This window comes from Paraburkholderia sp. RL17-373-BIF-A (assembly GCF_046030175.1).
Lineage (GTDB): Bacteria > Pseudomonadota > Gammaproteobacteria > Burkholderiales > Burkholderiaceae > Paraburkholderia.
In genome coordinates, this window is record NZ_JARESO010000004.1 from 1 (window position 1) to 114293 (window position 114293).

At 64.1% G+C, this 114293-nt stretch carries 105 protein-coding genes and 1 pseudogene (1 of these 106 running past the window's edge); 61 read left to right on the plus strand and 45 right to left on the minus strand.

Annotated features, from left to right (window positions below; genetic code table 11):
• Positions 1–153, minus strand: a pseudogene (locus P0D80_RS05840) (NAD-dependent succinate-semialdehyde dehydrogenase); the annotation flags it as partial.
• Between the two features lie 319 nt (positions 154–472).
• Between P0D80_RS05840 and P0D80_RS05845 the strand changes: the two are divergent.
• The 4 genes from P0D80_RS05845 to P0D80_RS05860 all read left to right on the plus strand — a co-directional run bounded on the left by P0D80_RS05845 (position 473) and on the right by P0D80_RS05860 (position 4681).
• Positions 473–676, plus strand: coding sequence for a cold-shock protein (locus P0D80_RS05845; protein ID WP_007181784.1), 204 nt, complete (start codon positions 473–475; stop codon positions 674–676).
• A 334-nt stretch (positions 677–1010) separates the two neighbouring features.
• On the plus strand, positions 1011–2432 hold the full coding sequence (gene hpnJ, locus P0D80_RS05850; RefSeq protein ID WP_408176507.1) for a hopanoid biosynthesis associated radical SAM protein HpnJ: 1422 nt from the start codon (positions 1011–1013) through the stop codon (positions 2430–2432).
• Positions 2429–3589, plus strand: a complete 1161-nt coding sequence (hpnI, locus tag P0D80_RS05855; RefSeq protein WP_408281972.1) for a bacteriohopanetetrol glucosamine biosynthesis glycosyltransferase HpnI — start codon at positions 2429–2431, stop codon at positions 3587–3589. The genes hpnJ and hpnI (P0D80_RS05855) overlap by 4 nt, the downstream gene beginning before the upstream one ends.
• A 93-nt stretch (positions 3590–3682) precedes the next feature.
• Entirely contained in the window at positions 3683–4681 is a 999-nt protein-coding gene (locus P0D80_RS05860) for a flippase-like domain-containing protein (RefSeq protein WP_408281974.1), read from the plus strand.
• On the opposite strand, the gene P0D80_RS05865 is transcribed toward P0D80_RS05860, so the two are convergent.
• Together P0D80_RS05865 and P0D80_RS05870 are read right to left on the minus strand one after the other, a co-directional pair.
• On the minus strand, positions 4678–6081 hold the full coding sequence (locus tag P0D80_RS05865; RefSeq protein WP_408281976.1) for an ATP-binding protein: 1404 nt from the start codon (positions 6079–6081) through the stop codon (positions 4678–4680). The genes P0D80_RS05860 and P0D80_RS05865 overlap by 4 nt on opposite strands.
• A complete protein-coding gene (locus P0D80_RS05870; RefSeq protein ID WP_132374292.1) occupies positions 6078–6737 on the minus strand; it encodes a response regulator in 660 nt (219 codons plus the stop codon). The genes P0D80_RS05865 and P0D80_RS05870 overlap by 4 nt, the downstream gene beginning before the upstream one ends.
• Positions 6738–7066: 329 nt before the next feature.
• Between P0D80_RS05870 and P0D80_RS05875 the strand changes: the two genes are divergently transcribed.
• From P0D80_RS05875 to hpnK, 3 genes are read left to right on the plus strand one after another with little or no spacing between them, the layout of a single operon-like run.
• Positions 7067–7417 (plus strand): hypothetical protein, encoded by a 351-nt coding sequence (locus P0D80_RS05875; RefSeq protein ID WP_132374293.1) that lies wholly within the window; start codon positions 7067–7069, stop codon positions 7415–7417.
• A gap of 12 nt (positions 7418–7429) precedes the next feature.
• Complete coding sequence (gene hpnI / locus P0D80_RS05880) at positions 7430–8704, plus strand: bacteriohopanetetrol glucosamine biosynthesis glycosyltransferase HpnI (RefSeq protein WP_408281980.1); 1275 nt, start codon at positions 7430–7432, stop codon at positions 8702–8704.
• Positions 8694–9518: a hopanoid biosynthesis-associated protein HpnK gene (hpnK, locus tag P0D80_RS05885; protein ID WP_408281982.1), complete on the plus strand. Its 825-nt coding sequence runs from the start codon at positions 8694–8696 to the stop codon at positions 9516–9518. Before hpnI (P0D80_RS05880) ends, hpnK begins: the two co-directional genes overlap by 11 nt.
• Positions 9519–9607: 89 nt before the next feature.
• Here hpnK and P0D80_RS05890 read toward each other — a convergent pair whose 3' ends face one another.
• Genes P0D80_RS05890 through P0D80_RS05900 form a run of 3 tightly spaced genes read right to left on the minus strand, consistent with a single transcriptional unit; the run spans position 9608 to position 15265 of the window.
• Positions 9608–12658 carry an efflux RND transporter permease subunit gene (locus P0D80_RS05890; RefSeq protein ID WP_408281985.1) on the minus strand — a complete coding sequence of 1017 codons (3051 nt, stop codon included), beginning with the start codon at positions 12656–12658 and terminating at the stop codon, positions 9608–9610.
• The gene (locus P0D80_RS05895; protein ID WP_408281989.1) at positions 12655–13797 is read right to left on the minus strand and encodes an efflux RND transporter periplasmic adaptor subunit; all 1143 of its coding nucleotides are present in this window, start codon (positions 13795–13797) and stop codon (positions 12655–12657) included. The genes P0D80_RS05890 and P0D80_RS05895 overlap by 4 nt, the downstream gene beginning before the upstream one ends.
• Positions 13787–15265, minus strand: a complete 1479-nt coding sequence (locus P0D80_RS05900; protein ID WP_408281994.1) for a TolC family protein — start codon at positions 15263–15265, stop codon at positions 13787–13789. The genes P0D80_RS05895 and P0D80_RS05900 overlap by 11 nt, the downstream gene beginning before the upstream one ends.
• Before the next feature lie 206 nt (positions 15266–15471).
• Between P0D80_RS05900 and P0D80_RS05905 the strand changes: the two genes are divergently transcribed.
• Both P0D80_RS05905 and P0D80_RS05910 read left to right on the plus strand, forming a co-directional pair.
• The gene (locus P0D80_RS05905; protein WP_408176520.1) at positions 15472–16131 is read left to right on the plus strand and encodes a response regulator; all 660 of its coding nucleotides are present in this window, start codon (positions 15472–15474) and stop codon (positions 16129–16131) included.
• Positions 16131–17495, plus strand: coding sequence for a sensor histidine kinase (locus tag P0D80_RS05910; RefSeq protein WP_132374299.1), 1365 nt, complete (start codon positions 16131–16133; stop codon positions 17493–17495). The genes P0D80_RS05905 and P0D80_RS05910 overlap by 1 nt, the downstream gene beginning before the upstream one ends.
• A gap of 25 nt (positions 17496–17520) precedes the next feature.
• Here the strand turns inward: P0D80_RS05910 and P0D80_RS05915 are convergent, their stop codons facing one another.
• Complete coding sequence (locus P0D80_RS05915) at positions 17521–18507, minus strand: LysR family transcriptional regulator (protein ID WP_408176521.1); 987 nt, start codon at positions 18505–18507, stop codon at positions 17521–17523.
• Between the two features lie 305 nt (positions 18508–18812).
• Here P0D80_RS05915 and P0D80_RS05920 point away from each other — a divergent pair, with 305 nt between their 5' ends.
• The 9 genes from P0D80_RS05920 (at position 18813) to P0D80_RS05960 (ending at position 29453) form a co-directional block, all read left to right on the plus strand.
• Positions 18813–20297 (plus strand): UbiD family decarboxylase, encoded by a 1485-nt coding sequence (locus tag P0D80_RS05920; protein ID WP_408281998.1) that lies wholly within the window; start codon positions 18813–18815, stop codon positions 20295–20297.
• Complete coding sequence (locus P0D80_RS05925; protein ID WP_408176524.1) at positions 20290–20913, plus strand: UbiX family flavin prenyltransferase; 624 nt, start codon at positions 20290–20292, stop codon at positions 20911–20913. The genes P0D80_RS05920 and P0D80_RS05925 overlap by 8 nt, the downstream gene beginning before the upstream one ends.
• Positions 20910–23948 carry a xanthine dehydrogenase family protein molybdopterin-binding subunit gene (locus P0D80_RS05930; RefSeq protein ID WP_408282001.1) on the plus strand — a complete coding sequence of 1013 codons (3039 nt, stop codon included), beginning with the start codon at positions 20910–20912 and terminating at the stop codon, positions 23946–23948. The genes P0D80_RS05925 and P0D80_RS05930 overlap by 4 nt, the downstream gene beginning before the upstream one ends.
• The gene (locus tag P0D80_RS05935; protein WP_408282004.1) at positions 23945–24766 is read left to right on the plus strand and encodes an FAD binding domain-containing protein; all 822 of its coding nucleotides are present in this window, start codon (positions 23945–23947) and stop codon (positions 24764–24766) included. The genes P0D80_RS05930 and P0D80_RS05935 overlap by 4 nt, the downstream gene beginning before the upstream one ends.
• Positions 24767–24798: 32 nt before the next feature.
• Positions 24799–25320, plus strand: a complete 522-nt coding sequence (locus P0D80_RS05940) for a (2Fe-2S)-binding protein (protein ID WP_408282482.1) — start codon at positions 24799–24801, stop codon at positions 25318–25320.
• Positions 25313–26890: an AMP-binding protein gene (locus P0D80_RS05945; protein WP_408282007.1), complete on the plus strand. Its 1578-nt coding sequence runs from the start codon at positions 25313–25315 to the stop codon at positions 26888–26890. The genes P0D80_RS05940 and P0D80_RS05945 overlap by 8 nt, the downstream gene beginning before the upstream one ends.
• 4 nt (positions 26891–26894) lie before the next feature.
• Positions 26895–27701, plus strand: coding sequence for an enoyl-CoA hydratase/isomerase family protein (locus P0D80_RS05950; protein ID WP_310815005.1), 807 nt, complete (start codon positions 26895–26897; stop codon positions 27699–27701).
• A gap of 102 nt (positions 27702–27803) precedes the next feature.
• Positions 27804–27983 carry a hypothetical protein gene (locus tag P0D80_RS05955; protein WP_408176530.1) on the plus strand — a complete coding sequence of 60 codons (180 nt, stop codon included), beginning with the start codon at positions 27804–27806 and terminating at the stop codon, positions 27981–27983.
• A 93-nt stretch (positions 27984–28076) separates the two neighbouring features.
• Entirely contained in the window at positions 28077–29453 is a 1377-nt protein-coding gene (locus P0D80_RS05960) for an MFS transporter (protein WP_408282010.1), read from the plus strand.
• 32 nt (positions 29454–29485) lie between these two features.
• Here P0D80_RS05960 and P0D80_RS05965 read toward each other — a convergent pair whose 3' ends face one another.
• On the minus strand, positions 29486–30397 hold the full coding sequence (locus P0D80_RS05965) for a LysR family transcriptional regulator (RefSeq protein WP_132374310.1): 912 nt from the start codon (positions 30395–30397) through the stop codon (positions 29486–29488).
• Positions 30398–30621: 224 nt separating this feature from the next.
• Here P0D80_RS05965 and P0D80_RS05970 point away from each other — a divergent pair, with 224 nt between their 5' ends.
• Entirely contained in the window at positions 30622–31416 is a 795-nt protein-coding gene (locus P0D80_RS05970; RefSeq protein WP_408282013.1) for a ProQ/FinO family protein, read from the plus strand.
• Between the two features lie 160 nt (positions 31417–31576).
• Here the strand turns inward: P0D80_RS05970 and P0D80_RS05975 are convergent, their stop codons facing one another.
• Complete coding sequence (locus P0D80_RS05975) at positions 31577–32929, minus strand: TAXI family TRAP transporter solute-binding subunit (protein ID WP_132374312.1); 1353 nt, start codon at positions 32927–32929, stop codon at positions 31577–31579.
• A gap of 264 nt (positions 32930–33193) precedes the next feature.
• On the opposite strand from P0D80_RS05975, the gene P0D80_RS05980 reads away from it, so the two are divergent.
• The 19 genes from P0D80_RS05980 (at position 33194) to hypB (ending at position 50581) form a co-directional block, all read left to right on the plus strand.
• Entirely contained in the window at positions 33194–33646 is a 453-nt protein-coding gene (locus P0D80_RS05980; protein ID WP_408282016.1) for a DUF2946 domain-containing protein, read from the plus strand.
• 106 nt (positions 33647–33752) lie between these two features.
• Positions 33753–34649: a hypothetical protein gene (locus P0D80_RS05985; RefSeq protein WP_408282019.1), complete on the plus strand. Its 897-nt coding sequence runs from the start codon at positions 33753–33755 to the stop codon at positions 34647–34649.
• Positions 34650–34664: 15 nt separating this feature from the next.
• On the plus strand, positions 34665–35057 hold the full coding sequence (locus tag P0D80_RS05990) for a copper resistance CopC family protein (RefSeq protein WP_408282021.1): 393 nt from the start codon (positions 34665–34667) through the stop codon (positions 35055–35057).
• A gap of 135 nt (positions 35058–35192) precedes the next feature.
• Positions 35193–36248: a HoxN/HupN/NixA family nickel/cobalt transporter gene (locus P0D80_RS05995; protein ID WP_408282024.1), complete on the plus strand. Its 1056-nt coding sequence runs from the start codon at positions 35193–35195 to the stop codon at positions 36246–36248.
• Between the two features lie 337 nt (positions 36249–36585).
• On the plus strand, positions 36586–37644 hold the full coding sequence (locus tag P0D80_RS06000; protein ID WP_132374316.1) for an NADH-quinone oxidoreductase subunit B family protein: 1059 nt from the start codon (positions 36586–36588) through the stop codon (positions 37642–37644).
• A gap of 53 nt (positions 37645–37697) precedes the next feature.
• On the plus strand, positions 37698–39512 hold the full coding sequence (locus tag P0D80_RS06005; protein ID WP_408176541.1) for a nickel-dependent hydrogenase large subunit: 1815 nt from the start codon (positions 37698–37700) through the stop codon (positions 39510–39512).
• Positions 39509–40123 (plus strand): NifU-related iron-sulfur-binding protein, encoded by a 615-nt coding sequence (locus P0D80_RS06010; RefSeq protein WP_408282026.1) that lies wholly within the window; start codon positions 39509–39511, stop codon positions 40121–40123. The genes P0D80_RS06005 and P0D80_RS06010 overlap by 4 nt, the downstream gene beginning before the upstream one ends.
• Positions 40120–40758, plus strand: coding sequence for a DUF5947 family protein (locus P0D80_RS06015; RefSeq protein WP_408282029.1), 639 nt, complete (start codon positions 40120–40122; stop codon positions 40756–40758). Before P0D80_RS06010 ends, P0D80_RS06015 begins: the two co-directional genes overlap by 4 nt.
• On the plus strand, positions 40751–41410 hold the full coding sequence (locus tag P0D80_RS06020) for a DUF6084 family protein (protein ID WP_408282030.1): 660 nt from the start codon (positions 40751–40753) through the stop codon (positions 41408–41410). Before P0D80_RS06015 ends, P0D80_RS06020 begins: the two co-directional genes overlap by 8 nt.
• Complete coding sequence (locus P0D80_RS06025; protein ID WP_408282033.1) at positions 41407–42819, plus strand: hypothetical protein; 1413 nt, start codon at positions 41407–41409, stop codon at positions 42817–42819. The genes P0D80_RS06020 and P0D80_RS06025 overlap by 4 nt, the downstream gene beginning before the upstream one ends.
• The gene (locus tag P0D80_RS06030; protein WP_132374321.1) at positions 42816–43367 is read left to right on the plus strand and encodes a hydrogenase maturation protease; all 552 of its coding nucleotides are present in this window, start codon (positions 42816–42818) and stop codon (positions 43365–43367) included. The genes P0D80_RS06025 and P0D80_RS06030 overlap by 4 nt, the downstream gene beginning before the upstream one ends.
• Positions 43368–43427: 60 nt before the next feature.
• The gene (locus tag P0D80_RS06035; RefSeq protein WP_408176547.1) at positions 43428–43529 is read left to right on the plus strand and encodes a DUF6893 family small protein; all 102 of its coding nucleotides are present in this window, start codon (positions 43428–43430) and stop codon (positions 43527–43529) included.
• A gap of 24 nt (positions 43530–43553) precedes the next feature.
• Entirely contained in the window at positions 43554–45965 is a 2412-nt protein-coding gene (gene hypF / locus P0D80_RS06040) for a carbamoyltransferase HypF (protein WP_408282037.1), read from the plus strand.
• 31 nt (positions 45966–45996) lie between these two features.
• On the plus strand, positions 45997–46272 hold the full coding sequence (locus P0D80_RS06045) for a HypC/HybG/HupF family hydrogenase formation chaperone (RefSeq protein WP_132374323.1): 276 nt from the start codon (positions 45997–45999) through the stop codon (positions 46270–46272).
• Between the two features lie 31 nt (positions 46273–46303).
• Positions 46304–47011 carry a D-sedoheptulose-7-phosphate isomerase gene (locus P0D80_RS06050; protein WP_408282039.1) on the plus strand — a complete coding sequence of 236 codons (708 nt, stop codon included), beginning with the start codon at positions 46304–46306 and terminating at the stop codon, positions 47009–47011.
• Positions 47008–48237, plus strand: a complete 1230-nt coding sequence (hypD, locus tag P0D80_RS06055) for a hydrogenase formation protein HypD (RefSeq protein WP_408282041.1) — start codon at positions 47008–47010, stop codon at positions 48235–48237. Before P0D80_RS06050 ends, hypD begins: the two co-directional genes overlap by 4 nt.
• Complete coding sequence (hypE, locus tag P0D80_RS06060) at positions 48234–49316, plus strand: hydrogenase expression/formation protein HypE (RefSeq protein ID WP_408176554.1); 1083 nt, start codon at positions 48234–48236, stop codon at positions 49314–49316. The genes hypD and hypE overlap by 4 nt, the downstream gene beginning before the upstream one ends.
• A gap of 21 nt (positions 49317–49337) precedes the next feature.
• Positions 49338–49667 carry a hydrogenase maturation nickel metallochaperone HypA gene (gene hypA / locus P0D80_RS06065; RefSeq protein WP_408176555.1) on the plus strand — a complete coding sequence of 110 codons (330 nt, stop codon included), beginning with the start codon at positions 49338–49340 and terminating at the stop codon, positions 49665–49667.
• A 203-nt stretch (positions 49668–49870) separates the two neighbouring features.
• Positions 49871–50581 (plus strand): hydrogenase nickel incorporation protein HypB, encoded by a 711-nt coding sequence (gene hypB / locus P0D80_RS06070; RefSeq protein WP_408282044.1) that lies wholly within the window; start codon positions 49871–49873, stop codon positions 50579–50581.
• On the opposite strand, the gene icmH is transcribed toward hypB, so the two are convergent.
• The 11 genes from icmH to tssH form a co-directional block, all read right to left on the minus strand.
• Entirely contained in the window at positions 50565–51821 is a 1257-nt protein-coding gene (gene icmH, locus P0D80_RS06075) for a type IVB secretion system protein IcmH/DotU (RefSeq protein WP_408282045.1), read from the minus strand. The genes hypB and icmH overlap by 17 nt on opposite strands.
• Positions 51822–51843: 22 nt before the next feature.
• The gene (tssM, locus tag P0D80_RS06080; RefSeq protein ID WP_408282047.1) at positions 51844–55902 is read right to left on the minus strand and encodes a type VI secretion system membrane subunit TssM; all 4059 of its coding nucleotides are present in this window, start codon (positions 55900–55902) and stop codon (positions 51844–51846) included.
• Between the two features lie 32 nt (positions 55903–55934).
• A complete protein-coding gene (tssL, locus tag P0D80_RS06085) occupies positions 55935–57269 on the minus strand; it encodes a type VI secretion system protein TssL, long form (RefSeq protein ID WP_408282049.1) in 1335 nt (444 codons plus the stop codon).
• An 87-nt stretch (positions 57270–57356) separates the two neighbouring features.
• Positions 57357–58703 carry a type VI secretion system baseplate subunit TssK gene (tssK, locus tag P0D80_RS06090; RefSeq protein WP_408282051.1) on the minus strand — a complete coding sequence of 449 codons (1347 nt, stop codon included), beginning with the start codon at positions 58701–58703 and terminating at the stop codon, positions 57357–57359.
• A gap of 12 nt (positions 58704–58715) precedes the next feature.
• Positions 58716–59216: a type VI secretion system lipoprotein TssJ gene (gene tssJ / locus P0D80_RS06095; RefSeq protein WP_408282054.1), complete on the minus strand. Its 501-nt coding sequence runs from the start codon at positions 59214–59216 to the stop codon at positions 58716–58718.
• Between the two features lie 100 nt (positions 59217–59316).
• The gene (locus tag P0D80_RS06100; RefSeq protein WP_132374334.1) at positions 59317–59799 is read right to left on the minus strand and encodes an Hcp family type VI secretion system effector; all 483 of its coding nucleotides are present in this window, start codon (positions 59797–59799) and stop codon (positions 59317–59319) included.
• Positions 59800–59845: 46 nt separating this feature from the next.
• Positions 59846–60331 carry a DUF3828 domain-containing protein gene (locus P0D80_RS06105; protein WP_408282057.1) on the minus strand — a complete coding sequence of 162 codons (486 nt, stop codon included), beginning with the start codon at positions 60329–60331 and terminating at the stop codon, positions 59846–59848.
• The gene (locus P0D80_RS06110; RefSeq protein ID WP_408176564.1) at positions 60331–60732 is read right to left on the minus strand and encodes a hypothetical protein; all 402 of its coding nucleotides are present in this window, start codon (positions 60730–60732) and stop codon (positions 60331–60333) included. Before P0D80_RS06110 ends, P0D80_RS06105 begins: the two co-directional genes overlap by 1 nt.
• A gap of 132 nt (positions 60733–60864) precedes the next feature.
• Positions 60865–62358 (minus strand): type VI secretion system contractile sheath large subunit, encoded by a 1494-nt coding sequence (gene tssC, locus P0D80_RS06115; RefSeq protein ID WP_408282060.1) that lies wholly within the window; start codon positions 62356–62358, stop codon positions 60865–60867.
• A 33-nt stretch (positions 62359–62391) separates the two neighbouring features.
• Positions 62392–62940 (minus strand): type VI secretion system contractile sheath small subunit, encoded by a 549-nt coding sequence (gene tssB, locus P0D80_RS06120; RefSeq protein ID WP_408282063.1) that lies wholly within the window; start codon positions 62938–62940, stop codon positions 62392–62394.
• Between the two features lie 38 nt (positions 62941–62978).
• A complete protein-coding gene (tssH, locus tag P0D80_RS06125) occupies positions 62979–65726 on the minus strand; it encodes a type VI secretion system ATPase TssH (protein ID WP_408282066.1) in 2748 nt (915 codons plus the stop codon).
• Positions 65727–66290: 564 nt separating this feature from the next.
• Here tssH and P0D80_RS06130 point away from each other — a divergent pair.
• From P0D80_RS06130 to P0D80_RS06160, 7 genes are all read left to right on the plus strand, one after another.
• On the plus strand, positions 66291–66950 hold the full coding sequence (locus tag P0D80_RS06130; RefSeq protein ID WP_408282069.1) for a TagK domain-containing protein: 660 nt from the start codon (positions 66291–66293) through the stop codon (positions 66948–66950).
• Positions 66947–67819: a type VI secretion system accessory protein TagJ gene (locus P0D80_RS06135; RefSeq protein WP_408282072.1), complete on the plus strand. Its 873-nt coding sequence runs from the start codon at positions 66947–66949 to the stop codon at positions 67817–67819. The genes P0D80_RS06130 and P0D80_RS06135 overlap by 4 nt, the downstream gene beginning before the upstream one ends.
• A gap of 16 nt (positions 67820–67835) precedes the next feature.
• Positions 67836–68381: a type VI secretion system baseplate subunit TssE gene (tssE, locus tag P0D80_RS06140; RefSeq protein WP_408176905.1), complete on the plus strand. Its 546-nt coding sequence runs from the start codon at positions 67836–67838 to the stop codon at positions 68379–68381.
• A gap of 52 nt (positions 68382–68433) precedes the next feature.
• Positions 68434–70323: a type VI secretion system baseplate subunit TssF gene (gene tssF, locus P0D80_RS06145; RefSeq protein ID WP_408176571.1), complete on the plus strand. Its 1890-nt coding sequence runs from the start codon at positions 68434–68436 to the stop codon at positions 70321–70323.
• A complete protein-coding gene (gene tssG, locus P0D80_RS06150; RefSeq protein WP_408176573.1) occupies positions 70323–71399 on the plus strand; it encodes a type VI secretion system baseplate subunit TssG in 1077 nt (358 codons plus the stop codon). Before tssF ends, tssG begins: the two co-directional genes overlap by 1 nt.
• 12 nt (positions 71400–71411) lie before the next feature.
• Positions 71412–72506 carry a type VI secretion system protein TssA gene (locus P0D80_RS06155; protein WP_408282077.1) on the plus strand — a complete coding sequence of 365 codons (1095 nt, stop codon included), beginning with the start codon at positions 71412–71414 and terminating at the stop codon, positions 72504–72506.
• A 368-nt stretch (positions 72507–72874) separates the two neighbouring features.
• Positions 72875–73147 carry a helix-turn-helix domain-containing protein gene (locus P0D80_RS06160; protein WP_408176575.1) on the plus strand — a complete coding sequence of 91 codons (273 nt, stop codon included), beginning with the start codon at positions 72875–72877 and terminating at the stop codon, positions 73145–73147.
• Between the two features lie 25 nt (positions 73148–73172).
• On the opposite strand, the gene hpaC is transcribed toward P0D80_RS06160, so the two are convergent.
• Positions 73173–73712 carry a 4-hydroxyphenylacetate 3-monooxygenase, reductase component gene (gene hpaC, locus P0D80_RS06165; protein WP_408176576.1) on the minus strand — a complete coding sequence of 180 codons (540 nt, stop codon included), beginning with the start codon at positions 73710–73712 and terminating at the stop codon, positions 73173–73175.
• A 258-nt stretch (positions 73713–73970) separates the two neighbouring features.
• On the opposite strand from hpaC, the gene P0D80_RS06170 reads away from it, so the two are divergent.
• The gene (locus tag P0D80_RS06170; RefSeq protein ID WP_408176578.1) at positions 73971–74633 is read left to right on the plus strand and encodes a response regulator transcription factor; all 663 of its coding nucleotides are present in this window, start codon (positions 73971–73973) and stop codon (positions 74631–74633) included.
• A 32-nt stretch (positions 74634–74665) separates the two neighbouring features.
• Here P0D80_RS06170 and P0D80_RS06175 read toward each other — a convergent pair whose 3' ends face one another.
• The 5 genes from P0D80_RS06175 to P0D80_RS06195 all read right to left on the minus strand — a co-directional run bounded on the left by P0D80_RS06175 (position 74666) and on the right by P0D80_RS06195 (position 78741).
• Complete coding sequence (locus tag P0D80_RS06175) at positions 74666–75409, minus strand: SDR family NAD(P)-dependent oxidoreductase (RefSeq protein ID WP_408176579.1); 744 nt, start codon at positions 75407–75409, stop codon at positions 74666–74668.
• A 74-nt stretch (positions 75410–75483) separates the two neighbouring features.
• Entirely contained in the window at positions 75484–76608 is a 1125-nt protein-coding gene (locus tag P0D80_RS06180; RefSeq protein WP_408282082.1) for an amidase, read from the minus strand.
• Positions 76605–77120, minus strand: a complete 516-nt coding sequence (locus P0D80_RS06185) for a nuclear transport factor 2 family protein (protein WP_408282085.1) — start codon at positions 77118–77120, stop codon at positions 76605–76607. Before P0D80_RS06185 ends, P0D80_RS06180 begins: the two co-directional genes overlap by 4 nt.
• Positions 77121–77130: 10 nt before the next feature.
• A complete protein-coding gene (locus tag P0D80_RS06190) occupies positions 77131–77508 on the minus strand; it encodes a hypothetical protein (RefSeq protein WP_408282088.1) in 378 nt (125 codons plus the stop codon).
• 60 nt (positions 77509–77568) lie between these two features.
• On the minus strand, positions 77569–78741 hold the full coding sequence (locus tag P0D80_RS06195; protein WP_408282090.1) for an acyl-CoA dehydrogenase family protein: 1173 nt from the start codon (positions 78739–78741) through the stop codon (positions 77569–77571).
• A 239-nt stretch (positions 78742–78980) separates the two neighbouring features.
• Here P0D80_RS06195 and P0D80_RS06200 point away from each other — a divergent pair, with 239 nt between their 5' ends.
• Positions 78981–80477, plus strand: a complete 1497-nt coding sequence (locus tag P0D80_RS06200; protein WP_408282093.1) for a PAS domain-containing sensor histidine kinase — start codon at positions 78981–78983, stop codon at positions 80475–80477.
• A 7-nt stretch (positions 80478–80484) separates the two neighbouring features.
• Here P0D80_RS06200 and P0D80_RS06205 read toward each other — a convergent pair whose 3' ends face one another.
• From P0D80_RS06205 to P0D80_RS06220, 4 genes are read right to left on the minus strand one after another with little or no spacing between them, the layout of a single operon-like run.
• On the minus strand, positions 80485–81801 hold the full coding sequence (locus tag P0D80_RS06205) for an MFS transporter (protein WP_408176586.1): 1317 nt from the start codon (positions 81799–81801) through the stop codon (positions 80485–80487).
• A 39-nt stretch (positions 81802–81840) separates the two neighbouring features.
• Positions 81841–82224, minus strand: coding sequence for a tautomerase family protein (locus tag P0D80_RS06210; RefSeq protein ID WP_408176587.1), 384 nt, complete (start codon positions 82222–82224; stop codon positions 81841–81843).
• 31 nt (positions 82225–82255) lie between these two features.
• Positions 82256–82756: an aromatic-ring-hydroxylating dioxygenase subunit beta gene (locus P0D80_RS06215; protein WP_408282096.1), complete on the minus strand. Its 501-nt coding sequence runs from the start codon at positions 82754–82756 to the stop codon at positions 82256–82258.
• A complete protein-coding gene (locus tag P0D80_RS06220; RefSeq protein ID WP_408282100.1) occupies positions 82753–84036 on the minus strand; it encodes an aromatic ring-hydroxylating oxygenase subunit alpha in 1284 nt (427 codons plus the stop codon). The genes P0D80_RS06215 and P0D80_RS06220 overlap by 4 nt, the downstream gene beginning before the upstream one ends.
• A 104-nt stretch (positions 84037–84140) precedes the next feature.
• On the opposite strand from P0D80_RS06220, the gene P0D80_RS06225 reads away from it, so the two are divergent.
• Positions 84141–85061, plus strand: a complete 921-nt coding sequence (locus tag P0D80_RS06225; RefSeq protein WP_132374356.1) for a LysR family transcriptional regulator — start codon at positions 84141–84143, stop codon at positions 85059–85061.
• 13 nt (positions 85062–85074) lie between these two features.
• On the opposite strand, the gene P0D80_RS06230 is transcribed toward P0D80_RS06225, so the two are convergent.
• Positions 85075–85962: a LysR family transcriptional regulator gene (locus P0D80_RS06230; protein ID WP_132374357.1), complete on the minus strand. Its 888-nt coding sequence runs from the start codon at positions 85960–85962 to the stop codon at positions 85075–85077.
• A gap of 103 nt (positions 85963–86065) precedes the next feature.
• Here P0D80_RS06230 and P0D80_RS06235 point away from each other — a divergent pair, with 103 nt between their 5' ends.
• The 3 genes from P0D80_RS06235 to catC all read left to right on the plus strand — a co-directional run bounded on the left by P0D80_RS06235 (position 86066) and on the right by catC (position 88618).
• Positions 86066–87223, plus strand: a complete 1158-nt coding sequence (locus P0D80_RS06235; RefSeq protein ID WP_408282103.1) for a muconate/chloromuconate family cycloisomerase — start codon at positions 86066–86068, stop codon at positions 87221–87223.
• A 55-nt stretch (positions 87224–87278) separates the two neighbouring features.
• Positions 87279–88187, plus strand: coding sequence for a catechol 1,2-dioxygenase (gene catA, locus P0D80_RS06240; protein WP_408282107.1), 909 nt, complete (start codon positions 87279–87281; stop codon positions 88185–88187).
• Positions 88188–88327: 140 nt separating this feature from the next.
• Positions 88328–88618 (plus strand): muconolactone Delta-isomerase, encoded by a 291-nt coding sequence (gene catC, locus P0D80_RS06245; RefSeq protein ID WP_012433151.1) that lies wholly within the window; start codon positions 88328–88330, stop codon positions 88616–88618.
• A gap of 49 nt (positions 88619–88667) precedes the next feature.
• On the opposite strand, the gene P0D80_RS06250 is transcribed toward catC, so the two are convergent.
• Positions 88668–89645, minus strand: a complete 978-nt coding sequence (locus P0D80_RS06250) for a PDR/VanB family oxidoreductase (RefSeq protein WP_408282111.1) — start codon at positions 89643–89645, stop codon at positions 88668–88670.
• 162 nt (positions 89646–89807) lie between these two features.
• Positions 89808–90692: a LysR family transcriptional regulator gene (locus tag P0D80_RS06255; protein WP_408282114.1), complete on the minus strand. Its 885-nt coding sequence runs from the start codon at positions 90690–90692 to the stop codon at positions 89808–89810.
• A 150-nt stretch (positions 90693–90842) separates the two neighbouring features.
• Here P0D80_RS06255 and P0D80_RS06260 point away from each other — a divergent pair, with 150 nt between their 5' ends.
• Positions 90843–91592, plus strand: coding sequence for a sulfite exporter TauE/SafE family protein (locus tag P0D80_RS06260; RefSeq protein WP_408282116.1), 750 nt, complete (start codon positions 90843–90845; stop codon positions 91590–91592).
• Positions 91593–91788: 196 nt separating this feature from the next.
• On the opposite strand, the gene cynS is transcribed toward P0D80_RS06260, so the two are convergent.
• Both cynS and P0D80_RS06270 read right to left on the minus strand, forming a co-directional pair.
• Entirely contained in the window at positions 91789–92259 is a 471-nt protein-coding gene (gene cynS / locus P0D80_RS06265; protein WP_132374363.1) for a cyanase, read from the minus strand.
• Between the two features lie 27 nt (positions 92260–92286).
• A complete protein-coding gene (locus tag P0D80_RS06270; RefSeq protein ID WP_408176598.1) occupies positions 92287–92946 on the minus strand; it encodes a carbonic anhydrase in 660 nt (219 codons plus the stop codon).
• A gap of 123 nt (positions 92947–93069) precedes the next feature.
• Here P0D80_RS06270 and cynR point away from each other — a divergent pair, with 123 nt between their 5' ends.
• Together cynR and P0D80_RS06280 are read left to right on the plus strand one after the other, a co-directional pair.
• Positions 93070–93984 carry a transcriptional regulator CynR gene (cynR, locus tag P0D80_RS06275; RefSeq protein WP_408176599.1) on the plus strand — a complete coding sequence of 305 codons (915 nt, stop codon included), beginning with the start codon at positions 93070–93072 and terminating at the stop codon, positions 93982–93984.
• A 308-nt stretch (positions 93985–94292) separates the two neighbouring features.
• Positions 94293–95039 (plus strand): glucose 1-dehydrogenase, encoded by a 747-nt coding sequence (locus P0D80_RS06280; RefSeq protein WP_132374366.1) that lies wholly within the window; start codon positions 94293–94295, stop codon positions 95037–95039.
• Between the two features lie 61 nt (positions 95040–95100).
• Here P0D80_RS06280 and P0D80_RS06285 read toward each other — a convergent pair whose 3' ends face one another.
• Entirely contained in the window at positions 95101–95985 is an 885-nt protein-coding gene (locus tag P0D80_RS06285; RefSeq protein WP_408176600.1) for a LysR substrate-binding domain-containing protein, read from the minus strand.
• 119 nt (positions 95986–96104) lie between these two features.
• Here P0D80_RS06285 and P0D80_RS06290 point away from each other — a divergent pair, with 119 nt between their 5' ends.
• On the plus strand, positions 96105–97337 hold the full coding sequence (locus P0D80_RS06290; protein ID WP_408282118.1) for a 2-aminoethylphosphonate--pyruvate transaminase: 1233 nt from the start codon (positions 96105–96107) through the stop codon (positions 97335–97337).
• A gap of 12 nt (positions 97338–97349) precedes the next feature.
• Positions 97350–98153 carry a phosphonoacetaldehyde hydrolase gene (gene phnX / locus P0D80_RS06295; protein ID WP_408176603.1) on the plus strand — a complete coding sequence of 268 codons (804 nt, stop codon included), beginning with the start codon at positions 97350–97352 and terminating at the stop codon, positions 98151–98153.
• A gap of 36 nt (positions 98154–98189) precedes the next feature.
• Here phnX and P0D80_RS06300 read toward each other — a convergent pair whose 3' ends face one another.
• Both P0D80_RS06300 and P0D80_RS06305 read right to left on the minus strand, forming a co-directional pair.
• Complete coding sequence (locus P0D80_RS06300; protein WP_408282121.1) at positions 98190–99086, minus strand: LysR family transcriptional regulator; 897 nt, start codon at positions 99084–99086, stop codon at positions 98190–98192.
• A gap of 64 nt (positions 99087–99150) precedes the next feature.
• Positions 99151–100374 carry an amidohydrolase family protein gene (locus P0D80_RS06305; RefSeq protein ID WP_408282124.1) on the minus strand — a complete coding sequence of 408 codons (1224 nt, stop codon included), beginning with the start codon at positions 100372–100374 and terminating at the stop codon, positions 99151–99153.
• Positions 100375–100629: 255 nt separating this feature from the next.
• On the opposite strand from P0D80_RS06305, the gene P0D80_RS06310 reads away from it, so the two are divergent.
• Positions 100630–101661, plus strand: a complete 1032-nt coding sequence (locus tag P0D80_RS06310; protein ID WP_408282125.1) for a sensor domain-containing diguanylate cyclase — start codon at positions 100630–100632, stop codon at positions 101659–101661.
• 13 nt (positions 101662–101674) lie between these two features.
• Here the strand turns inward: P0D80_RS06310 and P0D80_RS06315 are convergent, their stop codons facing one another.
• Positions 101675–102583: a LysR family transcriptional regulator gene (locus P0D80_RS06315; RefSeq protein WP_408176608.1), complete on the minus strand. Its 909-nt coding sequence runs from the start codon at positions 102581–102583 to the stop codon at positions 101675–101677.
• A 128-nt stretch (positions 102584–102711) separates the two neighbouring features.
• Between P0D80_RS06315 and P0D80_RS06320 the strand changes: the two genes are divergently transcribed.
• Entirely contained in the window at positions 102712–103494 is a 783-nt protein-coding gene (locus P0D80_RS06320; protein ID WP_408282129.1) for a glucose 1-dehydrogenase, read from the plus strand.
• Positions 103495–103708: 214 nt separating this feature from the next.
• Positions 103709–104089 (plus strand): hypothetical protein, encoded by a 381-nt coding sequence (locus P0D80_RS06325; protein WP_243658147.1) that lies wholly within the window; start codon positions 103709–103711, stop codon positions 104087–104089.
• Here the strand turns inward: P0D80_RS06325 and P0D80_RS06330 are convergent.
• The 4 genes from P0D80_RS06330 to P0D80_RS06345 all read right to left on the minus strand — a co-directional run bounded on the left by P0D80_RS06330 (position 104086) and on the right by P0D80_RS06345 (position 110558).
• Positions 104086–106929, minus strand: coding sequence for an Hsp70 family protein (locus P0D80_RS06330; protein ID WP_408282132.1), 2844 nt, complete (start codon positions 106927–106929; stop codon positions 104086–104088). The two genes, P0D80_RS06325 and P0D80_RS06330, sit on opposite strands and share 4 nt — an antisense overlap.
• Positions 106926–108785 carry an Hsp70 family protein gene (locus P0D80_RS06335; RefSeq protein ID WP_408282133.1) on the minus strand — a complete coding sequence of 620 codons (1860 nt, stop codon included), beginning with the start codon at positions 108783–108785 and terminating at the stop codon, positions 106926–106928. Before P0D80_RS06335 ends, P0D80_RS06330 begins: the two co-directional genes overlap by 4 nt.
• Positions 108782–109354 carry a DUF2760 domain-containing protein gene (locus tag P0D80_RS06340; RefSeq protein ID WP_408282136.1) on the minus strand — a complete coding sequence of 191 codons (573 nt, stop codon included), beginning with the start codon at positions 109352–109354 and terminating at the stop codon, positions 108782–108784. Before P0D80_RS06340 ends, P0D80_RS06335 begins: the two co-directional genes overlap by 4 nt.
• A 307-nt stretch (positions 109355–109661) precedes the next feature.
• Positions 109662–110558 (minus strand): LysR family transcriptional regulator, encoded by an 897-nt coding sequence (locus tag P0D80_RS06345; protein WP_408282139.1) that lies wholly within the window; start codon positions 110556–110558, stop codon positions 109662–109664.
• Between the two features lie 133 nt (positions 110559–110691).
• On the opposite strand from P0D80_RS06345, the gene P0D80_RS06350 reads away from it, so the two are divergent.
• Together P0D80_RS06350 and P0D80_RS06355 are read left to right on the plus strand one after the other, a co-directional pair.
• Positions 110692–111351, plus strand: coding sequence for an NADPH-dependent F420 reductase (locus P0D80_RS06350; RefSeq protein WP_408282141.1), 660 nt, complete (start codon positions 110692–110694; stop codon positions 111349–111351).
• Positions 111352–111781: 430 nt separating this feature from the next.
• Positions 111782–113236: a sensor histidine kinase gene (locus P0D80_RS06355; protein ID WP_408282144.1), complete on the plus strand. Its 1455-nt coding sequence runs from the start codon at positions 111782–111784 to the stop codon at positions 113234–113236.
• A gap of 152 nt (positions 113237–113388) precedes the next feature.
• Here P0D80_RS06355 and P0D80_RS06360 read toward each other — a convergent pair whose 3' ends face one another.
• Positions 113389–113769 carry a response regulator transcription factor gene (locus P0D80_RS06360; protein WP_408282147.1) on the minus strand — a complete coding sequence of 127 codons (381 nt, stop codon included), beginning with the start codon at positions 113767–113769 and terminating at the stop codon, positions 113389–113391.
• A 395-nt stretch (positions 113770–114164) separates the two neighbouring features.
• Positions 114165–114293 carry the 3' portion of an SLC26A/SulP transporter family protein gene (locus P0D80_RS06365; protein WP_408282150.1) on the minus strand. 2100 nt of this gene lie beyond the right edge of the window, so 129 of the gene's 2229 nt are visible here — the last part of the coding sequence; its start codon lies off the right edge, out of view; its stop codon occupies positions 114165–114167.

Genomic DNA, 114293 nt, shown 5'->3' on the forward strand with positions numbered 1-114293 from the left:
TGCCCGGTCCAGATCGGCAATGCCGGCGTGCGCCACTTTGCCGATGGCCTTGCCGGTGGCAGGGTTGATGACGTCGAGGGTCTTGCCGCTGGCGGCGTCGCACCACTCGCCGTTGATCAGAAGTCGGGTATCCGTATAGTTCGAGGTGGCCATGCTGGGGTTCCTGTATAGGGGAAAACGACAGGTCGCGCGGTCGTGAAACATTGGGCTGGACCTGCGCGGCCATGGGTGGACTGCCGATAACCAAACATCTTATCTGATTGTGTGAAATCGCACCGGCGGCCTGCCCGGACTTGGTGCGCGGCACGCGTCTTGCGGCTCGGCTGTTGCGGCGGCGGAAAACCGGGCGAAGCAGCGCCGCGCAAAGAAGCGTAGAGTCGAGCAGCGGTGACAGGATCCGGCGCACACCCGCGGCGGCGGGCGAAGCTCGGCGAATGCAGCCCAATCAACCCAGATGCACAGAGGAATCGACATGCCAACCGGTACAGTGAAATGGTTTAACGACGCAAAAGGCTTTGGTTTCATCACCCCCGACGACGGCGGCGAAGATCTGTTCGCCCACTTCTCGGAGATTCGTTCCGAAGGTTTCAAGTCCTTGCAGGAAAACCAGAAGGTCAGCTTTGAAATCAAGCAGGGGCCGAAGGGCAAACAGGCGGCGGATATCAAGCCGGTCTGACGTCATGGCCGGTTCGCGCGCGCAACGCGTGCGGCCGGCCATCAATCTGCATGATCTCCACATCGAAAAAAGCGGCTCGTTCACACGCTTGACATGAAGCGCCGTGAGCCGGATTTTCCCCTCTCGATCCTCTCTACTGCACATAGTCCGACGCCAGTTTCCAAGCACATGGAACAGCGCCGCCGGTATCGTCGGCGTCCGTATTTTCCTTAAGGTTTCCTTCAGCTTTGCTCCGTAGTATTTGCGCGATTCCCCCGCCGGGTGGCGGGCAATAGTTCCGATAGTTTGGCGACAGAGAACTGAAAGCGCCGATACAAGGCTTGCTGGAGCATCCATGAAAACCCTGTTCTTGCAGGCGCCGTCGTATGACGGCTTCGATGGTGGCGCGGGTTCGCGCTATCAGGCCAAGCGTGAAGTCCGCTCATTCTGGTATCCGACGTGGCTCGCGCAGCCCGCCGCACTCGTGCCCGACAGCCGTGTGCTCGACGCGCCCGCCGACGGCCTGTCCGTCGAGGCATCGCTCGACATTGCGCAGCAATACGATCTGGTGCTGATCCACACCAGCACGCCGTCCTTTCCCACCGACGCGCTATTCGCCGAAGACCTGAAAAAGCGCAAGCCGTCGCTGCTGATCGGTATGGTCGGCGCGAAGGTGGCGGTCGATCCGCACAATTCGCTGACCGCGAGCGAGGCGATCGACTTTGTCTGCCGCGAGGAATTCGACTTCACCTGCCAGGAAATCGCCGAGGGCAAACCGTTCGCGCAGATCAAAGGGCTCAGCTATCGCAACCGCGACGGTTCGATCGAGCACAACGAAGCGCGCCCGATTCTCGAGAATATGGACGAGCTGCCGTTCGTGGCGCCCGTGTACAAGCGCGATCTGAAGATCGACAACTACTTCATCGGCTATCTGAAGCATCCGTACGTGTCGATCTACACGGGCCGCGGCTGCCGTTCGAAGTGCACCTTCTGTCTGTGGCCGCAGACCGTGGGCGGGCATCGCTACCGCACGCGTTCGGTCGAGAACGTGCTGGCGGAAGTGAAGTGGATTCGCGACAACATGCCTGAAGTCAAGGAGATCATGTTCGACGACGATACCTTCACCGACTTCAAACCGCGCGTCGAGGAAATCGCTCGCGGCCTCGGCAAACTGGGTGTGACGTGGTCGTGCAATGCGAAGGCGAACGTGCCGTACACCACGCTCAAGATCATGAAGGAAAACGGCCTGCGCCTTCTGCTGGTCGGCTACGAATCCGGCGACGACCAGATCCTGCTGAACATCAAGAAAGGTCTGCGCACCGACATCGCGCGCCGTTTCAGCGACGATTGCCGCAAGCTCGGCATCAAGATTCACGGCACTTTCATTCTCGGTCTGCCGGGCGAAACGCAGGACACGATCCAGAAGACGATCGAGTACGCCAAGGAGATCAATCCGCACACGATCCAGGTGTCGCTCGCCGCGCCGTATCCGGGCACGACGCTCTACAACCAGGCGGTCGAAAACGGCTGGCTCGAAGAGAACAAGGTGATCAATCTCGTGAGCAAGGAAGGCGTGCAGTTGGCCGCGATCGGCTATCCGCATCTGTCGCGCGACGAGATCTACCATCAGCTCGAAAACTTCTATAAGCGGTTCTATTTCCGCCCGTCGAAGATCTGGGAAATCCTGCATGAGATGTTGACGAGCTGGGACATGATGAAACGGCGCTTGCGTGAAGGCGTCGAATTCTTCCGGTTCCTGCGCGCCCACGAGGCGTGAACGCCGCGCACCTGCTCGATGTCACGCTGGCCTATGCGTGCGCGGCGGGCGCCGTTGTCGGCGTCGGCTACACTGTGCTCGCCGGCGCGTTGATCGGACGATTCTTCGCGCGAGCGGTGTCCGAGCCGAGCACCTTTCCGCCGGTCACCATCGTCAAACCGCTGCACGGTAACGAGTGGGCGTTGCTCGCCAATCTGTCGAGCTTCTGCCGGCAGGATTATCCAGGGCCCGTGCAATTCCTGTTCGGCGTGCACGACTCGGCCGACCCCGCGCTGCAAACCGTCGACGATCTGCGGCGCCACTTTCCCGAAGCCGACATCACCGTGGTGGCCGACACGCGCCTGTACGGCCCGAACCGCAAGATCAGCAACATCCTCAACATGCTGCCGCAAGCGCGGCACGACGTGCTCGTTTTCGCCGACAGCGACGTGAGCGTCGGCCCGAACTATCTGCGCAATGTGATCGGCGAGCTGCAGAAGCCCGGCGTCGGACTCGTCACCTGCGCGTATCGCGGACAGCCCGATCCGGGCTTCTGGCCGCGCCTGTCGGCCAAAGCGACCAACTATCAGTTCCTGCCGGGTGTCGTGACCGGTCTCGCGCTCGGGCTCGCGCGCCCGTGCTTCGGGCAGACCATCGTGATGCGGCGCGATACGCTCGAAAAAATCGGCGGCTTTACGCCGTTCGTGCGGCATCTGGCCGAGGACCATGCGATCGGCGAGGCGGTGCGCCTGATCGGCGAGAAGGTGGTGATTCCGCCGTTCACGATCTCGCATGCCTGCGTCGAATCGAGCGCGGCGCAACTGATCGCGCATGAACTGCGCTGGAGCCGCACCATTCGCCGCATCGATCCGCTCGGCCATCTCGGCTCCGCGCTGGTTCATCCGTTCGCGTTCGCGCTGCTCGCGGTCATCTTCTCGGCTGGCGGCTGGTGGGCGTGGTCGCTCGCGCTGGCCGCCATGTGCGCGCGGCTCGCCTTGAAACTGCTGTCCGATCGCGCGTTGAAGCAGGCGCATCGCGATCTGTGGCTGCTGCCGTTCTGGGATATCGTATCGTTTGCGATCTTCGTCGCGAGCTTCTGGTCCTCGCGCGTGATCTGGCGAGGCGTCAGCTTCAAGGTGGATGGCGACGGCCTGTTGTCGGCGGCACAGGACGAATGAACGGCACCACGGATCGGTCATGATGCGCAGGTTTTTTAAAGCAGCGGTTAAAAGCACGGCAAGGCGCCTGAAGCGCGCGCAGGGGGTGCTCGCGTGACGAAGCATCTCGGCCGCGTAGCCGCGCTAGCCGGCTTGCTGGTGTCGCTCTGGCTCGTCTGGCAGGACAATCCGGGCGCCGTGCTCGGCGCGCTGCGCGCGGCCGGCGTGGGGCTGCTGCTGGCGGCGCTCGCGCACGTGCTGCCGATGCTCGCCAACGCTTGCGACTGGCGTTCGCTGATTCGCGGCGCGAACCGTCCTGGTCTCATCAATATGCTGCACCTCGTGTGGGTGCGCGAATCGGTGAACAGCATGCTGCCGGTGGCGCGCATCGGCGGCGAAGTGGTGTCGTTTCGCATGCTCAAGCGCTGGGGCGTGCGGCCGTCCATGGCGGTGGGCAGCATCATCGTCGATATGCAGCTCACGGTGATCAGCCAATTGCTCTTCACGATGGTCGGCATCGGCTTTCTGTTCGCACACGCGCATTCCGACACGCTGCGGCTCGCCGGGCAACTGGCGTGGGGCGTGGTGGTGCTCACGCCGTTGCTGGTGCTGTTCGCGCTGGTGCAGCATGCGAGTCCGTTCGAGCGCATCACGCGCGCGCTCAATCATATGACGAGCGGCAAGCTCGCCGCGCTGGTCGGGCAGTCGGCGCAGATCGATCAGGCCATCAAGCTGATCTGGCGCCGGCGTGGCGTGGTGTTGCGCTATCTGTTCTTCTGGCAGCCGCTGCAGTGCTTCCTCACGTCGCTGGAAATCTGGCTGGCGCTGCACTTTCTCGGCGTGCAGGTCACGCTCGTGGAAGCGGTGGTGATCGAATCGCTGATCCAGGCGATCAGTAGCGCGGCCTTCTTCGTGCCGGGCGGTCTCGGCGTGCAGGAGGGCGGCTTCATTCTGATCGGCGGCGCGCTGGGCCTCGATCCATCCATCTGTCTCGCGCTGGCCGGCGCGCGCCGGATTCGCGACCTCGTGATGTTCGTGCCCGGCCTCATTGCATGGCAGTTCGCGGAGTCGTCGAACCGGGCACCCGAGCGGGCGTTCGAGCGCGCACCTTAGCCCGCCTGCGCATAAGCGGGAAACGACACTTCGACCGCGAGCCCGCTCTCGCCGATACCCTTGCCCAGATGCAGGCTCGCGCCGAAATGCTCCGCGATCCGCGCGACGATCGAAAGACCTAGTCCGCTGCCGGTGGCCTGATTGCCGGTCGCGCGGAAAAAACGATTCGTCAGACGGTCGAGGTCGCCTGCCGCGACACCGGGGCCGTCGTCGCGCACGGTCACCTGCACCCTGTCTTCGGCGTGCTGCACCGCCACTTCGATGATGCCGCCGGCGTGCCCGTACTTGATCGCGTTATCGAGCAGATTGTCGAGCAGGATGCCGATCAGCACGGGCTCCGCGTCGATCTCCGCGCGCATGTCGCCGAGCAGCATCACGTGAATGTTTTTCTGCTGCGCGTTGCGCTCGTTGGCGAGCAGCGCGTCTTTCGCCACCGTCGCCGGTTTGAGCGGCGCCGTCGAGATTTTTTCATGCACGTCCAGGCGCGCGAGCAGCAGCAATTGCTCCGCGAGCCGCGCGCTGCGGTCGACGCCTTGCACCACGCGCTCCATGGCCAGCCGCTGGCGCACGGTGTCCTGTTCCGCCAGCGCGACTTGCGCCTGCACCTTGATCGCGGCCAGCGGCGTTTTCAGTTCGTGCGCGGCGTCGGCGGTGAACGCGCGTTCGCGCTCCAATGAATGCAGCAAACGCGACAGCAGCTGATTGATCGCATCGACCAGCGGGCGCACCTCGGTCGGCGCGCGGCCGATGTCGATCGGTTCCAGCCGGTTCACGTCGCGTGAGCGGATAGCGCGCGAGAGCAGCCTGAGCGGCGCCAGACTCCAGCCGATGCTGAGCCACACCAGCACCGCCAGCACCGGCAGCGCGACCAGCGTAGGCCGGGCGATCCGGCTCGCGACGCCGCTCACCAGGTCGCTGCGCGTATTGGCCGGTTCGAAGACGCGCACGGTGTGGCCGAGCGTGGTGTCGCGCAAAGTGAATGAGTGGTACATCTGGCCGCCGAGCGTGATGTCCTGCGTGCCGCTCACGGCCGGCACCGGCAGGTCCCACGCCTTGAGCTCGCGCAATTGCGGGCTGCCCGCCAGCACGGCGCCGTTCGGGCCGCGCACCTGGAACAGCGCGTCGCGTGGCAGCGCGTCGTCGTCGTCGCTGTCGTTGGCGCCCGGCTCGCCGCCTTTTTCTTCCTCGCGCACGTCGATGCGCGCGTTGGCGAGCGTGGTCAGATTGCGCTGATCGAGCAGGGCGAGAATCTGCGCGAGTTCCGCGAGACGCGCCTCTTCCCATTCGGCGACTTCGCGCGTGGCCTGACGATAACTCGACACCAGCGCAATGCCCCAGACCAGCGCGATGCTGGTGAGGACCAGCAGCACGAGACGCCGGCGAATCGACGCGCCCATCATTCTTTCTCCACCACGTAGCCGATATTGCGCACGGTCTTGATCAGCTTCGCGCCGAGTTTCTTGCGCAGATTGGACACGTGCACCTCGATCGCGTTGCTCTCGATTTCTTCCTGCCAGCCATACAGGCTTTCTTCGAGACGCGAGCGCGACTGGGGAATCCCCTGGTTGGTCAGCAACTGCAACAGGATCGCCCACTCGCGCGAGGTGAGCGACACGCGCGTCGCGCCCACTTCGACGGTTTGCGCGGCCGGGTTGACCGTCAGGTCCTGATAGCGGATCCGCTCGACGCTGCGGCCCTGCGCGCGGCGCAACAACGCCCGGCAACGGGCGATCAGTTCGGTCAGATCGAAGGGCTTGCCGAGATAGTCGTCGGCGCCCGCTTCGAGGCCGCCGACACGGTCGACCACCGTGCCCCGCGCGGTCAGCACGAGCACCGGCACGTCCTTGCCCGAATCGCGCAGGCGTTTCAGCAGTTCCATACCTGACACGCGGGGCAGGCCGAGATCGAGCAGCACCAGCGCGTAGGCGGTGGTGTCGAGCGCGAGACCGGCCTTGTGGCCGTCGCGAGCCCAGTCGACCGTGAAGCCGGCTTGACGCAGTCCCGCTTCGATACCGCAGCCGATCAGGTCGTCGTCTTCTACGAGGAGTACGCGCATGAGTTGATTATTTCCGTTCGATGTTCCATTGCACGGCAGCCGCGATATTCAAGCAGGCGCTGGGCCGTAATCCGAAGTTTAACCATGCTGTTCATCCCCCGCTTTATACGCCTTCTTCCTTAAGGTTTCCTTCAGCTTGAATCGCTACTATCGCCCCTCAACAGGTCGCTGTCGCGGCGTCATCGCGGACACGCGGCGGCGGGGCTGTTGCGATGTCGTTGCAGTTCAATCGTAAGCACATCGATGGGATGACAGTCGGTGCTTTTCCACGCCGACGAGTTGCGTCGAATCAGGGCGCCGGGCATTCCATCAGGTCACGAGACCCAGCCATGAAGCCAGCCACCGTCGACATGCTGCGCGCCCACCTGATGGTGGCCTCGCTCACCGCCATGGGCGCCGAGTTGCTCGCGTGCCTCGCACTGCTCGTGCTGCCGGTTTCGCAAAGCGTCTTCAGTTCCATGCCGTTCCGTCTGCTCGCCATCGCCGTGATTGCGAGCGGCGTGATCGTGACGCGCCAGTTCGCGCACGCCGCCTTCGAACTCGCGCTGCAGGGCCACTATGCGACCGGGACCAACCGCCTCGCGCGGCCGGTCGCGATCGCCTCGGATTGTCCGCGGCGCTGGCTCGTGATTCTTCATCTGCGCCTGACCGGCAGAGCGTTCGTGCTGGCCGAGCACTGACGGAACCGGACGATGGCGGTGCACGCGGTGACGGCATCCCAATGGATCCTGCTAGCCGGCTGCGCATGCGCGTCGCTGTACGCGCTGCTGGCGGCGGTCGCGATGCCGTTTTTCGGCTCGCGCCGCGGCGCGGCGGGTCGTGCCTCTTATTCCACCTCGCAAGCTTCGCAGCCGTTGCATCGCTTCGCGCGTGTCGGCGTCAGCGTGCTCAAGCCGCTGTGCGGCGCGGAGCCGCGTCTCTACGACAATCTGCGGACCTTTTGCGATCAGCGTCATGAGCATTTTCAACTCGTGCTCGGCGTGTCCTCGCCGGACGATCCGGCGATTGCCGTAGTGCGCCGTTTGCAAGCCGCCTATCCATCGCACGACATCGAACTCGCGATCGACACGCGCGTGCACGGCAGCAATCTCAAGGTCAGCAATCTGATCAACATGGCGGCGGGGGCACGCCATGACGTGATCGTGATTGCCGACAGCGACATTGCCGTCGAAGCCGATTATCTCGACACTGTGGCCGCGCCGCTCGCGGATGCGCGGGTGGGCGTGGTCACGTGCCTCTACGTGGCGCGCGGCATCGGCGGCTTCTGGCCGCGCGTGGGCGCGCTCTTCATCAACGAATGGTTCGCGCCGTCGGTGCGGGTCGCGCACGCGGCCGGCTCGCGCCGTTTCGGCTTCGGTGCGACGCTCGCGTTGCGGCGCGCCACGCTCGAGCGCATCGGCGGTTTCGAGGCGCTGAAAAACTGTCTCGCGGACGATTACTGGCTGGCCGAACACGTGCGCGCTCTCGGACTGCAAACCGTGCTCTCACGCGTGACGGTGGCCACCGACGTGATCGAGCCGGCGTTATCCGCCTTGTGGCAGCGCGAAACACGCTGGCTGCGTACGATTCGCTCGGTGAATGCGCCGGGTTTCGCGTTCCTCTTCATTACGTTTCCTACACCCTGGCTCGTGGTCGGCGCGTGGCTCACCACCGCCCTCGCGGCCAGTTCGTCCGACGCGGTGCATGCGTGGGCCGCGTTCACGAGCGCAACCGGCACGGCCGCCGGCCTCGCCGCGCGTCTGTTGTTGCATCTGCGCTCGGCGCGTCGTGAGCGGACGTTCTGGCGAGATCTGCCGCTGGTGCCGTTGCGTGATACGTTGCTGGCGTTGCAGTGGTGCGCCGCCGTGTTCGGCTCACATGTGATATGGCGCGGTGCGCGCGTGCCCATCGACGCTTCCACCTCGAAGGCCGCGCGCAACGGCGCGTTGAACGTGATGGATGTGATGGAGACGTCGGATGGCGGCTAAGCCACGCGCATTGATCGTGACCGCCGACGATTTCGGCCTGCACGCGCGGGTGAATCTGGCGGTCGAGCAGGCGCATTGCGACGGCGTGCTGAGCGCCGCGAGCCTGATGATCGGCGCACCGGCTGCCGGCGACGCGGTGACGCGCGCCCGCGCCTTGCCGCGGCTGCGCGTCGGCCTGCATCTGGTGCTGGCCGACGGCGACGCGGTCACGCCGCGCGCGGGGATTGCCGCCTTGCTCGACGAGCATGGCCGCTTCGGCGACAACATGGCGCGCGACGGCGTGCGGTTCTTCTTTTTGCCGCATGTGCGCAAGCAGCTTGCGCGGGAAATTCGCGCGCAGTTCGATGCCTTTGCGCAGACCGGTCTGACGCTCGACCACGTCAACACGCACAAGCATTTTCATTTGCACCCGACGGTGCTCGGATTGATTCTGGACATCGGCCGCGAGTATGGGATGAAGGCCATGCGCTTGCCGTTCGAAGCGAATGCGCCGCTGTGGTTGCGGCCGTGGATCGCGCGGGTCAAGGCGCGTCTGGATCGCGCCGGCATCGCGCATAACGATTACGTAGTGGGAATCGCCGATAGCGGCCGGATGGATGAGGCGGCGTGGCTGGCGGCGCTCGCCGATCTGCCGCATGGGGTGGGGGAGATTTACTGCCATCCCGCGGTGGCGGGGGAGCGGCCGTTGAGTGACGGGATGAGGATGTATCGTCACGAGGACGAATTGCGCGCGTTGTTGTCGCCGAAAGTTGCTATGGCGATTCGTGCGGCGGGGGTGCGGGTTGGCGGGTTTGGTGATGTGCTGAAGGTGTAGGTCTTTCAGTGCGTCGACTGAGTCGGAGATGCGCCCGCGGCGAGCCACAGGCGCACACACCGGAAGCCGCGCGGGCCGCATAGCGCGGCTTAAATCGCCTCCTTCTTCATCAACAACTTCAACAACACCGGCAGCAACAGCAACACCAGCGGCAACTGAACAATCAGCCCCGAGATAATCGCGATCGCCAGCGGCTGCTGCATCGCCGATCCTTGCCCCAATGCAAAAGCCAGCGGCAGCAGCGCCAGAATCGCGGCGATCGTCGTCATCGCGATAGGACGCAGACGATTGCGCCCGGCGCTCAGTAACGCTTCCTCGAATGGCATTTCGTCATCCCGCACGAGCCCCTGCAGCTCCGACACATAAAAAATCGCCACCTCGGTCACGATGCCGATGATCATCGTCATCCCCATCATCGCGGAGATGTTCAACTCGATGCCGGTGATCCACAAGCCGATGAACACCGCGCCCGCCGCCAGCAACGGCATCGCCATGACCGCCAGCGCGACGCGAAAGCGCTCGTACAGAAACAGCAGCAAACCGAACACCAGCGCGATCGCCGCACCGAACACACTCAGCAGCCCTTTGAACGCAATCTGCTGCTGCTGATACAGGCCGCCCAATTCGTAATACACGCCGCTCGGCAATAGAGCCTTATCGCTGAGTGTCTTCTGCACGTCGGCGATCGTCGAGCCGAGATCGCGGCCGTCGATGCGTGCGGTCACCGCCACCATCCGTTTCAGATTGTCGCGGCTGATTTCCGGTTGGCCGGTCACCGTCACCTGATCGGCGACGCGATCGAGCGCGAACAGGTGGCCGTCTGGCGCGCGAATCTGCAACTGTCCCAGTTGCGTATCCGTGAGCTTCATCGCGCCGGCCACGCGCACGCGCACGCCGACCGTTTTCGGCCCGCTCTGGAATTGCGTGGCCACATTGCCTTCCACCATATCGGAGACGGCCTGAGCGATCGACTGCGGGTCCATGCCTTCGGCGGCCGCCGCTTCCGGGCGGATGTGCAATTCGAGGGCGTCGCCGGCCGGATTGATGCCGTCGTTCACGTCCACCACGCCCTGGATCTTGCCGATTTGCGCCGCGACCTTGCGCGCGGTCGTGTCGAGCGTGGTCGGATCGTCGGAATAGATCTTGATCTGGACCGGTTGCGGCACTGCCGTCAGGTCGCCGATCAGATCCTCCATCAACTGCGCGAGTTCGATACTCACGCCCGGCACCTGAGTCTCGATCTTCGAGCGGATTTCTTCCATCACGGTGTCGATCGGTTCGCGATTGCCAGACTTCAGCCGCACGAAGAAGTCGCCCTTGTTGGGCTCGTTCAGGTCGCCGCCAAGACCGGCGCCGGTGCGGCGCGAATAGGTCGCGACATTCGGATTCGCGCGGATGATGCTCTCGATCTGCTTCATCAAGCGGTCGGTCTCGGTCACCGACGTGCCCGGTTCAGTGTGGTAATCGAGCACGAAACCGCCTTCGTCCATGCTCGGCATGAATCCGCTGCCCACGCGAGTGAACGCGAACGCGGCCACCACGATCAACGGCAGCAGGCCCAATAACACGAGCACCGGCCGCGCGGTGACGCGCTCGACCAGAAACGCGTAGCGCCGGTTCATCCACGAGGCGAAGCGGGTTTCCTGGTGTTCCTCGGCGTCTTTCGGTTTCAGCCAGCGGTCGCACAGAATCGGCACCGCGAGCCACGTGACGAGAAACGAGATGAACAGGGCGCTCGCCATGGTCACGGAGAGCGCCTTGAAGAACGCACCCGTCACGCCGGATAGAAACGCCAGCGGCACGAAAATGATCAGCGTTGCCGCCGACGACCCGGCCAGCGGTCGCGTGAATTCGAGCGCCGCCGCCATCACGCGGCCATGAAACGCGCGCGCGCCGCCTTCGCGCATGCGCCGCACGATGTGTTCGATCATTACGATCGCATCGTCGATCACGAGACCGACGGCGGCTGCCATGCCGCCGAGCGTCATGATGTTGAAGCCCATGCCGAACACGTCGAGCAGGAGGATCGTCGCGGCCATCACCACCGGCACGAGCGCGACGGCGATCGCGGTGATCTTCCAGTTGCGCAGGAAAGCGAACAGCGTCAACGCCGCCAGCACCACGCCGATCATGATCGCGTCGCGCACGCTGGTGGCCGAGGCGATCACCAGTTCGCTCTGGTCGTACCAATTTGACAGATGCACGCCGGCCGGCATCTGGTGCTGGAAATCGGCGAGCTTCGCACGGATCGCCTTGGCCATCGCCACGCTGTTCGCGCCCGGCTGCTGATACACGTTGATGAGCACGGCGTCCTGGCCGTCGGCGGTGACGCGCATCCATTGCGGCACCACGCCAGCGCGTACGGTCGCGATGTCGCCGAGGCGGATCTGCGTCGCGCCGTTGGCCGATACCACGACATTGCGCAGTTCGTCGAGCCGCGTAATGGTGGTGTTGGCGATCACGAGGTAGAGCTTGTAGTGATCCTCGATGCGGCCGTTCGCCATCAGCACATTGCTCGCGCCGATCGCCTTCGACACATCGAACAGGGAGAGCTTGTACGCGGCGAGGCGGGCGGGATCGATCGCGACTTCGAACTCGTCCTGATCGCCGCCCGTCACGTCGACGCGCGCCACGCCTTCCACCGAAGACAGCAACGGCCGCATCTGGAATTGCGCGAGATCGTGCAGCGCGGAGAGCGACTGCCGCTGCGAAGTCAGGCTATACGCCAGCACCGGAAACACGGTGGGGTCCATGCGCCGCACCTGCATCGAGGTGCCTTGCGGCAGCGTCGCGAGTATTTCGCTGATGGCCGACTGCGCCTGCAAGGTGGCTTGCGCCATGTCGGTGCCCCAGTCGAAATTGATCGAGATTTCGGCTGCGCCGCGGCTCGTTTTCGATTCGACGTCGCGCACGTTCGGCACGCGCCGCAGCGCTTCTTCCACAGGCATCGTGACGAGCGTGGCCATCTGTTCGGCGGGGCGGTCGCCCGCGTCGAGCGAGACGACCGCACGCGGAAACGCGACGTTCGGGAACAGCGAGATCGGCAGGCGGAACGCGGTCAGTGCGCCCGCCATCGCCAGCAACGCGATCACGAACAGCAGCGAGCGCCGGTGCTTCTGCATCCATTGACCGAAATTCATCGCGGCGCGCCTCCGCTGGTTTGCACCGCCATGCCGTCCTTCAACTCATAGTTGCCGCTGACCACGAGGCCCTCACCGGCGTCGAGCGGGCCATCCACACCGTAGCGGTCGCCGTTCTCCACCTGCGTGGTCACCGCCACGCGGCGCGCCTTGTTCTGCGGCGTGATCTGAAACACGTACGCACCGTTGTCGTCTTTCAGCACGGCGGCGCGCGGCACGATCCAGTGCGTGCCGCTGCGGGTCGCGATATCGGCGCTCACGCGCGTGCCGGGAATGAAGGCAGTCTGACCGAGCGGCACGTTCGCGCCGACGTCGACGAGTTGACTCTGCTGATCCACGGACGCGCCGACCAGCACGACGTGGCCGTTCACCGAAGTCTTCGCGAACGACGCGGACAGGCCGTGCAACGTAACGGTGTCGCCGGCGTGGATCGCGGCGGCATCGGCGGGTTCGACGCCGAGCATCACGTTGGCGCGCGCGTCCTTGCCGCTGCCGCCGGCGAGTTGCAGGATCGCCGCGCCGGGCTGCACCTGGTCGCCCTGAGCGGCCGTGACCTGCAGCACCACGCCGTCGTTTGGCGCGGTGATGATCTTGTTGCCGCTTGCCACGCCTGTCTGGATCTGCGCGGCGAGCGCCTGCTGTGCGTCGTCAGCAGCCTTGCGGGCACTGGCGAGTTGCGACTGGGTGGCGAGCGCTTTGTCGTACAGCGATTGCGTGCGCGCCAGCTCGCCTTGTGCGAGTGTCACGGCGCTTTTCGCCTGGGTGGCCGCGAGCACGGCGGCAGGGTCGGCCTGCACGACGAAGAGCGGCGTGCCACGTGCCACGGTTTGCCCCGGCTGCACGCGCATCTGCACGATACGCGCGGTATACGGCAGATTGACGGTGGTGAGGTTCGACGCGGACGCCGCGACGATGCCATACGCCCGCACCGGCTGCGCGATCTCGGCGCGCTGCACGTGCACGGTCTGGACGGCGACCACCGGTTGATCGGCGGCGTCGGCGGCGTCGGCGGCGAGCGCTGCCGCGGCGCTTGCGGCACGGGCCGCATGAACGCCGGCGCACAGCAACGTGGCGCAGGCGATAAAAATCGCACCGGCGGCAATGCGCGGCCGCAGCGCTGAAGTCAGGCTATTTCGCATGAGTGTCGGAGTCAGTCAGAGCGGTGGAGTAGGCATCGGGAATCGCGCTGCCGAGCAGCGCCTGCAAGCCGACGCGTTGTTCGGCGAGCGACTCGCGCAACGTCGCGACGTCGATCTGTTTGGTGAGCGCGGCACTTTGCGCGTCGGTGTAAGCGCCGAGCGCGAGGTTGTGTTCCGCGTAGGCCGCGGCCGCGTCGTTGGCGGCTACGTCGACATCAGGCAAGGCGGCCTCGGTCTGCTGCAACTGCCGTGTGAGGATCGTGTTGTCCGCGCGCAGATGCGCGACATCCGCGTAAGCGTTGTTCAGCCGCGCCTGATATTCGTCGCGCAGGTGCTGGCGGGTCGCTTGCTCGATTCCGACGTTGCCCTGGTTACGGTTGAAGATCGGCAGGCTCAAGTTGATCTGGAAGCCGCTCGTGTAGATGTTCGAGGTATCGCGCGCCCGCACGAAGCCCACGGACAGACTCGGAAACTGGCTGAGAATTGCGGCGCGATATTTCTGTTCCTGCGCCTCGTAGCCGGCTTGCAGCGCGATCAGATCGGGGCGGCGTCGAGGCAATCCGGCGAGCGCGGCGTCGAGCGTCGTGTCGGAGAGCGGCTCGATGTCTTCGCCGCCGGTGAGTCGCAACTGCACGTCGGGCGAGACGCCGAGCAGCGCGTTCAGATCGTGGTGCGTTTGCTCGGCTGCGCGTTCGGCGTCGGTGTATTGCTTGCGTGCGTCGCTATAGGCGAGGAGCGCCGCATTCAGCGTGTCGTCGGTGAGGTTGCCGTCGCGGCGCGCTTCGGCCATGCGTTCGTAGCGCGTGCGCGCGAGGTCGCGCTGACGCTGCAAAAGCGGCAACGTGTCCTGCTGGAAGCGCGTCTTGATGAACAACTGTCGCGCCTGCGCGACGATCTGCCATTCCTGCCACAGCAGACCGAGATCGGTTTTGGCCACGGTGGCATCGGCTGATTGTTGGTTGGCGCTGCGCACGACGATCGCCATCACGTCCATGCTCAACCCGTAGCTGAACGCGCGCGTGGTGCCGATCTGGCCGGGATAATCGCTCGATACGCTCAGTTGCGGGTCGGGCAGCAGACCCGCCGAGTAGGCCTGCGCGCGGGCGATGCCGAGGTCGTCGCGGGCCAGCTTGAGGTCGGGATTGTTGGCCACCGCGAGCATCGCGACTTCGTCGATATCGAGCCCGTCGGACGGGTCGAAGCGATGCGCGGCCAATTCCGGCAGCGGCATGCTCGACGGATCGATACGGATGCGTTCGAGCGAATGCGCGGAGGTGGACGTGTCCTGCGGCGCGAGCGGCTCGCGGTGATACCACGTGCAGCCGCCCATCAGCAGCGCGCAGAGCGGCACGAGCGCGCGCAGCCGGTCGTATGGTCGCGAAGTGTGTTTGACCGCGGGCTCGGCCGGCGCGGCGAACCCAGACACGGCCGCCGATATAGCCGCCGTTGCGGCATTGAAAACGGGCAAAGTCCGGCTCCTGAACGAAGAAATAGGGCATCCGCGCAGGGATGCCGCGAACAGGAGCCGATTCTGCTGATGGACTGCTTAAGACACGCTTAACGCCAATTTAAGCGTCCCTTCAGCGTCGCTTCAGCAAAACATAAGCAAACCATAAGGAAGCGTTAAGCTACCGGGCGAGACAATGCCGGGGCCAACACGGGAGAGGAGAGACCATGCGTCTGCTACTGGTCGAAGACGACGACATGATTGCGGAAACGGTACTGGGCGCGATGCGCCGCGCCGGCTACGCGATCGACTGGGCCGAAGACGGCCGCGCGGCGGAGCTGTCGCTCGACAATGGTGTGTACGACCTCGTGCTGCTCGATCTCGGCTTGCCGAAGAAGGACGGCATCGACGTCCTCAACGCCTATCGCAAGGGCGGCGGCGCCGCGCCGGTCATCATCCTGACGGCTCGCGACGCCGTCGACGAACGGATTCGCGGCCTCGACGCCGGCGCCGACGACTATCTGATCAAGCCATTCGACCTCGACGAACTGGCCGCGCGCGTGCGTGCGCTGCTCAGACGCCGCACCGGCCAGAAGCAGCCCGTCTACGCCCACGGCGAGCTCACGCTCGACCCCGCCGCGCACGAAGTCACCAAGTCCGGCGAGTCGCTGCCGCTCGTGCCGCGCGAATTCGCGCTGCTGCAGGCGCTGATCGAAGAGCCGACGCGCGTGTTCACCAAGGCCGAGCTGGAAGAGAAACTGTACGGCTGGGGCGAGGAAGTGGGCAGCAATACCATCGAAGTGCATGTACATAGCCTGCGGCGCAAGATCGGCGCGGAGCAGGTGGTGACCGTGCGCGGCGTGGGCTACCGTCTGAAGAGGTGCTGATGAAGTCGATTCGCCGCTGGCTGCTGGGTTGGCTGATCTTCGGCCTGGCGGTTGCCTCGGGCGTGGCCGGCTACGGCATCTTTCACACGGCGCGCGAGGAAGCGAGCGAACTGTTCGACTACGAGTTGCGCACGATCGCGCTGTCGCTACCGTCGAACCTCGCCGGTGCGGGCGACGGCGAACATCGTAATCCCGACCTCGGTGGTCTGGCCGACGACCGGGTCGTCATCGAAATCTGGGACGCTGCCGGCAAGCTCATCTATCACTCGCTGCAGGCGCCGGTGTTTCCGCGTCAGCCCGCGGGCTTCAACACGGTGGAGCGCGGCGAGTATCACTGGCGCACATTCGCCGTGCAGCAGGCGCAGCGTTATATCCAAGTGGCGCAGCCCATCTCCGTGCGCGAGGACCTTGCGCTGCAACTCGCGCTGCACACGCTCTGGCCGCTCGGCGTGCTGGTGCCGGTGACGATCGTGCTGGTCCTGCTGGTGGTGGCGCGCGGGCTGGCGCCGATCGGCGGGCTATCGCGCGCGCTGTCCACCCGCACCATCGACTCGCTCGAACCGCTGCGTCTGGACGGCAGCGTGCCGGTCGAAATCAAGCCGCTGGTCGAAGCTCTCAACGATATGCTGCAGCGACTGCACACGGCGTCGCAGGCACAGCGCACCTTCATTGCCGATGCCGCGCACGAGTTGCGCTCACCGCTCGCCGCGCTGAAGCTGCAATTGCAGGCGGCGTCACGCGACGGTTCGTTAAAGGGCGAAGGGCAAACGCTCGAGCGCGTCGAAGGGCGCGTCAACCGCATCATTCACCTGGTGCAGCAACTGCTGACGCTGGCGCGTGAAGACGCGCATCCGGTCACGTCGATGGTGCCGGTCAGCTTGCGCCGGATCGGTGAGCAGGCCGTGGGTGATTTTTCGTTGCTGGCGGAAACGAAGGAGATCGACATCGGCCTGGAATGCGAGGGCGCGCGCACGGAGGGCGATGCTTATACCGTGCTGGCGGAGCCGCACGGCATGAGCGTGCTGCTGGGCAATCTGATCAACAATGCGATCCGGCATACGCCACGCGGCGGCCGTGTCGACGTGATCCTGAAGCGTGCCGGTACGCGCGTTGGCTTCGAGGTCGTCGATACCGGCGCGGGCATTCCGGAGGCCGAACTCGAACGGGTCTTCGACCGCTTCTATCGCGGCGAAGAAGCGCAAGGCGAGGGCAGCGGCCTCGGGCTCGCGATCGTGTCGCGCATCGCCGAGCGGCATCAGATGGACCTTTCGCTGCGCAACAACGAGGGCCGGCACGGCTTGCGTGTGACCGTGTCCGGTCTGAAGGCACATGACGTCGACGCGCCGGTGGCCGTCAAAAGCTGACGGCCATTGCTTCATGGCGCGGCATTCATACGGAGCGCTCCCTGGACAAGGGCGATGAACGCTGATCGTTCGATGCATCACTGGGCGGCCCGTTTAGCGTCGCGTCCAGTTCCGGTGCGCTCGACACCTGGCGCAATTCGTCGGCGATGATCGACACCAGCGCATCCGCCGCGGCGCTCAACGGGCGGCGCGGATGGCTCACACACACGATATGCCGCACGATGCGCGGCGCGAGGATCGGATAAGCGCGCAGGCTGCCCAGGCGCACCGCGCGCTGCACGGCGATACGCGGCAGGATGGTCGCGAAGTGCGTGCTTTCCACCAGCTTCACGATCGTGCTCAACACGTCGATCTCGAAGCGCGGCGCGAGCAGCACGTCTTCATGTTGCGCGGCTGTATCGAGCACGCCGCGCAAGCCGTGGCGCTTGGTCGGCAACACCAGCTCCAGTTCGGGCAGTTGCGCGAGTTCGATCGCATGCGGCAACTCGGGGCCGTGCTCGGCGCTCGTCACCAGCACCATTTCCTCGTCGAGCAAGGGCTGCGCGTCGAGCGAGAGACGTGCGCGCGGTTTGTTGATCAGCGCCGCGTCGAGCTGACCGCCCGCCACCCAGTCGATGAAGGTCGCGCTGTAGCCGTCCGCCACGGTCACCTCGACATGCGGGTAGCGCGCGTGGAAACGCGACAGCGCGTCGGCCAGCACGCTTTCCGTAACCGACGCGATCAGCCCGATCGACACATGGCCGGTCACCACCTCGTCGCGCTGCACGAGTTGCTGACGTGCATGCGCGAGATCGCGCATGATCGGTAGAAAGAGCCGATACATGAGCCGGCCGGCGGCAGTCGGCGCCATGCCGTGCGCGTTGCGCTCGAAGAGCTGCTGGTGCAGTTCGTCCTCGAGTTTGGCGATCTGCATGCTGAGCGCGGGCTGCACGATGTTCAGGCGTTTCGCCGCCCGCGTGACCGAACCGTCCTCGAAGAGCGCGATGAAATACTGGATTTGCCTAAGGTCCATGTTGGTATGAATAAAACATCAGCAAACATAATGAGAATGACGCGCCATATCAGATAAAGGCCAGCACCGTGTGCCGCGGACGCTCCCAAACCCTAAGCCGACGGTGGCGCATGCGCCCTCGCCCGCGCGGTGTCTATTGATATCCTGCCTACAATTACCTGTCATTGGTGCTAACACGCATATCATCGGGAATGATTCGACGCATCAATAATCAATATTAGAAGTTATACGCTGATCTCGTTACGCTTCCATCATCAACTGGCCGCCCGGTTCGGACATGAAGCCAGGCATTGATGGAGACGTAGATGAATACTCGCGATGCCGCATCGCACGGTACTTTTCACCTGACGTGGGCCCGCCCGTCCGCCGCGCTCACGCTGCGCGACTGGCTGGCGCATCTGGCGCGCACAGGCCGGGTCGCGACGATCGACAAGCCGGTCGCGCTCGAACACGAACTCGCCGCGATTGCAAAGCGGCTGGACGGCACGCAAGCCGCGTTCTTCACGAAGCCGGGCGGTCACGACGTACCGGTGGTCAGCGGTTTCATGTCGCGGCGCGCGTGGATCGCGGAAGCGATGGGCGTGGCCGAGGCCGATCTGCTGGCGCGCTTTCGCGACGCGGCCGATCAGCCGGTTCCTTCGAAGGAAATCCCGCGTGCCGAAGCGGCCTGCCAGCAGGTCGTGCATACCAGCGGCATCGATCTTCACAAGCAGCTGCCGATTCCTACGCATAGCGAGCACGACAACGGGCCGTACATCACCGCGGGTCTCGTGATTGCACGCAATCCGCGTACCGGCGTGCAGAACGTGTCCATCAACCGCATTCAGGTGCATGGACCCGATCGCATGGCGATCCTGCTGTTGCCGCGCCATCTGTATGCATTCCAGAAAGCCGCGGAAGAGGCGGGCGACGCGCTCGACGTCGCGATCGCCATCGGCGTCGATCCGTTGACGATGCTCGCCTCGCAAGCCATTTCCCCGATCGATTCCGACGAACTGGAAATCGCCGGTGCGCTGCACGGCGCGCCGCTGCCGGTGGTCAAGTGCGTGAGCAACGGCGTGAACGTGCCGGCCTTCGCGGAGATCGTGATCGAAGGGCGCATTCTGCCCAACGTGCGCGAACCGGAAGGTCCGTTCGGCGAATTTCCGAAGTACTACAGCGCTCAGGAAGCGCGTGAAGTGATCGAAGTCACCGCGGTGACGCATCGCGAGAAGCCGATCTTTCATACGATCGTGCCGGCGGAAATGGAGCATCTGCTGCTCGGCGCGATTCCGCGCGAGGCGACTTTGCTGGCGCATCTGCAACGTAGTCATCCCAATGTGAAGGACGTGCATCTCTCCGTGGGCGGCGTGTGCCGTTATCACCTGTGGGTGCAGTTCGAAAAGAAGCGCGAGGGCGAAGCGAAGAACGTGATTCTGTGCGCGTTCGGTGCGCACTACGACATCAAACAGGTGGTGGTGGTCGATACCGATGTCGACGTGCACGACCCGGCCGAAATCGAATGGGCGATTGCCACGCGTTTTCAGGCCGATCGCGGTCTGGTCGTGATCGAAGGCGCGCAAGGCTCGCCGCTCGATCCGTCGACCACCGTGGGTCAGCCGGAAGACGCGCCGCCGCATCTGCAAGGCGTGAGCGCGAAAATGGGACTCGACGCTACACGGCCGGTGGTGTACCCGTCGCACGTATTCACGCGGGTGCGCATTCCCGGTCAGGACACGGTGAATCTGGACGCGCTGATCGCCGCCGACAACGCCGCGTTCGACAGCTATCTGGGTGGCGCACATGGTTGAACACAAACGTGAGCGTATCGTCGTGGGCATATCCGGCGCGAGCGGCGCGCTGATCGGCGTGCGTCTGCTCGCCGCGTTGCGGCGCCTCGGCACGCACGAGACGCATCTGATCGTGTCGGCCTCCGGCGCGGTCACGGCGGCGCAGGAACTCGGCATGACGCGCGGCGATCTGGAGCGTCTCGCCGACGTGGTCTACAACGTGCGCGACATCGGCGCGGCCGTGGCGAGCGGTTCGTTCATCACGGCGGGCATGGTGATCACGCCGTGCTCGATGAAGACGCTCGCGGGCGTGGCCAACGGTTTCGCCGACAACCTGCTCACGCGCGCCGCCGATGTGATGCTCAAGGAGCGCCGCCGGCTCGTGCTGGTCGCGCGCGAAACGCCGCTCAATCTCGCGCATTTGCGCAACATGACTTCCGTCACCGAGATGGGCGGGATCGTCATGCCGCCGGTGCCCGCGTTCTATGCGCATCCCACGACCATCGAGGACGTGGTCGACCACACGGTGGGGCGGATTCTCGATCTGTTCGGTATCGAGCATCGCGAGATCGCGCAGCGCTGGAGCGGACTCGCCGACGAATTCGCGCAGCGCCGCGAATCGGGAGCGGACCAATGAATCGGCGCGACACGCTTCACGCAGGCGACACGGCGACGCAGGACCGCGAGCCGGAACTGGACAAGCGCCCGCAGCGTCATCTCGGCCGCCCGATGGAGCGTCTGGAAGATCCCGCGATTCTCACCGGTCGCGGCCGTTACGGCGACGACATCGGCATCCGGCCCGGCACGCTGCACGCCGCCATCCTGCGCTCGCCGCACGCGCATGCCGAACTGGTGTCGATCGACACGGATGCCGCCGCGAAACTGCCCGGCGTGCGCGCGATCCTGACACGCGACGACCTGCGCGCGTGGTCGCGGCCCTTCGTGGTCGGCGTGAAATCGCCGATGGAACAGTGGGCGCTGGCGATGGACCGCGTGCGCTATGTCGGCGAACCGGTGGCGGTGGTGCTGGCGCAATCGCGCGCCATCGCCGAAGACGCGCTCGATCTGCTCAAGGTCGAGTACGCGACGCTCGATCCGGTCACATCGATCGAACAGGCGGCAAGCGACCAGTCGCCGGTATTGCACGAGAAGGTCGGCAGCAACGTGATCAGCGACCGGCACTTCCGCTACGGCGAGCCGGAAGCGGCGTTCGAGAAAGCGCCGCATCGCGTGAAACTGGTCGCGCATTATCCGCGCAATAGCTGCGCGCCGATCGAATGCGGCGTGGTGATCGCGGAGTATCTGGCGGGCGATGAAGGCTACGACGTCACGTCGAATTTCATGGGCCCGTTCTCGCTGCACGCGGTGATGGCGATGGCGCTGAACGTGCCCGCCAACCGTTTGCGTCACAAGGCGCCGCGTGATTCGGGCGGCAGCTTCGGCGTGAAGCAGGCAGTGTTTCCGTACGTTGTGCTGATGTGTCTCGCCTCGCGCAAGGCGGGTGCGCCGGTGAAATGGGTCGAAGACCGGCTCGAACATTTGAGCGCGGCCACTTCCGCGACCGCGCGCGTATCGACACTCGAAGCGGCGGTGGAAAACGACGGCCGCATCACGGCGCTCTCCTACGATCAACTCGAAGACTGCGGCGGCTATCTGCGCGCGCCGGAACCGGCCACGTTCTATCGCATGCATGGCTGCCTGACCGGCGCGTATGCGATCGACAATCTGCTGGTGCGCAACCGCGTCGTGCTGACCAACAAGACGCCGACGGGGTTAGTGCGCGGCTTCGGCGGACCGCAGGTGTACTTCGCGCTCGAACGGCTGATGCAGCGCATCGCGCTCGAACTGAAGCTCGATGTGCTCGATGTGTACCGCCGCAATTTCGTCGCCGCCGATGCGTTCCCGTATCGCGCCGCGGCCGGCGCGCTGCTCGACTCGGGCAACTATCAGGAAGCGCTGCGCCGCGCGCTGGCCGACGGCGGCTATGACGAACTGCATGCGCGTCGCGAGGCGGCACGCAAGGAAGGACGTCTGTACGGCATTGGCTTTGCGGCGATCGTCGAACCGTCGGTGTCGAACATGGGCTACATCACGACAGTAATGCCCGCCGACGCGCGCAAAAAAGCCGGACCGAAGAGCGGCGCGATCGCGAGCGCGACGGTGAGCGTCGATCTGCTCGGCGGCGTAGTGGTGACGATTGCGTCGACGCCCGCGGGCCAGGGGCATATGACGGTGTGCGCGCAAGTCGTCGCGGACGTGCTCGGTGTCTCGCCGCACGATGTCGTCGTCAATGTCGAATTCGATACACACAAGGATGCGTGGTCGGTGGCGGCGGGCAATTATTCGAGCCGCTTTGCCGGTGCGGTGGCGGGCACGGTGCATCTGGCGGCGGTGCGCGTACGAGACAAGATCGCGCGCATCGTGTCGAAACAATTGGGCTGCGCGCCGGACGATGTCCGTTTTGAAGAAGGCCGCATCTTTGCAAAGGGCGCCGAGGATCGCGCGCAGCCGTTCGGCCGCGTCGCCGCCAATGCGCCGCATTGGGCGCCCGCGCTGTTGCCCGAGGGCGAAGAACCCGGTCTGCGCGAGACGGTGTTCTGGAATCCGCCGAACATGGCGGCGCCGGACGAGAACGATCGCGTCAACACATCGGCGGCCTACGGCTTTGCGTTCGACATGTGCGGGGTCGAAGTGGATCGCGCCACCGGCCGTGTGCGGATCGACCGCTACGTCACCGCGCACGACGCCGGCACGCTGCTGAACCCCGCGCTCGCCGACGGCCAGATTCGCGGCGCCTTCGCGCAAGGACTCGGCGCGGCGTTGATGGAGGAATTCCGCTACGGCGCGGACGGCAGCTTCCAGTCCGGCACGCTCGCCGACTATCTGATGCCCACCACTTGCGAAGTGCCCGATCCGGTGATCGTGCATCTGGAGACGCCGTCGCCGTTCACGCCGCTCGGTGCGAAAGGACTCGGCGAGGGCAACAACATGAGCACGCCGCCGTGCATCGCGAATGCGGTGGCGGACGCGCTCGGCGTCGACGATATCCGTTTGCCGCTGACGCCTTCGAAAGTGATGGCGCTGATCGGCATCGACGATCCCGCGCCGTCGCGTCCCGAGTTGCGTGAAGCCGCAGCGGCCAAACCGGCGCTGCCGGGCGGCGGCAAGGCGCTTACCGCGCAGGGCAGCGTCGATCTGCCGGCGTCGCCGGAAGCGATTTTTGCCGTGCTGCTCGATCCGAACGCGCTCGCCAAGGTCATTCCCGGCTGCCATGCGCTCGAAGCCGAAGGCACGAATCAGTATCGCGCCGACGTGACGGTCGGCGTCGGCATGATCAAGGCACGTTTCGAAGCGAAGATCGGCCTGTCGGAAATCGACGCGCCGCATCGGCTGCGTTTGGCTGGCGCGGGCATGTCGTCGCTCGGCAGCGCGCGCGGCAGCGGCCTCGTCGAATTGACGCCGATTGAAAACGGCACGCGTCTTTCGTACGACTACGAAGCCCAGGTGTCGGGCAAGGTCGCGGCGGTCGGCGGGCGCATGCTCGAAGGCGCGGCCAAGGTCGTGTTGCGGCAACTGTTCGAATCGCTCGGCCGTCAGGCGGCGGGCAAGCCGGGTCAAACCGGTGGCTCGTGGCTCTCGCGCCTCTTCGCCCGTTTCAGGAGACAGGCATGAAACCCGCGCCGTTCGATTATTTGCGCGCCATGACCACTCAGCATGCGCTCGACGCCCTCGCGCAAAGCGGCGAGGACGCACGCGTGCTGGCCGGCGGCCAGTCGTTGATGGCGGTGCTGAACATGCGGCTCGCGCAGCCGCGCATGCTGATCGACATCTCGCGCACCGACGAACTGAACTCGGTGCGTGTCGATCACAAGGCGGGCTTGCTGGTGGTGGGCGCGGCGGCGACGCAGGGCAGCGTCGAGTGGCGTGCATCTCTGCGCGACGAAGTGCCGTTGCTGGCGATGGCGTTCCCGCACATCTCGCACTTCCAGATCCGCAATCGCGGCACGGTGTGCGGTTCGATAGCGCACGCCGACCCGAGCGCGGAACTGCCGCTGGTGCTGGCCGCGCTCGGCGGCGACGTGATGCTGCGCTCGAAAAAGAAACATCGCGTGCTGCCCGCCGCCGAGTTTTTTCAAGGCATGTTGATGACCGCGCGCGAGCCGGATGAACTCGTCGAAGCCGTGCGCTTTCCGCTGAAGCGGCCGGGCGAACGCTACGGCTTCACGGAATTCTCCGCGCGCCACGGCGACTTCGCGATGGTTGCTTGCGCGGCCGTCGTGACGAGCGATTCGATCCGCCTCGCGGTGGGCGGCGTCGCGGACCGGCCGGTGGTCGAGCAATGGCCGCGTCTGCGTGACGAGGATCTGCGCAGCGCATTGAACGATTTGAGCTGGAAGCTGGGCGCGCAGGACGACGCGCATATCAGCGCGGCGTATCGCCGGCATCTGGTCCGGCAACTCGGATGGCGCATAATCGAGGAGGCGAAGTGAGCAACACATCGAACGGCAACGTCGTGCACGTGATGCGGCAGGGCGAACGGCAATGCGTCACGCTGACGCTCAATGGCCGTGAACGCAGCGGCTATTGCGAGTCGCGCGAACTGCTATCGGATTTCATCCGTCACGAACTGGGCGCGACCGGCACGCACGTCGGCTGCGAGCACGGCGTGTGCGGCGCGTGCACGGTGCACGTCGACGGCGTGGCGGGACGCTCGTGCCTGATGCTGGCGGTGCAGGCGCAGGGACGCTGCATCGACACCGTGGAGGGACTCGCGTCCGACATGAAACTCGGAGACTTGCAGCAGGCGTTCCAGCGTCACCACGCGTTGCAGTGCGGCTTCTGCACGGCCGGAATTCTGATGTCGTGCGCGGACTATCTGCAGCGCGTGCCCGATCCGAGCGAAGCGCAGGTGCGCGACATGCTCTCGGGCCATCTGTGCCGCTGTACGGGCTATACGCCGATCGTCGCCGCGGTGCTCGACGTGGCTTCGCGGCGCCGGCAAGGCAAGACGGCTGGCGAGACCGTGGAGGCCGCTCATGCTTGACCTCGGCCGAACCTTTCTGCAGAGCGTGGAACGCAGCCCCGATGCACTCGCGCTCGTCGACGGTGAGTTGACGCTGACATATGCGCAGTGGCATCGACTGATCATGAAGGTGGCCGAAGGTCTGCGCGGCCTGGGCCTCGCGCATGGCGACCGCTTGCTGGTGGTGCTGCAAAACCGCTGGGAAATGGCGACCTTGCATTGGGCCTGCCAGTTCACGGGCGTGGTGATCGTGCCGCTGAACTGGCGTGCGAAACCCGATGAACTCGAATACTGCGTGACCGATGCCGGTGTGAAGGCCATCGTGTACGAACCGGTTTGCGCCGATGCCGTCGCGCAGAGTCCCGCAGCGCAACGTCTGCCGCGTATCGGTCTCGATGACGCGCAGGGCCGCACCGCGAGCTTCGAAACACTGATGGCGCACAGCACGCCGGACGCGCTGAACGCCGGGCACACCTGCGCGAATGCCGACGACTACTCGCTGATTCTCTACACCTCGGGCACCACCGGCAAGGCGAAGGGCGTGCCGCGCCGTCATCGTCATGAACGCGCCGCCGCGCTCGCGCATGTCGCGCAGAATCTGTATGGCCACGGCGAGCGCACGCTCGGCGTGATGCCGCTTTATCACACGATGGGCGTGCGCTCGCTGCTCTCGATGGCACTCGTGGACGGCCTGTTCGTCTGCGTGCGCCGCTGGAATGCGCGCTTCGCACTCGATGCGATTGCGCAGCACAAGCTCACGTGTCTCTATCTGGTGCCGACGCTGTATCACGATCTGCTGGCCGATCCGGCTTTCGCGTCGATCAATACGTCGACGGTGAAGAAGCTCGGTTTTGCCGGCGCGCCGATGAACGACGGTTTGCTCAAGCGCCTCTCGGCGGCGTTCGAACCGGAACTGTTCGTCAATCACTACGGCTCGTCCGAGGTCTACACCTTCAGCATCGATCAGGACGCCACGCGCAAGCCGGGCAGTGCGGGGCGCGCGGGCATCAACACGCGTTTGCGCGTCGTCAGGCTCGACGCCCACACGCCCGAAGACCTCGCGCAAGTGGGCGAGGAAGGCCAGATCATCGCCGACCTGCTCGGCGACGAAGCCTTCGAAGGTTACTGGAACCGTCCCGATGCGAACGCCAAATCATTGCGCGACGGCTGGTATTTCACGGGCGACACCGGTTTCTTCGACGCGCAAGGCGACCTGTACGTGTCGGGCCGCGTCGACGACATGATCATCAGCGGCGGCGAGAACATCTCGCCGGTCGATATTGAGTCGGTGCTGTCGCTGCATCCCGCGGTCGACGAAGTCGCGGTGGCCGGCGTTAAGGACGAGCGCTGGGGCCAGCGCGTGGTCGCCTTCGTCAAGCGCCGCGATTACGTCGACGCCGACACGCTCGATGCGCACTGCCGCACCTCCGACCTCGTCAACTTCAAGCGTCCGCGCGAATACGTGTTCGTCGACGACATACCGAAGTCGCCGGTCGGCAAGATCCTGCGCCGCAAGCTGTCCGCGGGCGAGTACCAACGCGACACACGCGGCGAATCCATTGCACCTCACACGGAAACCACCAAGGAGTAACCTCATGACCGACCTGACCCACCGCGGCCAGAGCCTGCTGCAAGATCTCGACGGCTTTTCCATCGAGATCGACGCGCAACGCGAGCGGGCCGACATCATCCTGCACCGGCCGCCGCTGAACGTGATTTCGATGCATGCGCGCGACCAGTTGCGCGCGGCTTTCGAGGCGCTCGACGAAGATCCGCGCGTGCGCGTGATCGTGGTGCGCGCCAAGGGCGAGCACTTTTCGAGCGGCGGCGACATCAAGGGCTTTCTCGAAGCATCGCCGGAAACCGTGTCGAAGCTTGCCTGGAATATCGCCGCGCCCGCGCGCTGCTCGAAGCCGGTGATCGCCGCCAACCGCGGCTTCTGTTTCGGCGTGGGCTTCGAACTGTCGCTCGCGTGCGACTTCCGCATTGCCACCGACACCACTTTTTACGCGCTGCCGGAACAGAAGCTCGGCCAGATTCCGGGGTCGGGCGGCTCGGCCCGTTTGCAGCAGATGGTCGGCATCGGCCGCACCAAGGACATCGTGATGCGCTCGCGCCGCATTCCGGGCAAGCAGGCCTACGAGTGGGGCATCGCGGTCGAGTGCGTGGCCGACTCGGAACTCGAAGCCACGACCGACGCGCTGGTGGACGAGCTGCGCGCGTTCTCGCCGCTCGCGCAACGCACCGCGAAGAAGCTGCTCAACGACACCGAGGACGCGCCGCTGTCGATCGCGATCGAACTCGAAGGGCACTGCTATAGCCGTCTGCGCACTTCCGACGATTTCCGCGAAGGCGTCGAGGCATTTCACGGCAAACGCAAGCCGGTGTTTCGCGGAAGTTAATGCGACCGCCGCACGACGGCGAATGGGAAGACAGCGGCCAGGTTGCATGGGATCGGAGTAAGCGCTAAAGCGCTAACTCCGGTCGACAAAGGAGACAGGGGGATGGAGCGTTTCTTCACGCGGGGTCAACGCATGTCCGCGCTGCTGGCCGAGTCGGGCGCGCTCGAAGACTTCATTGTCCCGGCTATCACGATGGCCGAAAAAATCGCCGACGCGATGCTCGCGCGGCGCGAGGCAAACGCAGCATCGAATACGGCGCCGCTCACCGCGGCCTCGCCATAAGGTTTCTTAACACCACCAAGAGCGCGCGCAAGAGAGCGTGCCTACAAACGCGGACGATCGAGAGACGGCCCGCTGACAGTCAAGGAGATGACGATGTCCGTAGCAGCGCAAAATGGCGCCGCCTTGCCCGCGGTAGACCAGCGGCAAGTGATGGGTGCGGTAATGGCCTCGTGCCTCGGCTGGGCACTGGATCTGTTCGATCTGTTCGTGTTGCTGTTCGTCGCGCCGGTGGTGGGGCGGCTGTTCTTCCCGTCCGAACACGCGATGCTCTCGCTCGCCGCGGTTTATGCGTCGTTTGCCGTGACGCTGCTGATGCGCCCGCTCGGCTCGGCATGGTTCGGCTCCTATGCGGATCGCCACGGACGCAAGGGCGCGATGATCATCGCGGTGGTCGGCGTCGGTCTTTCCACGGCCGCGTTCGGCGTGCTGCCGACCGTCATGCAGGTGGGCCTCGCCGCGCCGATCCTGTTCCTCGTGTTGCGCCTCGTGCAGGGCGTGTTCGTGGGCGGCGTGGTGGCGTCGACGCATACCATCGGCACGGAATCGGTCGCGCCGAAATATCGCGGCGCGGTGTCGGGGCTGATCGGCGGCGGCGGAGCAGGCCTCGGCGCGTTGCTCGCCTCGCTCACGTATCTGGCGATGTCGGCGCTGTTCCCCGGCCCATCGTTCGATGTGTGGGGCTGGCGCTGCATGTTCTTCACCGGCATCATCAGTTCGGTGCTCGGGCTGTTCGTTTTCAGCAGCCTCGAAGAGTCGCCGCTGTGGAAGAAGCTCGCCGCCGAGAAGGCCGCCAAGGCCGCGGCGCAGAAGCTCGATGCGCCCGTCGAAATCGTGCGCTCGCCGGTGCGCACGCTGTTTTCCCGCGACTATCGCTCGATTCTGTTCGTCAACCTGCTGCTGACCATCGGCGGCGGCAGCGGCTATTACCTGACCTCGGGCTATCTGCCGACCTTTCTCAAGGTGGTGAGCCACGCTCCGAACGGTGCCGCGGCGGCGATCCTGCTGATCTGCAGTGTGGCGGTGGTGATCGCGTCGGTTGCGGCGGGGCATCTGAGCACGTTCATCGGGCGCAAGAGCGCTTTCATCTGGCTCGGCCTGATTCGCCTGTTCGCGTTGCCCGCGCTGTTCCTGCTGCTGCCCACGGCGCAAAGCATCACGATGATCGGCGTGTACGCGGTGATTCTCAGCGCGCTTGGCAGTGCCGGCTACGCGCCGGTCCTGATCTTCCTGAACGAACGGTTTCCGACGGCGATTCGCGCGACCGGCACGGGGCTTTCCTGGAACATCGGCTTCGCGATCGGCGGGATAATGCCGACCGCCGTCTCCCTGGTGGCGAAAGACGCGAGCGAGTTGCCGATGACGCTGGCGATCTTCGTCGGGGCGATCAGCGTGATTTTCCTGATCGGCGCGTTCGTCGTGCCGGAAACGCGTGGGAGGCTTGAGGAGGGGCCCGTGCGCGAGGCGGTTTAGGTCGCGGGTTGGGCGGGTGGCCTGGCGACGTTTCAGCCGGCGGGGACACCGGTAGTCACACGCCGGATCTCCTCGCCGATGATATCGATCAGCGCATGCGCCGCCGGCCCGATCGGCCGCTTCGGATGGCTCACGCGGATGATGTGCCGCACGATCGGCGGCGACGCGATGGCGCGCGCGCACAGCACGCCTTCGTCGACCTTGCGCTGAACCACCACGCGCGGCAGGATCGTCGCGACGCCGCTCTGTTCGACGAACTGCACGATGGTGTTGAGCAGGTCGATCTCGAACTTCGGCTTGATGACCACGTCGGCGGCCAGCAGCGCCGCGTCCAGCACGCCGCGCAAGCCATTGCGGCGGGTCGGCAGCACCAGTTCGATGCCGGCCAGTTTCGCGAGATCGACGGTCGGCGGCAGGTCGGGGCCGAGCGCGGCGCTCGTCACCAGCACCATTTCCTCGTCGAGCAACGGCACCACGTCGAGCGTGAGACGCCCGCGCGGCTTGTTGATGATGGCCGCATCCAGCCGGCCGGCTTCGACCGCGTCGATCAACTGCGCGCTGAAGCCGTCGGCAACCGACACTTCGACCTGCGGGAACATCGCGTTGAATCTGGCGAGCGACTCCGGCAGCACGCTTTCCGCCTCCGACGACACCATGCCGAGCGACACCCGCCCCGTGACGATCGCATCCTGCCGGCTCAACTGGTCGCGCGCCCGTTCGATGTCGCGCATGATCGGCGTGTACAGGCGATACATCTGGCGCGCCGCGTCGGTCGGCGTCATGCCGTGCGGCCCGCGTTCGAAGAGTTTCTGGCGCAATTCGGTTTCGAGCTTCGAAATCTGCATGCTGAGCGCGGGTTGGACGATATTGAGCCGTTTCGCCGCGCGCGTGACGGAGCCGTCTTCGAAAAGCGCGATGAAATACTGGATTTGCTTGAGGTCCATGAAGCGCGGGAGCGGGGCCGGGAAGGGACAAAAAGGGGGCGGAGACGGGGCCGGAAGGGGGCGGGAAGGGCCGCAAACATCGAGTTTAACCGTGCCGCGCCGAGCCTACAGGGTAACACTCGCGCAACCCCGCACGGAGCCCCGCGCGGCGCGGCTCGCGGCGTCGTCACGAGCGTGTTTCCTTACGCTGCTACAATCTCGTCTTTCTCGATTGATTGTGCGCTATGGGTTTCGAACAACTCGCTGAACTGAAGAAGCAATTGGCCGCGGCTCGCCGCGAGGCTGCGCCTGCCGCGAAGTCCGGCGCCAAGCCTGCTTCGAAGGACGCTTCCAAGCCCGCTAAGGACGCTTCCAAGCCTGCTGCAAAGGACGCGTCCAAGCCGGGCGCGAGGCCTGCCCGCAAGCCCGCGCCGCCGCGCCGTGCCGCGCCCGCAGCCGCGTCCGACGCCAAACCGGCGGTGGACGCGAAGCCCGTGGATCCGGTGGTGAAATCGATCGGGCGGCTGCAGAAGCGCTTCCCCATTGCCTTCCCGAAGAATCCGGCGCCCAAGCTGCCGCTCAAGGTCGGTATTTTCGAAGACCTGGTGGTGCACGCCAAGGACCTGTCGTTGAGCGAAGCGGAATTGCGCGACGCGATCAAGACGTGGTGCCGTGGCAGCCGCTACTGGAAATGTCTCGTGGAAGGCGCGGCTCGCGTCGATCTGACGGGCGCCGAGGCGGGCAAGGTCACGGCGCAGGAAGCCGCGGGCGCGCAGCGTCTGCAGGCGCATCGCGCAGCTAGGGGTGCGCAGAAGGCGGCAGCCGGTGCGGCGAGCGCGAATGCGAATGCGGCCGGCGAGACGGCCACGCAAGCGACGGCTGAAGTAGCCTCGCAAGCGTCCACCGAGACAGCCGCGGAGCCGAACGCTGAAGCGGCCACGCAAGCGCCCGCTGAAGCAACCACGCAGGCCACTGCCGAAGCAGCGAATGCGCCGGCCGAGGCCGCCACGGCTTCGCAGGACGGCGAAGCGAAGGCGTAAGGCGTAGGCCGGCTCGACGAGCCGGCCGGCTGATCGGTGACACCGCACACGAAAATGTGCAGGACACCGGGCACGAAACCGCGCCAGAAGGCTCCCACGCAGCTTCCGGCCGAACCGCCCAACTCACGTCACCCGAAAAGGGCAAAACCCGCCACCCCGCCTAGGGGTGGCTGCCTAGCCGCGACGCAGCCCCCAGCCGGCTGCGCACGAAGCCGACGTGTTCGCGCAGCACATAGAACGCGTCGGCGTAAGCGAGCGGCATGCGCAGCCGATTCAACGAATCCTCGATCTGATCCAGTTCCGCGAAGAGCCGCGCGCGCTCCTCGTCGGTCGAATCGGCGAGCGCACCGCGTTCGATCGCAATCAGCGAACCATAATAGCGATAGATACGCGAGCGCACCCGCCAGCGATAGAGCGCCGGAATCAGGCGCATGGCCGGGAACAGCAGCACGGCCATCGGCAGCAGCAGAACGAGCGTGCGGTCGCCGATGCTCGCCAGCCAGAACGGCAGCGTGCGATACAGAAAGCTTTTGCCCGTCTTGTAGTAGCGTTGCGCGTCTTCGCTGATCTGATATTCGCGCGCGACGGGACTCGGAAATTCCCCCGCGCGCTGCAACAGGCCCGGCATGCCATGCACTTCCTGCGCCGCTTCGATCAACAGATCGGAAATGGCCGGATGCAGCGTGGTACGGGCCACCAGCTCGACGGTCGGACTGATCAGATGCACCGTTTCGGGCGGAATCCTGCGCTTCAGATCCAGCACGCCGGCCGGCAGGTCGATCTGGTCCAGATAGGGAAAGAGACGCGTATACGCGTTCGCTTCGGCGAAGTTCATCACCGACACGCCGGGCACCTTGAGTAGGCGCAGCATCAGCCCGCGCGTGGCCGAGTCGCCGTTCAGGATCGCGGCGTCCACGTCACCCGCCACCAGTTGGGTGGCGGCCTGCATGCCGTCGCTCGGCACCAGCGTGGTGTCGCCACCCGGCTCGATGCCGTTCGCATCCAGCAGTTTGAGCGCCAGCAGCCGCGTGCCGCTGCCTTCGCGGCCCACCGCGACGCGTTTGCCTTCCAGTTGCGAAAGCTGGCTCAGGCCCGTGCCGCGATAGAACACCACCACAGGAATATAGAAAACGCTGCCGAGCGACATCAGCGACGACGTGTCGAGGCCGTCGGCGACGCCGCCTTGCACGAGCGCGACGTCGACGCGCTCTTTCGGGTCCAGCAGACGGTGCAGGTTCTGCACGGAGCCGTCGGACTCCAGCACGTTCAGCTTGATGCCGTTGCGGGCGAGAATTTTCTTGTACTGCTCGGCGGCGACGAGAAACGAGCTGTCGTGCGGACCGGCGCTCAGGGTGATCGTCTTGGGCGGCGCCGGATCGACCAGCCAGACGGCCAGCGTGACCATCAGGATGATGACCCCGGCCACGACGACATAGAGCAGGGTGTGGTCGCGCCACTCGGCATGCGGCTCTTCGCCAGGAAAGTGCGGGGGACGCGGGCGCTGCGCTTTCATGGACACTCCGTGCCGAGCCGGGATGATCGCATTGTCCACCGTCCGCGGTGGGTTTGGCGTCGGCAGTTTGCTCTATTGACCGGGCGGTCGCGAAGCTCTTGCCGGTTGGCGACGCGGGCCCTCCGCGCGGCTCCTTCGAAGACGTGCGCTGCATGCGTGGTGCATGAGTGAAATGCCCAACATAACTGCCGCATCAGGACCGGAATGCGGTATCGACCGTGGCATAATCCGCGACAGCTTCCTCATCGTGTCGCCGGGCGCATCGTGAGTCGTTTCTATCGGAAGATCGGCAGTTGGCTGGGATTGTTCGCGATCCTGATGGCCACGCTCGCTCCGACGATCTCGCACACGCTCGCCGCACGCAGCGATGAAAGCGGCATGTCAGCCGAGCATTGCGACATGCCGTCGATGGCGTCCATGGGTTCGATGGACTCGATGGACTCGATGCAGGACGACACGCTGGACGCGACATCGGTCACGTCGAGCGCGCCGGATCCAGCAGGCGACAAACACGCCGACCACACGGCCATGTCCGACGGCGACCTCTGCGGCTATTGCAGCCTGCTCGCCCACATGCCGGCCATGCCGAGCGTCGAGGCACTGTTCGTCGTCACCGTCCGCGCCGTGCAGCACACTGTCGCGACCCGCTTCGAGAGCGTGCGCCGCGTCGAACCGGTCACCTTCGCTCAACCCCGGGCACCTCCGTCCGCATCCTGATTCGAGTCACCACGGCGCGATGCATCGAATGCATCGCGGTTGCCGCCGCGCGTCCCTATCGGCTGCGCGCGCCGGCATTGTCACGACCCATGAAACAGGATGAATCATGCTTACCCACACAACGCCCCGCAGGCAACCGCTGCGCGCGGCGGCGCTTTTCGCGGCCACTGCCGGCGCATTGTTGTGCGCCCCTTCGCTTGCCGGCGCTCACGCGATTGCGGGCAACCGCGTCTTCCCGTCGACGATGGCCGTCGACGACCCCGGCGTCGGCGACGAAGCCAACCTTCAGTTCGGCCATCAACGCGTGCCGGGCGACAACGGCGACCAGAGCATCAACACCTTCGACTTCGAATACGACAAGCTGATCACACCTCGGCTCGCGGTGTCCGTCGACGGCACATATGCAATGCAGAACAATCCGCGGGCGCACGGCTTCGACAACTTCGGCGTTGGCTTGAAGTACCTGCTGTACGTCAACGACGCGCACGAATTCATGACCTCGGTCGGTGTGGATGCCGAACTCGGCGGCACGGGCAGCCGCGCGATCGCCGACAACTTTTCGACCATCTCGCCGACCATCTTTGCCGGCAAGGGCATGGGCGATCTGCCCGATTCGCTGGCGTATCTGCGGCCGATCGCCATCACGGGCGAAGCGGGACCGGCGCTGACCACCGGCGCGGGACAGCCAAACGCCTTCAATTACGGCTTCACCGTGCAGTACAGCTTGCCGTATCTGCAACAGCATGTGCGCGATGTCGGCCTGCCGCAGCCGTTCGCCAACCTGATTCCGCTGGTGGAAATTCCGCTATCGCGCAGCCAGGGGCAGACGACCGGCACGGTCAATCCGGGCTTTATCTGGATCAACCGTTATGGGCAGTTCGGCGTCGAGGCGCAAATCCCGATCAATCGTGCGAGCGGCTCGCATGTGGGCATTCTGGTGCAGGCGCATATTTTCTTCGACGATGTCGCGCCGACCACGATCGGCAAGCCGCTGTTCCAGTAACGCAGGAGAGTGATGATGAATGGCACGATGAAACGCCGCCGTTTGCGCGGCACTAACGCCGTGGCGAAACTGGCGGCGCTGTGCGGCGGCCTCGCGCTCGCGAGCGCGGCCTTCGCTCACGTGTTCCCTCAAAAGCAGGAGCCGGGAGCGGGCGCGACGGTGGCCTCGCCCGCGCAGGTGCGGGTGATTTTCGACGGGCCGCTCGAAGCGGCGTTCAGTTCGCTGACGGTGACCGACGCGAGCGGCAAGCAGGTCAACACGCAGAAGGCCGCGGTCGACGAGCATCAGCCGGCGCTCATCGCCGTGCCGCTGCCGCCGCTCGCGGCCGGTCACTACACGGTGCATTGGGTGGCCGTGGCGTCGGACGGACATCGCACGCATGGCGACTATGCGTTCAATGTGAAATAGCCTGAAGCGGTGATGCGCTGCGTCATCCATCGAGCGATGGCGCAGCGTGTGAAAAGGTCTATTATCGAAAAGACGCCTCGCGCGCCTGGCTGTGCAAAGCAGCCGCCTTCGCCTTCGCTCCGGGGAGAAGAACACATGACGGAGTTCGTGAAGGCGTTCCCGGCAGTGGTGCCCGGCCATCAGCGCCGGCGGATCGCGTGGCTCTACGCGTTGCTACTGACTTTTAATCTCGCGGCGTGGCTTGCGGCCTTCATGGCGTTTCGCGGCTATCCGCTGCTGATGGGCTCGTGTCTACTGGCTTACTCGCTCGGTTTGCGGCACGCCGTGGACGCGGACCACATTGCCGCCATCGACAACGTTACGCGCAAGCTCATGCAGTCCGGCCAGCGTCCGCTCACGGCAGGGCTGATGTTCTCGCTCGGCCACTCCACCATCGTCGTACTGGCCACGCTCGGCATTGCGGTCACCGCGATGGCCTTGCAAACCCGGCTGAGCGGATTCAGGGAAACGGGCGCCATGATCGGCACGCTCGTGTCGACGTTTTTCCTGTTCGCCATTGCGCTACTGAACCTCGTCGTGCTGCGCTCCGTGCTGCGTGCGTTTCGGCGCGTGCGCCGCGGCGAGCCCTACGTCGACGAAGATCTCGACATGCTGCTCGCCAATCGCGGTTTTCTCGCACGCCTCTTCCGGCCGCTGTTCCGCCTGATCACACGAAGCTGGCACATGTATCCGCTCGGCTTTCTGTTCGGCCTCGGTTTCGACACCGCGACCGAAGTCGGCTTGCTCGGCATTTCCGCGGCGGGCGCCGCGCAAGGCATGTCGATCTGGTCGATCCTCGTGTTCCCGGTGCTGTTTACGGCGGGCATGACGCTGATCGATACCACCGACAGTATCCTCATGCTGGGCGCTTACGGCTGGGCCTTCGTGAAGCCGGTCCGCAAGCTCTACTACAACCTCACCATCACGACGATTTCGGTGCTGGTGGCGTTGCTGGTCGGCAGCATCGAAGGGCTTGGGCTGGTAGCCGACAAGCTGCATCTGAATGGCGGATTCTGGCAGGCGGTGGCGGTTCTCAACGATAACTTCGGCATGCTCGGCTATGCGATCGTCGGCGTATTCGCGGCCGCCTGGTTATTGTCCGTGGCGGTCTACAAATGGCAGCGAATCGGGGAGATGGAGATCCGTTCCTGATTGGCGCGCCACGGCAGATCAGTTTGGCGCAAACCCTTAAGAGCTATCGTCAGAGAATTGAATAGAGCGTGTGGATGCGGCTATCGCGGCGCGCGAAGCTTCGCGAACAAGCTATGAAAATTGGGTTATTCCGAATCGCTGACCTATACTCGAAAAAGTTTTGCGGGCTCATTGCGGTGGGCACCATTCAAACGAAAACATGCAGCAAATCCGATCTTTTTAACCGCTCCCCACGCGGAAATTATCCCTGATCGATTGCTGGACACGTGACTGCCGTGCGGCGCTCGCCACGTATCTTTGTTTGTCCAAAAGAACGTGAACGTCGTGGAGACACATCATGGCAGAAGCAGACAACGTCCCCTATGGGCGCAAGACTCAGCACGCGCCGGCCCTCAAGGAAGTGCACATCATCTGGATCACCGCGGGCCTCGGCTGTGACGGCGATTCGGTCTCCATTACCGCCGCCACCCAGCCGAGTATCGAGGACGTGATACTCGGCGCGATTCCCGGCTTGCCGAAGGTCCATTTACACAATCCCGTGCTGGCGTATGAAAACGGCGACGAGTTTCTCAAGCCGTTTCATCAGGCCGCGCGTGGCGAGCTGGACAACTTCGTGCTGGTGATGGAAGGCTCGATACCCAATGAGCGGATCAATCGCGAGGGCTATTGGGCCGCCTTGGGCACCGACCCCGATACGGGCGACCCGATCACGATTCCGCAATGGCTCGACCGGCTTGCGCCGCGCGCCCTGGCGGTGGTCGGCGCGGGAACCTGCGCGACGTATGGCGGCATTCACGCGATGCAGGGCAACCCGACCGGCTGCATGGGTCTCGCCGATTATCTCGGCTGGGACTGGAAGTCGAAAGCGGGCCTGCCGATCGTCAACGTGCCGGGATGTCCGGTGCAGCCGGACAACTTCATGGAGACGCTGCTCTATCTGCTGTATCAGCTCGCGGGCCTCGCGCCCATGATTCCACTTGACGACGCGTTGCGGCCGAAGTGGCTGTTCACCCGCACCGTGCACGACGGTTGCGACCGGGCGGGTTCGTACGAGCAGGCGATCTTCGCGACCGAATACGGCAGCCCGAATTGCATCGTCAAGCTCGGTTGCTGGGGACCGGTCGTGCAATGCAACGTGCCCAAGCGCGGCTGGATGGCGGGCATCGGCGGCTGCCCGAACGTGGGCGGCATCTGCATCGGCTGCACGATGCCGGGCTTCCCAGACAAGTTCATGCCGTTCATGGACGAGCCGCCCGGCGCGGTGCTGTCGTCGAATCTGATCAGGAGCTATGGCCCGCTGATCCGCAGCTTGCGCAAGCTGACCAAAAACACGCTCAACGATGAGCCGAAATGGCGTCATAACCGTTCGGAACTCACCACCGGTTACCGTCGCTGAGCGGGCGGAATTCGCGTAGTCAGTGTCGTCAGCATAGTCAGCAGGAGAAGGTCATGGCCGTCAGCACCGCACCTGAAGCGACCGGCACCACCCAGGCAGCGCCGGGCAAGCTGGTCGAAATGAACTGGGATCCGATCACGCGGATCGTCGGCAGTCTGGGGATTTACACCAAGATCGATTTTGCGAACCGGCGGGTGGCGGAATGCTATAGCACCTCGTCGATCTTTCGCGGCTATAGCATTTTCATGAAGGGCAAGGACCCGCGCGACGCGCATTTCATCACGAGCCGGATCTGCGGCATCTGCGGCGACAATCACGCGACCTGCTCGGTCTACGCGCAGAACATGGCCTACGGCGTGAAGCCGCCACCGATCGCCGAGTGGATCGTCAATCTCGGCGAAGCGGCCGAATACATGTTCGATCACAACATCTTCCAGGACAACCTGGTGGGCGTGGACTTCTGCGAGACGATGGTCAAGGAGACCAATCCGGGCGTGTGGGACAAGGCCCAGAAAACACCCGCGCCGCACGCGGACAAGCACGGCTATAAAACCATTGCGGAGATCATGACCGCGCTCAATCCGTTTACCGGCGAGTTCTACCGCGAGACGCTGATGGTGAGCCGCTACACGCGCGAAATGTTCTGCCTGATGGAAGGCCGCCACGTGCATCCGTCGACGCTGTATCCGGGCGGCGTGGGCACCGTGCCGACCATTCAGCTCTTCACCGATTACATCACGCGCCTGATGAAGTACGTGGAGTTCATGAAGAAGGTCGTGCCGCTGCACGACGATCTGTTCGACTTCTTCTACGAGGCATTGCCGGGTTACGAAGAAGTGGGCCGGCGCCGTGTTCTGCTCGGCTGCTGGGGCTCGTTCCAGGACCCGAACGTGTGCGACTACAACTACAACACCATGACGCAATGGGGCCGCGGCATGTTCGTCACCCCGGGCGTGGTAGTGGACGGCGAGCTGGTCACGACCGATCTCGTCGACATCAACCTGAACATTCGCATTCTGCTCGGCAGTTCCTATTACGACGACTGGGATCACGAAGAAACCTTCGTGAAGAACGACCCGCTCGGCAATCCGGTGGACCGCAAGCATCCGTGGAATCAGACTACGCTGCCGCATCCGCAGAAGCGAAAATTCGACGGCAACTATACGTGGGTGATGTCGCCGCGCTGGCTCGACAAGCGCACGGGCGATCACCTCGCGCTCGATACCGGCGGCGGTCCGATTGCGCGCCTGTGGGCCACCGCGTTGGCGGGACTGGTGGATATCGGCTATATCAAGGCGACCGGTCACAGCGTGAAAATCTATTTGCCGAAGACCGCGCTCAAGCCCGAAGTCGAATTCGAATGGAAGATTCCGAAGTGGAGCAATGCGCTCGAACGCGATCGCGCCCGCACGTATTTTCAGGCCTATTCGGCAGCAGCAGCGCTGTATTTCGCCGAGCAGGCGCTCGCCGAACTACACGCGGGCCGCACCCGCACGTTCAGCGATTTCACGGTGCCGGAAGAAGGCCTCGGCTGCGGCTTCCATGAGGCGGTGCGCGGCGTGCTCTCACATCACCTCGTGATTCGCGAGGGCAAGATCGCCAACTATCATCCGTATCCGCCTACGCCATGGAACGCCAACCCACGCGATATTTACGGCACGCCCGGACCTTATGAGGACGCGGTGCAGAACACACCGATCTTCGAGGAGAACGGCCCCGACAAGTTCAAGGGCATCGACATCATGCGCGCAGTGCGCAGCTTCGATCCGTGCCTGCCGTGCGGCGTGCATATGTATGTAGGCAACGGCAAGACCATCGACACCTCGCACTCGCCGACCTTCGGCGTGATGCAGGGAGCGCATACGTGAGCGCCCAGACGAGCGACTCGCGCTCGGTCGCCGCCCAGCAACGCCGCATCGAGGAACTCATTGCGGCGCTGGAGACGCTCGACGATCCGCCTGCGCGCGAGAGCGCTCAGGAACTGCTGCAGGTGGTGCTCGATCTGCATACGAACGGGCTCGCGCGTCTGCTGGAAATCGTTTCGTCCGCCGGGGCGATGGACGACGCCATGCTTGAAGCGTTCGAACGCGATGCCAGTGTATCGGCGCTGCTTCTGTTGCACGGTTTGCATCCGCAAGATCTGCCGACGCGCGTATCGCGCGCGGTGGAGAAGATGCGGCCGCTGCTCGGCGTGCAAGGCATTCAGATCGAATTGCTCGACGCCGCCGAAGAAGCGGTGCGCGTGAAAGTGGCCGGGCGTCTGCAAGGCAAGCACAATTCGGTCGGCGAATTGCGGCAGGAAATCGAGCTTGCGATTTTCGAAGCTGCGCCCGAGACGATGCGCATCGACATCGCGGGTTTGCAGGACGTCAACGTGCATGAACTGCGCTTCGTGCCTAACACGCACACTGACCCGCACGCCGACGCGCGCTCCGAGCACACCGAGGTAGCCAGCCGGACCGAGGCCGGCGCGCAATGACACCCGCCGCCGCCACGACGCGCGGCTGGGTCGCGGCCGTGCGCCATTTCGTGCGCCAAGCCGACGACGTGCATTGCGAGTTGTGCGGCGCGCCGCTGCTGGCCGACCATCCTCATCTGTTCGAAATCGCCAAACGCCAACTGTATTGCTGCTGCCGTGCCTGCGCGCTGCTGTTCGGCAATCAGCAGAACGCGCGCTATCGTCCGGTGCCGCGCGACGCGCGTTATCTCGACGGCTTTCACATGAGCGACGCGCAGTGGGACGCGCTGGCGATTCCCATCGACATGGCTTTCTTCTTTCACGACAGTTCGGCGCAACGGATCGTCGCGCTGTATCCCGGACCGGCGGGCGGCACGCAGTCGCTGCTGGATCTGCAGGCGTGGACCGAACTCGTCGCCGACAATCCGTGGCTCGCGCAACTGGAGCCCGATGTCGAAGCGCTGCTCGTGAACCGCAGCGAGGGCACGCGCGAGTACTACCGCGTGCCGATCGACCAATGTTATGCGCTCACCGGCGTAATTCGCGCGCGTTGGCGTGGTGTCTCTGGCGGACGGCAGGCCTGGGACGCGATCCATCGTTTCTTCGCCGCGCTGAAGACTCAGGGCCGCGTACCGGAGGGCTTGCTCCATGCCTGATCTCGGATTCACTGTCGAGTCGGCGGAAGTGGTGCCGTTTGCCGCGGCGCCGCTGCTGATGTTCAAGCTGCGTGTCGTCGATACGGCGGTTGACAATGCGCCGCAGCGCGAGATCGCCAGCATCACGCTGCAATGCCAGATCCAGATCGAAGCCGCGAAACGCCGCTACGCGCCCGCCGAGCAGTACGGTCTCGAAGACCTGTTCGGCATTCCGCCGCGTTGGGGCGATACGTTACGCACGATGCTGTGGACGCATGCGTCGGCAGTGGCGCCTCCGTTTACCGGCGAATGCACGCTCGATCTGCCCGTGCCGTGCAGCTACGATTTCAATGTAGCCGCCACCAAATATTTTCACGGACTCGAAGAGGGCGAGATTCCGCTGATGCTGCAGTTCAGCGGCACCGTGTTCTATCGTGAGGCCGACGGCGCATTGCAGGTCGCGCCGATTCCGTGGCACAAGGAGGCGGCGTACCGTCTGCCGGTGGCGCTATGGCGCGACATGATGGCTCGTTATTACCCGAGCGGCGCATGGCTGTGCCTGCATCGCGACGTGTTCGATCGCCTCTCGCGCTTCAAAACCCGTGGGGGGCTGACGAGCTGGGACCAGGCGGTCACGAGCCTGCTCGACAAGCTCGAGGAGGACATATCGTGAACGCGGTCGAAAGCGTGGTGCAGGCGGTGCTGTACGAAGGCTACATGCTGTATCCGTACCGGCCGACTTCGGTGAAGAACCGGCAGCGCTGGACCTTCGGAGGCGTGTATCCGCGCGCCTATGCGGAGGCATCCGGCAGCGATCCGTGGGTGACGCAAAGCGAGTGTCTGCTGCGCGGCGGCGAACATACGCGCGTCGCGGTGCGGCCCGGGTTCTTGCAGGTGATCGAGCGGATGGTGCTGGACGTGTCGGAGAACGCCGCGGTGCGCCCGGAGTCGGGCGAGCCCGCGTGGCGCACGGTGCCTGGGCTCGATATCGACGAACGGCGCTATACGCCGTGGCAGGAAGCGGCTGAACGGCATCTCGCGCTGCCGGTGCTGGTGCTGGGCGAATTGCTCAACGCGCCGCGCGATATGCCGTTTTCATTCGACGCCGGCAGTGACCTCGAACCGCTGGCGGACCGGCATGGCACGCTGCGTGGCGCGCTGCGCCGCACGCGTGCGGCGCTGCAAGGCCGCGTGGAAATCAGTGCGGCGAGCGTGGCGGCGGGCGTCTATCGGCTGAAGGTGCGCATCGTCAACGAGACGCCGCTCGAGCATGCGCGCGACCTCACGCGCGACGCTGCTTCGCTGTATGCGCTGGTCTCGTGCCATACCGTGCTGAGCATCGAGCGCGGCACGTGGATCTCGTCGATCGATCCGCCCGACGAGCTCGCGGCGGCGTCGGCCGCGTGCCGCAATATCGGCGTGTGGCCGGTGTTGGTCGGCGATGAACAGCGGCCCGACACCATGCTCGCCTCGCCGATCATCCTCTACGATTTTCCGCAGATCGCGCCCGAAAGCGCCGGCGATCTGTTCGACGCCACGGAGATCGACGAGATTCTCACGCTGCGCATTCTCACCATGACGGGCGAAGAAAAGCGCGAAATGATCGCCACCGACGAGCGTGCTCGCGCCTTGCTCGCGCGCACCGAAGGTTTGGGCGCCGAGCAGATGCAGAAGCTGCACGGCACCTTGCGGCAGGTGCGCGCGCTCGACGCGGCGAGCGTGGGCGCGTCCATCTCCGCGGCGCAGACCGCCATGCCCGTCTCGCCGTGGGCCGAACTCGATGCGCGACCGCATCTTGCCTGCGTGCGGGTCGCGGGCGTGGAGATTCGCATCGGCGATCAGGTGCGCTTGCGCCCGCGCGGCCGCGCCGACATCTTCGATATCGCGCTGAGCGGCATGGTCGCGACGATCGAATCGATCGAACGCGATTTCGACGACCACGTGCATGTCGCCGTGACTATCGACGACGATCCGGGCAAGGACTTCGGCGTGCAGCGCATGCCGGGCCATCGGTTCTTCTTCGGGCCGGACGAGATCGAGCCGCTCGGGCATGCTGCCGGCGCCCGGCGGGGGCTCGTATGAGCGCGATTCTGGTGGCCGGCATCGGCAACGTGTTTCTCGGCGACGACGGCTTTGGCGTCGAAGTGGTGCGGCGTTTGCAGGAACAGTTGGCCGCGGGTGAGTTGCCGGCATTCGCGGCGGGTGTAAACGTCGCGGACTTCGGCATTCGCGGCGTCGATCTGTGTTACGCGCTGCTCGACGGCGTGGACAGCGCGATCCTGATCGACGCGACGCAGCGCGGCGGCGCGCCCGGCACGCTGTACGTGATCGAGCCGTCCATCGAAGAGTCGGGTGGCGCTGCGAGCGACGATCCGTACGCCGTGCCGATCCTGATGTCGCCGCATGAGATGGACCCGGCCAAGGTGCTGCAAACCGTGCGGATGCTCGGCGGCGGGTGCGAGGACATCGTCGTGCTCGGCTGCGAGCCGCAGGATTTCGGTTGCGAAGAGGGCGAAGAAGGACGGATGAGTTTGAGCCGCCCCGTGGCGGCCGCGGTGGAGCAGGCCGCCGAAGTGGTGGTGCGGCTCGTGACGGCGAGGCTGGAACAGCGCGCCGCGCGCGTGGCCTGACATGCGGGGTGCGCGAACACGTCATGCATACGGTGTGAAACGACTGAAGCGGGAGACATCATGAAAGGATTTTTCAAGTACCTCTTGTTGCCGGCATTGGTGGTCGGCGTGTTGGCGAATATGAAGGACATCAAGCGCTATATCCGCATCCGCAACATGTAGGCGACAACGGCCAGGGAGATGGCGATGAGCACGCATGCACAGCCCGCCGGGCAGGGTTCGGCGCAGCATCCGGCGGTCGTGGGACCGGTCGGCGAAGAGATCCGCGTGCGCGGACTGGTGCAGGGCGTAGGCTTCCGGCCGACCGTGTGGCGGCTTGCGCATGCCTGCGGCGTGGTCGGCGACGTCTGCAACGACAGCGACGGCGTGCTGATTCACGCATGGGGCGACGCGTGGATGCTGCAGCGCTTCATCGACAGCCTGAGTGCCGAGTGTCCGCCGCTTGCGCGGATCGACGCGATCGAGCGGCATCAATTGAACGAGGCGGCCGAGGCCAACGACTTTCGTATCGTGCCGAGCGTGAGCGGCCATGTGCAAACCGGCGTCACACCCGATGCCGTCATCTGCGCCGATTGCGCGGCGGAAATCGCCGATCCGGCGAACCGCCGCTACCGCTACCCGTTTACGAATTGCACGCACTGTGGACCCCGGCTGTCGATCATACAAGCCATTCCCTACGATCGCGCCAATACCACAATGGCGGCGTTCGTCATGTGCGACGCGTGTCGCGCGGAATACGACGATCCGGCCGACCGGCGCTTTCACGCGCAACCGGTTGCGTGCCCCGCATGCGGCCCGCGTGTCTGGTTGGAGAGCCGCGACGGCGCGCGCGTGAATGGCGACGACCCGTGCCGCGCGGCGAGCCTGCTGTTGCGGCACGGCGCGATCGTCGCGATCAAAGGCTTGGGCGGTTTTCAACTCGCCTGCCATGCGAGCGATGAAACCGCGGTCGCACGTCTGCGGCGGCTAAAACGGCGCGAGCGCAAACCCTTCGCGCTGATGGCGCGCGATCTGCAAGCCATGCGGCGGTATTGCACGCCGAGCGAGGCCGAATGCGCGCTGCTCGCGAGCGCCGGCGGACCCATCGTGATCATGTCCGCCGACGGCGCCGAATGCGTCGCGCCAAGTGTTGCGCCGGGCGTCGGCACGCTGGGCTTCATGCTGCCGTCCTCGCCGCTGCATCGGCTGCTGACGGAGTCGATCGATTCCGCGCTGGTCGTGACGAGCGGCAACACCAGCGACGAGCCGCCGTGCATCGACAACGCGGACGCCCGCGCGCGTCTCGGCCGTATCGCCGATGTCTTCCTGATGCACGATCGCGACATTTCGCGCCGGGTCGACGATTCGGTGGCGCGCGTCGTGCGGGGTAGCGCGCAGATCGTTCGGCGCGCGCGCGGCTATGCGCCGGCGCCGCTGCTGTTGCCCGAAGGTTTTGCCGACACCCCCGCGGTGCTGGCGATGGGGGGCGAGCTCAAGAACACCTTCTGCCTTGCGCGCGATGCGCAAGCGATCGTCTCGCATCACATCGGCGATCTGGAAGACGCGCTGACGTATGCGGACTACCGCCGCGCGGTGGCGCAGTATCTGCATTTGTTCGAATACGAACCGCAGGTGATCGCGCTCGACCTGCATCCTGAGTATCTGTCGCGCAAGATCGGCTACGAGCTCGCGCAAGCCTCGCAGATTCCCGTGGTCGAAGTGCAGCATCATCATGCGCATCTTGCCGCGTGCATGGCCGAAAACGGGGTCGCCTTCGATGCGTTGCCGATGCTCGGCGTCGCGCTCGACGGTCTCGGCTACGGCGACGACGGCACACTGTGGGGCGGCGAATTCATGCTGGCCGACTATCGCGGCTACACGCGTCTCGGCCGCTTCAAGCCGGTGGCGATGCCGGGCGGCACGCGCGCCATCGACGAGCCGTGGCGCAATGCCTACGCTCATCTGCGGGCGGCTTTCGACTGGTACGGATTTACGCGGCACTACAGCGGTCTGGAGATGCAGCAGTTCCTGAGCGGCCGTCCGCGCGCCGCGCTCGACGCGATGATCGCGCAGCGCGTGAACAGCCCGCTCGCAAGTTCGACGGGCCGTCTGTTCGACGCGGTGGCGGCCACGCTCGGCGTGTGCCGTGAGCGTGTGCTTTACGAAGGTCAGGCCGCGATCGAACTGGAGGCGCTGGTCGATCAGCACACGCTGCGCAACGATAGCGACGCGCATGCGTACCCGTTCGAACTGACCAACACCGTGCCGGGTGGGTTGCGCTGCATCGAACCCCGGCCGATGTGGGAAGCCTTGCTCGACGATCTGCTGCGCTGCACGCCTGTGCCGGTGATTGCGGCGCGTTTTCACAAGGGCGTGGCGATTGCGATCGTGCGCATGGTGGAGTGTCTTGCCGACCTGCTGACCGGCCCGGCCGACGCGCGCAGCGTCGCGTTATCGGGCGGCGTGTTCCAGAACCGCATCCTGTTCGAACAGGTGGCAACGCGCCTTGGCGAGGCGGGGTTTCGCGTGCTGACGCATCGCCAGGTGCCGGCCAACGACGGCGGATTGTCGCTCGGGCAGGCGGTCATCGCGGCGGCGCGGCAGCGCGGCGAGGGTTGATGGCTCGCACGGGGGCAGAGAGGAGGGCGACATGTGTTTGGGCATCCCAGGGCAGATCGTCGAAGTGACGGATGCGGCGAACGATCTCGCGCTCGTCAATGTCGGCGGTGTACGGCGCGTGATCAACATCGCGTTCGTGATCGATGAAGACCGGCCGGCGAGCGCGTGCGTCGGCGAATGGGTGCTGGTGCATGTCGGCTTTGCGATGAGCCGGCTCGACGAGCAGGAAGCGGCGCGCACGCTTGCGCTGCTGCACGAACTGGGCGTCGCGCAGGGCGAGATGGATGAGTTGCGCGGCGCGCCGTGAGCGCGCCGTCGCCAGCACACGGAGACCGGCCATGCCCGAACATGAATCGCTGCAAGCGTTGTATCCGTTCCTGCATGGCGCGCATCGGGATGCGGAGCGGCTCGACGCGGCCCTGCTCGAATCGGTGCGTCGCAAGGCGCAGGACAGTGTGGATGCGAAGACGCGTTTCTTCGAGGAAAGCGCGCCCGAGGTCGTGCGCGCGGCTCACGCCATTGCTGACGTGTATCGCCGTGGCGGCCGGCTCTTCGCGATGGGCAACGGCGGTTCGAGTTGCGACGCGGCGCATATCGCGGTCGAGTTTCTGCATCCGATCACGACGGGACGTCCCGCGCTCACCGCCATCAACCTTGTCGCCGACATGGCCATGTTGACGGCGGTCGGCAACGACGTCGGCTTCAATCATATTTTCGTCCGACAACTGGTCGCGCAGGCACGGCGCGGCGACGCGCTGATCGGCGTGTCGACGAGCGGCAATTCGGAGAACCTGCTGGCCGCGTTCGCAAAGGCCAAAGAGATGGAACTGCTGACCATCGGACTCTCCGGTCACGACGGCGGACGCATGGCCACGAGCGCCGCGCTCGATCATTGCCTCGTGGTGAGAAGCGACAGCATTCATCGCGTGCAGGAGACGCATGTCGCGATTTATCACATTCTGTGGGACCTCGTGCATACGCTGCTCGCCGACGACCGCGGCGGTCTCGGCGCTTCGCCAACGGCGGCCGCCGGAGGCACGCCATGAAATACGTCGATGAGTTTCGCGACCCGGAGAAGGCGAAAACGCTCGCGAGGGAAATTCGCGCGCTGGTGTCACGCATCGAGCGCGCGAAGCAGAGGCCGCTGCAAATCATGGAAGTGTGCGGCGGCCACACTCACACGATTTTCCGCTACGGCATCCAGCAATTGCTGCCCGACGCCGTGGAGTTCGTGCACGGTCCCGGCTGCCCGGTGTGCGTGCTGCCGATGGGGCGCGTCGACGATTGCGTCGCGCTGGCGGAGCGTCCGGAAGTCATCTTCACGACGTTCGGCGACGCGATGCGCGTGCCCGGTTCGAAGAAAAGCCTGCTCAAGGCGAAGGCCGACGGCGCCGACGTGCGCATGGTCTATTCGCCGCTCGACGCATTGAAGATCGCGCAGCTCAATCCGCAACGCGAGGTGATCTTCTTCGGCCTGGGCTTCGAGACGACCATGCCGAGCACCGCGATGACCGTCTTGCAGGCGCACGCGCGAAAGGTCACGAATTTCTCGCTGTTCTGCAATCACATCACGATCATTCCGACCATCAAGGCGATTCTCGACTCGCCCGATTTGCACCTCGACGGCTTTCTTGGTCCGGGACATGTCAGCATGGTAATCGGCACGCGGCCGTATGACTTCATCGCGCGGCACTATCGCAAGCCGATCACGGTGGCGGGCTTCGAGCCGCTCGACGTGCTGCAATCGATGTGGATGGTGCTCAAGCAGATTGCGGATGGCCGCTGCGAGGTCGAGAACCAGTATGGGCGGATCGTGCCGGAGGATGGCAACGCGCAGGCTTTGTCGGCGGTCACGCGCGTGTTCGAGACGCGTGAGTTTTTCGAGTGGCGTGGACTCGGCTCGATCGATCATTCCGGCGTGCGGATGCGCGAGGCGTTCGCGGGATTCGATGCCGAGCGCAAGTTCGCGGTGCCGAACGTGAAGATCGCCGATCCGAAAGCATGTCAATGCGGCGAGGTGCTCAAGGGCGTGATCAAGCCGCATCAATGCAAGGTGTTCGGCACAGCGTGTACGCCGGAGTCGCCGCTCGGCTCGCTGATGGTGTCGAGCGAAGGGGCGTGCGCGGCGTATTACAACTATGGGCGGATCGATACGTCGCGTATCGATGAACGGCGTGAAGCGCGGCAAGCGGCGGTTCAGGGCGGGGCGTGTCCTGGCGCGGGTAGCAGGGCCGATGTGGTTGGCGTGTCCGCCGTGCGAGGTGGCCCATGAACGATCGCGCTTCTACTTCGATCAAAGCCAGTGCGCCGCACCGCGTGCGCGACGCTACAGTCAATCTGGCGCACGGCAGCGGTGGCCGCGCGATGCGCGATCTGATCGAAGACGTGTTCGTGTCGAGCTTCGACAATCCCACGCTCGCGGCGCTGGAAGATCAGGCCGTCTTCGCGCTGGCCGATCTCGCCGCGCACGGCGACCGGCTCGCTTTTACAACCGATAGCTACGTGGTCGATCCGCTATTCTTTCCGGGCGGCGACATCGGCACACTGGCCGTGTCCGGGACGGTGAACGACCTGGCGGTGTGCGGCGCGACGCCTTTATACCTGTCGTGCGCCGTGGTGATCGAGGAGGGGTTCTCCGTCGATCTTCTGCGCCGCGTCGCGGCGAGCATGCAGCGCGTCGCGCTCGAAGCCGGCGTCGCGATCGTCACGGGCGACACGAAAGTGGTGGAGCGCGGTTGCGCCGACAAGCTGTTCATCAACACCACGGGCGTTGGCGTGGTGCGCCACGATGTCTCGATTTCGGCGCGCAACGCGCGTCCGGGCGACGTGGTGATCGTCAACGGCTGTCTCGGCGATCACGGCGCCGCGATTCTGGTGGCGCGTCAGCAGCTTGCACTCGAAGCCGACATAGAAAGCGATTGCTGTCCTCTCAACGGCCTGATCGCGGCGATGCTCGACGCGTGTCCGCAGATCCACTGTCTACGCGATGCGACGCGCGGTGGTGTTGCGACCGTACTCAATGAATTCGCGCAAAGTTCGAACGTGACGATACGGCTCGATGAAGCCGCGCTGCCCTTGCGTGAACAGGTGAAGGGCGCGTGCGAGATTCTCGGCCTGGACCCGCTGTATCTGGCCAATGAAGGCAAGCTGGTGGCCGTGGTGCCCGCGGACGCCGCCGAACGCGTGCTGGCGGCCATGCGCGCGCACCCGGTGGGACGCGAGGCGGCGGTGATCGGGACGGTTGAACGGAACGAGGCGGAGGCGAATGGGCTAGTCGTGATGCGGACCGTGTTCGGCGGGCAACGCATCGTCGATATGCTGGTGGGCGAGCAACTGCCGCGCATCTGTTGAGCGGCCAACGGGGAGTGCGCCGTGCACGAGTTGAGTATTGCGAACAGCGTCGTCGAGATTTGCGCGGAACAGGCGCACGGCGCGCGCGTGCGGCGCGTGACGCTGGAGATCGGGCAACTGTCGGCGGTGATGCCGGAGGCGATCCGGTTTTGCTTCGACGTGTGCGCGAAGGATACGGCGGTGGAGGGCGCGACACTCGAGATCGTCGTTATACCGGGCGAGGCGCGCTGTCTCACATGCGGCGCGACGCTCGCGGTCGACCTGCCATTTGGGCAATGCGCGTGCGGCAGCGAGAATCTCGAACTGGTTTCCGGTCAGCAGTTGAAGATCCGGCAGATGGAGGTGGTGTGATGTGTACGACATGCGGATGCTCGAATACGCAGAGCGCGGCAGTGACCGATCTGGATGAGGCGGTGGAGGCGGGGTCTCAGTCTGAGTCGACAACCGCAGGTGCGGGCTCGGCCGGACCTGCCTATCGGCGAGTCATCCCGCGTCATCTTGTGGGTGTCAGTGCGCATTCGCATTCACACTCGCACAGCCATCACGATGATCATGTGCACGATCACGGAGATGTCCACCACCATCACGAACATCACCACGAACACAGCACCTCGATCAACCTCGAACGCGACATCCTGGCGAAAAATCAGCTACTGGCCGAACGCAATCGCGGCTGGCTCGCCGGCCGTTCGATCCTGGCGCTGAACCTGATGAGCTCGCCGGGCGCCGGCAAGACGACATTGCTCGAAAGAACGATTCGCGATCTGGGTAACGCGTTCCCGCTGACGGTGATCGAAGGCGACCAGGCCACGCTCAACGACGCCGAGCGGATTCGCGCGACCGGTGCGCGCGTGGTGCAGATCAACACCGGCACCGGGTGCCATCTCGACGCGGAGATGGCGTCGAGAGCATTGACGCAACTCGACCCGCCGCTGCATTCGGTGGTGATGATCGAAAACGTCGGCAATCTGGTGTGTCCCGCGCTTTTCGATCTCGGTGAAGCCGCCAAGGTATTGATTCTTTCGGTGACTGAAGGCGAGGACAAGCCGATCAAGTATCCGCATATGTTCCGGGCGTGTTCCTTGTTGTTGCTGAACAAGATCGACTTGTTGCCGCATTTGCGCTTCGATGTGGAGCGGTGCATCGAGTATGCGAAGCGTGTCAATCCACAAATGCAGATTCTTCAGGTGTCGGCGCAGAGCGGAGAGGGCATGGAAGCGTGGTATGGGTGGCTGCGCAGCCGCGCTGCTACTGCGTCACCGTGATCTCGACGCGCCGGTTTTTCATCCGGCCGTGAGGCGTGTCGTTGGCTGCAATCGGTTCCTCATCGCCTTTTCCTGTTGCAATGACACGATCAGACGGCAGACCCGCTGCGAGCAAAATCTGCATGACCTGTTTCGCGCGCTCTTCGGACAGCGTCTGGTTGGACGCCAGCGAAGACCTGGCGACCGGCAAACTGTCCGCATACCCTGTGACCCGCACCGTTACCGGCATCCGGGCAACTTCTCTTCCCACGATGGCGATCAGCGGCGCAACCCAGGCGTTCACACTTGTCTCGCCCGGCAGAAACATGTCGCCAAAGCGAAGCTTAATGGTTCCCTGCCGGGCATTTTCCATCAGGCTGACCGTGCCGGCAGCAATCTCGTTCTTCAGAAGATCAGCCAGATTCCGCGCCAGTACGTCAGCCGGCTTTGCGAGTTGAGCCGGTCGCGGCTCATCAACTCGGGTGTGGAAGCCGGCGTAGGTAACGAAACCGAGCAGCGCGACAAGCATGAGGGCGAGCGCAACCCGCAGATACGCCTTGCGTCTTGGCGCCGCTGCCGCAAGCCTGACTTCCGGATCGAAGTGATCGCGTGGCGACGGAGTGAGGGCGGAGGCAGTGACTGCGGTATGAGCAAGACGCGCGGGTGCTGATCGGTTCGTTGTCGCGGCGGCGTTGTGAAGCTGCCTGCGAACCGCTTCGAGTTCGGCCTGCCCATTCGACGCGAACCGGTACCGTCCCTTGAAGCCGAGGTCCAGCACCTTCTGGATCACCTCAATCAGGTCACGATGTTCGAGCGGATCAAGCATGGCCTGCTCGATGATCGCATAGACCCGGTCGCCGCCCTGGCGATCTCCGCCGAACGCAACGGCGAGGCTATGCGCCGTCCACTCCACACCAGTCGACACGCCTTTGCCCCAGGCAGTTTGCATGGCAGCTTCGTCCAACGCCGAACACAGGCAATAACGCGCGTTCTGAACGTGATCGGGGCGAAGACGGAGTTCGGCGCAGGCTTTGTCGAATACCCTGACTTCATGCGAGAGCCACCTGTAACGCATTTCGACGGCCTGGCCGTCGAGTGCCACCGGCGTATCGGCCAGTGCGTCGAGCAAAAGGCGCGCCGCTTCGAGAAGCGGATTTGCCGCGGCCTCGGCCGCCTCGACACGCGTGCGAATCGGCGGCGATGCGGGCATGCGTGGTTGCGTGGGCAAAATGGCCGGACCGGATGTCGATGTCATGTGCATTCCCCGGATGTCGTGTGCGAGTTCAATGAGGCGTGCCCGGCGCCGCAGCCGGAGCGCCCGGCGGCAATCCCGCCGGCGGCCCGCTGTCGGTGAGGGTGAACACCGGCATCGAGCTCGGGCATCGGAAGGTTTTCAGCACATCGCTCGTCAGGGGATTGGGGACGCTGCTTACACCGGCGATATCGAGTACGGCTTTGCGGCCGTCGAAATCGAATGCGACACGTATGCGTCCGGGTGTCGTGGTCTCGACGACCTGCCCTTTCTGGACCAGCCGCATCAGCGCCCACGGACCGTCCGCTGTGATCGTCGAACTCTCCGGCCGGATGCGCGGCTCGGCCATCATCTCCGCGTGCACTCCGCCGCGAGGTCCTGGCCAGGTCACCGGGAACGACGCAACCGGCCCATGCTGATAGAGCGTCGTCTGGCCGTCGATGTCGACCATCAGGCCGGTGATCGTCGGATCGAGTTCAGGAATCCGGATATCGGCCTTCCAGGACAACTGCTTCTGATCCGGATCGGCAAAGAAGATGTCGCGAATGGTCTTGGCATGCTGGAAGGGTTCGAGGTCCGGACCTTGGACGGGTTCGGTGGCGCCAGCCAACGTCTTGTAGCGCCAGGGTTTTGCCGAGGTGTCGACGAATGCCGAGAGCGTCTTCGTGAAGAAGTCGTCAATGACGCCACCTTGTGCGAAGACGCGCGTGAAGTCATCGATACGGACATCGCGCTTGCTGTCGGCTGCGAACGGATAGTTGCCCTCGATCGTCAGCCGGCAGGTGTCGCCAACCACCGCCTGCATCTGTCGCGACAACAATTGGCCAATGCCCTGATTCACCTCGCGCGAGCCGTCCCCCGCCAGCGCCAGCAATACGGCGCGAAACGGAGCCGGCATCGTGTTGGCGGTCATCTTGAGTTTGGACGCCGTGTCGCTTGCCGGCGGCATGCTGTTGTTGACGATGGCGTTGTCGGCGACAGTCAGCGATGTGTAATAGTCGTTCAACAAGCTCGCGACACCGTCGAGACCGGTCTTGCCGGCCTGCGCAGTGGCCGCTTGCGGTGCGGCCTGTCCGTCCGCGTTGCCCGTGACGACCTCGCGCAGCGCGGCGAAGTGGCTATCGACCAGCTCGCGTTCGATGATTTCCGAAGCCCGTATCCCGAGCGTCTTGTCCGCCTTCTGGCTTAGCTGGTCAGCCGCCTTTTGCAGGAGAGAGCCGTCCGCTGCCGCGACGGGTTGCGTCAGCGTGGTCTCGCGCACCGCTGCGCGCGCGAGCCGGGCAAGCGGTGAATCAGGCGCCGCAAAGCTGCGCAGCACCTGCAGATTGAACTGCAGACTGGTGCCGTTCACTGTACGGATGTCACCGAGAAACGCGTCCCACTGTTGCGCGTATTCCGTCAGATACTGCCGGCGGATGGCGTCCGTCAGCGGGTCGTCAGCGCCGCTCACGGCGCCTACGAATTCAGATGTTTTTTTTTGAGCCTCGCCGAGATAGGAGCGACCCATCACCCACGCATCGTCGTCGCGTGCGGCCTCCACGAACTCAGGCAGCCGCTTGTCGAATAGATGCCGGTATCCGTCGAAGGTGAACAGTCCAGGCACGCCACGCGACAGCGGCGCGCCGCTCGCCCGCGTGAAGACGAGTCCGGCTTGCGGCCCGACCGAGCGGATCAACGTGAATTCGTCGGGCGCTTCCTTTTGCATCGCCGTCTTGGCCCGTTCGTACAGACGCCCGGTTGCATTGCTGCCGTCGAGAAACGAGCGGGCCTGCTGGACCAGTGAATCGTTGCGGATCAACGGTGACTGGACCACGCGGCTTCCTGAAAAGAGCTGCTGTACGTGGTCGATCATCGAGGCCCGGCCGCCGAAGGCCGTTGCGCTATCCGTATTCGCCCAGTCGTTGAACACCCAGGCCTTCACGTCGTCGGCGTTGAATTTTGCCTTGTCGTAGAGCATCAGGTAGACGCGCAGCGCGTCGTAGGCCGCCTTCGAATCCTTGTTGGCCACCGCCTGCGAGATGACGTCCTCCACACGCTTGACGATCTGCGGCAGCAGCAGGTTGTCCTCGAGCACGTCGTAGGTGCGACGGCTCTCAGTGACGACGTCAGGCGCGGTGTAAAGGCCGAAACGAAATGCGCTATCCGGGTCCGACAGGTCGAGCCTCGGGAAGGTCGGCAGGTAGCGTGCCTCGGTGAGCGTATCGGGGATCGCCTCGGGTTTCGGCTCCTTGTACAGTTGCGCGACCTTCGCGGCCAGCGCCTGGGTCTTGCGGCTGATGATGGAGAGATAGTCGCTGTTGTTGCCGAAGCTCAGGCGCAGGCCGATGGCCAGCCATGCGAACAGCAGCACAGCGAGGGCATGGCCGATGAGCCGCAGGAGACGGAAACGGAATTCCCAGCGCAGATTGGGTCGCACCAGCTGCGCCTCGGCGAACACGACTTTCGTGAGCAGATCGTGCAGGAAGTAGCTCTGGTTGCCGGCCGGTCTCGACGCGCGTGTGCCCAGTACCCGATCGAGCGACGCCGACAGCCGCTGCGCGATAGTCCGCCGCTCGGCCACAAGTGTGCCGCCTGCCTGGATCGCGCTGGTGAAATAGACGCCGCGCAGAGTGGCGTGAAGTTGGGTATCGTCGTAACGCGAGTCGAGGAAGACGCGTTCGACCAGCTCGCCGAGCGGTCGGGACAGTGCGGCGAACTCTTCAGATAGCGCGACAAGCTGCCGGCGTCGGGTGGCATCGAACTCGTCCTGCAAGCGCGTGTTGACGCCGTCGGCCAGACGATTTGCCAGCAAGCCGAGTTCCTCGTTGCAGCGAGTGCGAACTCCTTCCCCCGCAATGGTCTCCTTGCCGTAGGGAAGCGTAAAACCCCAGGACTGGGCGCGTCCCTCCGCTGGCAAGGAAGCAAAGTATTCGTTGAAGCCGGTCAGCCGGTCCATTTTGGTCACGACCAGATAGACCGGAAAACGGATGCCGAGCGCTTGGCGCAGCTCCGCGAGACGTCCGCGCAACGCAGCCGCTTCGGCCATGCGCGCGCTGTCGTCGAGACTCGTCAGCACGGCGAGATCCAGCGTCAGTAGTGCGCCGTTGATCGGTGCGCGAGGCCGGTGCTTGCGCAGCATCGCCAGAAAGCCGAACCACTCGGCCGCATCCATTTTCTCGTGCAACGGGCCGCAGGCGGGATGGACCGTGGCGGAAGCCGTAGCGGCAGCGGGCTGCACCGGGAGAGCCACGACCGATTTGTCCTTGTCGTGCGCGCTTTCGCTCTTTGACGTGGCATCCGTCCTGTCGGCAGATTTCCTTCCGGCAGTAGCGACCGTCGACAACAGCCGGCTGTGTTGCGAGGTGCCGTGACGGGTGTAGTGGCCCGCGGTATCGATCAGCACCGCGTCGTTGGTCAGCCACCAGTCGACGGACTCGGTGCCGGCAAGGGCGCCGACGGTACGCTGCATCTGGCCCGCGACCGGAAACGACAGGCCGGCATTGAGCAAGGCGGCCGTTTTCCCCGAACCCTGTGAGCCGAGCGTGATGTACCACGGCAGTTCGTACAGGTAGCGCTTGCCCTGAAACAGGCGTCCGATGCCGCGTGCTCCGGTACGCATTGCCTTCAGCCGCGCCAATGCGCCCGATACGATCGCCTGCACTTTTTCCAGCTGCGCCGCAGCCGGCGATGCCTCTTTTGCGCCACCGAAGTCGAGCAGGCTCTTGAGGAATTGCGCGTCGGTGCGCATTCTCTGCCAGAGCCGCAAAGTCCAGTACACGGCGAAGATCGCCAGCACGACTGCAATGGCGATCACGCGTGCCGACGCGGGCACAAACGGCTGTTCGCGCCCGAACGCGAGGAGCGGCGACGCATACCAGATGAGCAGGCACAGTAGCGCCACGAACATCACGCTGGTGGACCAGCCGGCTAGCCACAGCAGCACGCCGCCCAGCATCAGTCCGATCACCAGCACACGCATCCCGACGGTTGCGAGCGGCTTCAGCCCACCGAACGCAACAAGGGGACCGACAAACCAGATCACCAGCGCGACAACCAGCAGCGCGGCAAAGGCAAGAAACTGGCGCGATACCAGAAACGACAACTTCTTCATGCTTGAATTTCCCGTGTGTCCTCGTTGGCCCGTTATTGCGCGACCGTGATTTCGACGCGGCGATTCTGCGCGCGGCCCTGCACGGTTGCGTTATCGCCTATCGGATCGGCGTCACCCCTTCCTACTGCTTCGAGCCGGGCCGCCGGCACGCCCGCGGTCTGAAGCATCTGCATGATCTGGGTGGCGCGCTCCTCGGACAAGGCTTCGTTCGACGCGAACTGGCGGCTCTTTATCGGCAGGTTATCGGTGTAACCCAGCACCGTTACCTTGCCCGGTACCTTGACGATTTCGCCCGCGATCTTCGTGACCAACGGCGTCATCGACGTCTTCACCGTCGCGGCGCCCGGCGGGAACATCGAATCACCGTGGAACGTCACTGAACTGTGATGCGCGTCTTCGTCGACGCTCACGGTGCCCGCGGCAATCTCGTTCTTCAGCAGTTCCTTGAGATGAAGTGCGGGCGGGGCAGGCGGGGGCGTCATGCGCCCGATGTCGGCGATCTGTTTTTGGACCTCGGCACTCCGGTTCAACAGTTCGTATTTGAAATAGCCGAACAGACCGATCAGGATGGCTGATAGAACGGCAAGCGTGATCCATACCGGGAAGTCGAAGAACGACACGCGCTTGCCCGTCACATCCGATTGCCAGTGAGGTGATAGTGCGACGGCCAGGCTCCCGCGTTGCGACATGATCTCGTTGCAGATCCGCTGACGCACGGTTTCGTGTTTGCGTCGGCCATCCGCCTCGTAGCGGTAGCGACCTTCGAAGCCGAGGCTAAGAATCCGGTAAATGAGTTCGAGCAGGTCGAGATGTTCCTGCGACTCGCTCATCAGCCGCCCGACCAACAGATAGACTTTGGTGCCGCCCTGGCGATCCTCGTGGAAAAGCGTGGCAAGACCGTTGGTATTCCATTCGACGCCGGTTTCATCGCCTTTTCCCCATACCGTTTGCATCGCGGCTTCGTCGAGTGCCGTGCACAGGCAATAGCGTGCGCCGAGCATGTGATCGCGTCGGATACTGATCTGATCGCAGAGCTTCTGGAAGATCCGCACTTCTTGCTCCAGCAAGACTCGCAACTGATCCATTCCGTCCTTTTCCAACTGATCGGGCAAGTCCGCCAGCGCCCGCAATAGAGGGCGAGCTGCCTCGAGCAGCGGATTGCGGGCCGCTCTGATGGCGGCAAGGCGCTCCGCAGTCGATTCCCCCTGCGGCACATCTCGATGAAGAGACGCTCCGGACGCTGCCGCGCCCGCACTCCGGGACGACTGTCCTCCTGGTGCGGAGCGCGGGACGGTGCTCTGAATGCCGTCTTGATCGCCTGGCCACCGGTCACGCTCGCCCGAACGGTTCGCTACGTCTGAATTCACTCGTTTACCTTTTTTCTCTGCAATTTCGTCGCGCCTTCTGATCTCAGGCACGAGCAGCTCCCGCTGCCCGATAGCGGCTGATGTGTGCTAGCCGCGCACGCCCCACAGTTCGAGCTTCAGCGACGGGAAATCACCGGCGACATGCAGGGCGAGGCCGCCGTGCCGCGCGACTTCTTCCCACAACGGGCCGCTACGCGAGAGTTCGTAGTACACGAAGCCCGCGTTGAACGGGATCTGTCGCGGCGGCACCGGCAACGCCTGCAGCGCGATGCCCGGCAAGTGGCCGCGCACCAGGTCCGGCAACCGTTCAGAGGGACCGGCTTTCGCCTGGGCGGCGAACTGTTGCTGGAGCAGATCCGGCGGCATCGCGGCGTGCACTGCGAGCACGACTGCCGTGAAGCCGCGCATGTCGACCGGATCGACCACCGCGTTGCGCATCCCATGTCCCTGTTCTTTTAGCGCGATGCTTTGCGCGCTGCGCACCAGCACCGCGTTGAGTAACAGGTGCGTGTCATCCACCACGGGCTTTAGACAAAGATGCGGTGTGGTGTGCTGGTAGGCTGGATGGGAGTCGAGCGGGCGGCGGCTTTCGGGACGCACGTAGGTCGACAGTTCTCCTGCCATGCTCAGCAGCAGCGCGTACAGATCGGCCGGCGACGTGGTCGGTACCCGGCGCAGATGCTGGAGCAGAGGCTCGTAACGGTTAAGCGTCTGCAACAGCAGATAGTCGGACACTTCGGCGGTCGTGCCGGCTTTGCCGTCGCCGCCGGTCAGCCGTGTAGCGAGGGCGGTTGCGCGCAGGCGCGTGAGTTCGTGAATCTTCGCGAGCCAGCTCGTGAGCAGGTCGCTCGCCCCGAAGCCGGCCACCGGCGGAATCAATGTGTCGTCCAGAACGATGCTGCTATCCGCGTGAATCGTCTTGACGCGTGTCAGCGCAAGTCCGATCCATGCATCGGTCAATTCCTTTTCCGGCACGAGTCGCAGGCGCAGATTCGACAACTGCACGGTCTTCGGCCCTTGTCCGATCGAATTGGTGTCGCGCAGGTCGGTATCGAATACGACGTTGCGGGCGAGCGAGTCAGCGGCGTTGTCGAAAGTCGTCTCTTCGCCGTTCGGCACACGGACAGGCACGGCGAGGTAGATCAACTGATCCAGGTGTTCCGCGCGGATGGTGAGCGGCGCAGGCGGGGGCGTGCTGCCGGGCGTATCGAATGGCGTGCCGTCGGCGAACACGCCGCAGGCCGATTTCACGATCACCTTGCCTAACGCCAGCGCCTCGGTATCGAGGCTGTAATGACTGAAGCCGAAGAAGAACGGCGAGAGCGTTGCTGCGCGCTTGTGCGCATAGTGTTCGAGATACCGTTCCTGTTGCTGAAAAAGCTGTGGGCGCAGAAAGAGCCCCTCGCTCCAGACGACCTTGTTGTGCCAGCTCATGCGTTCATTCCACTATTTGGTCTCGGTAATCTTGATTGCGTTGGGTTCAAGATTGATGGTCAGTTTGAGTTTGGGCGAGGCGCGGTACCACGCCGCATCCGGCGCCGCCGGCAGCGGATAGACCGCGCGCCATACCGAGTTGGGCAGATCCCGGTAGGCCGCCAGGATACCGACGCTGGTGGTTGCGAGATCGGCCCTGGTCTTGATGGATTTGCTCTCGCCAGGCCGCAGCTGGAATTGCTGGCGGGTGACGAGATCGTCCGCGAGAGCGGTCTTGTCTTTGTCCTGCAATGAAAAAAAGTCGGCGGAATTGAACACGCCGTCGGTTTTCAATTCATAGATCCGTACGACAATCGGCGCCGCGCGCTTCTGATCGTCGGGATTGACGCCGGCGGATGCGACGACCGACAGTTCGAGCTTGACGGGCTCCTTCGCCATTTTGGGATCGCTGCTGACGCACGCGGTCAGCGCGCATGCAAAAGCGAGAGCAATAACGTTGATGAAGAGGCGCATTAGGCAACGCAAAATGAGGCGCGATAGAAACGCCGCGGGAAGCAAACCGGAAAGGCCCAGGCGGGCCAGGACCTGCCCGGGCGACTGTTGGCAGGACGGCTTAAGCCTCCTTATTGCCCTTGATGTCGAAGGCGGCCGTCACGGCGCCGCCGCTACCGCCTTGCGCGTTCTGTACGACGTATTCCTGCTTGACCTTGGCAAACGAAAGTCGGACGTGTTCGTGAATGCCTTCGTCGGAGTTGCTGCCGGACGGATGAACCTGAGTCACGATCACGTCACTCATCGTGATCTTCAGATATTCGAGCGGGTTGCCACCGGCTTTGCGGACAACCAGCACAGCCTGGTCGACGTGCTTGCCGGTCAGGCAGTACTTCATCAGGTTCGGGCTCGCCCGGTCCACGAGGTGTTCGAACTCGAGGTCCTCGACGGTGGCCTTGCCGGCGCCGCCACCCGAACCAGCGTGCATGTTCGCTTGCTGCGACACGCGCCAGCCCCAGCTCCTCACCTCGATCTCGTTCTTGTGCGACGAGTCGGGCGACTCGCCATCAATGCCGTTAATCTTGAGAAAAATGTCTTGTGCCATCTAAAGCTCCTTGGTGTTAAACATCTACAACCTGGTTTCACAACAACTACCTGACCAAATCAGCAATCTCTGCCTGTAGTGCGTCACGGAGGCTGCGCCGATCATCACTGCTCCTGATATCGTCGATAAGCCATTTGCCACGAACCCACACCAGATCAAACTCCACCTTGTTCGGTTTCCTGAAGTTCGTAAATGAAACGACGGCCTTTGCTTTTTGGCGCTTCGCCACCGTGACTTCAATGCCGGTCGTCTTCACGTCGAAGTCCTGACAACGGCAGATCGGATCCATGTCCAGATAGCCGGCCTCGCCCTTCAATGCCCGCTGATCTTTCCTGATCAACTGCAGGAGCGATGGCGAGGCAATGGCGTGAGAGCCCGCCGCCTCAATGCCGGGAGGATCGCCGTTGAACATGTAGGCGCTGTAGACGGTTTGCAGAAACCGCTGCGCTGACGCGGCGCTTTGTGCAAGTGCCGGCTGCATGCTCAGAACAGCCCATGCGATCACCGCCAATACGCAGGCTCGCAATCGCATCACTGTTCTCCCTGCCACCGGTACACTTTGTACGCGGGCTTGTTCTGGCGATAGCCGGGCCCGCTCCACATGTCGTTCTGGCGGAAATCGGAAACCCACCGCTGACCGTTGTACATGGTGATATGGCCGGCGATATTGCCGCCTGGGTAAGACTGAATGACGGCAACATCCCCCTTGCGCGGCGTAATGAGGTCACTTGCCGACACCTCGACAAAACCGTGCGCGCGCAGAACGGGGCCGTAGTTCTTCGCCAACTCGACCGCCGGTCCTTGAGAAATGACGATTCCGCCGGCCGCAATCGCTTGCCTGACGTAGGACGCGCATCGGCTAAGGGAGTCCGCATGTGCGTGAGCATTGAGATGCGCTACGGCTGCATCGACATCGTAATTTTCATCGGCCATATCAACGCCTTGAATCGGATCGAAAACGGTAAAGAATCACGAACGGCGAGCTGGTCCGTGCCTGGACGCACGGCTGGTTTCGGACAGCAGACATGCCGTGCATTCAGGGGGACCTACTCGCGAACGTATCGATTAAGCCGCTTCCTTGATGGACGGCAGTTTCGCGACGAGACGCAAGGACACCGTCAGGCCTTCGAGCTGGAAGTGCGGGCGCAGGAAGAACTTCGCCTGGTAATAACCGGGGTTGCCTTCCACTTCTTCCACGACGACTTCGGCCGCGGCAAGCGGGCGTCGCGCCTTGGTTTCCTGCGATGAGTTGGCAGGATCCGCGTCGACGTAGTGCATGACCCACTCGTTCAGCCAGCGCTGCATTTCCTCGCGCTCCTTGAACGCGCCGATCTTGTCGCGCACGATGCACTTGAGGTAATGCGCGAAGCGCGAGCAGGCGAACAGATACGGCAGGCGCGCGGACAGATTCGCATTCGCGGTGGCGTCAGCGTCGTGGTATTCGGCCGGCTTCTGCAATGACTGCGCGCCGATGAAAGTGGCGTGATCGGTATTCTTGCGGTGGATCAGCGGGATGAAACCGTTTTTCGACAACTCGGCTTCGCGCCGGTCCGAGATGGCGATCTCGGTTGGGCACTTCATGTCGACGCCGCCGTCATCGGTGGGGAATGAATGACACGGCAGATTGTCGACCGTACCGCCGGATTCGACGCCGCGGATCAGCGAGCACCAGCCATACAGCTTGAACGAACGATTGATGTTCACACCCATCGCATAGGCCGCGTTGGCCCACGCGTAACGGCGGTGGTCGGAGCCGTTGGTGTCTTCTTCGAAGTCGAATTCGTCAACGGGATTGGTCTTCGCGCCATAGGGCAGGCGGGCGAGGAAACGGGGCATCGCGAGACCGACATAGCGCGCGTCTTCGCTATTGCGCAGCGAGTTCCACGGCGCGTACTCGAGATTCTGAGTGAAGATCTTGGTCAGGTCGCGCGGGTTGGCGAGTTCTTGCCACGATTCCATCTGTAGCACCGAGGGCGACGCGCCGGAGATGAACGGCGTGTGCGCCGCCGCGGCGACTTTGGCGATCGAGCCGAGCAGATCGACGTCAGGCGGCGTATGGTCGAAATAGTAGTCGGCCACTAGGCAGCCATAAGGCTCGCCACCAAGCTGGCCGTACTCTTCTTCATAGATCTGCTTGAAGAGCGGGCTCTGATCCCAGGCGATGCCTTTATAGCGTTTCATCGTGCGGCGCAATTCGTCTTTCGACACGTCCATGAAACGGATCTTCAGACGCTCGTCGGTTTCCGTGTTCGAAACCAGATGGTGTACGCCGCGCCAGGCGGACTCCAGTTTCTGGAAGTCGTCATGATGCAGAATCAGGTTGATCTGCTCGGAAAGCTTGTGATCGATCTGAGCGATGATCGCCTCGATGCTCTTGTAGGCGTCGTCGCTGATCGTGGCCGATTGCAGCAGCGCCTGTTCGGCGAGCGTCTGCACGGCGTGCTCGACGGCCTCGCGGGCCTGTTCGGTTTTCGGCCTGAATTCCTGGTTGAGCAGTTGGGTAAAGTCGGACTGCGTGCTTACTTCCGCGGTGGCCGCGTGCATTGGTTGTTTTGCCATGGTTTGTCCTCTGAATCTGTTCTGTCCCGTCGATCAGCGGGGCGCGTCCGCGGCATCCGCCACGTCGGCTGCGGCGTTCGAAAGCTGGGGTTTCGGTGTGGCCGCAAGCGATTTCAGCAGCGCCGGATCCTGCAGCAGCCTGTTGACGAGCGATTCCGCGCCGGACTTGCCGTCCATGTACGTTTGCAGGTTCGCGAGTTGCGTGCGGGCTTCGAGCAGTTGCCGCAGGGAATCGACCTTGCGGGCGACGGCCGCCGGCGAGAAGTCCTCAATGCTCTCGAAGGTCATATCGACCATCAACTGCCCCTCGCCTGACAGCGTGTTCGGCACCGCGAATGCGACGCGCGGCTTGATCGCCTTCATCCGTTCATCGAAGTTGTCGATATCGATATCGAGGAAACTGCGGTCGGCAACCGGCGGCAGCGGTTCGACGGGCTTGCCGGAGAGGTCCGAAAGCACGCCCATGACAAACGGCAGTTCGACTTTCTTCTCGGAGCCATAGACTTCGACGTCGTACTCGATCTGCACACGTGGCGCCCGATTGCGCGCGATGAATTTCTGCGAACTACTGGGAACAGACATTGAGGTCTCCGTGGACGGTGGTGATGAGTCGGCAGCGTTTAGTCAACCTGCTCGACGGAAAGGGAAGGTGACATTGCGGCTGCTGATGGCTCGACCGGGGCATGCGCATACGTGCATTGGAAAGTGAGCGCCACGATGGGTGGTGCGCTCGCGTCGACGACGTCGATTTCAATGCGCGTGATGGGCCATTTCGACGAAAATGCGTCGAGCCACAACGCGGACAGGCGAGGCAGCACGTGTTGTTCGATGAAGCCGATTAGCACACGAGCCCCGGTTTCCTCGACAAGACATCTGCCGACGATGTAGTCGACGACTTGCTGGTTGTAGGCAAGCGCAATGTCATGGGCGTGGGCCATGCGCATGACCACGCGGTCCAGATGCAAGCGCACGATGCGCGCAAGCGATTCATCGGCAAGCGGCCGGTACGGCACCACGGTGACGCGGCCGAGGAATGCCGCGGGAAATGCCTTGAGCAACTCGTGTGTGAGGGCTTCGCGCAACCCGTCGGCGTCGGGCGAGAGCGGTGCATCGGCACACAGGCTTGTCGTCAGTTCCGAGCCGGCGTTGCTGGTGAGCAGAATCGTCGTGTTGCGGAAATCGATGTAGCGGCCGTCACCATCCTCCATGTAGCCTTTGTCGAAGACCTGGAAGAACATTTCGTGCACGTCGCGATGGGCCTTCTCGATTTCGTCGAGCAAAACCACCGAATAGGGGCGGCGCCGAACGGCCTCAGTGAGCACGCCTCCCTCGCCGTAACCGACATATCCGGGCGGAGCGCCTTTCAGTCCGGAAACGGTATGAGCCTCCTGATACTCGCTCATATTGACGGTGATCAGGTTCTGCTCGCCGCCGTAGAGCGCTTCGGCCAGTGCGAGCGCCGTCTCGGTTTTGCCCACGCCGGACGGCCCCGCGAGCAGGAATACGCCCAGCGGCTTCTTCGGATCCGTTAGCCCGGCGCGTGCGGTTTGCACCCGCTCGCCGATCTGATGCAGTGCATCGCGCTGGCCGATCACTCGCGCCTCGAGCGTGGCCGGCAGCGACTGCACGGCGGCCACTTCGTCGGTGAGCATGCGGCCGACCGGGATGCCTGTCCAATCCGACACAACCTCGGCGACGATCGCTTCGCTCACCTCCGGAAACACCAGCGGTCCATCGCCCTGCAATTCCGTGAGCGCGCGTTCCAGTTCCTTGAGCGGATGAAGCGGTCTGCGCGTATCTATGCCCGTGTCGGGTTGCGACGCACCGGTATTGGCACCGAGCGCATCACGAGCAGCGAGCAAAGCCTGCGCCGCAAGGAGCTGTGCTTTCCAGCGCGCGTCGATGCTCTGCTCGGCGGCGACGAGTTCATCGATGCGACTCTGGGCCGCCTCCAAGGCGCGGCCGGCATCGAGGCCGATACGCGATTCCGCGGCGAGCAACTCGCTTTCGACGCGCGCTGCCCGCACGCGTTGACGCACGTCTTGCAGCTCTCGCGGGGGCGCATGCTGGGAAAGTGCGACACGCGCGCAGGCGGTGTCGAGGAGACTGATTGCCTTGTCCGGCAACTGACGGGAAGGGATATACCGATGCGACAGGGTCACGGCCGCGCGGATCGCCTGGTCACGCACGACCACGCCGTGATGCCGCGAGAACGTTTCCGCAAGTCCGCGCACCATGTCGATCGCCGCCAGTTCTTCCGGCTCCGGCACTTGCAGAACCTGGAAACGCCGCGTGAGCGCGGGATCCTTTTCAATGTGTCGTTTGTACTCCGCCCAGGTCGTCGCGCCGATCGTGCGAATCGCGCCGCGCGCGAGCGCGGGCTTGAGCAGATTGGCGGCGTCGCCGGTGCCGGCCTGGCCGCCCGCACCGATCAGCGTATGGATTTCGTCGACGAACAGGATCACAGGGACCGTCGACTTCAATGCCGCCTCCAGCACGCCTCGCAGACGCGCTTCGAATTCTCCCTTCATGCTTGCGCCTGCGAGCAGTGCGCCCACGTCGAGATTCAGCAAGCGCACGCCCACCAGTTTAGGCGGCACGTCGCCCGCGGCGATGGCGCACGCCAACCCTTCGACAACGGCGGTCTTGCCGACGCCCGCCTCGCCGGTCAGCAAGGGATTGTTTTGCCGGCGGCGCAGCAGCACGTCGATCATGGTGCGAATTTCCAGCTCGCGCCCGACGACCGGGTCGATTTCACCGTTGTGTGCGCGCGCTGTCAGGTCCGTGCAGAACTGTTCGAGCGGCGAGCCCTTTGATACCGCGGAAAGGGCATGCGAGGCTTCACCGGGCACCGCTGGCGAGAAATCGCTGTTGTCGTAAGGTGCGTCACCGGCTTCGGGCGACCCGTCGATGTATGCAAGAACAGCGTCGTCCAGACCTTCGACAGGTATCCTGCCGAACGCCGGTGAGATGGAGAGCAGCACACGCCGCAGTTCAGGCGTCTGTACGAGTGCGACGACGAGCCACGCGCTACGGATACTTCGGTCGTCGAAACTAAGTGTTGCAAGCACCCACGCGCGTTCGATTGCCAATTCGACGTAATGCGAGAAGTCACTGATCGAACTGGCACCCGCGGGCAGTGCGGCCAGCGCACGCGCCAGATCGCGATCTAGCGTTGCGTGATCGATGCCACAGTGCCGCGCGATCCGATGCAGGTCCGAGTCAGGCTGCAGCAGCAGTTGATGGAGCCAATGCACAAGCTCGATATACGGATTACCGCGCAGCTTGCAGAAGGCCGTGGCGGACTCGATGCTTCTGTACAGCGTGGTTCCAAGCTTGCCGAAAAGCGCCTGACGCGAAATCGCCATGTGGTTTCTCTGAATCGTTGTTCTTGGTTTTGTGCTTTCGACTATTGCCGGACAACGTAATTTCTAATCAGCCTAACGACTATTCAATTTAGCCTGGTCGAATCAAGGTTGTATTCCGAATTTCCCGATATTCTTTGGAATAAGCAAATCGTCTTGACTGTATTAAACACATGGCTTGGATGATTCGTCAATTGACTATTGCCTATAAAACTTGCAACTTATCTAGATTGGGAAATTTCTATTCAATGTTCGGAAAGTTCTTCGTGGTGAGTATGTTGTCATTGGAGTTGTGTCTGCATGTCTTTGTTTTTATGGAATAAAAATATATCTCTATATTGCATTTAAATGTTGGTGAGTGTTGTGAGGTTGGGAGGTGTCTAACGTCGATCAAGGTTTTTCGGCGAATGGTGTTTGTCTCAAAAATAAGATCGGTTATCGGAGTAAAATTTCATTCGATGGGTAATGGACTAATGCCTGCGAGTTGTGGTTAAAATGCGATCTCTCGCCATTGAGGAAAGGCACGGGAATCGCATGTGGATAAACAGGCTTATCGGGCGTGACGCCATGGCGCCGACGCGCATTGAACCGGGCGCGGCCGAAACGGAATGCGGACTGCGGGAAGACATGCGTCTCGCACGCGAGGCCGTCGACGATCCACTGCGTGCCTGTGAGGACGATGCCGGGCACGGCATCGATGAAGACTTGCGTGGCAGTAACGCCATATTCGGACTGATCGGCGGCGCCCTGGCCTCTGAAAATGGCGAATCGCGGCGCGAACGAGACGAGGCAGGTAATGGCGCCGACGATCTGATCGAGACGCTGCATGAGCAGTATCGTCGCGTGCTTGTTGATCCGCAGGCATCGCTTACCGAAGGGTGGGGAGCACAGCCGGTGTTATCGGCGGGACTGCACCCGGCTTTGCACTACGAGTCGTCAGTGGTTGCCCAGGCGCCGCACAGCGGGTCGATCGAGGCGCTCCTGTCCGGCGCGCGCTTCATGGAAGACGTCTTCGGCCCGCTGGCGGCGCCCCATGAAGTTGACCTGGCGGCGCCGGAGCCGGTCCCGGAAATCCTGGGTCTTTTTGCGCCGGAGGAATACCTCGCCGCGGCAGCGCGGCGCGCCCGCGCGTTGCCACCTGCGCTTGCGCGGCGCGAGCACCATACGTTGGGTCTTGACAGCCCATTGCCGGCCTCCCATTCATTGACACACGAAGACGCTCGATGACCGCGCAGCTATCCCGCATCAACCCGACGACCGATCACGGCATGCCGCTCGATGAGCGCATCGCGGCTGCTGAAATGCAGATTCGCACGCGCCCCGCAGCAGCCGAATTTCGCTGGGCGCTGTTCCAGTTGTTATGCGTGACCGGTCATTGGGAGCGCGCAATCGGTCAGATCCAGGTGTTCGCGCAACTTTGCCCCGAGCAGACTCAGGCCGTTCAGGTGTATCGCGATCTGATTCGCGCCGAGCTCTGGCGCGCGAAAGTCATCGCGGGTCGCGAGCGTCCCGGGTTCGTCTTCGACGCGCCGTCATGGGTCGAGGGGCTCATCGAGGCGTTGCGTCTGAGCGCTGCCGGTCAGATGGACGCCGCCGATCAGGCGCGCTACGCGGCGCTCGATCGCGCGCCGCTCGTCGCGGGTCAAGCGCCGCATTTCGCGTTCGACTGGATCGGCGACAGCGATTCGCGCTTCGGACCAGTCTGCGAAGTGGTGATGGCAGGACGCTACCGGTGGTTGCCGTTTTCAGATCTTGCCGCGTGGAAGGTCGAGCGTCCCGCCACGCTCCTTGATCTCGTCTGGGCACCGTGCACGTGGACGCTGCTCGACGGCACCACGGTTTGCGGCTTCGCGCCGGCGCGTTACCCTGGCGCGGAAGATGTGCAGGGGGACAGCGGTGAGCGCGATGCCATCCGACTAGGACGCAAGACGGTGTGGCGGGAATCGGGGGCGACCAGCGTGATCGCCCATGGCCGGAAAACGTGGACAACCAGTGCCGGCGACTTGAGTCTCTTCGAGCTTGCTGGTTGCGAATTCAGCAACGGCGCGAGCAAGCGCGGATCGAATCAGCAGGGCGGCTCAAATGAACAGGCTTAAGCCGGCGTCGAAGCCGATGCGCGGCGACGCGCGGTCGGTTCGTGATGGCGGCACCACGCCTCGGCGTGCGAATGCGCACCTGCTGCCGACCTTGCTCGATCGTCTGCGTGACGATGCCCCGCAGAGGCAGACAGAAGCGCCCAATGAATACGCGGTGACCCGTGCACAGATGCGCGACATCGTGCAGCGCGACCTGGCGTTCCTGCTCAACACGACCAGCATCGAGGACCTGATCGATCGCAAGCGCCATCCGCACGCGGCTTCGTCAACCGTGAATTTCGGCGTGCCGCCGCTGGCGGGCGCCTTCACGGCAACGCGCAAGTGGGAAGACATCGAGAAAATCATCCGGACCGCGATTAGCGAGTTCGAGCCGCGGCTGATCTCCGATTCGCTCAGCATTGCGCCGCTCGCGGGAGTCGATGCCGACGTTCACTACAACGTGCTGGCATTCGAGATCCGCTGCATGATCCGCATGGATCCTTATCCGCTCGAATTCATGGTGCAGAGTTCGCTCGATCTGGAAACGAGTCAGTTGAACGTCACCGGCATGCGCGCGGGCTGAGCACAGCCCTCCGTTGCGCAAGAGAAGCTTAAAGAACAACGAGAAAACACCGATGGATCCGCGACTGCTCGACTACTACAACCAGGAATTGATCTACATGCGCGAGCTCGCCGGCGAGTTCGCGCAGGCTCATCCCAAGATTGCGCGGCGGCTCGGCATGCAGGCGGGTGAGGTGGCGGACCCGTATGTCGAACGTCTGATCGAGTCGTTCTGCTTCATGGCGGCACGCATGCAGATCAAGCTGGATGCCGAGTTTCCGCGTTTCACCGGGCGGCTGCTCGAAGTCATCTACCCGAACTACGTTGCTCCCACGCCTTCGATGGCCGTCGCGCGCCTGTACCCGAGCCCCGTCGAAGGCAATCTTGCCGAAGGCTTCCGCGTTGCACGCGGCACCGCTTTCAAGTCGCGCGTACCCGATGGAGAGCAGACGCCCTGTCAGTTCCGCAGCAGCCAGGACGTGATGCTCTATCCGCTGGAGATTGTCGACGCAAGGTTGACCGGCATTCCGCCCGACATTGCCTCGCTCGGCCGCTACGTGCCGCCGAACGTGCAGGTACGCGGCGCGCTGCGTCTGAAGTTGCGTACGACTAATGCAGCATCCATGGCCGATCTGCGAGGGCTGGACAGATTGCCTGTGTACCTGGCGGGTGACGAACAGGTTGCTTCACACCTGTTCGAGCTGATCCACGCGGCGGGCGTTGCAACGATAACCGGCGTGCCGGGTCAGTTCGGCACAGCCGGCCGGCCGCTGTCCGTGGTGAGCTCCGACGCGGTGGTTCACGAGGGGCTGGGGCACGACGAGGGCCTGCTGCCGCTCACGTGGTCGAAATTTCACGGACACAACCTGTTGCATGAATACTTCGCGTGCCCGAGTCGCTTCTATTTCTTTACGCTAACCGGTCTCAAGGAGGGCCTGCGCCGCGTCAACGGCCCGGAAGCGGAAATTGTCCTGCTACTCGACCAGTCGCCCGACCGGCTCGCGAGCCTCGTCGACGCGTCGCGCTTTGCGCTGTTCTGCACGCCGGTCATCAACCTGTTCCGTAAGCACACCGACCAGATCGAACTGTCGGAAGGCGACACCGAGTTCCGCATCGTGCCGGCGCGGCTTCATCCACTCGACTATGAGGTGTTTGCCGTTGAAAAGCTGTCCGGGCAGGTCACGACGACGTCCGCCGAGCGCGAATTCCGGCCGCTATTTCAAACGTTGAACAACGACGAAGGAAATTACGGACGGTATTTCTCGACGCGCCGCGAGCGCCGGCTGATTTCGGACTCGGCGCGCCGCTACGGTACACGAACACCGTACATCGGCACGGAGATGTTTGTGTCGCTGGTCGACCAGCACGAGGCACCCTACAGCGAGGAAATCCGCTACCTGTCGGTCGATGCGTGGGTCACCAACCGCGATCTGCCAAACCTTGTGCCGCGTGACGGCGTCAACGATCTTTCGGTAGCCGACGCCGATGCGGTGGCGAGCACCGGCTTGATTCGCGCCCCCAGTGTGCCGAGAGCGCCCTACGCGGAGCGCGAGATGGCGTGGCGGCTGATCCGTCAACTGAACTTCAACTATTTGCCCCTTGACGATCTCGATCACCGCGAGGGCGGGCAGGGCCTGCGTGACCTGTTGCGACTGTTCCTGGCAGCCGACGACACCGAGCACCGACGTCAGGTCGAAAGCCTCGTCGGCGTGAAGACACGGCCAGTGGCGAGGAAACTTCCGGGTGGTGGCCCGCTGGTGTTCGGGCGTGGCATCGAGTGCGCGCTGACCGTCGACGAAACCGGCTTCTCGGGCACCAGCCCCTATCTGTTCGGCCTGATTCTCGAGCACTATCTGACGCGACACGTGTCGGTCAACAGCTTCACGCAGACCGAACTGCATTCGATGCAGCGCGGCCGCGTGGCGAATTGGCCCGTGCGCATGGGCACGCGTGGGATCGTCTGATGGACCGGGCCCTGCTTAAGGCGATAGTGCGCGATGCAGCGCTTTCGCCGGAGTTGATCGAACGCCTGCGGGCCGAGCCGTGGCGCTACGGCTTCCTGACGCTGCTGCGTCGCATCGGCGCCGATCCGCGAATCGATCCGGTCGGCACGGCGCAACGCCCGCAGGCGGAACCGTTTCGTCTCGGGCAGCAGCCGAGCCTGACCTTCGCCCCGCGCGAAATTGCGAGCGTCGGGCAAGCGACCGGAAGACTGAAAGTGCGCCTCTTCAGTCTGGGGATGCTCGGGCCGAACGGGCCGCTGCCGATCCACGTAACGGAGATTGCGCGCGAACGTGAGCAGAGCCGACGCGATACCACGCTCGTCAATTTCCTCGACATCTTCCACCACCGCTACCTGACGCTGCTGTACCGCGCATGGGCGTCCGCCCAGGCCGCGGCGGGACTCGATCGACCCGGCAACGAGCGATTCTCGTTCTACGTTGCGAGCCTTACCGGCCAGGATGTCCGCGAGATCGATCACGGGCCGCTGCCTGCGCATGCGCGGCTGTCGGCCGCGCCGCATCTGGTGCGCGAGGCGCGCAATCCGGATGGCCTGCGCGCCACGCTTGCGCACTACTTCGGCGTGCCAGTCGCCATCGAGGAATTTGCATTTCACTGGTTCGACGTGGATCCGAGCGAACACAGCCGTCTCGGCTGGCCTGGCTCGCCGTCGACCATGTGCGACGGCGCGACGCTCGGTGAACAGATTCCCGATCGTCAGCACAAATTCCGCATTGTCGTCGGGCCGGTCGACCTCGACGAATACCTGCGCTTTACCCCGCAGGGTGCGGATTTGCCGCGACTGATTGAATGGGTCAGGACGTTCGTCGGCAATGAGTTCAACTGGGAACTGGAACTGCGCATCCGGCCGCAGAGTGCGCCGCCTGCTGTCATGGGCGGTCCGCAGCAGCTCGGATGGTCCGGGTGGCTGGGACGTTCAGCGTCTGAAGAGCGGATTACCGGTATGCGTTTCGAGCCGGAACGCTATGTAAAGGAATTCAAGCGCGATGCCGTGGATGTGGCGCAGCCGCGCGGGTGATGAAGGTAGACGATGAGCAATAACAGAAAACAGGCGCCTCAGAAATCCGCGCCGGCCAAAGGCCCAGCGCTTCACGACTGGATGATGCCGGTGGATGACAGCGCTCCTTGCGGGGCCGACCTCGAATACGATCCGGAATTCGTGGTGCTTTCGGCGAAAGTGGCCACAAGGATTGAGGCACAGTACGGCGACTTCGTGGGTTCTCCGGACCCGGTCAACTGGAGCGATGTCGATCGCGACTGCCGGCGCCTGATGATGCGCAGCAAGGACATGCGCCTCGCGGTCCTCTATACGCGGTGCCGCACGCGCCTTGCGGGTGCCGCAGGCCTTGCCGAAGGCACCGGATTGCTCGCTGCATGGCTGGCTGCGTTTCCCGACGGGATTCACCCGCAACCGGGCGTCGACACAGATCGTGATGCCGCGCTGGAAATTCGCATGAATGCGTTGCAGACGTTGGCCGATACAGACGGTCTGCTATCGGACGTGCGCGAGATCGCGCTGACGAAGTCGACGGCGGCACGCCTGCAGGTGCGCGACGTTGAACGCGCCTTTGCTCAACCGCGTCCGAGCGATGCGCTTGCGCCCGAGTCGGTGACGCGGCAACTCGATGATCTACGCGTGCAACAACCAGCGGCTCTGGCGGGATTCGATGACGCGCTGGCGAGCGTCGCCGCGATCGACGCGTGGAGCCGCGAACACCTGAATCTCTACGCCGCGGACTTGTCAGCGCTTACCCGGTTGCTGCGGCATCTGAGCGCCGGGGAAGTGCGATCGGAAAGCGCTCACCCGGCGATCGTCGCGGCCGACGCGCAGGCTATGGACGAAGTCACGAATGCCGCGTCGGGCGATTCGTTACCCGCGAACGAAGAGAGAACAGCATCGCCTGTCGCTGCCGCCGTCAATCGCCGCTTGGACGTGACACCGGCGGATCGTCAAGCCGCGCTCGAACTGGTCCGGGCAGCTCGTCAGTGGTTCGAGCAGCATGAGCCGAGCAGTCCCATTCCAGTGCTGCTGCGGCGCGCGGAACGGTTCGTCGGCAAACGCTATGCGGAGGTGGTCCTGGCGATTCCGGCCGAGTTGCTCGTGCAATGGGACAACGAAACATGACGTGCGCTGGTGAGAAACACAACCGAAAGATGCCTTGCATCAGCCCGATCAGTGACGGCAAAAGCGAACCCCGATCCATGCGCAACCGTCGCTTCCAGCATCTTTGGAATGTAGATCGTTTATGAACAAGCATGCGCATGTCCATCGTCAGGTTAAGCACGGCAAGCAGGGTTGGGTGGCAAGAGACCCGTTGATCGTGCCGATCGCGTCGCGAGACGCGTTGCGCAAAGCGATAGAGCTCGAAGGCATTTCACCGACCGAATTCAGTGACCTGCTCTGGATCACGGCGCAGGAATCGGCGGGGGTTGTGAATGCTCACAACCCGGTGTCGACGGCGCGGGGTCTGTTCGAGTTGCTGCGTGCCCCGTATGGCCTCAATCCGAATCGCGAAAACGCCCGTGGAATACAACCAGTTGCGCGCTTTAGTGGCCATTGCCCAGCACGGCAGCATCCGCGCCGCGGCCAAGACGGTGTGCCTGTCCCAGCCCGCGTTGACCAAGGCGATTCGCAAGATCGAGCAGGAATTGGGCGTGCCGCTCGTGACACGCAGCGCGCGCGGCGCGCAACTCGACTGTTTCGTCGAAGCCGTCGCGTCAGCGCCGCTTTTTCAATCCGACACCGACCGCGCGGACGTCGCATGAGCAGTCCACGTGCCGCGATCATGCATCAATGCGATGCCGCACGTTTGATGCGATGGAAGTTGCGGTCGAAGTAGATCAAACCATCGCCATCGCTTCGTACGCTAATGCGTGTGGTCTTCACGAACATCACTGAGTGCGAGCCGACTTCCTTCAGGTCGACGATCTCGCCTTGCAGACTCGCCAGCGCGTCGCGCAAGACCGGCACGCCGTGTGTGCCTTCGTCCCAGATCGGCCAGCCGAAGCGTTCTTCCATCGGCACCTGGGTCATGCCCGCGAAGTGGCGCGCGAGCAATTCGTGCTCGCCTGGCAGCACGTTGATGCAAACATGCCGGTTGCTCTGGAAGGTCGCGTGCATGGCGCTCGATCGGTTCAGGCAGACGAGCAGGGTAGGCGGCGTATCGGTGACCGAGCACACGGCGCTCGCGGTGACGCCGCATCGTCCATGCGAGCCGGCAGTCGTGATGACGTTCACGGCGGCGCTGAGGTGCGCCATGGCTTGACGGAATTGCTGTTTCGCATCCATGTGAGCTTCGGCATCGGGAGTCGCGTGTTGGGTCGGCGTCATCGTTCGGGTTCCTAGGGCTGATGTCGTTTGATTGGATTTAAGCGTAAGCAATCCCCGCAAAAAATGAAATCCGCGCGAGCGGTAGCCGGGCAGCCGTGTTTCCTGGTCCGTCTAAAGCTTTCCCCAATGCATCGCCGAATGTTGGGCGAAGAGCCAAAAGTAATCGCCGTTTCAGGGTAACTATTGCTTTGCAGCGCTTTTTCCGCTAGTTATGATGGACCACGTAATACGCTTTGAATTGCACCTAAAACGACCGCCATGCCCCAGCCTTCGCAATCCGCCACGCCCCTCGCACCGATCGTCTACATCGTCGACGACGACAGCGGCATGCGCACGTCGCTCGCGTGGCTGCTCGACTCGGTTGGCGTGAAGTCGGCGGGTTTTCCGAATGCCGGCGAGTTTCTCGGCGCGTTCGATCCGGACGTGCCCGCCTGTCTCGTGCTCGACGTGCGCATGCCCGAGCAAAGCGGCTTCGACGTGCAAGCGGAATTGAATCGTCGCGGCGCCACGTTGCCGATCATTTTCGTCAGCGGCCACGGCGATATTCCGATGTCGGTGCGCGCGTTGCAAAACGGCGCGATCGATTTCGTCGAGAAACCGTATAACTCGCAGCAGATGCTCGACCGCGTGCAAAGCGCGCTGAAGCTCGCCGCTCAACGTCACGTGGCCGCCCAGAAGCAGCGCGAGTTGCGCAAGCGGATCGAGTCGCTGACCGCGCGTGAAAAAGAGGTACTGCGCGGCGTGATCGACGGCAAGGGCAGCAAGCGCATTGCCAGCGATCTGTCGATCAGCGTGAAGACCGTCGACGTGCATCGCTCGAGCATCAAGGACAAACTCGGCGCGGCCTCGATCGCGATGCTGGTGCGCGAGGTGATGGCGGTGTGGGATCAGGATGCGGACACAGGCGGCATGCAGCGTTGAAGCATGCCGCGTTGGTGTGCACGCCCATCGGCTTAGCGCATGAACACGCCACCGTTCACATCCCAGCACGCACCGTTCGCGAAGTAAGCATTTTCCGCGGCAAGCATCACGGCTACGTCGGCGACATAGTCCGCTGAGCCTAGACGTCCGGCTGGAATGTTCGCGATCACTGCCTTCAGTTTGTCGGGGGCCACGCTTTCATGGACGATCGGCAGATCCATCGGTCCGGGCGAAATGGCGTTGACGGTCACGCCCGCAGCGCCGAGATCGCGCGCGAAGACCTTGGTGAGCGTGATTACACCGCCTTTCGCGGCCGCATAATGCGCGCCGGTTGCCGAGCCACCGTTCTGTCCCGCAAGCGACGCGATGTTGACGATACGGCCAGCGCCCGTGTCGGCGAAATGCTGGCCGAACACCTGACAGCCGAACAGCACGCTGCGCAAGTTCACGTTGATCACCTGATCGAATTGCTCGGCGGTAATGTCCATTACGGATACGACCTTCGAGGCGCCTGCGTTGTTGACCAACGCGTCGACGCGGCCCCAGCGCTGCAGGATCGCGTCGCGCGCCGCGATGAACGCGGCTTTCGCGGTCACGTCGAGATTCAGCGCGAAAGCCGTGGAACCGTCGGCGCTCAGATCGCGCGCGAGAGCTTCCGCGGCATCGAACGCGATATCGCCGATGGCAACCGCGTAACCCGCCGCATGAAAGCGCGTCGCGATCGCGGCGCCCAGGCCGCGCGCCGCGCCGGTGACTAGAACGACTCTTTTCTGCATTGCATCCACTCCACTTCGCTTCACTTCGAAAAATCGGCCGCCGTTCGAACGGCCCGAGGCATGGCTCAAGCGATTCAAGCGGCGAGGGCGGCCTCGAAACGCGCCGCGATCGCGCACACCTGCTCGTCCTGACCCTTGCGTCCGACGATCTGCAGACCTGCCTTGAGCGGCGAACCGCCGATCGGCAGCGGCAAACTCAATGCGGGATGGCCACTCAGATTGAACGGCCGGATCAGCGACGACATCGCGATCACCGACTTGCCGCCGCGTGCTTCGTCGAGTGTGATCGGCAGGGCGGGCAGCGTGGGGAGAATCAGCACGTCGACATTGCTTAAAGCGTGATCGACTTCCGCGGTGAAGTCGCGGCGCACCTGTTCGGCCGCATCGAGTTGCGCGGCGGTGGTGTTGGCCGCGGCGCGCAGGCGCGCGTCGAGATCCGCGCCGAGCTTGCCACTGGCCACCAGATGACCGAACGCGCGCGAAGTCTCGACATTGATGACCGCGACACCCGCGTCGAACGCGGCGGCGAGGCCGGCGAGCGGCAGCGCGTGCGCGGTGCAGCCGGCTTGATCGGCGGCGCGTGTTACAGCTTCGAGGATCTCGGGCGCGGCGTCGGCCTGCACGATGCCGACTTTGCACGCGCCTTGCCACGCGTGCGCGGCGTTCGCATCGAAGTTAGCGGCGATGGCCTGCATCGCGGCAACGAGCATGCGCATGTCACGTGCAAACGGTCCAACGCAATCGAGCGTGGACTCTCGCGGCGCCACGCCGAGTCGCGACACGCGCCCGAAGGTGGGCTTCAAACCGATCACGCCGCAACATGCGGCGGGGCCGCGAATCGAGCCGCCGGTGTCGGTGCCGAGCGCGGCGTCGGCGAGCTTCAGTCCGACTGCCGCCGCCGATCCGCTCGACGATCCGCCCGGAATGCGCGCCGCGTCCTGCGGATTCTGCGGCGTGCCGGTGTAGTCGTTGATGCCGGTCATGCCGAACGCCAGCTCATGCATGTTCGCTTTGCCGACGATGTGCCAGCCGGCCGCGAGCAATCGTTCGACGACTTCGGCATGCTTTTGCGCGGGCGGCGTATCGGCCAGTGCGCGGCTCGCGGCGGTGGTGGCGTAACCGGCGATGTCGATCGTGTCCTTGATCGCGATGCTCGGGCCGGTGCCGCCTAACGACAGCGTGTGGATAAACTCGTTCATGGGTGCGGTTTCCTTGCATTGACTTGCCACGGCGCGTCGAACAGGCGCTCCGTGCGAAAGTGCGTGATGAGCCAGTCGCGGCCGTTGCCGGCAGGCGCGAAATCCACTTCCAGGCGCGCCGAGATCAGTTCGGCTTGCGCATCGACATAGCCGGACGCCTGCAGCATGATCCAGCGGCCTTTCGCGCTCGCGCCTTGCACGTCGATAGTTTCCGACGTGAGGAAGTGCACGTTCACCGAGAAATGCGGCGAGGGCGGCAGGTAGCGCGTGAGCATCGCGAGAATTTCAGCGTGGCCCGTCAGGCGGCCGAACTTGTTCGCGTACTGTGGGCCGATGCCTTCCCAGATCGCGTCGGTGGAGAACAGCGCCGCGAGCGTCTCGCCTTCGAGCGCGCCGGACGGCACGTCGCATAGCGCCATATAGCGCGCCATCGTGCGGCGCACGGCCGATTCGGCTTCGAGCGCGGCGAGCCGTTCGGTCAATATGGCAAGCGTATCCTGGTTCGCGTTCATTGCGGCACGCTCAAGCGGCGTTGGCATGTTGCGGCGGCACTTGCAGCGCACGTCCGACACGCGCTTCGATCTTGCCGTAGCGCCACAGGTTGTACTCGCCCACCGGCGTGGTGCGATACAGATTGCACACGGCTACGGTGGTGTCGAAATCGCGCACGTCGGCCATGATATAGAAGGTCCAAGGCGAGTTGTCGGCATGGCCTACCGTGAGGCGGTCGTCGTCCATGATGCCGAGCACCTTGACGCCTTCCATCGCTTCGACCGCGGCCAGCATCTTGCCGTAAGCCTGCCAGACTTCACCGATCTGTTCGCGCGGCAAGTCGAAGAAATTCTGCGTGACGCCGCAGCAGAACAGAACACGCAGCGGCAGCGTTGAAGTATCGGACATGAGGTGTTGTTCCTTTCAATCGTAGTGATGTGGGTGGATCGTGATCGATTAGAAAATGGCTTACAGGTAGCCCGGAATCGGCGGCACGCCCACGAACACCGCGCCGGCGCCGTCGTAGTTGCCTTCGCCGAGAAACGCGTGCTGCGTTACGACCATCGAGTCGCGCAACAAGCGCTGCAACGGATGCGAGCGATAAATCGCCATCGTGCCGCCGAGCCGGTAAGCGCGCTGCACGACATCGGCGCCTTCGCGGGCGATCTGCGTCGCCGAGAGGCGCAGCAGGCTCACCTGATCGGCAGTGACGGGATTGCCGGCGAGGATCGATTGCCACACTTCATTGGTCGTGTCGTAGAAAAATGCACGCGCCGAGCGCAGTTGTGCCTCCGCTTTCGCGAGTTCGATGCGGTAGTAAGCGCGGTCGGCGAGTTGCGGCGCGCCGGTCGTGGTCTTGCGACCGCCGGCCATGTGGTTGGCGACGTCGAGCGCGGCGCGCGCGAGGCCGAGGTTGACCACGGCGAGCACTTGCGCGGCGTAGGCGATAGTCGGGTAGCGATACAGCGGTTCGTCCACGCAGGGTTCGCCGCCGCGTACGAAGGTCCAATCGTCGGCGACGAACTGGTCGGAGACGCGCAGATCGTGGCTGCCGGTGCCCTGCATGCCGACCACGTCCCAGTTTTCGACGATCTCCACCTGATGCGGACGGAACACGGCCGTACGCGGTTTGCCGCCGGTGCCAGGGGCGCCAGCGCCGATGCCCACGCCGAGCCAGTCTGCGCCTTTGCAGCCGCTCGCGAACTTCCACGTGCCGTTCACACGCCAGCCGCCTTCCGCGGGCTGCGCCGGTTGCACCGGAAAGAGACCGCCCGCGAACACCTGATCGGGGCCGTCGGCGTAGATTTCCGCCTGGGTGTGCAGCGGTAGCGCCGCCAGGTAGACATTGGCCGAGCCGAAGCTCGCAACCCACGCCGCTGAGCCATCCGCTACCGCGATGCGCTCGATCATGTCGAGAAACGCGGCGGGAGCGAGCGCGTCGCCGCCGAAACGTCGCGGCGTGGCAGCGCGATAGATGCCCGCGCGCTTGAGCTTGGCGATCACGTCGCGCGGCACATGCGAGAGACGGTCGAACTCGTCGCGGCGCGCGGCGATCTCGGCGATCACTTCGTCGAGCGTCAAACGGGCGGCATTCGATGGGCTCGATTGATCGGCAGCAACGGCGGTGGCGGTGTCGGACATGACGGGGTTTCTCCTTGATTCGTTATTGGCTCAAACTCGCGGCGCGTTGGTGCTCGACATGACGCGCCGTGCAGGTTCAGACCAGTCTAGAAATGCAAAAAGAACGCTTCAATTGGGACGCGGGCCTCAGTTTTAGGTAACGCTCCGGGTTCATCTAAAGAAATCTTCAGACGCGCAATGCGCGCACTGGTGTTATGTTTCTGCCCATACGTGATCGAACCTGTGTGCCGTACCACCCGATGAATTTCCCCGCCGAAGAAGACTTCCACCGCCTGCTCGACGCGCTCACGCTGTGCGTGCTGCTGCACGACGCCGAGACCAAGGCGATCGTGTGGGCCAATCGCGCGGCCTGTGAGGCACTCGGCTTTACGCTCGCCGAATTGTTGCCGCTCAAGGCGAAGGACATGACGCGTCCGGTGCCGAAGTACCGCCGCGAGATCGGCGTCGGCGCGATGGACCGGTCGATCACCGAAGGCCCGCAGGTGTATGAGTGGTGTTACCGCTCGCGCACCGGTGCCGACATGTTGTCCGAAGCGATCGCCACTTACGTGCCGCTTCGCGAGCGTGCGGTGGTGATGGTGCAGTTCCGCGATATCAGCGCCGAAGACACACTCAAGCAAACGCTGCGCCGCTACGAATCGCGGCTGCGCGAATTCATGCAGGATCTCGGCGAAGGCGTCGCGGTGCTGACGCCCACGGGCGAAGTGGAGTTCGTCAGCGAGTCCGGCCGGCGCGTCCTCGGCCTGGAAGAGGGCGCGCCGATGGGGGACGTGCTCGACTATTGCAGTGAGCCAGACCGCAGGCGTCTGCTCGACCAGCTTGCCGACGCACCGCGGATTCAACCGTCGGCGCCGCAGCGTTACCGCATCACGCGCCGCGACGGTACGGCGGGCTGGCTGCGCATTACGTGCCGGCGTATCGAGATCGAAAACGACCTGAATGGGCGGCTGCTGCACTTTCGCGACGTGACGGACGAAGTCGCCGTCGAAGAAGCGCGGCGCAACGAAGCGCGTTTGCTCGAATATGCGGGGCGTTACAACGCGATGGGGGAAATGGCGACAGCGATCGCCCATGAACTGAGCCAGCCGCTTGCCGCCGTGCGCAACTTTATCGAAGGCGCGATCCGGCGGCTCGCGCAACCCGCTTCGATCGACGACGCCGTGTGGGGCCTGCGCAGCGCCGATCGTCAGGCGGAACATGCGGCGTTGATTATCAAGAGCGTGCGCGATTACATCGTCAAGCGCGAGCCGAGCGAGACGCATGCGGACCTGCGCGAGGTGCTCGCGGATGTGGCGTACTTCATCGAACTGCGTGCTCGCGAGGCGAGTGTGACGCTCAAGATCGAGCAGGCCCCGGAGCCGCTGCCTATTTATGTCGAGCGCGTGTTGATCGGGCAGGTGGTGTTGAATCTGGCCTTCAACGCGATCGAAGCGCTTGGAGAAGGGGCCAACGAAGGCGCGGCAGCGCAGCGTCGGGAGCTTCGCCTCGTCACGCACCTGCGCGGCAAGTACGCGATCGCCCAGGTCATCGATAACGGCCCAGGCGTTCCCGCCGATGCACACGGCCGGCTCTTCGACGGCTTCTCTTCGTCGAAAGCGGGCGGCAATGGCATCGGGCTCTCGCTGTGCAAGAACATCGTCACGCGGCACGGCGGCGAGATCTGGGCGAAACCGGCGCAGCAAGGCGGGCTCGAATGCAGCTTCTCGATTCCTCTCGTCGCCGCGCCGCCCGGCTGATCGCAGCTCAATCATGCGTGGTGCTGGTGTTGCGGGGAATCGTCACGAGCGTGAGCGCGGTGATCACGCCGAAGCCGATCAGCATCAGCGCGACCGGCCACGGCGCGCGCACTTTCGCATACAGCGCGGTGGCGACGAGCGGCGCGAGTCCGCCGGAAAAGACCGAAGCGATTTCGTGACCGAGTGCCATGCCCGAATAACGCACTTCCGTGGGAAACAGTTCGCCCATCAATGCGGGTTGCGTGCCGATCATCGCCGCGTGGCAGAACGGCAGTCCGAGCACGAGCGACAGGAACACGAGCATCGGCTGATGCGTGTCGATCAGCCAGAACGCGGGAAACGCGATCACCACCAGGCCGAGCGCGCCGATCATATACACCGGCCGCCGCCCGATCACATCCGACAGACGCCCCCACAACACGATCGTCACGAGTTCGAGCAGCATGGCGACCATCACGCCGCCGAGCATCACCGAAACCGGCACGCCGATCGTCTTGCCGTACACCAGCACGAACGAAAGAAAGATATACGTCCCGCCGTTTTCGGCGACGCGCAGCCCCATCGCCTGCAAGACCTGCTTCGGATGATTGCGCAGCACCGTCAGCACCGGCATATGCTTCGGTTTGGCGGCCGTGAAGTCACGGCTTTCCGGCAAGCGCCGGCGAATGTACACGCCCACGCCGAAGATCAGCACGCTGGCAAGAAACGGCACGCGCCAGCCCCACGACATGAAGCTTTCGACCGGCAAGCGCTGCACCAGATAGAACGCGGCCGCCGACAACACGAAGCCACCCGCCACGCCCAACTGGCTGAACGCCGCATAGTAGCCGCGACGATTGGCCGGCGCGCTCTCGCTGATCAGCAGCACGCCGCCGCCCCATTCGCCGCCGGATGCGATGCCTTGCACGACCCGCAGACACACGAGCGCGGCAGGCGCGAGAAAGCCAACTTGCGAGAAGGTGGGCAACAGGCCGATGCCGAAGGTCGCCACGCCCATCATCATCAGCGTGATGACGAGCGCGCGTTTGCGGCCGTGCCGGTCGCCGATATGGCCGAATACGATGCCGCCCAGCGGGCGCGCGAGGAAACCGATTGCAAAGCCCGCGAATGCGGCGAGCGTGCCGAGCAGCGGGTCGCCATGCAGCGGGAAGAACAACGGTCCGAAGATCAGTGCGGCGGCGGTGCCGTATAGAAAAAAGTCGTACCACTCTAGCGCGTTGCCGAGCACGGAGGCGACGATGATCCGCCGCAATGTTCGCGAGGTGGCCGGTGCCGCGGATGCAGGAGGCGCTCCGGCCGTGGGAGAAAACGTGTCGTTTTGCATCGTCGTGCTCGCTGTTCGCGGTGGTTAATGGGGAAGGCGCTAACGTCCGAGTGATTTCGCAGTCTGGCCACCAATGCCGAAATCGGTATTCGGAATGTCCTTGATCATCACGCGGGCGGCGGCAAGCGGCGTGTCGAGCACGTCCGCGCCGGTTTTGCTGAGCGCGGCGATCAAGGCTTCTTTTTGCGCGGGCGTGCGGCCGGTGATGAGGATCGCCACGATGGTGAGAAGCGGTGCCCGAGTGTTCGCATTGCTCACGCCACCCCAGCCGAAATCATGCGGCAGCAATTCACTCAGCAGAATCCGCACCGATTCGGCGGGTGCGCCGATTGCAGTGACGGTAGCCTGCGTGAGACCCGCGATCAACTCCGCCTTGCGCGCCACTTCGTGACCTTCCGGCAAAAAAACTTCTAATGTGGGCATCGCTGCGCTCGTAGTTTCAAAGGCCAGGAGATCAGAGCAGGAAACCGATCGCGCTCAACGCTTCGGTCGAATCGATCAGCCGGATCACCTTCTGCACGATGCGCGGCTCGCCGCTCGCGAAACTGATGCGATGCGTGAGGTCCGCGGCGAACAGCGTCGACTTGCCGCGTTTATAGGCAACGATGACTTGCGCCGAATTCACCGTGACTTCATCGCCGGCGTCGCTCGTGAGTGTGAATCGCGACACGGTGCGCACCGTGCGGGCGGCGTCGCTCGCCGAGGCCGAATAGCCGGACGTCATGCGTTGCACGCGTTTTTCGCGCATGTCCTGATCGTCGTATGCGTAGTTCAGCGTGGCGGCGAAGTCGGTGGTGTCGTGATCGATCGGCACCACGTAGAAGCCCGCCGGGTCCCACAGCGTGAGCCACTCGCGATAGTCCTTGCGATCCAGCAGTTCGGCTTCGCGCCAGATCAGTTCGATCGCACCGGCGAATGTCTTCTGCGAAAACAGCGTGTTCCTGTCGTCCATCATGCTTGCTCCATCATCGTGCGCCATTGCGCGTACGCTTCGCGCATGCCGGTTTCGTCGGTGGCGTGGGCGGTTTTTTCGCCGTTTGGCGCTGCGCTCTCGCGATTCAAGCCGCGGTTCACGAGAATCGGCAGATCGGGGCCCGCATGCGAGCCGCGCTGCACGCGCTCCCACGCTTCGGCGTCATCGGGACTGCCGAAACCGAACGGGCCTTGGAAGTGTTCGTGAATGCGCAGACGCACGCGGTTCGCTTCCTCGGGGCCGCCGTCCATGGCGAGCGCGACGTGACGGATCTCGGTCTCGTTCGCGGAAATGGGCCGCAGCACGCGGAAAAACGCCATCGACAGCGCGAGGTTCGGAAACAGGTTCAGATTGAAGCCGACGCCCATCAGCGAGCGCACGATGCGGCGCACTTCTTCCGACGTGTGGTCTTTCGCGAGTGATGCAGCGAGCTCTTCGAAGCGCTCGGGAATCGGCGCGCCGTCGTCCTTGTCGAGATCGACGATTTCCGGCACCAGCACGGCGAGGCTGTGACCGTTGCCGAGCGAGCGGCAGAAGGCTTCGTCGCTCGTCATGAAGCTCGTGATCGCGGCGGCGGTTTCGTCGTCGATCGACTTCATCCAGGACTTGTGGACTACCGGGAAGTGATACAGGTCGGTGGTGTTCTCGAGCTGGATCTTCCAGTTGCCGTTGAAGCGGAAGCGATGCTCGCCGTTAGCCTTGATCGGATAGCCCGCGCCTTGCTTCATGAACAGATCGATCCACGGCTTGGCACCGCCGAGGAAATCTTCGAGCGGCTCGATCTCCTGATTGAAGCTCGCGAAGATCAGGCCTTGATAGATGCCCACGCGCAGACTGGCGAGCGGCAGTTCGGTCTTGTCGACCACGCCTTCGTAACCGTCGCCGTATGGCAACGCGCGCAATGCGCCGTCGAGGCCATAGGTCCAACTGTGATATGGGCACGTGAAGCCCTTCGCGTTGCCCTTGTGCTGTTCGCAGACGGTCGCGCCGCGGTGACGGCAGCGGTTCTGCAGGACGTTGACGGCGCCGCTCTTGTCGCGCACCACGATCACCGGCTGACGGCCGATCGTGGTGGTGCGGAAGTCGCCCGGATTCGGCAGCTCGCTTTCGTGCGCGACCCAGATCCACGTCTTGTAGAAAATGCGCTCGAGTTCCGCTTCGAAGACAGCCGGGTCGTAGTACAGCGACGGGGCCACGCGATCGGACTGCGCGCGCTGAAATAACGCGCTCGTGTCGACGGTCTGATATGAGGATTCGCTCATGGCTGTGTAGGTGGGGTGGTCGATGAAGCGCAGTCTCGCCGACTCGTTGATATGCGTCAAATTGATCTAAAATGAAATATAAAATCAACCGCATGGATATCTCGATGAACTCGCTGGACCACGTCGACCTCAATTTGCTGCGCGTTTTTCAGGCGATCGTCGAAGAACGCAGCCTCACCCGCGCGGGCGAGCGGCTGGCGCTGTCGCAACCCGCCATCAGCTATTCGCTGGGGCGTTTGCGCACGCTGTTCGACGATCCGCTGTTCATCCGCACGCGGGCCGGCATGCAGCCCACGCCGATCGCTCTGGAACTGTCCACTATCGTGTCCCGCGCGCTCGATACGGTGCGCGAAGCGCTGCGTTACGCGGAGCATTTCGACCCGGCGGTGAGCACGCGCACGTTCCGGCTATCGCTCTCGGACGCGGGCGAACTGGCCTATCTGCCGCCGATCTGCGAGGCTTTGCACCGGCAGGCGCCGCGTGTGAGATTGCGCATCGAGCCGTTGCCGGTCGAGGAAATGGAAGACGCACTGCGCGCGAGCCGGCTCGATTTCGCCATCGGCAATCTGCCCACGCTGACCGCGCGTACACGGCATCAGGCGCTGTTTGAAGAGACGTACGTGTGTATGACGAGGAAGCGCCGCGGCCTGCCGCGCACGAAGGACCTGAGCCTGAAGGCGTTTCTGGATGCGTCGCACGTGCAGATCAGCTCGGTCGAGCACAGCCACCATGCGCTCGACGACGAATTCCGCGCGCAAGGCGTCGGGCGTCATATCGCGCTGGAACTACCGCATTTCGTGGCCTTGCCAAGTGTGCTGGCCGTCACCGATCTGTTCGCCACGCTGCCGCGGCGTCTCGCGCATATTTTCAATCGCGACGGCGGCTTTCAGATCTATGAGTTGCCCGTGACCTTGCCGATCGCGGCGGTTACGATGCACTGGCACGAGCATTTCGATCAGGACGAGGGCAACGTGTGGCTGCGCAATCTGATGGGGGATATCGTGCGGCGCTTCGATGAGAAGTGACTGCCGGGCCGCGTCAGGCGCGTTTGAACAGGTCTCGTGCGATCGAACACAGCAGTGTGGTGGTCGGCGATTCATCCTGCTGACGCCGGCTCATGATGATTGGCGAAGCGATATTGGCCGCCGGAATGGGCCGGTACACCACACCGTGCGCGCGCAGACCTTCCACGCTTTCCGGCACGAGGCACACGCCCACTTGCGCCGCCACCAGACCCAAAGCGGTCTGCAATTCCCGCACTTCGTGGATCGCTTTCGGCTCCAGCGCATGGTCGTGCATGGCCGATAGCTGCTGGTCGGCATAGCTCGGGCGCGGCGTGCTCGGGTAGACGATCAGGGTTTCCTGCGCGAGGGCTGCGAGCGTTAGCGGCTTCTTCTGCCGGGCGAGCGGATGGTCTTGCGGCAGTGCGGCAATCATTCTTTCCTCTAGAAGGACTTCGCGCGCGAGTTGTGCATCGTCAAAACGCAGGCGGCCGAAGCCCACGTCGATACGGCCGCCCTTGAGCGCCGCGAGTTGTTCGATCGTGAACATCTCGATCAGCGACAGTTCGATATGCGGCGCCGCCTCGCGAAACGCGCGGATCACGGCGGGCAGCGCGCCGTACAGCGTCGACGGCACGAAGCCGATCACGACGCGCTCGGCCAGTTGCGCGAGGCGCCGCGTGAGCGGGGCGAGTTCGTCCGCCTCGTCGACGAGGCGCTTGGCCTGCGTATAGAAAATCCGCCCGGCTTCGGTCAGTCGCAGCGGCCGCGAACCGCGCTCGAACAGCGCCAGCCCGACGCTTTCCTCGATCTGCTGGATCTGGCGGCTAAGCGGCGGCTGCGTCATATGCAGGCGATGGGCGGCCCGCGTGATGTTCATCTCTTCCGCGACCGCGATGAAGTAGCGGAGTTGGCGTAGTTCCATGCATACCCCTACGGTATGGAAGTAGTCGGAATCGGTGTTGGACTGCTTCGCGGGTTGTTTTTACTATTGGGGCTCCCGGTCAAGCAGTTCAGGAGGGCAACGAATGATAGCAACACCCGTGAAGATCGAGAGTGTGGAGACGATTCTCGTCGACGTACCGACGATCCGTCCGCATCGCCTCTCGGTCGCAACGATGAACTGCCAGACACTGGTGCTGGTGCGCATCCGTTGCGCGGACGGCTTGGTCGGCGTGGGCGAGGGCACCACGATCGGCGGCCTCGCTTACGGCGAGGAAAGCCCGGAAAGTATCAAGGCCAACATCGATACCTATTTCGCACCGTTGCTCAAAGGGTTGGACGCGACGCGTCCGGGCGCCGCGATGGCGAAACTGCGCGAGCTGTTTCAGGGCAACCGTTTTGCGAAATCCGCGCTGGAAACGGCTTTGTTCGATGCGCAGGCACAACGCCTCGGCGTGCCGCTGTCGGAGTTGTTCGGCGGGCGCGTGCGCGATTCCGTGGAGGTGGCGTGGACGCTCGCGAGCGGCGACACGCAGCGCGATATCGACGAAGCCGAGCAGGTGTATGAAACGAAGCGCCATCGCGTGTTCAAGCTGAAGATCGGCACGCGTGCGGTTGCCGAGGACGTGGCGCATGTCGTCGCGATCAGAAAAGCATTGGAAGGACGCGGCGAAGTGCGCGTTGATGTGAACCAGGCGTGGAGCGAATCGGAGGCGATATGGGCCGCGCGGCGGTTTGCCGATGCGGGCGTGACGCTGATCGAGCAGCCCATCGCGGCGGAGAATCGCGCGGGCCTCAAGCGTCTGACCGACCTCGCGCAGGTGCCGATCATGGCCGACGAAGCACTGCACGGCCCGGCCGATGCGTTCGCCGTTGCCAGCGCGCGCGCCGCCGATGTGTTCGCCGTGAAGATCGCGCAATCGGGCGGCCTCGTGGGCGCGGCGCACGTGGCGGCCATCGCGTCGGCCGCGAATATCGATCTGTACGGCGGCACGATGCTCGAAGGCGCGGTCGGCACGATCGCCTCGGCGCAACTCTTCAGCACCTTCGGCGAGTTGAAGTGGGGCACGGAACTGTTCGGCCCCTTGCTGCTGACCGAAGAGATCCTCACCGAACCGCTGCGCTACGAGAATTTCGCGCTGCATCTGCCTCAAGGTCCGGGTCTTGGCATCACGCTCGACTGGGACAAGATCGACCGCCTGCGGCGCGATACGCGCAAAGGCGCCAGCGTCACCACGAACTGAAGCACTGAAGGCTCATCCGTTAGCCATCCAGAACATCAATCGAAGGAGATACCCCATGAACAAGCAAGCTATCGACGCGCTGCTCAATAAAATCAACGACAGCGCCACCAGCGAAGGCAATCCGCGCACCAAGCAGATCGTCAACCGGATCGTGCAGGACCTGTTCTATACGATCGAAGACCTCGACGTGCAGCCCGCCGAATTCTGGACCGCGCTGAACTATCTCGGCGACGCCGGCAAGAGCGGCGAACTCGGTCTGCTGGCCGCGGGTCTGGGTTTCGAGCATTTTCTCGATCTGCGTCTGGATGAAGCGGAGGCGAAGGCCGGTATCGAAGGCGGCACGCCGCGCACGATCGAAGGCCCGTTGTATGTGGCCGGCGCGCCGGTCTCCGATGGGCATGCGCGCCTCGACGACGGCACCGATCCGGGCCAGACGCTGATCATGCGCGGCCGCGTGCTGGGCGAAGACGGCAAGCCGCTCGCTCACGCGCTCGTCGAAGTGTGGCACGCGAACCATCTCGGCAACTACTCGTACTTCGATAAATCGCAGCCGGCCTTCAATCTGCGCCGTTCGATCCGTACCGACGCCGAAGGCAAATACAGCTTCCGCAGCGTCGTGCCGGTCGGCTATAGCGTGCCGCCGCAAGGCCAGACGCAACTGTTGCTAGATCAACTCGGCCGTCACGGGCATCGTCCGGCGCATATTCACTTCTTCGTTTCCGCGCCGGGCTTCCGCAAGCTGACCACGCAGATCAATATCGACGGCGATCCGTATCTGTGGGACGACTTTGCATTCGCCACGCGCGACGGCCTCGTGCCGGCGGTCAAGCAGGCTGAAGGCGCCGAAGGCACACCGTATGGCGTAGACGGCAATTTCGCGCTGATCGATTTTGACTTCACGCTGTTCAAGGACCGCGACAATCTGCCGGACGCCGAAGTGGAGCGTCTGCGCGCTGAAGCCTGATGCCGCTTTCGCAGGGCTGAAACCGGGCACCTGAGAGAAAACGCCCGGACATATCGCACGAATCTGTCGGCCCTGGTTGCGCGGCGCGATTGGCCGGGCCGCCAGGGCTTTTTTGTTACCGATCAGAGAGGAGAGCAAGCATGCTGTTTCACGTTGAGATGACCGTCCACCTGCCGGCCGATATGGATGCCGAACGCGCCGCGCGCCTGAAGGCCGATGAGAAGGCGATGTCGCAAAGGCTGCAACAGGAGGGCGTGTGGCGGCATCTGTGGCGCATTGCCGGCCGCTACGCAAATATCAGCGTGTTCGACGTGGAGAGCCCCGCGCATCTGCATGACGTGCTGAGCCAGTTGCCGCTGTTTCCGTATATGGATGTGGAAGTGCGCGCGCTGTGCCGGCATGCGTCGTCGATTCGCGACGACGACCGGTAAGACGAGGCGGTTGTGAAAGGTGCTGCGAACGCAGCACCTTGTTGATGCTTTAGAGATCCAGCACCAGAACCGGCGACGCGGCGCGTGAAATGCAGCAGCAGATCACCTTGCCGCTCGTGCGTTCCGCTTTGCTCAGGCAATGGTCACGATGCTCGGGCGTGCCACTCACCACGTCGACCATGCACGTGCCGCACACGCCTTCACCGCACGACGTATCCACTTCGATGCCGATCGACGCCAGCGCCGCGACGATGGTCGTGTCCTTGTCCACGCGCACGGTCGCGCCGCTGCTCGCGATCTGCACGTCGAAGGTATCGAGCGTGACCGATTCGGAGTTCGTGGTTGAAGCCGGCTCAGCGGCAAAGCGTTCAAGATGAATCGCTTCTGACGCGACATGCGTTTCGCCAATCGCCACCACACGTTCCATGAAAGGCGCCGGCCCGCAGGTGTAAACGTGCGTGCCTTCGCGCGCATTCACAAAACAATTGCCGAGCACCGCATCGAGTTGCTCGCGCGCGACGCCGAAGTGGAGCTTCACATAATCGCTGAACGGCGCGCGTGAGAGCAGCGGCAAGAACGCCGCGTGCTCCGCGCTACGCGCGAAATAGTGCAACACGAAGCGCTGCTGCTGCTTGAGCAGACGGTACGCCATGCTCAGGAGCGGCGTGACGCCAATACCGGCGGCGATCAGAATATGTTCTTCGGCGCCCGGCGCGAGTTGGAACAGATTGCGCGGCGCGCCGATGGTCAATTCGCTGCCGACCGTGACATCCTCATGCAGTGAACGCGAGCCGCCGCGTGACGTGTCTTCGCGCTTCACGGCGAACAAGTGCGCGTCCCGCTGATCCGGGTCGCCGCACAACGAATACTGTCGCGTGACGCCGGACGGTCCGGTGACGTCGATGTGCGCGCCGGGTTCGTAGTGATCGAACGGTTGCCCGTCCAGGCGCGAGACGCTGAACGAGCGCACGCCATGCGCTTCGTCGCGAACGCTATCGACGCGCACGTTGAAGGTGGTTCTTTCCATGATCTTGCCGGCAAAAGAGAGGCGGACGGCGCATGCAGCGAGCCGCATGCGGTTGTGCGTCAAGGATAGGAAACCGCGCTAAATCAGGCAAATCGATTAAAAATGGTTAGTCAGATAAATTAGACTGATAATGCTGCGGCGCAGACGCACCAGACCGTAGCTTCAAATCCCGGCCAGATGCCGCACCAACGCCTTTTCCGGTCGCGGCATTGCGTTCAGGTCGCGCATGCAGATCAGCAACTGGCGCGCGGCCCAGCTATCGGTCAGCTCGATCGTGCGGATGCCGGGCGTGCCGCGATAGCGCTTCGCCGCCGTGGCCGGCACGATTCCCACGCCGGCACCTTGTTCGACCATGCAGCAGATGGCGTCGAACGTCCGCACGTGGGTGCGGAAGCTGAGCGGCTGGCCGGCCAGCAGCGCGCGCTCGCCGAGGTAGGCCTGCAACGCGCTGTCCGCGCTCAGTCCGATGAACTCCCTGTCCGCCACTTCCGCGAGCGTTGTGCGGCGGCGGGTGGCGAGCGCGTCGTCGCGGCTCGTGATCAACACGAGTTTGTCGATGGCGAAGGGGAAGGTCTGCAACGCGCCATGTTCGACCGCATCGGAAATGATGCCGATTTCAGCCGCGCCGCTCAGCACCGCTTTGACCGTCTCGCTGCTTTGACGCTCCTTCAGGTCGATCTGCACATTGGGGTGATCGCGCAGAAAGAGGCCGATCGTGGCGGGAAGGAACTCGGTGATGGCCGCCGTGTTGGTCCACAGGCGTATGCAGGCTTTGCGGCCTTCCTGATGCTCGCCCAGTTCGCCTTGCATTCTTTCGATCTGCCCGAGTACGAGCCGCGCGTGATGCGCGAGCGTGTCGCCGGTCGGCGTGGATTCGACGCCGCGTCGGCCGCGTTCGAGCAGCGGCATGCCGAGCGCGTCTTCCATGCCGCGCAGCCGCGCGCTCGCCGACGGCAGCGACATGTTCGCGCGCGCGGCGCCGTGAGTGATGCTGCCGGTTTCGAGGATATGCAGAAACAGGCGTAGATCGATGAGATCGAAGCGCATGGAGGAACGGGTTGTTGTTCGGTTGTGGGCGAGGCTCAGCCTGTGGTCACAGCCTTAGCCCCAGCCTAAGTCACAGTAAGTATCTTACGCATTGTGGCCGTCCTCGCGGCGATTGAAAATTGCCGACATCACTTCAATAACAACATTCCGATGATCTCTTCGTTTGCAATGCGTGCGGGCGTGGTCGCCGCGACTTTCGTGGTCGCCGGCTTCGTCAAGGGGGTGACCGGCATGGGACTGCCGACCGTCGCCATGGGTGTGCTCGGCACGCTGATGCTGCCGGCGCAGGCTGCCGCGATGCTGCTGTTGCCGTCGTTCGTAACGAACGTCTGGCAACTGTTCGCGGGTCCGAGCGTGCGGGCGCTCCTCAAACGCTTGTGGCCGATGATGCTGGGCATCGTCGCCGGAACGGTCGCGGCCGCGTCGTTCATTGCGGGCGGGGGCGGCGAGTGGGCCGTGGTCGGACTCGGCGCCGCGTTGACGCTCTACGCCGTGGCCGGTTTGCTGGCGTGGCGCTTTTCAGTGCCGGCGCGGCACGAGCGCTGGTTGTCGCCGGCGATCGGCGTGGTGACGGGCGTCGTCACCGGCGGCACTGGCGTGTTTGTCGTGCCGGCAGTACCGTATCTGCAGGGGCTGGCATTGAAGAAAGAGGATCTGGTGCAGGCGCTCGGCTTGTCGTTCACGGTGTCGACCATCGCGCTGGCGATCGGACTTACCAGAGAGCACGCATTTGCCGCCGGCGATCTGCGCGAATCGCTCTTAGCCGTGGTCCCGGCGCTGCTCGGCATGTGGATCGGACAGCGCGTGCGTGGACGCATTAGCGCGCAAACGTTCAGGCGCTGGTTCTTTATCTGCCTTCTCGGACTGGGCATTCAATTGATGGCGCGCGCATTCGTTTAATCAGGCAGTAGTGAAAGCGAACGTGGAAGGAGCAAATCGTGTGGCCCATTATTCTGGATACGCTCGGCGCGCTGGCGGTGCTGGCCAGCGTGGCCGCGCAGATCATGTTGCTGCGTAAGTGCTGAATTCACTGCGTCGTAAGCGGTGGCAGTGCCATTCATGGAGCCGTTCTCACCAGAACGGCTCCACGCCCGCCTCAGAACGGTTTGGTCGGCAGATACTTGCCGTCCAGCGTGATGACGGCACGGTGACCGCCTTCCGGATCGTCGACTTTCTTGATGTCGAGCTTGAAGTTGATGGCGCTGATGATGCCGTCGCCGAACTGCTCGTGAACCAGCGCCTTCAGCGTCGAACCGTAGATCTGCACCATCTCGTAGAAGCGGTAGATGGTCGGATCGGTCGGCACGCCGCCCGGAATGCTGCCGCGTAGCGGGATGGTTTGCAGCAGACGCACCGCGTCTTCGCCGAGTTCGAGTTTGTCGGCCACGACCTTGGCGGCGTTTGCTGGCAGCGGATGCTGGCCGAGCAACGCGGCGGTGACGAATGCAAGACTCAGACCCGTGCCTTCGTTGATCTGCTCGAACGTCAGATTCTTGCGAACCTTTGCGTCGATGATCGCGTCGGTCAGGGCTTCACGCGGGGCCTGGCTGTATTGGGATTGCGTCATGATGAATTTCCTCGAGGGTAAGTAAAGTCAGGCCGCGACGTTGAGTCGAGCCGGGGTGGCACATGCATGCGGATGTTCCGCGAGAGAAACGAAGCGGTTCGTCGAACCGTCGAGCGTATCGATCGAGCCGGTTTCGATGTCGTACACCCAGCCGTGCAGCGCCAGATGTCCCTGTTCGAGGGCGAGCCGCACGGAAGGATGGGTCTTGATGTTCGCGAGTTGCGCGATCACGTTTTCACGGACCATCGAGTCGACCCGGTCGCGTTCGCTTTTGTGCTCGCGCGCCTCGTTGACGATTTTCGCGGAATCCGCGTAATGCAGCCAGTTGCGCACGGCAGGCATATGGTCCATGCATTTGCAGGTCGCGATGGCCGTCATCGCGCCGCAGTCGGAATGACCGCAGATCACCACATCGGTGACGCCGAGCGCGGCGACCGCGTACTCGACCGTGGCGGTCACGCCGCCCGGCTCCGGGCCGTACGACGGCACGATATTGCCCGCGTTGCGGATCACGAACAGATCACCGGGCTCGCGCTGCGTAACGAGTTCCGGCACCAGCCGGCTGTCCGAGCACGAAATGAACAAGGTACTCGGGTGCTGGCTCGTGGCCAGCTTCCTGAACAACTCGGAGCGCTGCGGAAAGGCGTCGCGCTGAAACTTCAGGAAGCCGTCGATGATGTCTTGCATGGTTCGCTCCATCGGGGTGTGGGTTGGGAATCGATGGATGAACAATGCGCCGATCAAACTATAGCGTCCAAGACTGGTTTATTATTCTCTCGATAGGGAAGACCAATAGTACGAGAGGACATCATGCTGCTCAGGCACATCCGATATTTTCTTGCAGTCGCCGAGCACCGCAATTTCACGCGCGCGGCCGAGGCGCTGCACGTGTCGCAGCCGACGCTGTCGCAACAGATCCGGCAACTGGAAGACACGTTGCGGGTGCAATTGCTCGACCGGTCCGGCCGCACGATCCAGTTGACCGATGCCGGCACGGCCTATGTGCACTACGCGCAGCGCGCGCTGCAGGACCTGGAGGCGGGCAAGCGGGCGATTCACGACGTACAGGAGTTGAGCCGCGGTTCGCTGCGTCTCGCGATGACGCCGACATTCACCGCCTACCTGATCGGCCCGCTTCTGGAGAAGTACAACCGCCGCTATCCGAACATCACGCTGAACATCCTCGAAATGCCGCAGGACAGGATGGAGGCGTTGCTGAACGAAGATGCGCTCGACATCGGCATCGCATTCGACGAAACGCACACACCCGACATCGAGACGCAGACGCTATTCGTCGAAGCACTGGCGATGGTGGTCGGCAACGCGCACCCGTATGCGAAGCGTCGTTCCGCGTTGAAGCTAAGTCAATTTGAAAACGAAGCACTCGTGCTGCTTAACGAAGAGTTCGCAACGCGTCAGTACATCGATCGATATTGCAGACAGCACGGCATTTCGCCGCGCATCGCGATGGAGGTGAACTCGATTGGCGCGGTCGTTCAGATCGTGCGCCGCAGTGCACTCGCCACGCTGCTGCCGGCCGCGATCGCGCGCGAGCATAGCGATCTGTTTCTCGTGCAGCTGGAGCCGGCTCTGCCGCAGCGTACGGCTGCGCTGCTATTGCGCAAGGGCGCGTATCGGAACGCGGCAACGCGGGCCTTCATTGAGCTCGCGCTCGAAGAGCGTGCGGCTGAAACAGGTGGGCGGCGCGCAAAGGCTGTTTTGTGAAACGCTGACGGTTTGAACCGCCTACACTGACAAGGGGAGAGCACCGTTCGGTCTTATGCGCGCGCTTACTCGCGATCCCCCGTTCGCGCTGGCGGGTGACGCCGCCACTCGCATCGAGCCTTCGAGCTATCCGCGTCACCTGTCTTCCGATTGTTCGGCTCAACCGACGTATCTATTCGCCTTCAGCCGCTTTATCCCTACGGCCGACATGCCTACATTGTCACCAGTGTCAGCGCCAGTGCATTTCCACCGCAGCCCGCGAATCTTCGCGACAGCGTCGGCGCCAATCCCATTTAAAGGAATCGATCATGAGCAAACTCACAGGTAAAGTTGCTGTCGTAACCGGTGCATCGAAAGGTATCGGCGCGGCGATCGCCAAGGCATTGGCGGCGCAAGGCGCTTCAGTCGTGGTGAACTATTCGTCGAGCAAGGCGGGCGCGGACGGCGTGGTCGAAGCGATTACCGCCGCCGGTGGCAAGGCCGTGGCCGTTGCAGGCGACGTGTCGAAAGCGGCGGACGCGCAAGGCATCATCGACACGGCTGTGGAAACGTATGGCCGTCTCGACATTCTCGTCAACAACTCGGGCGTGTATGAATTCTCGCCGATCGAAGAGATCACCGAAGAGCATTTCCATAAGCACTTCAACGTCAACGTGCTGGGTCTGCTATTGACCACGCAGGCAGCGGTCAAGCATCTCGGCGAAGGCGGCAGCATCGTCAATATCAGTTCGGTGGTGAGCCGCATCACGCCGCCGGGCAGCGCGGTCTATACCGCCACCAAGGGCGCCGTCGACGGTATTACGGGCGTGCTTGCACGTGAGCTCGGCCCGCGCAAGATCCGCGTCAATTCGGTGAATCCGGGCATGGTTGCAACCGAAGGCACGCATAGCGGCGGCATCATCGGTTCCGACTTTGAAACGTGGGCCGTCAGCACGACGCCGCTCGGCCGTATCGGCCAGCCTGACGATATCGCCGATGTCGTCGCCTTCCTCGCCTCCGACGACGCGCGCTGGCTGACGGGTGAAAGCCTGATCGCGAGCGGTGGATCGCGTTAAGCGGTTTGGCGTGAAGAAAGAAAGCCGCCCGCAGGCGTCGCCTGCCGGGCGGCTTTTCGTTTTATCCAGCCGGCGTAGCAGGCGCAGGCTTGGTCAACTCCACCGCGAACAACGCGTCCAGCAGATTCGATCCTGGCCGCTCGGCGAGTCGGGTCAGCGATTCGATCATCCGCACCTGACAGTCCTGTAGCGGAATCATTCTGATCCGCCGCGATTCGTTGAATTCGGCGCGCGCGATCACGCCGACGCCCATGCCTTGCGCGACCGCTTCTTCGAGCGCCTCGCGGCCGTCCACGTACATCACCGGTTCCACCTGCAGCGATTCGCGCACCAGTTCGATCTCCAGCAACTGCTGCGTAACGGATTGCGACTCGCGGAAAATCATCGGCTGCTGCACCAGTTCGGTGTAGCTCAGCTTGCGCTTCTTCGCCACCGGATAGCTCGCCGGCACCATCGCGACCAGGGGATCGCGCCGCAATACACGCGCCTCCAGGCGGCTGTGCACTTGCGGCGCGGCGGTAATGGCCGCGTCGACGGCGCTCGAGAGCACGCGCTGCATGCAGTCCGCGGCGTTGGCGATGGACAGCGTCACGACGATGCCCGGATGCAGCTTGCGAAATGCGCTGATCAACGCGACCGCCAGATCGGGCGCGTCCGCGGCCAGCGACAGCGAGCCGGATTCGAGGCCGCCCGCCGATTCGAGCAGTTGCCGCGCGTCGCGCTCGCAACTGAGCATCTGCCGTGTCACGCTGAAGAGGCGCAGACCGAGTTCGGTGGTCTCGACGCCGCGCGGCCCGCGTTCGAACAGTTTGACGCCGTAATCCTGCTCCAGCCGCCGCACATGATCCGAAACGGCCGGCTGCGTGAGCGAGAGCGCCTGCGCCGCTTTGGAAAACCCGCCATGTTCCGCGACCGCATGAAACGCCCGCAATTGCGCGTATTGCACGTGTGCCTCGCCGAGCTATAAGTTATTGCGATACCTGCATCGATTATATCGATTTTACCGATGCTGCGCGTTTCTGTACTGTGTGAGTCACCGAAACAGCGATATCGGAGATTCCGACCATGGACAGCGTGATCGACCGCTCCCCAGCCGTGAACGCCGCAAGTTCTTCCACCGTGACGTATGCGGCACCGGCCAAAGGCGAGCCGTACCTGTTGACGCCGGGGCCGCTCACCACGGCGTTCTCGACCAAGGAAGCGATGCTGCGCGACTGGGGCTCGTGGGACGGCGATTTCCGCGCGATGACCGCGCTGCTGCGCAGCAGCCTGCTGGAGATCGCAGGTGACACCGCCGGCGAATACGACTGCGTGCCGCTGCAAGGCAGCGGCAGCTATTGCGTCGAAGCGATGCTCGGCAGTCTGATTCCGCGCGACGGCCACGCGCTCGTGCTGGCCAACGGCGCGTACGGCAAGCGCATTGCGACCACGCTCGGCTATCTCGGCCGCGCCTGCACGGTGCTCGACAAGGGCGATTACCTGCCGCCGCGCGGCGCGGAAGTGGAGCGCATGCTGGACGCCGATCCGGGCATCACGCACGTGGTCGCCGTGCATTGCGAGACCAGTTCGGGGATTCTCAATCCCATCGAGGAAATCGCCGCCGCCACCGCGAGGAAGGGCCGCAAGCTGCTGATCGATTCGATGAGCGCCTTCGGCGCGGTGCCGCTCGACGTGCGCGAGATTGTCTGCGAGGCCTTCGTGTCGTCGGCGAATAAGTGCATCGAGGGCGTGCCTGGTTTTGGTTTCGTGATCGCCCGCAAGAGCGCGTTGCTGGCGGCGCAAGGCCGCAGTCACTCGCTCTCGCTCGACGTCTACGACCAGTGGGACGTGATGAACCGCACCGGCCAGTGGCGGTTCACGCCGCCCACGCACACCGTGGCCGCGTTTATCGAGGCGCTGCGTCTGCACAAACTCGAAGGCGGCCAGCCCGGACGTCTCGCGCGCTACGCGAACAATCGCGACGTGCTGGTGGCCGGCATGCACGAACTCGGCTTCGAGCCGCTGCTGAACGCACGCTGGCGCTCGCCGATCATCGTGACGTTTTTCGCGCCGGCGCATCCGTCGTTCAAATTCGAGCGCTTCTATGAATTGATGAAGGAGCAGGGCTTCATCATCTATCCGGGCAAGTTGACGGTGGTGGACAGCTTCCGTATCGGCTGCATCGGCCAGGTGGATGAGCGCGTGATGCGCCGCGTCGTCGAAGCGTGCGGCAACTCGCTGCGGACGATGGGCGTCGAGCACGCCGCCCCGCCGGCGGCTGCGATCGAAGAACGCAAGACATTGGCCGATGCGGCCTGAGGAACGAAGTCAATGAAACACGTAAAAGCAGTGATTTTCGATTGGGCCGGCACGGTGGTCGATTACGGTTCGCTGGCGCCGATGGGTGCCTTCGTCGAGACATTCGAGCAATTCGGCGTGTCGATCACGATCGATGAAGCACGCGGCCCGATGGGCATGGCCAAGCGCCCGCATATCGCGGCACTGATGGCGTTGCCGCGCGTCGCGCAAGCCTGGGCTGACAAATTCGGGCACGCGCCGGGCGAAGCGGATATCGACGCCGTGTACGACGTATTCGTGCCGAAGAACATCGCGGTGGCGGCGAGCTACAGCTCGGTGATTCCGGGCGTGGCCGAGGTGGCAAGCGCGCTGCGCGGCGACGACATCAGGATTGGCACGACCACCGGCTACACGCGCGAAATCATGGCCGAGATCTTGCCGGGCGCGGCGGCGCAGGGTTTCTCGCCGGACAGCATCGTGTGCACCGGCGATACGCCGGAAGGGCGGCCGTCGCCGTACATGATCTACAAGACGTTGCCGGAACTGGGCGTCTGGCGCGCGAAAGATGCGATCAAGGTCGACGACACCGAGGTCGGCATCGAAGAGGGCATCAACGGCGGCACGTGGGCGGTCGGAGTCGCGGTGAGCGGCAACGCTTTCGGCATGGCCGAAGACGACGTCAAGGCGTTGGCGCCGGATGAGTTCGCATGGCGTCGCAAGGCGGCGATCGAGAAGCTGCAGGCGGCAGGCGCGCATTATGTGATCGACAGCGTCGCGGATCTGATGCCGGTGGTGTACGACATCGAGGCGCGCCTCGCGCGCGGCGAGCGGCCTTGATCAGGAGAGAGGCCTCAGACGCCTCTCTCTAACGAATTACTCGAAAAACCCCACCGCCAGATCGATAAACTCCCGGATCTTGCGCGGCACGAACTCCCGGCTCGGGTACACGAGCGAGACCGCCACGTCGCCGTTGAGCACGGCGTGGTCGTCGAGAATCCACACCAGCGTGCCCGCGCGCAATTCGTCATTGACCATCTCCAGCGGCAGCAGCGCGATGCCCATCGCGCCGAGCGCCGCCTGTTTCTGCATGATCATGCTGTTGACCGTGAACGACGCATCGAGCGCGATGCTCTCTTCGCCGGCGTCACCCTTGCTGAACACCCAGGTCTGCGGGCTCGTATCGAGCGGCGCGGTGATCACCCGATGCCGCGCGAGGTCGGCTGGCGTTTTCGGATGACCCGCCTGGGCGAGGTAAGCGGCCGACGCCACCGGCACCGCGTGCGAATTGATCAGGCGGCGCACCACCAGCGACTCCGAGCGGATCATGTGCTCGGTCACGATGCCGACGTCGAAACCCCCTTCGAGCAGGTCGACACGTTTTTCCGTGAGCGTGACCCGCAGATTCACATGCGGAAACTTGGCCTGATACTCCGCGAACAGCGGCGTGAGGCGAACTAGCGAAAAGCTGCCCAGCGCCACGATGCGCAGATCGCCCGCGACTTCTTTCGATGCGGTGGTCGCGCGCGATTCGACTTCTTCGAGTTCGGCCATCAGGAGGCGGCAGCCGTCGGCATACTCTGCGCCCGCTTCGGTCAGCACCACCTTGCGCGTGGTGCGCTGGAACAGGCGAATGCCGAGATGCTTTTCAAGGCTCGACACGTGGCGCGTCACCACCGAGGTCGAGACGCTGAGTTGCTCCGCGGCCTGCGCGAAGCTGCCCGCGTCGGCGACCTTGACGAACGCCTGCATGGCCTGAAAGAGATTGATCATGTGAATGCGAAATACGTTGTAGCGGGTGACGTGGCGCGTGCGCGCAGCCGCGCCGCCGTCGTGTTCAATTCAGGGATTCGGGCGCCGCGCCGTGGCGTGCGACGGTCTGGCCGTTGGCCACCACGAGCTTGCGCGGCGGCCGCGCGACGAGCGCATGTGCGAGCGTGTCGGCATCGACCAGCACGAGGTCGGCGCGCGCGCCGGCGTGCAGGCCGTAGTCCGTGAACCCGCAGGCGCGCGCGGCTGTGCTGCTCACGCAGTCGAAGGCGAGCGCGAGATCGTCGTCGCGGCGCAGGCCGTAGCGCATCGCGATCAGCATCGCGCGCTCCAGCATGTCCGGCGAGCCGTAAGGCGTCCACGTATCGCGAATGCCGTCGTTGCCGCCGAATAGCGTGACGCCTTTTTCAAGGCAGGTTTTGAGCGGCGGCACCAGCGTCGAAGAGGGCGCGGTGGTCAGCAGCGCAACGCGCAGATCGGCGAGGCGCTCGAGCAACGCGTCGCGTTCGCGCTCGGGCAGCGCGCCGAGACAGAACGCGTGACTGACCACCACCTGGCCTTGCATGCCGAGCGCGGCGACGCGGTCGAGCAGAAGGCCGAGCGTGAATGCGCCGATTTCGCCGGGCTCGTGCAGGTGAATGTCGATCGGCTTGTGGTGACGGTCCGCGAGCCCGAACGTCACATCCAGCGAAGCCACCGGATCGCCGTCGATCAACGCCGGATCGAGCGCGCCGAGCACATCGGCGCCCGCGCTCAACGCGCCGTCGAGCAATGCATCCGTACCTGCGCGGCCGAGCAGCCCCGATTGCGGAAACGCGACGATCTGCATGTCGAGCACGTCGCGCAGCGCGTCGCGCGTGGCAAGCACACCTTCCAGATGACGCAGGCCGGCGTCGGTGTCGATATCGACGTGCGTGCGCAGGCGCGTCGTGCCCGCCTGCAGAAACGCACGCGCGAGCGCGAGCGACTGCGCGCCCGCGTCATGGCCGCTCCCGGCGCGCCAGCGTCGTTCGTTTTCGATGCGGTCGGTCAGCTTCGGCCCGACCTCGTTGCGATACCAGCGCATGCCCCAGTTGGTTTTGTCCAGATGCGTATGGCCTTCGACGAAACCCGGCAGCAGCAACGCGCCCGCGCCGTCCTCGAGCGTCACGCCGGGCTCGCGCGGCAGACCCGCGCCAATTGCGGCGATGCGGCCGTCGGCGATCGAAACGTCGACTTGGGAGCCGTCGCGAAGGCGGACGTCGGTGATGAGCAAGGCGCTCGTCGGGCGGTGTTGGGCGGTTGTCGTCATGAGAACAGGTCGGCCGCGTCGCGTGCTTGAACAAAGCGCGGCGAAGGCGTATGCAATTGTCTGTTGAAAAGGACGTGCCGCCTGTTTTTTGAGCAAACGCGGGCGGCGCGTGACCGGCGGGTGAATTGTACTTCCTGGCGCCACACGCCGATCCGCACGGCCGGCTCTGGCTTGCGCGCGGACAAGCTCCACGGCCGCTCAAGTTTCGCGTGCTGGTGCCGTTGACACGAGCTAATTACATTCTGGAACCCAGCCGTGCAACTCGCCTTCAGTAACGACCGTCTGTCCAGCCGCATGCAGTTCGATTCGTCCGCCGCCGGCGAACCCGAGGTGGAATCGTCGGTCATCGAATGGCTGTTGCACGACGATCAGGTGATGCGCGAATGCTTCACCCACGCAGCCGAAATTCTCAAGAGCGTGACCGGCGCGGCGATCACCGCGATCACGCTGCTCGACGAGGAGTACCAGCATTACCGCGCCGAGGTCGGCATGGCGATGCCGCTCGTCACGCGTGCCCGCTCGCTCGCCGACTATGCCGTGCGCGACGAGGAGCTGTTCGTCATCGAAGATGCGCACGACGACGCGCGTTTCGGCGAATGCATGCTGGTGCAGCGGCATCCCTTCGTGCGCTTTTATGCGGCGATTGCGTTGCGCGCGCCCAATGGCGAGATCGTCGGCGCGTTGTGCGCGATGGACCCGTCGCCCGGCCGGCTCGACGCGGGGCAGCGCGGCGTGTTCTACCACCTGCGCGCGATGATCGAGAACGATCTGAAGATGCGCACGGCCACCGCGATCGATCCGCTGACACAGCTGTACAACCGCCGTTTCCTGCTGGAGAGCATCACGCGTCGCTGGAAAGAGGCGCAGGACGGCGACGTGATGGGCTCGGTCGTGGTCGACGTGGACTGGTTCAAGCAGTACAACGACAGCTATGGCCACCAGGCGGGCGATCAATGCCTGCGCAAAGTAGCCTCGGTGATGCAGGCGGCGGCCGATGGCGAACGCATCATCGTCGGGCGCATGGGCGGCGAGGAGTTCGGCCTGCTGGTGTTGCAAGCGGAGCACGCAGCGCTCGAAGACACGCTCGACACGCTGCGCCAGGGCGTGGTGGATCTGGCGATCGAGCATCGCGCGTCGCCGCTCGGCAGGGTGACGGTAAGCGTGGGCGCGTCGTTGACGCGCATCAGCGAAACGTCACGGCCGGCGCATCGCGAGGGTTTCGCGAGCGCGGACCGGGCGCTGTATCGATCGAAACATGGCGGTCGAAACCAGGTGACGATGGCGTAGACCGCCTCTGCGTTCAGGGAGTCTCGTGCAGCGCGCCGAGCTGGCTCACCCAGTCGGCGAACACGCGAAGTTTGGTGCTGTAACGGCGGCTCGGCGGATAGGCGAGATAAACCTGCAGCGGCTCGGGCCGCCAGTCCGTCAGGATCGGCACGAGATCGCCGCGCTCCACGGCCGGCCGCACCATGAAATCCAACGTATGAACAATGCCGAGTCCCGCGAGCGCGGTGGCCAGATGCGCATTGCTCTCGCTCACCATGACTGTATTGCGGACGTTGTCGAGCACGAGAGGCTCGCCGTCCTTGAGGAAATGCAAGGGCTGCACGAATCCGCTGCTCGCCGAAAAATAACCGACCACCGCATGCCGGTCGTCGACGATCTGACGCGGGTGCAAGGGCGCGCCATGTTCGGCCAGATACGCCGGGCTCGCGCAAGTCGTCCAGCGTAGCGCGCCGATGGCGTGTGTCACCAACGCGGGGTCATCCGCCGTGCTGCGAATCGCGCAGTCGATGTTCTCCGCGATCAGGTCGGCGGTACGGTCCGTCACGCTCAAGCGCACCTGAAGGTCCGGGTAGCGCGCGCAAAATTCGGGGAGCGCGGGAATCAGAATGCCGCTCGCGGTCGAGCCGCCGGTATCGACCCGCAGCACGCCGCGCGGACTTGCGCGGTCGCGACCCAAGGTCGCCTCGATATCGTCGAGTTCGCTCAGCAGGTGCCGCGTGCGTTCGTAATACGCCGTGCCGTCCGTCGTGACATTGACGCTGCGCGTGCTGCGTTCAAGCAGTTTCACGCCCAGGTGATCTTCGAGCGACTTGACCCACTTGCTGACCGTCGCGTTGGGCATCTGCAGCGACTGCGCCGCACGGCCGAAGCCACCGGTTTCCACCACCCGCGCAAAGATGCGGATAGCCTGCAAGTGATCCATGTGGGCTCCCTTCGAGTCGATTATCCACAGTTGCGAATAAAGAAACCACAGGATACATATTTATCTCCCTGTGTGCATGAAATAAGCTGGGCGTCATGGTCAACCGACCTCACACACAGGAGCAGTTCATGAATCAATCCACACTCGAAAACGTCAATCCCCGCAAACACGCCGGCAAGATCGTGCTGGTGACCGGCGGCAGCAGCGGCATCGGCCTCGCCGCCGCAACGCGTTTCGCTCAGGAAGGCGCGACCGTCTACATCACCGGCCGGCGTCAGGCGGAACTCGACGATGCGGTGGAGCGGATCGGCCACGGCGCGGTCGCGATTCGCGCGGACATCTCGTCAGCCGCCGACCTCGACCGGATGTTCAGCACGGTGCGGGCAGCCCACGACCGGCTCGACATTCTGTTCGCGAATGCGGGCGGCGGCGAGTTTTCACCGCTCGGCGCGATTACCGAGGCGCAGTTCGACAAGTACTTCGGCATCAACGTCAAAGGCACGCTGTTCACGGTGCAGAATGCCTTGCCGTTGATGCGGCGAGGCAGCGCGATCGTCATCACGGGTTCGATCGCCGGAAGCAAGGGTATGCCGGCCTTCAGCGTGTATGCCGCGACCAAGGCCGCGCTGCGTTCATTCGCCCGCACATGGGCGACCGATCTGAAGGGCCGCGGGATTCGCGTCAATGTGGTGGCGCCGGGCGTAGTGGTCACGCCGGCCTACAAATCCGAACTCGGTATGAGCGACGAGCAGATCGACGCCTTCAGCCGGCAGGCCAGCGAGACCACGCCGCTTGGGCGCGTCGGCGAACCGGACGAGATCGCCAAGGCCGTCTCGTTCCTCGCTTCCGACGACGCGAGCTTCATCACGGGGATCGAAATGGCTGTGGACGGCGGCATGGCGCAGGTGTAGTACTACCAGGCAATCGTCGAGTTGTCAGACGAAAAGGCCGGTTTTCCGGCCTTTTTTGCGTGTGAAGAGGCAACGCGCCACGTGCATTCAGAAAAACATACCGATACGCATTAAGCGAATCGGTGGCGTGTATCCAATCAATGCGTCCGCGTAGCTTTTGTCCGTCACGCATAAGGTTCTCTTAAGGTTCAACTGCTCAGATAGGAGGAGATGGTTGCGTCAGGCCGAAGCACAAGAACGCTTGGCCTCGCCGGCAGATGAGAGCTGCTGGTTGTACGCTCAACGAAAAAGACAACCGAGAAAAACAACGATGCGTAACGGACGAAAATCCGCTCGAGAGACAGAGAAGGCACTCTGCAGAACCACTTACATGATGGAGTTGGCGCGCGGCAGTTCGTACATTGCCAGCACGTTGACGCCGGCGACGCAACAGGCCGCCATTGCCGAAGTCTTGAACGAATTTCGCGCGCAGCATGGCGCCGACAGACTGCTCATATTCCGCGACCTGCTCGCGGAGAGCCTCAAAAATCGCAAGGACACGCTCGCGGCGGAAGCCGTACTGAGTTTCGATCTGCCCAAGTCGCGCGAGCCTTAATTCGCGATCAGCTTCAGTCCCGCCGGCAGCGACTCGCCGAACACGCGGCCTTCGTCGGCGTTATCGAGCTCGACGCTCTCGCTCACCATGGTGATCCACGCGCGCGGCGCGTTGGCCGCTTCGAGCCGGCGCACTACCGCAAGACGCAAGTCTTCGGGCAAGTCGCGCGAGCGGTCGCCGGTCATGCGAGCGATCTGAACGGCGGCAAACGCGGCAGGATCGACCTTCTTCCAGTCGAGCGCGAGGATTGCGTTAAGCCATGCTCCGGCAATCTCAGGCGGCACGACGCTATGCGCGCTGCCGTAAAACGGCCGCCGTGCGCCGATACGGCCGACCGCCCACCAGCTCTGATGATTTTCAGCGGGTTTCTTCAGACGCATCAGCACCGATTCGCCGAGCTCGATCTTGCGCTCGACGGGAATCCGTTCGAGCGATGCGCTTAGCCGAACCATGTCGGTGAAGCCGGTTTTCGCCACGTCGAACGGCAGCTTGTGACGCGATTGCGCGGCGCCTTGCAGATACGCCATCGCGTCGAGCACGCGCAATTGCGCGCTCTCGTCGAGTCCGCCGGCGGCGCGGCGCCAGAGCGTCCACCATTCCGACCAGACCTGGCTCTCGTTGACGTACTGGATGCCGTCGTCGAACAGCGACCAGAGTTGTTCGACGCGCCATTCGTCGAGTGGATAACCGAAGCCCGGCCGCACGCAATAGCCGGCCAGATTCAGCCAGAGGCGCTCGTGATCCGCCGAGCGGCGCCGACGTCGCGCGCGTTCCCACAGCGCGCCGAACAGTTCGCGCAGCAACGCGCTGTTCCAGGTTTCGCGCGGGCCTAGCAGTTGTTCGAGTTGCGAGCGCAGGCGCTTGACTTCTTTTGGATCGACCTTCTGCGCGCGCGAGCCGAAGCAACGGTCGATGTGTTCGATCGCCTGGTCGAGCGCCGGATGACGGGCCGGTGCGGCGTCGCCCGCCAGGTTCACTTGCGCGCCTTCACGGCGCAACTGGAATTCGAGCAGCCAGCGCTGCGCGGCATTGTCGAGTTCGATGCAGTGGACTTCGAGCGTGCCCACTTCGGTCAGTGAGGTCGCGATCTGCACCGCGGTCTCACGCGCACTGCTCGCGCCGCGCGGCTGCACGATGGTCGCGATTGGCGGCAAGCGGACGAAGTCGCCGCCGGCGAGATCGATCAACTCGCCTGGTTGATACACCGTATCCGCGCTCGACGACACGAGGTGAAACCGCACCGGATGCCCGAGCCGCAGCGCGAAGGTGCGATCCGCGATCAGGATCTCGTGGCCTTCTTCCGTGCCGCGCGGCAGCAGACAGATGCCGCGTTGCACGGGCTCGGCATCTTGCTTGCCGTCGCCGGTCTCGTCGAGCACGAGGAAGTAACTGCGCGGCGCGCCGCCGCCGATTTTCGGCGCGTTGCCCGCGCGCGCGAGGGAATAGGCGACCGCGCCGCGTGCCACTGCGACATCGGGGTTGTCGTTGTGCAGCACGTTGAGCGCTTCGCCGCGCCACGTGCCTAAGGTGCTGGCCAGACGCTGCGTGAGCGCTTCGGCTCGAAACACGCCGCCGTTCAAGAGCAGTGTGTCGGGCGCGGGCAACGCGTCTTCGTCTGGTGAACCCGATGACTCGGCGCCCAGCGCTTTACGCGACTGCGCGGCGAAGCGGCTTAGAAACGCCGCGATATGACGCGTGACCGCGGCATCGGTCGCATAGGGCAGGCCGAATTCGACGATCGCGCCACGCGGTCTGCCCGGCCGTTCATGCGAAGCCACCGCCGGAAAGAAGCCGTCGACGATGATCCGCTCGACTTCCTCGCGCGTGACCTGCGCCGTGCGTGCGCCGCCGATCAGCTTCGAGCCGGCGCCGAGCAGCGTGATCGAGGTGGAGTCGGGCGCCTGCGGGCCGAGCAACTGTTCCTTGGCATTGCGGCAACGCTCGACCAGTTGCGACAGGCTTGCCGCCGACAGGCGCGTGCGTTCGCCCGCCGGGTTCGCGCCCGGCAGCCGTGCTTCCACCAGATGCGCGAGCGCCAGATCCATGTTGTCGCCGCCAAGCATCAGATGATTGCCCACGCCGATCCGCGTGAGCTGCGGCTCGCCGTCGCGCAGGCTGACTTCGATCAGCGTGAGGTCGGTGGTGCCGCCGCCGACGTCGCAGATCAGGACGAGCCGCGTGTCCGCGAGCTCGCTTGCCAGCCGCTCGCGATGATGAAACAGCCAGTCGTAGAACGCCGCTTGCGGTTCTTCCAGCAGCTTCAGGTTGTGCAGGCCGGCCATGCGGGCGGCTTCCACGGTGAGCGCTCGCGCGCCTTCGTCGAAAGACGCCGGCACCGTGAGCACCACGTCCTGGCGTTCGAGCGGCGCGTCCGGAAAACGCTGCTTCCAGGCCGCGCGCACGTGCGCCAGATAGCTCGCGCTGGCTTCGACCGGCGAGACTTTGCGGACGTCGTCGGCGGCGCCCCACGGCAGGATCGGCGCGGTGCGATCCACCGACGCATGCGAGAGCCAGCTCTTCGCGCTCGATACCAATCGGCCGGGCACCTGAGCACCCAGCACACGTGCGAGCCGGCCGATCACGACCGGCTGCGCGTCCGCTTGCGCGGTGGTTTGATTCGCACTGAACCACGGCAATTGCAGATCGCCGGGGTTCAGTTCGCCTTGCGCCGCGTGATAGCGCACCGAGGGCAGAAGCGGCCGCGCGGCCACTTCGCCAGGGCTCACCAGTTGCTCGATCTCGAAGACGCTGATCGACTGCGACCCCGCCTCCGCATAGGCGAGCACCGTGTTGCTGGTGCCGAGATCGATACCGACGCTGTACCGCTTCATCTCATTCATGCATGCGCGTTGCCGCGCACGTCGAACTCGACTTTCCAGCGCTCGTCGGTGCCACGCGGCACGGCTTCGAGTTCGAGCGTGCCCGCCTCGGTGACGCGCGCATGCAGCTTCACCGGCACGACTTCACCGGCGGTGCGGCCGGCGGCGGGCAGCGTCGCCTGAATCTCTTCGAGTTCCTGCAATTCCTCCGGGCCCCAGAAATCGAGCAGCGTGCCGACCTGATCCTGACGACGCACCGACGACCCGAAGAAACGGAAGTGCACCGGCTCGCCGACCACCAGCCCGAATTCCTGCGCGGGCAGTTCGGCATCGGTGCCTTCCTCCATCCCGAACGGCGCCACGCACAGCGCCTGGATGGGCGGCTCGAGACCGGGCACGGCGGGCATCGCCGATTCGATCGCGATGTAGTACGCGCGTGCCGTGCCGCCGCGAATCCGCACGCCGCGGCCGCGTCGCACGTAACCGTAATAGGCCGCGCCGCGCGCCACGGCGAGATCGAGATCGGCGCCTTCGAGCAGCCGTGCCGGCGCCGCGCCTTCCGCGGCGAGCCAGTTGTTGAGCGTACTCATGATGCGTTCGACCAGCAGCGGCGACTTGAATACGCCGCCGTTGAACAGCACCGCCGTCGGATGCAGGAAGCTCGCATTCTCCGCAGTCGCGATGCCGCTCACACCTGCGAGTTCAGCCAGCGCGCCCACTTGACGGCCGAGGAACGCCGCCAGATGCCGTGTGATGCCCGCGTCCTGCGCATACGGCAGGCCGAGCTGCGTCAGACCGGCACGCGCGCGGCTCACCGGACGCGCGGCGCTGTCCACCTGCGGGAAGAAGCCTTCGAGGATCGTCTGGGTCAGTTCGGCGCGCGTGAGCTCGGTGCGGATCGAGCCGCCGATCAGCTTCGAGCCGCGGCTCGGCACGACGAGCGGCACGGTGTCGGTGGCTGGATCGCTGAGCAGCGTTTCCTTGGCGGAGCGGCATGCATAGGTGAGCGCGCGCAGTTGCCACGCGTCGGCCTGGGTGCCTTGTGCCGCCAGCTTGCGCGCGACCACGTGCGCGAGCGCGAGGTCCATGTTGTCGCCGCCGAGCAGAATGTGTTCGCCGACCGCCACGCGATGCAGTTCGAGGTTGCCTTCGCGCTCGATCACGGCGATCAGCGAGAGGTCGGTCGTGCCGCCGCCCACATCCACCACGAGGATGATGTCGCCGACCTTGACCTGCTTGCGCCAGTCGCCGCCGCTCTTCTGGATCCAGCTATACAGCGCAGCTTGCGGTTCTTCCAGCAGCGTCATGCGGCCGAAGCCGGCGGCCTCGGCGGCTTCGGCGGTCAGCTCGCGCGCGGCCGGATCGAACGATGCGGGGATCGTCACCGTGATGTCCTGCTCGCTGAACGGCGCATCGGGATGCGCGTGGTCCCAGGCTTCGCGCAAATGCGTCAGATAACGCACCGAGCTTTCGAGCGGCGAGACGCGCGCGACTTCAGGCGGCGCGTCGTTCGGCAAAATCGCCGCGCGCCGGTCGACGCCTGGATGGCACAGCCAGCTCTTCGCGCTCGACACCAGCCGGATCGGCGTGGCCGCGCCGCGGCTGCGGGCGAATTCACCGACCGCGAATTCGCGCTGCCCGGTCCACGGCAAATAGAGGTCGCCCGAGGCGAGTTCGTCCGGATGCGGCAGATAGAGGAACGAGGGCAGCAGATCGAGGTTGTCGATCGCGCCGGGGCCGGTGAGTTGCGCGATCGGCAGCACGCCTTGCGCGGTCTTTTCGCCGTCGCTGGCGGTGGTGTCCACGTAGGACAGCGCGCAGTGCGTGGTGCCCAGGTCGATGCCGATGGCGTAGCGTGATTGGCGTGCGTCGCTCATAGCTCCACCTCAGCCGGTGCGATCACTTTCGCGTTGTGGCTGTCCGTGAGTTTCGGCAGACGCACTTCGTCGACGCGCCAGCCGCGATGGCTGATGCTGCCGTTGAACGGCGCCTTACCGACGACATTGCCGGTCAGGCGGATCGAAGCGGCGTCGAAACCTTCGGCCAGCGTGACGCGGCTGCCTTCGGCTTCGTCGCGCACGGGGCGGATCGTGAAGTGCTCGCGCAGCGTCGCGCGGCAACCGTCGTGCACGAGGCGCGCCGCCGCGCCGATGTCGGCGTCGCTATAGCTCTTGATGTCTTCCTCGACGAAATCGATGAAGCGCGCGTCGCGTTGCAGCAGGCCGAGCAGTTGCAACGCGGCGTCGGGGCTCGCTTCCTTCAGCACGGGCGCCGGCTGTGGTGCGGGTGCCGGAGCGGGAGCCGGGGCGGGCGCGGCGCTGGCGGTCACGCCGCCGTCACGCAAACGCAAGACCCCGGCGGCGAATTCGCCATCGCCGAGAATGCGGAAGAACGTGCCCACGGCCAGGTAAATCCTGCCGAGGAAGGATGGGTTCGAATCGGTCATAAATGCTCCTGAGGTGCTCTGTTAAAGGACGAGCTGTCCTGGCTGCGCCGCACGCGATCGGCCGCCAAGCCGCGCAGGGCTTGGGCGGGCCGTCGTCGTGCGAGTTTGCGAAGGCCGGCGGCGTGCGTGCCGCCGGCATCTGATTTGGCCGGATGCGCGGCGCGGCTTGCGCGCGCAAAACCCGTATTTTGCCTTGTGGCGCGTCCGAAGCGGGCAAAGCCGCCCATTCTAACGGGCAATGCGGCGAGATTGGCGGGTTGTCACGGGCGTGTGGCAAGCATTTGCTTGCGGCACTTTTGCACGTTGTTCACGCGTTGTGCGGGCCGAATTCGGCCACGACCTGGTCGATGAACGCGCGCAGTTTCGGCGTGACGCGGCTGGCGGGGAATACCAGATGCATCGGCCGCGCGGTGGCCTCATAGCCGGACAGCAAGCGCACGAGGCGGCCGGCCGCGAGTTCGTCCCTGACCGCCACTTCGGGTGCGAGCATCACGCCGCCGCCGTTGAGCGCGGCGGCCAGCAGCGCCTTCACGTCATTGGCCTCGAAGCGGCCGGCAATCGGCACCACGTGCTCGCCCTGAGCGTCGGCGAAACGCCATGCGGTGTCGGCCGGCATGCTCGTATAGAGGAAGCTCAGACACTCGTGCGCCGTCAGTTCTTGCGGCGTGCGCGGTTCGCCGCGTTCCGCCAGATAGCCGGGCGACGCACAGGCGACCAGGCGGTAAGGCATCAACGGCCGCGCGATCAGCGACGAATCCGACAGCGCGCCGAGGCGGATCGCAGCCTCGTAACCCTCGTCGATCAGATCGACGAAGCGGTCGGTCAGCGTCAACTCGACCCGCACCTGAGGATGTGCTTTCAGATAGCGCGTGATCATCGGCGCGAGACAGCAGGCGCCGAACGTGACAGGCGCGGTAATACGCAAGCGTCCGCGTGGCGACGCCGACAGTTCCTGGGCCACCGACTCGGCTGCCGCGGCGTCGGCCAGCAGAGCCTTGCAGCGCTCGTAGAAGATCTGGCCGATCTCGGTGAGGCTCTGGCGGCGCGTGGTGCGGTTCAGCAGACGGGCGCCGACGCGCTCTTCGAGCGTGCTGACATGCTTGCCGGCCATTTGCGACGAGATGCCGAACGCGAGCGCCGCCGCGGCGAACGAGCCGCTGTCCGCCGTTTTGACGAAGATTGCCATGCTGGTCAGCCGATCCATGATTCCCCACTCCTGCTTTCGACAGTCGTCGAATTGCGGACATTTATTCCGTTGAAGTTTTGAATCATAGTGGTTCTCACCGTCGGGCGGGTGCTCGGCGGAGTGATTCTCGGACATGCATGGAGTGTGAAACATGAAGATAGGCATTCTCGGCGCGGGCTTTATCGGCCGCGCGATGGCGACTTTGGCGAAGCAGAACGGTCACGAAGTCATGATCAGCAATTCCCGCGATCCGCGGACTCTGATCAGCACGGCTGCCGCGATAGGCTGCGCGGTCGGTACGGCGCAACAGGCGGCGTCGTTCGGCGAGGTGGTGGTGGTCGCCGTGCCGTTCGGCAACATCGACGCGCTGCCGGCGGCGGCGCTGGAGGGCAAGATCGTGATCGACACGTGCAATCACTATCCCGAGCGCGACGGCCGGATCGAGGCGCTCGACAGTCACGCCACGACCACCAGCCAGATGCTTGCTGCCGCCTTGCCTGGCGCTCGCGTGGTGAAAGCCTTCAACGCGATTCTGGCGAGGGATCTCGAAACGGATGGCTTAGCGCCTCATACGCCGAAGCGCCGCGCGCTGCCATTTGCCGGTGACGACGAGCACGCCAAACGCGTCGTGAGCGGGTTGCTGGATCAGTTCGGTTTCGATCCCGTCGATGCCGGCGCGCTGGCGGACAGTTGGCGCTTCGAGCGCGCCAAGCCGGTGTATTGCATTCCGTTCGACCACGCCGGCATGCTGGAGGGATTGGCCGCGGCACAGCGGGATGTGGAGTTGCCGCATGGATCGTGGCGGCATTGATTGCCGTTGTCGCCGATTGTTTTGGAAACTGGAGCGTCGGTGTGAATCGCGGCGCGCATACCATGGACCGCGTAGCTGTCCTCGTGCGCGTCGTCGCTGGCCTTGCGCCCCTGGCGTTGTTGGCCGCTGGTATCGCGCGCACTGCAAGAGCCCGTCACGCCGGATCTCGCCCCGCGACCCGAGCCATCTTCAAGCGCGGATAGCAATGCGGCGCAGAAAGATCGGATCGAAATACGCGCGAGAGCAGAGCGCCAGCGCGCCAATGCCAGGCACGGCAACGCTCCGCTTGTAAGGAGATAGTCAACATTCCTATACTTAACTCGCTTGCCTGGTTTTTTCCCAGCCGGGAGATGCCGGGAGAGATGCGCAAGCGTAAGTCGCCCACGCTGCACACCAGTGTGCCGATCAAACGCATCGAGCTGGAGCCGGGATGACAGACGAAAGGCGCTCGCCGCGCAAGACCACCGTCACACTCGCTGTCGCGACCGCCGCGTTGGCGGCGGTCATCTTCATCGCCGATACGGCCACGCTGCTCGACATCGCCGTCGCGACGCTCTATGTGGTCGTCGTGCTGATCGCGGCGCGCTTTTGCAAGCCGCGAAGCGTCGTGCTTGTCGGACTCGGCTGCGTGGCGCTCACGGTCTTGAGCTGGGCGCTCGCGCCGCCCGCCCGCCCGAGCGTGGAGACACTCATCAACGAGTTCATCAGCATCGTGACGATCGGCCTCGTGACGGCCCTGGCCTTGCACGCGCAGCAAACGGTATCGACGCTGCGCAATCAGGCGAATCTCCTCGACCTGACGCACGACCCCATCTTCTCGCGCGACATGGACGGCAAGATCCTTTACTGGAATCGCGGCGCCGAGGAGTTGTATGGATTCAAGGGCGCCGAGGCGCTCGGCGCTGTCGCGCCCACGCTCCTGCAAACGACGTTCGTCACGCCGCTCGAGCAGATCATGACCAGGCTGCTGCGCGAAGGCCGCTGGGAGGGCGAGCTCATCAACCGCAAGGCGGACGGCACGTCCGTCGTCGTAACGAGCCGCTGGTCGCTCCAGCGCGACAATGCAGCACAACCCGCGCTGATCCTGGAGACCAACATCGACATCAGCGAACGCAAGCGGATGGAGGAGGCGCTGCAGCAGGCACAGTCCGATCTCGCGCGACTGAACCGCGTCCTGGTGGTCGGCGAAATGACCGCGTCGATCGCCCATGAGGTCAATCAGCCGATCGCCGCTGTCGTCACGAGTGCGAACGCGGGCCTGCGCTGGCTCGATGCCCGGCCGCCGGTGCTCGAGGAAGTCCGGCAGGCGCTCACGCGCATCGAGAAGGACGCCAACCGGGCCCGCGAGGTGGTGAGCCGCGTACGCGCGCTCGTCAAGAAGGTACCGCCACGCATCGAGCACTGGGATCTCAACGAAGCTGTCGGCGAAGTCGTGGCGCTGACGCGCCCCGAATTGCTGCGCAACGGCGTCGGCTTGCGCAACGATCTTTCGGATGACGTCCGCCTCGTCAAGGGTGACCGTGTGCAGTTGCAACAGGTGCTGATGAACCTGATCGTCAACGCCATCGAAGCGATGACCGGCGTGCACGGCAGGCCGCGCGAGCTGACGATCAGCACAGCCAGGGCCGACCCGGACACCGCCATGGTCGAGGTACGCGACACGGGCACCGGTATCGACCCCGGCCACCTCAACCGCCTGTTCCAGTCGTTCTATACGACGAAGGCCGAGGGCATGGGCATGGGCCTCGCAATCAGCCGGTCCATCGTCGAGACGCACGGCGGACGGCTCGAAGCCGCGCCGAACGAGCCGCACGGCGCCGTCTTCCGCTTCACGCTGCCGACCAGGAAGAACGCGCAGGCGAGCACGGAGGTGCTGCGCTCGTAGCGAGCGCGGTCTGATCGCAGGGTGAAGCCGGCCATCTCAAGGGGGCACGCGGCGTAGAGCCACGTCGTCACCAGGCGCCGTCACGAGTCTCGCGAACGCCTCACGTCACGCTTACCGCCCGAGACGCAAGCGACCACGGCGACGGTTTTCGATCATGGTGTGCCGAGCACACGCGTCAGATGGCGCTCGAGCGTGGCGGCGTCGGGCGGCTTTTCGAGCAGGGCCAAGGCGCCGGTCGCGGCCGCCCGCGCGCGCAGCGCATCGGAGGGAAAGGCTGTCATGAGGAGCGTCGGCGGCGCAGCGCCGAGCGCGAGCAGGTGCTCGAACATCTCAATGCCCGACATGCCGGGCATGCGCACATCGGAAATCAGGCACCCCGTCCCGGCGGTGCCCGCCGGCGGCATCGACTGCAGGTATGCCTCGGCCGAATCGAAGGTACGCGTCGGCCACCCCAACGAGTGCACCAGGCTTTCGGTGGCGAGGCGGGCCGACTCGTCGTCGTCGACAATCGAAACAAGCTGGAGAGGACCCATAGGGACCGCCTGGTGTGAGGCGTTCTCAATAGCGAAGAGCGCCAGCGTCCAGGATGAACGCTTCACTAGGAAGCGTAGTGCCAAGACGGCCGGATTCCCATGATACGAACGTATGGACTGGCACAGCGGCAACCGCCTTCGGAGTCACCGGACAAGCGCGGTTTCTGCGCCGTTGCTGAGCCGATGGTCTGGCGCTCTGGGGCGGGCAGCGCAGTCCGTCGGCGTCTTCGCCAGAATCATGTCTGGCGGTGGGCATTCAAGCGTCACGTACCATCGGATAGCGGACTCCTCGCCGCTTAAGCACGCTTCTCGTATCCTCGCTATACACGCCGACCGCGCGTCGGTCGCCTCCGAAGCGCCACGGCAATTACCCGAACACCGTCCCCGCCCACCGCTCAGTAGGCCGCGCGCAGAGCCTCGGTGGCGAGGGTGAGCCGCGACGCGATGACCTTCACCAGAAAGCGATGAAACTGCTGCGCGGCTGCGGGGTTGTCTTGCTCGAGCGCAACGAGCGCGGCCAGCGA

Excerpts from the sequence above, each read along its gene's own strand:
- P0D80_RS06160 (WP_408176575.1), top strand. The coding sequence starts at position 72,875 with ATGGCCTCAATCCGAATCGCGAAAACGCCCGTGGAATACAACCAGTTG.
- P0D80_RS05870 (WP_132374292.1), bottom strand. The coding sequence starts at position 6,737 with ATGCGCGTACTCCTCGTAGAAGACGACGACCTGATCGGCTGCGGTATC.
- P0D80_RS06270 (WP_408176598.1), bottom strand. The coding sequence starts at position 92,946 with ATGCAAGACATCATCGACGGCTTCCTGAAGTTTCAGCGCGACGCCTTT.
- P0D80_RS06110 (WP_408176564.1), bottom strand. The coding sequence starts at position 60,732 with ATGGCCGATGAAAATTACGATGTCGATGCAGCCGTAGCGCATCTCAAT.
- P0D80_RS05950 (WP_310815005.1), top strand. The coding sequence starts at position 26,895 with ATGACCGACCTGACCCACCGCGGCCAGAGCCTGCTGCAAGATCTCGAC.
- P0D80_RS06350 (WP_408282141.1), top strand. The coding sequence starts at position 110,692 with ATGAAGATAGGCATTCTCGGCGCGGGCTTTATCGGCCGCGCGATGGCG.
- P0D80_RS06045 (WP_132374323.1), top strand. The coding sequence starts at position 45,997 with ATGTGTTTGGGCATCCCAGGGCAGATCGTCGAAGTGACGGATGCGGCG.
- P0D80_RS06180 (WP_408282082.1), bottom strand. The coding sequence starts at position 76,608 with ATGAACGAGTTTATCCACACGCTGTCGTTAGGCGGCACCGGCCCGAGC.
- P0D80_RS06320 (WP_408282129.1), top strand. The coding sequence starts at position 102,712 with ATGAATCAATCCACACTCGAAAACGTCAATCCCCGCAAACACGCCGGC.
- P0D80_RS05940 (WP_408282482.1), top strand. The coding sequence starts at position 24,799 with ATGCGGCAGGGCGAACGGCAATGCGTCACGCTGACGCTCAATGGCCGT.
- cynR (WP_408176599.1), top strand. The coding sequence starts at position 93,070 with ATGCTGCTCAGGCACATCCGATATTTTCTTGCAGTCGCCGAGCACCGC.
- P0D80_RS06305 (WP_408282124.1), bottom strand. The coding sequence starts at position 100,374 with ATGACGACAACCGCCCAACACCGCCCGACGAGCGCCTTGCTCATCACC.
- P0D80_RS06355 (WP_408282144.1), top strand. The coding sequence starts at position 111,782 with ATGACAGACGAAAGGCGCTCGCCGCGCAAGACCACCGTCACACTCGCT.
- tssM (WP_408282047.1), bottom strand. The coding sequence starts at position 55,902 with ATGAAGAAGTTGTCGTTTCTGGTATCGCGCCAGTTTCTTGCCTTTGCC.
- P0D80_RS05915 (WP_408176521.1), bottom strand. The coding sequence starts at position 18,507 with ATGGACCTTAGGCAAATCCAGTATTTCATCGCGCTCTTCGAGGACGGT.
- P0D80_RS06200 (WP_408282093.1), top strand. The coding sequence starts at position 78,981 with ATGAATTTCCCCGCCGAAGAAGACTTCCACCGCCTGCTCGACGCGCTC.
- P0D80_RS06130 (WP_408282069.1), top strand. The coding sequence starts at position 66,291 with ATGGCGCCGACGCGCATTGAACCGGGCGCGGCCGAAACGGAATGCGGA.
- P0D80_RS06030 (WP_132374321.1), top strand. The coding sequence starts at position 42,816 with ATGAGCGCGATTCTGGTGGCCGGCATCGGCAACGTGTTTCTCGGCGAC.
- P0D80_RS06005 (WP_408176541.1), top strand. The coding sequence starts at position 37,698 with ATGGCCGTCAGCACCGCACCTGAAGCGACCGGCACCACCCAGGCAGCG.
- P0D80_RS05895 (WP_408281989.1), bottom strand. The coding sequence starts at position 13,797 with ATGCGAAATAGCCTGACTTCAGCGCTGCGGCCGCGCATTGCCGCCGGT.
- P0D80_RS05935 (WP_408282004.1), top strand. The coding sequence starts at position 23,945 with ATGAAACCCGCGCCGTTCGATTATTTGCGCGCCATGACCACTCAGCAT.
- P0D80_RS05995 (WP_408282024.1), top strand. The coding sequence starts at position 35,193 with ATGACGGAGTTCGTGAAGGCGTTCCCGGCAGTGGTGCCCGGCCATCAG.
- P0D80_RS05920 (WP_408281998.1), top strand. The coding sequence starts at position 18,813 with ATGAATACTCGCGATGCCGCATCGCACGGTACTTTTCACCTGACGTGG.
- P0D80_RS06340 (WP_408282136.1), bottom strand. The coding sequence starts at position 109,354 with ATGACCGATTCGAACCCATCCTTCCTCGGCAGGATTTACCTGGCCGTG.
- P0D80_RS06315 (WP_408176608.1), bottom strand. The coding sequence starts at position 102,583 with ATGGATCACTTGCAGGCTATCCGCATCTTTGCGCGGGTGGTGGAAACC.
- P0D80_RS05985 (WP_408282019.1), top strand. The coding sequence starts at position 33,753 with ATGCTTACCCACACAACGCCCCGCAGGCAACCGCTGCGCGCGGCGGCG.
- P0D80_RS06195 (WP_408282090.1), bottom strand. The coding sequence starts at position 78,741 with ATGTCCGACACCGCCACCGCCGTTGCTGCCGATCAATCGAGCCCATCG.
- hpnI (WP_408281980.1), top strand. The coding sequence starts at position 7,430 with ATGGCGGTGCACGCGGTGACGGCATCCCAATGGATCCTGCTAGCCGGC.
- P0D80_RS05890 (WP_408281985.1), bottom strand. The coding sequence starts at position 12,658 with ATGAATTTCGGTCAATGGATGCAGAAGCACCGGCGCTCGCTGCTGTTC.
- hpnJ (WP_408176507.1), top strand. The coding sequence starts at position 1,011 with ATGAAAACCCTGTTCTTGCAGGCGCCGTCGTATGACGGCTTCGATGGT.
- P0D80_RS06250 (WP_408282111.1), bottom strand. The coding sequence starts at position 89,645 with ATGGAAAGAACCACCTTCAACGTGCGCGTCGATAGCGTTCGCGACGAA.
- P0D80_RS06300 (WP_408282121.1), bottom strand. The coding sequence starts at position 99,086 with ATGATCAATCTCTTTCAGGCCATGCAGGCGTTCGTCAAGGTCGCCGAC.
- P0D80_RS05875 (WP_132374293.1), top strand. The coding sequence starts at position 7,067 with ATGAAGCCAGCCACCGTCGACATGCTGCGCGCCCACCTGATGGTGGCC.
- P0D80_RS05910 (WP_132374299.1), top strand. The coding sequence starts at position 16,131 with ATGAAGTCGATTCGCCGCTGGCTGCTGGGTTGGCTGATCTTCGGCCTG.
- P0D80_RS05865 (WP_408281976.1), bottom strand. The coding sequence starts at position 6,081 with ATGATGGGCGCGTCGATTCGCCGGCGTCTCGTGCTGCTGGTCCTCACC.
- P0D80_RS05845 (WP_007181784.1), top strand. The coding sequence starts at position 473 with ATGCCAACCGGTACAGTGAAATGGTTTAACGACGCAAAAGGCTTTGGT.
- P0D80_RS06015 (WP_408282029.1), top strand. The coding sequence starts at position 40,120 with ATGACACCCGCCGCCGCCACGACGCGCGGCTGGGTCGCGGCCGTGCGC.
- P0D80_RS05930 (WP_408282001.1), top strand. The coding sequence starts at position 20,910 with ATGAATCGGCGCGACACGCTTCACGCAGGCGACACGGCGACGCAGGAC.
- catC (WP_012433151.1), top strand. The coding sequence starts at position 88,328 with ATGCTGTTTCACGTTGAGATGACCGTCCACCTGCCGGCCGATATGGAT.
- P0D80_RS05970 (WP_408282013.1), top strand. The coding sequence starts at position 30,622 with ATGGGTTTCGAACAACTCGCTGAACTGAAGAAGCAATTGGCCGCGGCT.
- P0D80_RS06330 (WP_408282132.1), bottom strand. The coding sequence starts at position 106,929 with ATGAATGAGATGAAGCGGTACAGCGTCGGTATCGATCTCGGCACCAGC.
- P0D80_RS06050 (WP_408282039.1), top strand. The coding sequence starts at position 46,304 with ATGCCCGAACATGAATCGCTGCAAGCGTTGTATCCGTTCCTGCATGGC.
- P0D80_RS05905 (WP_408176520.1), top strand. The coding sequence starts at position 15,472 with ATGCGTCTGCTACTGGTCGAAGACGACGACATGATTGCGGAAACGGTA.
- P0D80_RS06000 (WP_132374316.1), top strand. The coding sequence starts at position 36,586 with ATGGCAGAAGCAGACAACGTCCCCTATGGGCGCAAGACTCAGCACGCG.
- P0D80_RS06290 (WP_408282118.1), top strand. The coding sequence starts at position 96,105 with ATGGACAGCGTGATCGACCGCTCCCCAGCCGTGAACGCCGCAAGTTCT.
- phnX (WP_408176603.1), top strand. The coding sequence starts at position 97,350 with ATGAAACACGTAAAAGCAGTGATTTTCGATTGGGCCGGCACGGTGGTC.
- P0D80_RS06260 (WP_408282116.1), top strand. The coding sequence starts at position 90,843 with ATGATCTCTTCGTTTGCAATGCGTGCGGGCGTGGTCGCCGCGACTTTC.
- P0D80_RS06020 (WP_408282030.1), top strand. The coding sequence starts at position 40,751 with ATGCCTGATCTCGGATTCACTGTCGAGTCGGCGGAAGTGGTGCCGTTT.
- P0D80_RS06170 (WP_408176578.1), top strand. The coding sequence starts at position 73,971 with ATGCCCCAGCCTTCGCAATCCGCCACGCCCCTCGCACCGATCGTCTAC.
- cynS (WP_132374363.1), bottom strand. The coding sequence starts at position 92,259 with ATGACGCAATCCCAATACAGCCAGGCCCCGCGTGAAGCCCTGACCGAC.
- P0D80_RS05965 (WP_132374310.1), bottom strand. The coding sequence starts at position 30,397 with ATGGACCTCAAGCAAATCCAGTATTTCATCGCGCTTTTCGAAGACGGC.
- P0D80_RS06190 (WP_408282088.1), bottom strand. The coding sequence starts at position 77,508 with ATGTCCGATACTTCAACGCTGCCGCTGCGTGTTCTGTTCTGCTGCGGC.
- tssF (WP_408176571.1), top strand. The coding sequence starts at position 68,434 with ATGGATCCGCGACTGCTCGACTACTACAACCAGGAATTGATCTACATG.
- P0D80_RS06210 (WP_408176587.1), bottom strand. The coding sequence starts at position 82,224 with ATGCCCACATTAGAAGTTTTTTTGCCGGAAGGTCACGAAGTGGCGCGC.
- tssB (WP_408282063.1), bottom strand. The coding sequence starts at position 62,940 with ATGTCTGTTCCCAGTAGTTCGCAGAAATTCATCGCGCGCAATCGGGCG.
- P0D80_RS06360 (WP_408282147.1), bottom strand. The coding sequence starts at position 113,769 with ATGGGTCCTCTCCAGCTTGTTTCGATTGTCGACGACGACGAGTCGGCC.
- P0D80_RS06185 (WP_408282085.1), bottom strand. The coding sequence starts at position 77,120 with ATGAACGCGAACCAGGATACGCTTGCCATATTGACCGAACGGCTCGCC.
- P0D80_RS06220 (WP_408282100.1), bottom strand. The coding sequence starts at position 84,036 with ATGAGCGAATCCTCATATCAGACCGTCGACACGAGCGCGTTATTTCAG.
- P0D80_RS05925 (WP_408176524.1), top strand. The coding sequence starts at position 20,290 with ATGGTTGAACACAAACGTGAGCGTATCGTCGTGGGCATATCCGGCGCG.
- catA (WP_408282107.1), top strand. The coding sequence starts at position 87,279 with ATGAACAAGCAAGCTATCGACGCGCTGCTCAATAAAATCAACGACAGC.
- P0D80_RS05955 (WP_408176530.1), top strand. The coding sequence starts at position 27,804 with ATGGAGCGTTTCTTCACGCGGGGTCAACGCATGTCCGCGCTGCTGGCC.
- P0D80_RS06105 (WP_408282057.1), bottom strand. The coding sequence starts at position 60,331 with ATGCGATTGCGAGCCTGCGTATTGGCGGTGATCGCATGGGCTGTTCTG.
- hypD (WP_408282041.1), top strand. The coding sequence starts at position 47,008 with ATGAAATACGTCGATGAGTTTCGCGACCCGGAGAAGGCGAAAACGCTC.
- P0D80_RS06255 (WP_408282114.1), bottom strand. The coding sequence starts at position 90,692 with ATGCGCTTCGATCTCATCGATCTACGCCTGTTTCTGCATATCCTCGAA.
- P0D80_RS06335 (WP_408282133.1), bottom strand. The coding sequence starts at position 108,785 with ATGAGCGACGCACGCCAATCACGCTACGCCATCGGCATCGACCTGGGC.
- hypE (WP_408176554.1), top strand. The coding sequence starts at position 48,234 with ATGAACGATCGCGCTTCTACTTCGATCAAAGCCAGTGCGCCGCACCGC.
- P0D80_RS06100 (WP_132374334.1), bottom strand. The coding sequence starts at position 59,799 with ATGGCACAAGACATTTTTCTCAAGATTAACGGCATTGATGGCGAGTCG.
- P0D80_RS06230 (WP_132374357.1), bottom strand. The coding sequence starts at position 85,962 with ATGGAACTACGCCAACTCCGCTACTTCATCGCGGTCGCGGAAGAGATG.
- P0D80_RS06225 (WP_132374356.1), top strand. The coding sequence starts at position 84,141 with ATGAACTCGCTGGACCACGTCGACCTCAATTTGCTGCGCGTTTTTCAG.
- tssH (WP_408282066.1), bottom strand. The coding sequence starts at position 65,726 with ATGGCGATTTCGCGTCAGGCGCTTTTCGGCAAGCTTGGAACCACGCTG.
- tssE (WP_408176905.1), top strand. The coding sequence starts at position 67,836 with ATGCGCGGCGACGCGCGGTCGGTTCGTGATGGCGGCACCACGCCTCGG.
- hpaC (WP_408176576.1), bottom strand. The coding sequence starts at position 73,712 with ATGACGCCGACCCAACACGCGACTCCCGATGCCGAAGCTCACATGGAT.
- hpnK (WP_408281982.1), top strand. The coding sequence starts at position 8,694 with ATGGCGGCTAAGCCACGCGCATTGATCGTGACCGCCGACGATTTCGGC.
- P0D80_RS05960 (WP_408282010.1), top strand. The coding sequence starts at position 28,077 with ATGTCCGTAGCAGCGCAAAATGGCGCCGCCTTGCCCGCGGTAGACCAG.
- hypF (WP_408282037.1), top strand. The coding sequence starts at position 43,554 with ATGAGCACGCATGCACAGCCCGCCGGGCAGGGTTCGGCGCAGCATCCG.
- P0D80_RS05975 (WP_132374312.1), bottom strand. The coding sequence starts at position 32,929 with ATGAAAGCGCAGCGCCCGCGTCCCCCGCACTTTCCTGGCGAAGAGCCG.
- P0D80_RS06280 (WP_132374366.1), top strand. The coding sequence starts at position 94,293 with ATGAGCAAACTCACAGGTAAAGTTGCTGTCGTAACCGGTGCATCGAAA.
- P0D80_RS06235 (WP_408282103.1), top strand. The coding sequence starts at position 86,066 with ATGATAGCAACACCCGTGAAGATCGAGAGTGTGGAGACGATTCTCGTC.
- icmH (WP_408282045.1), bottom strand. The coding sequence starts at position 51,821 with ATGCACATGACATCGACATCCGGTCCGGCCATTTTGCCCACGCAACCA.
- P0D80_RS05945 (WP_408282007.1), top strand. The coding sequence starts at position 25,313 with ATGCTTGACCTCGGCCGAACCTTTCTGCAGAGCGTGGAACGCAGCCCC.
- P0D80_RS06345 (WP_408282139.1), bottom strand. The coding sequence starts at position 110,558 with ATGGATCGGCTGACCAGCATGGCAATCTTCGTCAAAACGGCGGACAGC.
- tssC (WP_408282060.1), bottom strand. The coding sequence starts at position 62,358 with ATGGCAAAACAACCAATGCACGCGGCCACCGCGGAAGTAAGCACGCAG.
- P0D80_RS06035 (WP_408176547.1), top strand. The coding sequence starts at position 43,428 with ATGAAAGGATTTTTCAAGTACCTCTTGTTGCCGGCATTGGTGGTCGGC.
- P0D80_RS06155 (WP_408282077.1), top strand. The coding sequence starts at position 71,412 with ATGAGCAATAACAGAAAACAGGCGCCTCAGAAATCCGCGCCGGCCAAA.
- P0D80_RS06175 (WP_408176579.1), bottom strand. The coding sequence starts at position 75,409 with ATGCAGAAAAGAGTCGTTCTAGTCACCGGCGCGGCGCGCGGCCTGGGC.
- P0D80_RS06215 (WP_408282096.1), bottom strand. The coding sequence starts at position 82,756 with ATGATGGACGACAGGAACACGCTGTTTTCGCAGAAGACATTCGCCGGT.
- tssK (WP_408282051.1), bottom strand. The coding sequence starts at position 58,703 with ATGAGCTGGCACAACAAGGTCGTCTGGAGCGAGGGGCTCTTTCTGCGC.
- P0D80_RS05990 (WP_408282021.1), top strand. The coding sequence starts at position 34,665 with ATGAATGGCACGATGAAACGCCGCCGTTTGCGCGGCACTAACGCCGTG.
- tssG (WP_408176573.1), top strand. The coding sequence starts at position 70,323 with ATGGACCGGGCCCTGCTTAAGGCGATAGTGCGCGATGCAGCGCTTTCG.
- P0D80_RS06135 (WP_408282072.1), top strand. The coding sequence starts at position 66,947 with ATGACCGCGCAGCTATCCCGCATCAACCCGACGACCGATCACGGCATG.
- P0D80_RS06205 (WP_408176586.1), bottom strand. The coding sequence starts at position 81,801 with ATGCAAAACGACACGTTTTCTCCCACGGCCGGAGCGCCTCCTGCATCC.
- tssJ (WP_408282054.1), bottom strand. The coding sequence starts at position 59,216 with ATGCGCCTCTTCATCAACGTTATTGCTCTCGCTTTTGCATGCGCGCTG.